Consider the following 115,343-nt stretch of genomic DNA (forward strand, 5'->3'; position numbering starts at 1 on the left):
ATGAGGCATGTATATCATAAATTATTGTTACGTTTTAATTCATCTATTACACTTGCCATGCCGTGCGTGTCGATTTTTTCACTAAATTGAGAACGTTGATTAATAGCAATACTTATCCCACTCATTACAACATCGTTTATTAAGAAAGAATTGTCATTTTTAGTCACTTTAAAGTCAATGTTTGTAAATTCCTCATCACCATAAGAAAATCTTGTTCCTATCAGACAAGTTTCATCGTCAACTGCTTTTGTACTCATTATGATCATTTCACTATTATTTATGTATTTATACAAAATTTTAGCGCACAAGCGCGCGAGATATACTTCATATTCTTTTAGAAACTCTTCTTTTTCTTTCTGAGTAGATAAATTCCAATATTTCCCTATGACAAATCGAGATATTCCTTTGAGGTCAACATTATTCTGAATAATTTTCAGAAGTTCTTCTTGTACATGTTCTAGATTTTTTCTATTCCCTTTCATAGACGTGTTGTCTACTTGCTGCTTCATGGCAAGCACAAAAGTTTTGTGCCCTATACAATTCGCGTAAGCACTTGAGGAGATTACAATAAAAATGGTTAAGAACTTAATAAGATTCATAAGATATATTTATTAGCTATGATACTTAAAATGCAAAATTTAACAAAGGCAAAATAATGATCGCTAGTTTTAATATATCTATAGACATACTCTATATAAATAATCTATAATTAATTTAGGGGTCTGTGCTATGCGTTATGAGTTAAGTTAAATTTCCCGAGCGATAATTTCTGATCAAGGGAATTGCCTCTGTTAATTTCATTGAAATTAGTACGTGATGCCCACCTTAACTTTAGGTCTCAGGAATCTACTAAGACTGACGGTAGATATGGATCCCTTTTCCATTATTTAGGTTTATGTTACACCAATATAAAGAACAAGGTGTTTTTTTCTGTTCATCTCATGAGATATTTCAAGTTGTAATTGACGTTGAGAAGTATCCTGATTTTGTTCCTTGGTGCAAAGCTGTTTATATAAAAGAAAAAACTGATAGCCAAATGATTGTGGACCTCCTTGCAGCTTTTCATGGCATTAAAGGAAGTTACACATCAGAAGTGACCTTTCTTTCTCCAAATGGAGCAAATAAAAGTTGGATAAAAGCTGTGTCGTCAAATGGAATATTTAAACATTTATACAACGAATGGAAATTCACTCCTATAGATGAAAGTAAAACTATGGTAGAGTTCTATATAAAGTTTGAATTTAAATCCAATTTGTTTTCCGCCTTATTAAACTCAGTTTATAAATACACACAAAGTAAAATAATTGCTGCATTTAAAGACAGAGTAGAAAGTGTTGCCGAGAAAAAGTTATCTTGACATCATTTATATAAATGCATAAATTCTTTAATAAGTTAAGTATTTCCATTGTAATGATTTTTAGATTATTGTTCTTACTTATTTTTATAAGTGTTAGTTCTTATGCAGCTATTGAACAAAACTTACCCAACACTCAAAAAACTGATGAAATAACATCAAAAGAACTACTGTCACTACTGCCTGATGATAAATTATTAGGTGATCCAAAAGCACCAATTTTAATGATAGAATATGCTTCGCTCACTTGTTATCACTGTTCTCTTTTTCATAAGAAAGTTTTTCCTAAAATCAAAGAAAAGTACATAGATACAGGTAAGATGTTATACATATTCCGTCATTTTCCTCTAGATTACAGAGGATTAAAAGCTGCAATGCTAAGTTATTGCTATGAAAAAGAAGAAGACTATTTTAATTTTAACAAAGCTGTGTTTAATGCAATAGACTCGTGGAACTACTCTAATTTTAGTGATTTAACTATACTACAAAAAATTGCTGCACTAAGCAATTTGAAGCAAGATGTATTTAACCAATGCATTAATGATAAAAAGATGATGGACAAAATTATAAATGATAAATCACTTGCAATTAATAAACTTGATATCACAGCTACTCCTGTATTCATCATCAAGATTAACGATGACAAATCATATGTAGAGAATGGTAAAATCAAACATGAAGGGTATAGAGAGCTGGAATACTTCACTAATGTAATAGATGAGTTATATGGAAAAGCTATAGTGAAGTAATAACACTGTAGCTTACCATATAAAAACCCTATGCTGAATCATTATTTTTTGATACTGTTTGTTGCTTTTTACGCTCAAACTCTCTTTTTTTACTGTGCCAAGCATAATAATACATAGCAATTTTATTCTCTATTAATACTATCGTTCCATCATAAAATTGGACCATATCCATAACTTTTTTCTGAGCTTCGTTAAAGCGTTCTTTGTACTTCTCGCGATAAGCTGGATTGTGCAGTAATTTCACTCCTTCATTATTATTAGATTTCTTGCTTAACGTTTCAACTTCGTTAGCAATGTTATAAGACATATAACCCCCTCTAATTGATTATAAAAATTACATTTTAAGAGAGATGTAAAATAAACGATCCCTTAATTCTAGTATAACAATTGGTTATTATACTAGTTAACCATAGTAAAATATATAATAATCTTTGTCACTTAAAATTTTACTTTATAAAATAACAACTTAAAATAAAAATTTTTATTATTCTTAACTCTATTGTTATATCTATAAATCTTATATAGATTAAACCTCCTTAGTTTATATTATAAAACTTAATGCGTCATAACTTTAGCAGAAAATCGTTGTACATAAGAAGCTTATTTGCAAAAGAGTATAAAAAAATAGAAGAACATTGTACTCTTGATAAGAAACAACGTATTCAAATCACTCCTGAAGAAGGAAAATTATTAAATTTATTTATCAAAATCCATAAAGTTAAAAGCATAGTTGAAATTGGCACTTTATATGGTTATTCGTCAATTTGTATGGTAAAAGCTTTACCGAAAGATGGTCATATATATACAATAGAAAATAATCCTCAACACTCAAGAATAGCAAAAAAAAATTTTAGTGCTTTTAATCTAAGTGATAAAATTACTCTAATAGAAGGTGATGCACTGGAAAAAATTAATGAATTATCAGCAAAGGCACCATTTGACATGATATTCATCGATGCTGACAAAAGTAGTTATCCTAAGTATTTAGATTGGGCAGAGTCATACATTAAACAAGATGGGCTAATCGTTGCAGATAACACTCTATTATTTGATACAGTATTTTTAGAATCTCCTCCAAAAGAAGTATCAGAAAAGTCATGGCATGCTATGAGAGAGTTTAACGATAGATTGTCAGATGAAAAAAAATATTTCTCCATATTGATTCCTACTGACGAAGGAATGACTGTAGCTTTAAAACTAACGCAAGTTAAAAATCAAGGTCAGCGTAATGTCTAGGGGGAGTTAAGCCAAAAACTCTCTCTAATAATATTTCGCGAAAACAAGGCCTTGATTTAACAATGGAGTACCATTCTTTTAAAATCTTACTTTTTTCCCAGGGAAAACTATTTACGTAGTCTATTATAGAAATATGTGATGCTAAAGTAATATCGGCTAAAGTGAACTTATCGGTTGCAAGCCAAACGTTCTTGTTAATTAAGTGTTCGATGTATTCCATATGGTAAGGCAGGTTATGCTGAGCTGCATGAAGAAATCTAGAGTCAGGGCTGCGGTTAGTAATTACTTTTTCATTCATAATATACTTAGTAACTTCATTGTAAAATTTGCTATCGAACCAATTGATTAAAGCGCGTATTTTAGACTTAATAATAGTTGATGAACCAAGTAATTTGACGTTACTATTGTAAATCTCTTCTATATATTCACAAATGGCATTACTATCCGCTATTACAAAGTTATTATCTATTAATACTGGTACTTGTCCGATTGGATTGATCTCCATGAATTCATTCCGCTTTTCCCATGGATTTTCATATACCAAATCACAACTCAGCTTTTTTTCCTTGAGAAGAGCTCTAACTTTTCGTGAAAATGGACAAAGAGGAAAATGATATAAAATCATAATATTCCTCTTTTGTTATTCCAATACCTATATGTTGTCATTCCAGTACGTGACATTGGAATCCAGCTTATTTCATTATGGACATTACTTTTAACATATATTCCTAGAATCCATTGTCCATTGTATAATTTCCAAATATTTTTATACTTGAATCCCAGTACAACTGTACGAACATTGTAGTTTGAGAGCAATCCCCACCGGAAGGGTGTCATTTCAGTGATTGACACTGGAATCCAGTTCTTATTATACAACAGCCTAATGTATTCATTTAAAATTAAGTTTTCTGGATCCCAGTGTCTGGACACTGGGATGACAGAAGAAGAGTATTTTAGGTAACGGCTGTTTACTCCAAAGTAATGTTGCAAAAGGTCTAACATATAAATTATAAGACTAATATAGAATATACCTTGCTAAAAAAAAAAAAAAGTATAACCTTTGATAAGGTATGCAGGCAAAAATTCTGTAACTTGGTCAGGTCAGAAATGAAGCAACCATATCAGAATCTTTTTGGGTTGCATACCTATTTGTACTATTTGTTTTATTCTAGGCTATGAACATAGCATTAAAATATCGTCCTAGTAGCTTTAAAGATTTAGTAGGTCAAGATATATTGGTGCGTATACTAGAAAATGCTTTTACTCTCAACAAAATTCCACAATCTATACTGCTTTCTGGTAGCAGTGGAATTGGTAAAACCACCACTGCAAGAATAATAGCTTTATGTTTGAACTGCTCATTGGGGCCAACTTTTGAACCTTGTGGATCATGTACAAGTTGTCTGGCAATAAAAAATTCAAGCCATCCAGATGTAGTTGAAATCGATGCGGCAAGTCACACTAGTGTTGAGGATGTTAGAGCGATCTTGGGAGATATTTGCTATTTACCAATAAGTTCTAAATTTAAAGTTTACATTATAGATGAAGTACACATGTTATCCAGTAATGCATTTAATGCATTACTTAAAACTCTAGAAGAACCACCATCTAGCGTAAAGTTTATTCTAGCAACTACAGAAATAAAAAAGATACCAATAACTGTTATTGCACGTTGTCAAAGGTTTGACTTACATAACATTCCTTCAGCTAAGATAATGGAGCGTTTAAATGATATTGCACAAAAAGAAAATTATTTTATTGAAAAAGAAGCATCGGAATTAATTGCTCACCACTGTAGCAATTCAATGCGTAACGCTTTATTTTTGATGAATCAAGCATTGCTATATAGCAAAGATGGTACAATATCCACTCAAAGTGTTACAGACATACTTGGTCTAGTAGATAGAAACGTTATATTTGATCTACTGGAAGCAGTATTAGATAGTGATTTACAGAAGGCTTTGTTAGTATTCGACAATGTGGTAAAAACAGCAAATCCGCTCAATATTTTTGAAGATCTGCTGCAAACAATCCAGTTAATATGCCGTTTTTTAATTACAAAAGAGATTGATACAGAATATGAGAAGAGCAGAGTAAAAGATTTGAGTGCAAAAAAGTCTTTAATATTTTTTTCGAGATTGTGGAAGGTGCTGCTTAAGGGTATTCAAGATATAAAAATTTCAACATGCAATGAGGTTGCTGCTGAAATGATGTTAATTAGCCTTTGTTATCTTTCTGATTTGCCTTCTCCGGAACAGGTGATCAAAAAAATTCTTTCACAGAATGTAGAGCAAGGAAATAGACAGGGCAGACCTGTTGCACCTTCCCCCTCTGTCATCCAAGTAACTGACTACTCGGATCCAAAAAAATATGTGGAAAAACCCCACTCTGTCATCCCAGTGCGTGACACTGGGATCCATGTGAAAAATAAACAACAAAATTACGATTTTGATAAGATTTTGCAACTATTAAGGCGGAGTAACCAAATTTATCTTTACAAACAACTGTGTAGTAATCTAAAATTAATAGATTGTAAATTTGGGTATTTAAAATTAAAAGCTGTATCTAACTTGAACAGTAATTTTTGTAATGACTTGAAAAGTTACTTAAATCAAGCTACTAATCAGGAGTGGGTTATTATAGTTGATACGAGTTATATGAATAGGGAAGTGAGTAATTTAAATTATGCACCTGTAGTTAAGGATATATTAAATACGTTTAAAGGTGCAAAGGTAGTTAATATAGAAAATAAGGAGTAGGTTGTGGATTTCAGTCAAATAATGAAGCAAGCGCAAGAAATGCAAAAAAAGCTTGCGGAAGCCCAAGAAAAATATATTGGAAAAGAGTTTCAAGGTATTTCTGGTGGTGGCAAAGTTTCTATATTAGTGGAAGTTATAAAAATAGGTGGCTATAAAGCTAAAAAGGTAAACATAGACTTAGAGCTTATGAGAAATGAAGAAAAAGACATAGTAGAAGATTTAGTGACAGCAGCGTTTAATGATGCCATTAAAAAAGCAGAAGAAGATATGGCAAATGCAACCTCTGATCTTGCAGGTATGATGGGGTTACCACCTGGATTTAAACTTCCTTTTTAAATTTACTACTGAAGTTTGCCTTAATGCAGTAACTAAGTGTTTTCCTTTTATACTAGTACTTCCATGAAGTACATTCATATTACTGCATGAATATGCAGCAATTCACAATGATGAATGCAGATCAGAAGATAAAAAGACATTAGTGAAATAGGTGTCAGAAGATCAAGAGTAAAAAAAGTAGAGTAACTCTATTTATTAATTAATAAAATCTTTGTATTTTCCTAAAAGTTAGTTAAGATACAGAAGGTTTTATGTTATTAAGTTAGCACTTGACTTAACTTTAGTTATTATTTAGACTGCTAAAGTGGAATTTTAATTTTTTTAACGAGGGTAATTATGCATTATAAAAAGTTTTTTTCGGCAGCTGCTTTAGTGACGTTGCTAAGCCTATCAAACTCTGCTTTTTCATCAGACCCTATTGGTCCAATAAGTGATGAAGAAACTAGCTACTATGTTCGTTTGCAATATAATGGTGAAGTTTTACCTTTTAAAACAAGAATTGACGGCATTGAATATAAAAAAGGAACCGAAGTTCATGATCCTTTAAAAGCATCTTTTATGGCTGGTGGTGCTGCATTTGGTTATAAAATGGACGATATCAGGGTTGATGTTGAGGGACTTTACTCACAACTAAACAAAAACGACGTTAGTGGTGCAACATTTACTCCAACAACTGTTGCAAACAGTGTGGCAGCATTTTCAGGATTGGTTAACGTTTATTACGATATAGCGATTGAAGATATGCCTATCACTCCATACGTTGGTGTTGGTGTTGGTGCAGTATATATCAGCAATCCTTCAGAAGCTAGTGCAGTTAAAGATCAAAAAGGATTTGGTTTTGCTTATCAAGCAAAAGCTGGTGTTAGTTATGATGTAACCCCAGAAATCAAACTCTTTGCTGGTGCTCGTTATTTTGGTTCTTATGGTGCTAGTTTTAATAAAGAAGCAGTATCAGCTACTAAAGAGATCAATGTCCTTTACAGCGCTGTTGGTGCAGAAGCTGGAGTAGCGTTTAATTTCTAGTCTATCTTTGTCTTATTATCCCAGTGAGTTTTTCTTGTCATTCAAGTAGCATGACACTGGGATCTAGAAAAAAGAAATGTGAATTCCAGTGTTTGAGCACTGGAATAACACATTATTTATCTAATGTAGCTTTTATCGTTACACGCTGGCAATTTTAATTCTACATTTAGGTAGCTGTTGTTAAGATCTCAACTAGATATAAAGTTATGCTTTTTTAATTAAAGCTTGAATTTTTCACTGAAAATCAATATATTATATGTATAGAGTTTTAATTTAAGTTATTATGTTGACCCCAGTAGCAAATTTATGTGTTAATAGTAGCACTAATCTCATGCAATATATTGCTGAAGTGCGAAAATTTCCTATGCTTTCCCAAGAAGAGGAAGTGCGATTAGCAAAAAATTGGCAAGAATACCAGGATATTTCTTCTGCTCACAGGTTGATTACTAGCCATTTGAATTTGGTAGTAAAAATTGCAATGAAATTTAAGAATTACGGTCTATTGTTGATGGACCTGGTCATGGAAGGAAATATGGGTTTAATGCATGCAGTGAAAAAGTTCAATCCTGACTTGGGATTTCGTTTTTCAACTTATGCAGTATGGTGGATTGAAGCTTCAATGAAAGACTTTATATTAAAATCTTGGTCACTTGTAAAAATAGGTACAACGCAAGCACAAAGGAGATTGTTTTTTAGTTTACGTAAAATAAAAAAAAGAATTTTACAATACACAAACAGAGAAACTTTGAGTAAAGAAGAAATAAAAGCAATATCAAATGAGCTTTCTGTATCTGAAGAAGATGTTGTACAGATGAGCTATCGTCTGGCTTGTAAGGATCAGTCGTTAAATAATTGTATAAAAATAGGTGATGACTCTAAAAAGGAGTTACAAGATATGATTCCGTGTAATTTAGTTAGTCAAGAAGTAGCTTACCAGAATCATGAAGAAAAGGCATTAAAAGAAACAATTTTAAGCAATGCGCTGGCAAGTCTTAATGAAAGATCAAGAGACATTTTCATTAGCAGATATTTATCTGAGAATACTCAGACTTTGGATGAGCTTAGCAAAAAATATTGTGTTTCAAGAGAAAGAATAAGACAGCTGGCTGAGCAAGCGATGAGTAAGGTAAAACAACATATAAAATCAGAGAGTTTGAAATTCGGTTTACATGCGTAGTCTTTTCGTATTTCTAATATTTCTTTCAATAGACACTCTTGCATCGGTTAGTAATGTACAACTGAGCGAAAAATATAAAGACTGGTTTGTGTATACTGCATTGGAAGATGGTGAAAAAGTGTGTTATATTGTATCTCATCCTAAGAAAAAAAGTGAACATTATACAGCCGATCGCAAGCCGTATGTAATGGTCAGTTACGTTGATAAAAAAGCAGATGAGGTGAGCGTCACTTCTGGCTTTCAGTATAATAATGAGCCTGTAGTTCTCAATATCGATAAAAAAATTAAATATCAATTGCCAATAATACAGGGAAGTCTTGCGTGGACAGATGATACAAAAATGGACCAAGATTTGATTCTAAAAATGAAGCAGGGATTATCAATGGTAGTTAATGGAAAAGTAAAAACAGCAAATGTTGATGATACTTATTCCTTGCTTGGCTTTCAAAAAGCGTACCAAAAAATGCATGACTTATGCCATACAAAGTAAATTATTGATCACTAAAGTATAAGATAGGCTGTTTTGTCTCTCAGACAAAAATATGGATATCACTTTACATAGAATATGAATATCATTTAAAATATATTTTTGAGAATTAATATGTCAAAAATTGTAGATATAGGAATCAAAGAACAAAGTTCTGTGTGTGAACAAATGCGTTTTAGTGTAAGTCGTGCAAGCCTTTTAAATACGCTATCCAGGGTAAGTGGAGTGGTTGAAAGGCGCAACGCGATAGATGTTTTAGCGTGTATAAATATCAAAGCACAATATGGTAGCATAAAATTGAAGGCTACTGATCTTGACATTTCAATATTTGCCTCACTTACTGCAAATGTATCAGCAGAAGGAGAAGTGAAAATCTCAGCACATACTTTACATGATATAGTGAAAAAATTGCCAACTAATTTGGATGTCAATTTCGAAATGAATAATCAAGGAAAATTATTGATATCCTGTGGAAATGCAAATTTTTCTTTACCGAACGTAGTTTCAAATAACTTCCCTGTTCTTGAAGAAGGTGATCATCAATACGATTTCACTCTACTAAGTGCAGATTTGGTAGACTTGTTGACTAAAACGAAGTTTGCTGTGTCGCTAGATGATACAAGGTATAATTTGAATGGGATATATCTGCATACAGATGAGCAATTTCTGTACTGCGTTGCAACTGATGGCCACCGTTTATCATGTATAAAAAGGCCTAAACCTGAAGATATCAACGGAGAATTTGGGGTGATCATTCCACGTAAAACTATCATGGAACTGTTGAAAGTATTGGATGATTGTAATGAGATAAATATAAAACTTTCAGATAGAAAAATCAAATTTACATGTGGTGAGTATATTCTAATATCAAAATTGATAGATGGAACTTTTCCAGATTACAAAGCCGTTATTCCAACGTCTCAAGATAAACAAATGATTGTTGAGAGTAGCAAACTTGCTAGTGTTATAGACCGAGTTTCCGTTGTTGTGTCCGATAAAATAAAATCAATTAAATTTTCATTGCAAGAGAATTTATTAACTCTACATTCAAATTCCCAAGAGTGTAGTGATGCAACTGAGTCTATAGAAGTGGATTACGATGGAGCTCTTATGGAAGTAGGATTTAATTCTCGTTATTTGCTTGATGTTTTATCCTGTATAGAAAACAAGTGTAAATTTAGCTTATCAGATGGTAATAGCGCTACAATTATCACTGATGAAGATGATCCAAGTGCACTATATATAGTAATGCCAATGAGGACTTAAGCTAGTAATCTATCTTTACTAAGTATAAGCCGTGAGGCGGTGCAGTGATTCCAGCAGCGTTTCTTTTACATTGACTTAATATGTTTAGCATTTCTTGTGGATTAGTTCTATTTTTTCCAAATTCAACTAAAGTACCAACAATAATCCTCACCTGGTTATGTAAAAAGGAAATCGCAGATATTTTGATGTATATGTGACTTCCGTTTTGTACTATATCAATATCATCGATTGTTCTGACCGGATTTGTAGCTTGACAATCTTTTGAGCGAAAGCTTGAAAGATTATGTTTTCCAAGCAGGTGTCTAGCAGCTTCACGCATGATGTTTACGTCAAGTGGGTTAAATACTTGCCACACATAACCGATTTCCAGAGCTGCAGGAGCGTAGCGATTAATTATTCTATATTCATAATATCTTTTTTTTGCTGAAAATCGCGCATGAAATGCATCATCTACGGCTTCTGCACTAAGCACAACTATAGGAATCGCTTTTAAGTGATAGTTTATTCCATTTCTTATTCTGTAAAGCTCAAATTGCCTTTCCATATTGAAATGAGCAACTTGCTCTAAAGCATGAACCCCTGTGTCAGTTCTGCCACCACAATGCAAAGAGACTCTCTCGCCACTGAAATTAAATATAGCGTTTTCTATGGTTTCCTGAATTGAGTTAGCAGAGTGTTGTTGCTTTTGCCAGCCAGAGAAACTACTACCATTGTATTCTATCGTTATTTTGTATCGCACTACAAAGTCTATCTATCTAATTTTAGGTAACTAACGTTCTTCGTTATTAAAAAACCCTTGGCAGATTGGTTGCGTTCAATTACCATGGAGACTATACAAGTTAATAAATGATCCATGGCACATAATCCAGAAGAAAGAAATAATGATAAGCAAAAAGCACTAGATAATGCAATAAGTCAAATTGAAAAAGCATTCGGTAAAGGTGCAATAATGAAGCTAAAGCAAAACCCTGTAGAAAAAATAGACACGATATCTACAGGGTCGATTGCACTTGATTCAGCTCTGGGTGTTGGGGGATTGCCAAAAGGACGTATAATTGAGATATTTGGCCCTGAGAGTTCTGGTAAAACTACCCTTGCTTTGCATGTAATTGCTGAAGCACAGAAAAAAGGAGGTTTATGTGCATTTATCGATGCGGAGCACGCACTGGATATTATATATGCTCGTAAACTTGGAGTAAACACCGATGATTTAGTGATTTCACAACCAGACACTGGAGAACAAGCGTTGCATATTGTTGAGTATTTAGTATGTTCTGGTGCAGTTGATGTAATAGTTATTGACTCTGTTGCAGCACTAACTCCAAGAGCTGAAATTGAAGGAGATATGGGCGACCAGCACATGGGACTACAAGCAAGACTTCTAAGTCATGGGCTACGAAAGCTCACCTCTGCAGTTTCAAAAGCAAACTGTATATTGATATTTATCAACCAAATTCGTATGAAAATAGGAGTAGTATATGGAAATCCTGAAACTACCACTGGTGGAAATGCGTTAAAATTCTATACTTCTATAAGACTTGATATAAGAAAAGTTGGTGCGATAAAGGATAAAGAGAATATTACGGGTAATGAAACGAGAGTTAAAGTTGTAAAAAATAAAGTCGCTCCTCCATTTAGAGAGGCAAAATTTGATATAATGTATAATGAAGGCATATCAAAACTTGGGGAAATAATAGATATAGGAGCAAAACTTGGTGTCCTTGAAAAGGCAGGCGCTTATTATTCATATAACAATACGCGTCTTGGGCAAGGAAGAGAAAATGTAAAAAGCTACCTCAAGGCGAATAAAGAAATTGCAAATGAAATAGAAACAAAAATCAGAGATTTATTTAAAAATCACGATAACTCTATTGCAATAGAAGAGGAGCGTGAACAACTTCTAGAAGAATCAGTATTCTAATCTAGATGCTTGTATTAGGCAGTATTCAATTGCTATACTAAAGTTTCACTCTCAACCGAGTTGATGAAAGCTGAGATATCTCCTTGTAGCATTAGGTGTATATTTTTTGCTATTTTTTCCACTAAGAGGATAACATTATCAAAATTTTCAAATTTTGATAATACATAATCTGCTAAGCTTTTCCGATTTTCAGGCCTACCTACTCCAAATCTCAAACGCCAATAATCGTTACCAATAAAGCTATCTATAGACTTAAGTCCATTGTGTCCAGCAGAGCTACCGCCTTTTTTTACTTTTATTCTTCCGAATTTTAAGTCAGCATCATCATGTATGACAACAATATTGTCTAGCGATAATTTGTAAAAATTTTTTATTTTTGCAACAGGAATACCTGAATTATTCATAAATGAATAAGGTTTTATCAGCATGATTTTATTATTATTAATTATGCCAGAGGTTATCAAGTAATCGGCTTTCTTAGAAAATGACTGAAAATTCCAATATTTGTGAATTGCGTCAATAACGATAAAACCAATATTATGATGAGTTAACTCATATTGACTACCAGGATTACCAAGCCCAGCTATTAAATGCACTACTCCTCTGTTTTTGTTTGAGGCTCTTCAACATCACTATCGGCAGCAGAGATTGTTACAATGGTGAAATTTTCTTCCTCATGAGCTACAAATTTAACACCTTCTGGCAATTTTACATCATTGATATGTATAGACTGACCAATCATTTTGCCAGACAAATCAATTTCTATGACTTGAGGTATTTTCTCAGGAGAGCATTTGACAGTAATAGAACGACACAGAACATTAAGCACTCCACCTAATTTGATTCCTGGTGATTTACTTTCATTGATGAATGATAAAGGTATATCTATTTTAATTTCACTACCTTTATCAACAAACTGAAAATCAACATGTTGCACAGTATCCTTTACTACATGCCATTGAATATCACGAACAAGAGCATATTCTTTTTTCCCTGAAATATCTAGTTCTATTAAATGTGCAGAAAGAGCACCTGATTTATATTGTTTAGTAAATTCCTTTGCAGACAATGTCAAATTTACGTTATCATGCCCTTTACCATATATAACTGCAGGTATACTTCCCTTCTCCCTCAGAGCCTGCATCGCTTTCTTTTTTTTTACATCACGTAACTCTGCATTAATTGTTACCATTTCTTGCTGTGCCATCGATTACTCCTATTCAGCTAATCCTTTTTATATAATTTAATAATATAACATAAAAATATTTATTTCAAACTTCATTCTTTCACACTAATTCTTTGTGGAAAAATTTATTTAGATATATACTTAAGATTACGTAGTAAGAGCTATGAGTATTAACGATCAAGTAGTTTTTAAGATTTATAAGCCAACAAAAACTGCAACACAATCTGGCTTAGGTAATACAAAATTCTGGTACCTAAAAATTGAGCCTTGTTCTTACTATATTGAACCTTTGATGGGATGGGTTGGCTCAAAAGATCCCCAAAAACAGATTGTATTAAAGTTTGATTCTCTTGAAAAAGCAATATCTTACGCAAAGAAACACAACACAAATTACACAATTGAAATGCCAAAAGATGTTAAAAGACTGCCAAAATCTTATGCAAATAACTTTATACTAAAGTAAATTTTATTGTAGTATGTTTACCTAAAAGCTTAAATCTAAGAACATATCTTGAAAGGACTTAAGTGGTTAAGCATATATTAAAGAGTTCTTGCAGTAAGGAGAGCACGCTCATACGTCAAGCAAATAATGTTTACCTAAAATTCTTTGACATTCGCAGCTTTCTTGGCAATCGTATCCCATTTTCAGTAAACAGTGATTCTTCTATATATTAGAAAAATTTTTATTTTAATTAGCGTTAAACAATAGGCGCCTATTGGTTTTTAGCTAAAGTAAAAGTCAAATATCTGGAATTCTGGACATAAAATCCTCCTGTGTAAAAAAGATTAGAAAAAAATGCAGTGCACATACGACAGAGATTAAGTATACGTGTATACACTGAAGAAGACACACTACATTTAATGAGTTTGATTGTTTAATAGAAAAAGTCTGCAGACAAAGATAGATTTTGAGCTCTTAAAATATCTCTAATTGTAATTATAATCAGATTTGAAATATGCGCAAGCAATTTTTCATGTTAATATTTCAAATTAGGCCTCTTGCATAACTATATTAAACTCCCTCATTATATATTTCATTGCATTAATAATTGTTATCGCCCCTTGTGCAACATTTGGCCTTATCACTCGTTACCCTCCTATTTTTTGCTTACCTCATCTTATTTTTTTCCCTTTCAAGATAGGTTCTAATTGTTATTCTGGGTTTTAAGTTGTGCTAACACACTACAGAGAGTCGAATCTGGCTAGCTAGTATCAAAGGGTTATTTTTTAGGTATTTCTCCGTAAGACTGCAAGTTTTTTTAGATTACTCAAATAACTCCATTCTGCTTGCAGGACTTTTATGTCGCTTTGCACTAAATTAATTTTATGCTTTATTCATGCTAGTTCTCTATTTAGTGATTGAACGTGTAATTTTACCTTAAATAACCCTACAATAAAAATATAATTATTGAAATGGCATGAAAGGTCCTCATGATAACCTTTGTATAGCTCTCAGTTTTGCTGAACGCGCGCGTGGATTTACATTTATTTCTTCTGAACTTGCTTTGATCACTTTTTTATTTAAAAGGGAGAATGTTTTAGTAGATCCTGGTTCACATAAATCTTTAAAAACAGTTTTGACTATACGATCTTCTAAAGAATGAAAAGTAACTACAATTAATTTGCCGTTCTCACTTAAAATCTCAGATGCAGCTTTAATACCCTTTTCAAGCTCTCCTAGCTCATCATTTACCCATATTCTGATTGCCTGAAATGTCCTAGTTGCAGGGTCAATCTTGCTTTTTCCACGAAACACTACAGAACGTACAATATCCGCAAGTTCAAATGTAGTTTTGATAATTTTCTTCTTCCGCGCATTTACTATCGCTCTTGCGATTCTGCGGGAATGACGCTCACCCCCATAATTATATATAGTGTTCGCAATCTCTTCTTCACGTAAAGCGTTAACAAACGTCGAAGCATTCATATGAGAATAGTTATCCATGCTCATGTTAAGTGGGCCATCACGTAGAAATGAGAATCCTCTATCTCCATTATCAAGCTGCATAGATGAAACTCCAACGTCGAAAACTATTCCATTGATACCTTTAATATTATTACTATCTAATAAATTTTTGATATTACTAAACTTTTCAATAAATAACTTTATTCTATTAGGGTATTTAACATTTAGATCATCATAAAATTTAGTAACTGTTTCATCTCTATCAACTGCATACACTTTGCAATCAGCGGATTCCAATATTGCTTTGCTATATCCTCCAGCTCCAAACGTGGCATCCACATATATACCACCACTGTGTGGTGACAATTGCAGTAGCATCTCTTTCAACAAAACTGGAATATGTGTCATATCAAGAGACTTTGTGCACTTAAATTAAAATAACTTTCTCGCCAAAAAATATATGGAAATATATAGGTATAGTATAAGAATATTTAAATATAATCAACGATATAAAAATTTAATAAGATAATATTATTAATATAACATTTACATAATTCACGTTTGAAAAAGTAAGTAATATTACTATAATATCAAACAAATTACGGAAGATTTCGTGCAACAAATAACAAAAGTAATACTATCAAGTTTAATTTGTAACACTTTGTTGTGGTATGATCACATGCTTTTCAGCCATCTAATAAGCATAATCGGAGATGTGTTTTTTCCATCAGACGACAAATTAGTCAGCATACTTAAAGCTTTTGGAGTGTTTGCAGTGGGTTTCTTAATAAGACCAATTGGTGCTGCTATATTTGGCCACATTGGCGATAAATATGGAAGAAGGATTGCTCTATTTCTCTCTATCATATTGATGACTCTATCAACCGTACTTATTGCATTTGTTCCAGGCTATCAGAACATTGGGGTACTCGCATCAGTACTGGTGGTATGTTTAAGATTATTGCAGGGTATATCTCTTGGAGGAGAGGCAGGAAATGCCCCATTTTTAATAGAGCATGCTCCTAAAAATAAAAGAGGATTCTTTGGCAGTATTGAAGTATTGAGCGCAATTCTTGGCTCAATATTAAGTCTTATAGTGGTGCTTATATGCAAAAAAGTATCCGATTTTGAATCTTGGGGATGGAGATTGCCTTTTATTTTCAGTTTTGTAATAGGATTAATCAGTATATATATGAGATATATACTCGATGAAAGCCCAGAATATAAAAAGCAGGAAAAGCCACATGAATTACCGTTAAAAGAACTGTTAAATGGCTATAAAAAACCTTTTCTAATATCAATTGGAGTTGACATAGTTGAGAATGCATCTCTTTACATATATTTAGTGTTTTTTAATCTACTTGCATCAACAATAAACACTCACTTTAATCACGCAGTAGAAATATTGAATCAGGTTGCACTTGGAGGATTGACTATACTATTTGCAATACTTTCTGATAAGGTAGGGAGAGAAAGAGTCATGAAATTTGCATTTGTGACTTTTATAGTAGTAAGTTATCCAGTTTTTTCAATGATACTAAGTGGTAATAATTTGCTCACCATAATGGCGCACGTTCTTTTTATAATCCCAATAGCTGCTTCTCTTGGTCCTGTTAGCGCGTTTATGTGTGAATTATTCCCAATAAAGGTACGATACAGTGGATTTGGTTTATCAAGAAATATAGCTTCGGGATTTTTTGGTGGTCTTGCACCATTTATATGCACAACTATTATCAAAGTTACAGGACAAGGAACTTTAGCAAGTTTTTACATGATTTTCTGTGCATTAATTGGGTTAGTTGCTATATCACAAGTTAAGAGTTAGATTTTTTCAAAAACCAAGTGTTTAAAAAATCTAATCATAAGGTGGAAAATGCCAATTTTTAGGTGATAGTGTAAATATTTCAACTCCATCTTTTGTGACTCCAAGCGTATGCTCAAACTGTGCAGAAAGTGAAAGATCACGTGTTGTCACTGTCCAGCCATCTAGCTTGCTGAGCAGAGTTTCATGTTTTCCAGCATTGATCATTGGTTCTACCGTAAAAAACATGCCTTCTTTTAAGATAAGATCCTCACCTTCATCATAAAAATGTACAACATTTGGTGGAGCATGAAAAACCTTTCCTATGCCATGTCCACAATAATTGCGTACGATAGAATATCCAAAATCTTCAATATATTTTTCTATAGTAAGTCCTATTTTATTTAACTTATTGCCTGGCCTGACTTGTTTTATTGCTTCCATTAGCGCATTATAAGTAGCATTACACAAACGCTTTGCTTTTATTGAGGGTTTACCAGCCCAAAACATGCGACTTGTGTCACCATACCAGCCATTTAAAATCACTGTAACGTCAATATTTAAAATATCTCCATCTTTAAGAGGTTTATCATCAGGAATACCATGACATACAACAGCATTTTTCGAAGTACAAATTGATTTCGGATATCCCTTATAATTCAGTGGTGCTGGAATTGCACCTGCATTGATTATAAAATCATGACATAGATCATTTAATTCATTAGTTGTTACGCCTACTTTGACGTGTGGTGCAATAAAATCAAGGGTTTCAGCTGCAAGCCTGCCAGCTTTACGCATAAAGTCAAAATCTTCTTGTGAATGTATAGTTATGTTCATGTTTCTTACGTTTTATTGTAATTTTCTGCTTCTCTTACGGATACATCAGTGTAATAATACTATAAAAATAAGCTCTTAGATCAAGCCATTTGTATATTAAGAGATAAAGACAAAAATCTAGACTGTGACTTTTGATTTAACCCAATGGTATAACTTACTTATTTTGCCATCGTGACCAAGCATTCCAGAATTATTTCTATAAAAGGTGTCAACTATTAGCTTTATAGAGCCTAAAGCAGCAGAAAATACAGGATTTTTGTCGTATTCGCCATCAAGACCGCTACAAGATTCAGGGCATCCGATACGGACTTGTTTATTGAATATATAGCTTGCAATTTCTTTCATGCTTGTGAGTTGACTGGTTCCACCTGTGATCACTACTTTATTAATTGGATCTTTCTGTTCTTGAAATTGTTCTCTTATCAGCTCAAGTATTTCCTCAACCCTTGGTCTTATGATGTTAACAAGTTCAGACTTAAACACTTGAGTTGGTTCATCGCTTTCATTACTTTGCACTGCAATACATTCATTCTCATCTATTGAAGTTACAATAGTGCTACCGTATAGTATTTTTATGCGTTCAGCATGCTCTATACTTGTGCATAGTCCATAAGCTATATCTCGGGTAATGTGAATGCCACCAATTGGAATGCTGCTTGTGTACACAAGTTTTCCTCTCTTAAAAATTCCAATTGCAGTGCATCCACCTCCTATGTCAACAACGGCAGTTCCTAGCTCTTTTTCATCTTTACTTAGACAGGCAAGGCCTGCAGAATATGCAGAAGCAACACAACCAGACATACTTATCCCACTATTATTAGTTATACAATTTTCGATATTGGTAAGCGCTGGACGCGAAGCAGTGACAACATTAACATCAGCAGATAATCTTTTTCCATATAATCCACTGACTTCCTTTATGTCAGTCATATCATCTAAGTGATATTTCAGTGGTATATTGTGAATGATGACATTTTCTTCGATATATTTCTCAAATGTCTGAAAGACTACACGTTTTATGTCTCGGTCTGAAATTTCGTGATTAGCTGCAATAATTTCGTTATATACGTTAAAAGATGAGACTCCACATCCGGCTACATTCACATATATCTGGTCTATAGTCTCTTCTGATACTTGCTCAGCTAAACCTATAGTTGATGAAATAGAGTAACTTGCATGCTTTGCATCAGTTATTGATCCACCGCTTATACCTTCTGCACTTTTATAACCCGTTCCTATTATTTTATAGCTGAAGTTGCTATTGATCTTAACAATGAGACAGATAATTTTTGTTGTACCTACGTCTAAAACGGCAAAAACATTTCGCTTTGGTTTTATTATTACTGCAGAGTACATTAGTTGACCTTATGACACAATTCCATTCAAATTGTAGCTTCCTTTAATAATTTATATTTCTATTAAAAATACAGCAACATTTTAATATACCCAAAATACTGTACAAAGGAAAAAATAAAACATAAAATTTTAATTTTATGTCTAAATTGCCAATTGTAATTGCCCCTGATGAAAGGTTAACTACACGTGCCAGTGAAGTAATAGATATAACCGATAAAATTAAAGAATTAGTAAACGACATGTTCGAAACTATGTACTATGCAGAAGGTCTTGGTCTTGCTGCAGTACAAGTTGGAGTGCTGAAGAGAATTTTTATCATGGACGTTCAGCCAGAGAAGGCTGAAGATGGGCCAGCAGGATATGAATCAACTGGCAAATTTTGCATGATTAACCCTGAAATTACAGAATTATCGGGTGAACAAGTAATTCTCAAAGAAGGGTGCCTTTCAATTCCAGAGCAAAGCCATGAAATTAAGCGTCCAAAATATTTAACTGTGAAATATAAAAATTTAAATAACGAAGAACAGACGCTAAAAGCTAGTGGTTGGCTTGCAAGGTGTATTCAGCATGAGTTAGATCATTTAAATGGTATATTATACGTTAGACATTTGTCTAAATTGAAGTACGATATGGCTATGAAAAAAGCTCAAAAGGTTAAGAGGCACTATGAACAATGAAGATCTAGAATTGTTGAAGTTCTATCATGAAGTGGGTGTTGACTGCACGCTAACTGAAGGTGAAGAGGAAAAAAAAGTGGAAAATGAGAGAGCTGCACAGTCTTCTGTCATCGAGCAGAAAAAAGCCATGTTCCCAAGTGATTGGATCATTGAAGCAAGGAAGCTTGCAAGTGAATGTGGTAGTGTAGATGAACTAAGAAGTGCAGTTAAGTCATTTGAGGGTTGTGAAATAAAAAAAACTGCAACTAATACTGTTTTTTCCGATGGTAATCCAAATGCAAAAATCATGCTTGTTGGTGAAGCACCAGGAGCAAATGAAGACCTGAAAGGCATACCATTTTGTGGTGCAAGCGGAATGCTGCTCGATAAGATGCTCGGTGCAATTAATCTGGACCGCACTAAGGTATATATAAGCAACACCGTGTTTTGGCGTCCACCAGGTAATAGAAAACCAACTGATCTAGAGCTTGATATGTGCAGACCATTTGTTGAGAAGCATATTGCTCTTGTTTTACCGCAGATTCTGATTTTTGTTGGAGGAATCGCATGTTATAGCCTTCTTGATAACACAAAGACTATATCGAACTTGCGTGGCAAATTTCATACTTATACTAACCAATATTTATCTCATGCAATTACCACAGCCGCTATATTTCATCCAGCCTATCTACTTCGTCAACCAGCACAAAAACGCTTAGCTTGGGAAGATTTAAAGAAGATTAGAGAATATCTTGATAATACCAATAACCACACGGACGTTTAGCTTACTACTTGTTGTCATCGCAGTACCTTCTCCTATCATTCCAGACTAGAATGACACCCTATTGACACACTGCCTAGTTCATGTTAGTTATAGATATTAAGAAATTTACTAAACAAAAAAAAGGCAAAAGAATCCCCCAGTAGTGAGTTTTGACCCTATAATAATGTAAATTGGCATTGTAATAATGTGCTAACGCTTATTTAAAGCGTGTTTTGGCTGAATGTAGAAAAAATAAAAAAGACATGCAGCCGCTATAATTTTATGTAATCTGCCAATATATACCTGAGTTTTTTACTGAATTTTGTTGTTAAATCTGCAGAGATTAAAAACAAGGATAAATACTCTTATTGATATGATAAGGGAAAGTGGGAGAGTCTGTCAAGTAACTTTTGCTATTGCTACTTGAGTTCCTGTAATCACAATGTTGGTGCAATGTATGCATGGAATTTTATTTACTCTATAATATGTTGGTTTATAGTAGTACTAATGCAGAAATAAATGGAGGAAACATTGGAAAGCAATATAAAAAAATTGAAAGGAAATTTTTTAGAACAAGCAATTAGAGTAAATCATGCTGGCGAATATGGAGCCATTTGCATTTATTCTGGTCAAAAATTTATTCTTAAAAAATCTTCCATAATTGACAAAATAATTGAAATGGAGGAGCAGGAAAAAAAACATTTCCACTATTTTAATGAGAAAATCAAGGAGCAAAGAGTTCGTCCTACTGTTTTGTTGCCAGTTTGGGGTGCTTTAGGGGTATCACTTGGTGTTGTAACTGCCATGATGGGTAAAAAAGCCGCTATGGCTTGCACTGCTGCAGTTGAAGAAGTGATCGGAGAGCACTACAAGGAGCAAGTCTTACATTTAGAAGATGGGGAATTAAGAGAAACTATAAGTAAATTTCGCGATGAGGAATTAGAGCACAGAGATATTGCAATTCAGCACAATGCCGAAAGCGCACTTGGCTACAACGTTTTATCTTTGTTCATAAAAACAAGCTGCAAAGCTGCTATTTACCTCTCTAAATTGATTTAATCAATCACTATTTGACAACCAACCACATTTGCCTTTAGTTCTTGTGCTAATTGCTGCCTCATATCCTCTACTACAATCGAATGCGTATGAATGTTTATAATTAATTTCTTAATTATTATCCTAAAAATACATTAATTTAATTCCCTATTAGAGTTTTCTTGTTGTTGTAAACATGTTTGCATAAGACTAGTAGATGGAACGTTTTTAATAGTCTGAGTTAACTCCTCAGGAATATTTTCAAAACTCTTGCCCATAACTTCTAAAACACTTTTTCCCTGTATAAGACAATTCCCTCCAAAGCTTGATTTGTTTTCTAACTTGCTAAACCTTATTTTGCTTTTCTCATCAATTTCTACTACCATTTTGTTACCATCTTTCCGTAGATAAATACTAATCTCTCCTATTTTAGTAGTAAAAAATATTTCAATACCACCTTTTAAGATATCTGTGTAATTTCTTTTTCCATCTTCTGTAATTTCAACTTTTACTATATTTTCCTCAATCTGAAATATGCCAACTTCTAAATCCTTAGCTTTTTCATTATTTAAAGTTCTCGCAATTTCAACAATACTACCTTGTGGATACTTAATATAAAAATATTTATTATCTACTTCTACTTCAAGATCATATTTATCAATTTGCTTGTTATTTTCTTTCACAATACCTTCATATGCTAGACCCTCTAGCATTTTTTTCTTACTCTTACATTGTTCGTTAAGATCATTTAAATAATTAGAGCCGTAATATCCGCCTTCAATATCGCTATAAAAAGATAATCCTTTTTCTACCCCACCTTTTAACACTAAATTACGAGTGATCTTTTGTATGATATTTTTTGTAGTTGAATTGTGTGGATTTGCATGAAAGCGATTAATTAATTCTTCCATTTTTTCAAATATAAAATTTGTTACAGTCTTATTATCCTTACCGTAATATGAGTTTAATCTTATTCCTTGATTTAAATAACCCTCTATTATGCGTTCCATGTACTTTAAAACGCTTTCTTGCTCATCGTGTTCTGTTATACCTTTTATCATCTCATCACAAAATTTTTTAACTAGAATTTGTTCATCTGTAGTCAATGGTATTTGCAATTTCGTAGAAGATGAGTCTCGCTCAAAAAGATAAATTATTGACAATTCTTCTGCTCTTTTAATAAAGTCATAACTTCTTAGATATTCTGCAACATCTTTGTTTTTTGCGTACCTTTTCTTGATTAAATCCATATGCCTATCTTTACGACTTATAGTCGGTAATTTTGGATTTGATGAACTACTCTGTTGACTATTGAAGAAGCTGTTAGAGAACTGTTCAGGCTCTAAAATAAGATTACTTTCACCTTGTTTACCTACTTGCTTAGACATATTATATACCATAACCAATAAAACTTTTTAGTGATTACTTCAATACATAGATAAGTCAATAAAAATATCTTTTTCTCTTCAGTGCTAAAAAATTGTCAAAAATCTCAAAATTGGTTAATTGCATATAATCTACTTTCTGGTATACACCAAAACTACCGTAGAAAGCTTCAACTTTGAAAGGGATTAACAAATAAAATTCTTGTACTTTACCTCTACTAAAGTACAATCAGGCTTTATTTAATATTTTTCATGCTTGATGAAGTACATGAGGAGTGTGGGGTATTTGGCATAAGTTGCAACCAAAGTGCTGCTTTTAACTCTATACTTGCTCTCCACGCTTTGCAGCATAGAGGTCAAGAGTCTTTTGGTGTAGTAACCAGTAACAACGATAAGCTGCTCTCTTATCACTTTCAAGGTCAAGTGAGCAGCGTATTTGATGATATAGATGAAATAAAGAAATCCTTACCTGGAGACTGTGCAATAGGTCATGTTCGATACTCAACCAGTGGTAGTAAATTTGGAGTGCAGCCCATGTTTGGCAAAAGTGGCAAATTTGGAGATTTCGCCATAGCACATAATGGTAATTTAATTAATATTTCTCCGATACGCGAACAATTAATTAAACAAGAGTGTGTTTTTCAGTCAGATATTGATACAGAAGTAGTAGTGCATCTGACAGCAAGCGGTGAAAAAGATAGCTTTTTAGAGAGTTTTATATATGCATTAAAGCAAATACAAGGTGCTTATTCTTTTGTGGCAATCAATCAAGAAGTAGTTATTGGAGTACGTGATCCATCTGGAATCAGGCCTCTTGTTTTAGGAAAGTTAAACGGTTCTTACGTTCTTGCATCTGAAACTTGTGCTCTTGATATAATAAATGCAGAGTTTATTAGAGAAATAGAACCAGGCGAATTAGTTACCATCAGTTCGGATAGTAAGCTAGCCTCAATGTTTCCTTTCCCAAAGCAAAAATCAAGTTTTTGTATTTTTGAATACGTTTATTTTTCAAGACCAGACAGCATAATGGAGAATAGGTCTATATACGATACAAGAAAAGAAATAGGAAGAATACTTGCAAAGGAAAGTCCACCAAAGAACAATGTAGATATGATTGTACCAATACCTGATTCTGGAATACCTGCAGCTATTGGATATGCAAAGCATTCAGGATTACCTATGGAACTGGGGATAATTCGTAATCATTATATAGGAAGAACATTTATACAGCCAATCCCTGAAATACGTAAGGTTAGAATAAAATTAAAGTTCAATGCTAATAAGCATATTTTAAAGGGTAAAAACATAATTTTAATAGACGATAGTATAGTGCGTGGTAGCACGCTCAGAAGTATAATAGTTATGTTAAAAGATGCAGGAGTAAAAGAAATTCACCTAAAGATTTCATGTCCACCAATTAAGCACTCTTGTTTTTATGGAATAGATACGCCAGAGTGCAAAGATTTAATTGCTGCAAATAAATCTGTAGAGGAAATTAAGGAAGTTATAGGAATAGATAGCCTAGCCTTCTTGAGTATTGATGGCCTATACAGGGCTGTTAAAGGAGAGGTGCGTAACAATGCTACACCGCAATATTGTGATGCTTGCTTCACTGGTGATTACCCAATTGGTAAGTAATCTATTATTAATGAAGGTGAGGTTTTTTCTATGTTATATTAACAGTTTTAAAAATAGATTTTTGCATAACCATATAGTTTTTGCCTGGGCGTCATTTGAGTAAAAACTACTTTACAAATTTCGTCATTCCCTTTACTATGATACTAAGAGTATTTATCCTTGTTTTTGACCTGCAGGCTCAATCAAAAAATCAGTAAAAAACTCAAATATTTATTGGCAAATTACATAAAAATTATAGCGGCTTTTTAAATTTTTTCTACATTAAGCCAAATCACGCTTGTTAGCACATTATCAATTTACATTATAAAACTTGTCACACGGGGATTCTTTTGCCTTTTTTCTTCATTTGGTAAATTTCTTAATATTTGCAACTAAAGTAATTTTCGAGAGGTGTTATGTAAGTAGCTGACACACAGCTGTACGAGCATTCATTTTTGAAAGTAAATTGCGTAGCAAATGGTGTCATCCGAGTAGCTGACACTGGGATCCATCTCTTAATACAGCCTCATCAAAAATGTTGTGTTTTAACATAAAATTAACTGCTTTTATGCTCATAAACTTAATATCCAATCAAATTTCCTGGATCCCAGTGTCAAGCACTGGGATGACACCGTCATAAAGTAAACCAGTACTTGGATGAACTGGCAAAAATTGCTCTTAAATCACAAGTTCGTGCAATGATGGTGCTCCTTAAAGAAGCACCATTTGCTAATGTTTTGAAGCTTTAATGCTTATTATACGCATGTATTTTTTGTTGCATCCCATCTTTTACCATCAGGGCAAGCAGTTTCACCATCTTTACAGATCACACCACCTGGTACTATTTTTGAAACAACTACAGGTGCACCAAAAAACACAGCAGTAAATGCACCGAGTGCAAAGAGCGCCGGCCACGGCATTCTGCCAAATATCGCAAGCAAAGCTGCACCTATTATCACTATTGTAATCATAGGCCCACCTATACCGTGAGTATAGCCTACTATTTTGCATATTGTATTGGTTGTTGCATCATCAGTAACAGCAGCAGCAAAAGCATTATCAAATGCAAAGGAAAGAATTAAAGCTACAAGTAGAAGAAAATTTTTCATTATGCCTCCAGTAATTTCTATTACTTATCCGCTACTGCACCGTTTTTACAAATCACACCTTCTGGTGTTATTTTTGAAACGACTACAGGAGCGCCAAAAAACACAGCAGTGAACGCACCGAGTGCAAAAAGCGCTGGCCATGGCATTCTGCCGAATATCGCAAGCAAAGCTGCACCAATTATCACTATTGTGATCATCGGTCCACCTATGCCGTGAGTATAGCCTATTATCTTGCATATCACTGATGATGTTGTATCATTTTTATCAACAAAAGTATTTTTAGCATTTGCATCAAATGCAAAGGAAAGAATTAAAGCTACAAGTAGAAGAAAATTTTTCATTATGCCTCCGTATTTAACGCTGGATTATCTATCATTTTGATTAAATTTAAGTAAACGGTGAGGATTTTTTGCTTAAAAGTATGCTTTATTTCATTTAGAATACTTTTCTTAGTTTATTTATATTACAAGTGCTACAGAAATTTTATAGTATCGTTTATTGCCTTTATCGTGCTTTAATTGACACAATTTATAATGATGGAGTGGAGCATGCAGGGTATCTATCATTTTTAATCCTGTTATCAATATTTCCTTTTCTTATTGTTTTAATAGCCATGGCATCAACGTTCGCAAATTTCTTAGATCAATACAATGTCGGCTGGGCATTTATTATTGATAACATGCCACAGGATATTTTATCATCTTTGATGCCACGTATTAGGGAGATAATATCAGGCCCTCCGCAAAGCTTATTAACCTTGGCAATTGTAGGCGCTGTTTGGACTGCCTCATCGACAATTGAAGGATTTAGAACGATATTGAATAAGGCCTATAAAGTTCCGGTTTCATCGCCTTATATATGGAGAAGGGTGCTCAGTATATTACAATTTTTAGTAATTACGCTTGTTACAACTCTGACTATAGTATTTTTTACATTAGTGCCAATGTTAATTGATTTTTCTTACCAAGGGCTAAGTTATACTAGATATTTACTTATTGAGTTTGTGCTTTTTACTATAGTATCTTGGCTATATTTTACATTGCCAAACATAAAGCAAAACTTATCAGACGTATTTCCCGGATCTTGTGTGGCTGTTATTCTTTGGACGATCTCTGCTTCAGCTTTCAAGCAATATTTAAAAGCTTCCTTTGATCAACTGAATTTGATATATGGAAGTTTAGGTGGTGTGGTAGTATCGTTACTATTTTTTTATGTGCTAAGTTTGATTTTTATATATGGAGCAAAATTTAATTTTCAGCTAAAATATTTCAATGGATCTTGCTAAGGAGAAAGAAATGGGTAAGTTAGAAGGTAAAGTAGCTTTAATTACCGGGGCTTCAGGTGGAATAGGCTCTGCTGTTGCAAAAAGGTTTGTAAGAGAAGGTGCATGTGTGATTCTGATTTCAAGGTTTATCGATCACCTCAAGCCACTGTATAATGAAATTGAAGAGCTTAAAGAAGGCTATGTAAAACTAATTCAGCTTGATCTTTTAGACTTTGAAAACGTAGAAAAACTGGCAAATATGATAGAAAGCCCAAAATTATCAGAATCTGGCACACTTGATATACTGATTACATGCACTGAAATTTTATGTAAGTTGAGCCCTGTTCACGATTGTGAGCTTGAAGATCTACAGAAGGTAATGAATACAAATTTTACTGCCAGTTGGTACTTGCTAAAAAATTTGGGTCCGATACTAAAAAAGTCTAATGCTGGAAGAGCGATATTCATGACCTCAAAGATAACACTTTCTCCTTCCTCTTATCCATATTGGATGCCATATGCTGCAAGTAAAGTTGCACTAGAAGCAATGGTGAAGATATATGCATCTGAGACAAAACATACGAATTTGTGCATAAATGCCGTGTATTCGGAAGAGCCTATCGATAGTGAAATGTATAAGCAAGCATTTCCGGGAAAAGATATATCTGAATTGGTGCCACCTGATAAACTGACAGACAAATTTGTAGAACTTGCTTCTGAAGATTGTAGCATATCAGGACAAATCTTACCACTTAGCAAATCTCCCGAGTAAATTACCATAGTATCTGCAAAGATACTGTTAAGCCTAAAGGTAGTTAGGTTTAATAAAAATTCACATACACAGGAAAGATTGGTAACATTATTTGAGTCGAGACTATTATTGTAATTATGCCAAAACGCACAGATATAGAATCTATATTAGTAATAGGAGCAGGCCCAATAGTTATAGGTCAGGCATGCGAGTTTGATTATTCTGGAACGCAAAGCTGTAAAGTATTAAAAAGTGAAGGTTATAAAGTCATTTTAGTTAACTCCAACCCCGCAACTATAATGACAGATCCTGAATTCTCTGATGCAACTTATATTGAGCCGGTGCTACCTGAAATCATAGAGAAAATTATAATTAAGGAGATGCCAGATGCAATATTGCCAACAATGGGCGGGCAAACAGCACTCAATTGCGCAATAAAACTTGCAGATGATGGAGTGTTAGACAAATACAACGTAGAATTAATAGGAGTAAATAGAGAAGCAATAAAAAAAGCGGAAGATAGAGAATTATTTCGCCAATCCATGGATAAAATAGGTCTAAAATACCCCAAAAGTATCATTATAAAAAATCAAGAACAAATAAAAAAGGCTTTGGATTACATTGGATTACCAGCAATCATCCGTTCATCATTCACTCTTGGTGGCGCAGGTAGCGGCATAGCATACAATAAAGAGGAGTTTTTCAATATTGCAGAAAGTGCTCTAAAAATTTCACCAATAAATGAAGTTCAGATAGATGAATCAATTATGGGCTGGAAGGAATATGAAATGGAAGTTATCCGTGACTGCAAGGATAACTGTATAATAGTGTGTTCAATAGAAAATATTGATCCAATGGGAGTGCACACCGGAGATAGTATCACAGTTGCTCCTGCTTTGACTCTGCGTGATGCTGAATATCAACAAATGAGAAATGCATCTATAGCAGTGTTGAGAGAAATTGATGTTAGCGCCGGTGGTGCAAATGTTCAGTTTGCAGTGAATCCTAAAGAAGATGGAAGCCTCGTTGTAATTGAAATGAATCCAAGGGTTTCTCGCTCCTCTGCACTTGCTTCGAAAGCAACAGGCTATCCTATTGCAAAAGTTGTAACTAAACTTGCTATTGGCTATTCGCTCGATGAAATATGTAACGACTGTGCTCCAGTTATACCTGCTGCATTCGAACCAGTGATTGATTATATCGTCACTAAAATTCCTCGATTTGAGTTTGAGAAATTTAAGGGGACGAATTGTGAACTATCAACCTCCATGAAATCAGTGGGAGAAGTAATGTCTATAGGCCGCACTTTTAATGAGTCACTACAGAAAGCTTTTCGCTCACTTGAAACAGGGCTCACGGGACTTGATGAAGTGTTTTCTGAAGACACAGATGTTAAATCTCAATTAGCAAAATTGCTGCCAAACAGATTACTGATTGCTGCTGACGCAATGCGTCACGGAATTAGCATAGAAGAAATAAATTCGATTACAGGATATGACTTATGGTTTCTGCAAAATATACAGCAAATCATCTTGGCTGAACAAAAAATCAAGGAAAACGGCCTTCCTGGAACTGCATATGAAATGTTAGAGCTGAAAAAAATGGGATTTTCAGATGCAAGGTTGGCAAAGTTAAGCAATAAGAAAGTAGAGCAAATTGAAGCAATAAGGAAAAGGTTTGGTACTAAACAAGTTTATAAACGTGTAGACACCTGTGCAGCTGAATTTGAATCGAGCACTGCTTATATGTATGGCTGCTATGAGGGTGATGTTGAAAATAAAACGGAATGTGAGGCGAATATTTCGGATCGAAAAAAAGTTGTCATTTTAGGAAGTGGTCCAAACCGCATTGGTCAGGGTATTGAGTTTGATTATGCATGCGTACATGCAGCTTCTGCCGCCAAAGAAATGGGATATGAAACAATAATGATTAACTGTAATCCAGAAACCGTCTCAACTGACTACGATACCGCTGATCGTTTATATTTCGCCCCACTGATTGCAGAGGATGTGCTTGAAATACTAAGCAAAGAGCAAGAAAATGGCACACTGGTTGGTGTAATAGTTCAAATCGGCGGGCAAACGCCTTTAAAGTTAGCCAAAGTGCTTAACGAGAGAGGTTTCAAAATTCTGGGAACTTCGTTTGATTCTATTGACCTTGCAGAAGATCGCATGAGATTTAAAAATCTTGCTTTGCAACTTAATTTAAAACAACCTGAAAATTCTATCTGCCATTCAGTAGAAGAAGCGTTAACCAACGCAGAAAAGGTGGGGTTTCCACTAGTAGTCAGGCCATCATATGTCCTCGGCGGTCAGTCTATGTCGATTAGACACGATACTCAGAGCTTTAAAGAGTATGTCTTGAATCAAACCAAAATTTTTGAACACGGATCGCTGCTTCTTGATAAATTTTTAGTCAATGCAGTTGAGGTTGACGTTGATGCTGTATGTGATGGGAAAAAAGTTTTCATTGCAGCGGTCATGGAGCACATTGAAGAAGCTGGTATCCACTCTGGCGATTCAACATGCTCAATACCGACAAATACATTGAGTGACGAAGTAATAAAAGAGATCGAGCTCCAAACTGAAAGAATAGCATTAGCATTAAAAGTGAAAGGTCTGATAAACATTCAGTTTGCTGTTCAAGAGAGTGATGTATACATACTTGAAGTGAATTTAAGGGCTAGCCGTACAGTTCCTTTCATTTCCAAGGTAATCAACATTCCTGTTGCAAAGCTTGCCACTCAGGTTATTTTGGGTAAAAATTTGAATCAGGAAAACAAGCCTTTCAATCATTTTGCAGTTAAAGCTGCTGTTTTTCCATTTACCCGCTTTGCAGGAGTTGATACTTTACTTGGTCCTGAAATGAAATCAACAGGAGAAGTGATGGGAATTGACTTATCTTTCGAAGCTGCACTTGCAAAAGTGCACATGGCTGCAGGATACAAGTTACCAACAGAAGGAGCAGCTCTGGTTTCAGTAAAAGATGATGATAAAGAGTGTATATTGCCTGTTGCACGAATGTTGAAAGAACTGAGTTTTGAAATATATGCCACCAAAGGCACAGCTTCGTATCTGAACAATAACGGCATTGCTGCAAAAGCTGTAAATAAAGTGAGAGAAGGCAGACCCCACATAGTTGATATGCTCAAAGATGGAAAAATAAATCTAGTGATCAATACCTCAAAAGGTGTGAAATCAGTTTCAGATAGCAAAGATATCAGGAGAACTGCTATTTTGCAAAATATAGCTTATAGCACCACAGCTTCTGGGAGTAAAGCGTTAGCGCTTGCAATTCAATATGTAAAGAATAGCAAATTGGAAGTGAAATCATTACAGCAGATACAAAATGTTTAAATATCAAGACTATAATAAATTATTACTTATTTCAAAATGAGGATCGTGTAAGCTAAGGCGAGAGAAATTTAATTAAAGGATTTTTGTGTCAGTATCAATATATATAGCACTTCTCATAATAGTCCAAAAAAGGTAAGATATGGATTTATAGTAGTGATGGTAAGCATGCCAGCAGCATATAGTTATGACTTAAGGAAAAAGGTAATGGAAGCATTGGATGAAGGAGAGAGTGGAGAAACTGTTGCCAAGAGATTTAAGATTGGAGAAACAACTTTATATGAGTGGAAGAAAAGACGTGAGAAAACGGGAGATTTTCAATCAAAAAAGCTTGGAAGCGTGGCATAAAATTACCGACTGGAATGCATTTGCCGAATTTGCAAATGAGCAAGGTGGCAAAACTCAGTCAGAGATGCTGGGGCAATATTAGTAGACAAACAATTCATCGAGCACTTAAAAATATAGGATTCACAAGAAAAAAAAGACCTACGGATATAAAGAAAGAAATGAAGAAAAGCGAGCTCAATTTTCAAAGGTTATAGCAACAAAAGAACCTAAAGAATTAGTGTATATAGATGAGTCTGGCATTGATAACACTGAACCTATGGGTATTGCCAGAAAGGACAGCTGTTTTATGCCCTAAAATCTGGAAAGAAAACTCAACGAATTAGCATGGTTGCAGCCTTAAGTGGAAGAAAAATAATTGCTCCGTTAACCTTTAAAGGCCACTGCAATATGGATATCTTTAATAAATGGTTTGAGCAGTTTCTGACACCGATTTTGGAACCTGGACAAACTGTTATCCTTGATAATGCTACTTTTCATAAGTCTAATAAGATTTGCTAAAGGAGTTGGTGCAGAAATTTTATATCTTCCTCCATATTCTCCAGATTTCAACAAAATTGAGCATTATTGGTTTGCTATAAAAAACAGAGCCAGGAAAAACATTCCTCTATTCGAATCCTTTCGTCGTGCTGTTGATTCTGCCTTCCTATGACCTGTTCGGACTATTATGAGAAATGCTATAACTGCCTTGAGCGTTTGTTGAAAGGCTTTGTACTAATTTTCTTGATTCAAACAATATGCTAGACTTTAACTTAAAAATCTTTGTAAGTGATCACGACTGAAAGGTATTTTCATGCATTTTTTACCTGAGTGCAATAAGTGTAATTCATTGAGTTTCCAAAATTGATAATGAAGAAAAGCATTACTCGTCTAATAAAAGCAATTCAATACTCCTGTGAAGGAATAAAATCAGCTTTTGTATCAGAAGTTGCGTTTAGACAGGAGTTACTGCTTTTTATAATATGTGTTTCAACTTTGTTTGTTTTAGATGTAAGTAATTTAGAACGTGCAGTAATGGTAAGTAGCCTATTTTTGGTGTTAATTGTAGAAATTATTAACACTGCTTTTGAAACAACAATTGAGCGTATTTCCAGTGAACAACATATACTTTCAAAAAAAGTGAAAGATCTAGGTAGTGCAGCAGTTTTTCTCTCATTAATTAATTTCTTGATAACATGGATGATAATATTGATATGAATGTTGTTAAGATATATTTTCAAATTCACCGATTAAGACTTGCATGTCTTGTGGTAAATCAGAAACAAATTCTATATATTCTTTACTTTTTGGATGATATAAGCCTAGCGTGTGAGCATGTAGTGCCTGTCTATTGAAATTACGGATAAAGTCAGAGTTTTTAGCATGTTTTTCACTTTTACTACTATTTTTTCCGTAAACTTGATCACCAACTACAGAATGTCCTATGTGGCTCATGTGTACTCGAATTTGGTGTGTTCTGCCTGTCTCTAAAGTACATGTAACCAGGCTTGCTTGCCCTATAATTTTCTTCACTGAATAATGAGTGATTGCTAATTTACCTGCTGTTTTTGTGACACACATCATTTCTTTATTACTGCGTTTTGGAGCAATATGGGTTTTTACTGTTCCTTGCAGATTAGGTAATGCTCCCCAAATTACTGCTAAGTATTCCCGTTTTATTTTACGATTTGATAGCAGTTCAGACAAGAAGCTGTGGGATTGTTCATTTTTTGCAATTACCATGAGTCCACTAGTATCTTTATCAAGCCTGTGAACAATTCCTGGTCTTGTATTTGTATATGGAATTTTGCCAAGGTGAGCGATCACTGCATTCAGGAGTGTATCATTGTTTGTTCCAGCACCTGGGTGTACTGTTAATCTACTTTGTTTACTCAGAACTATAATGTCATCATCTTCATAGACGATATCAAGTTTTATGTCATAATTAGGCTCAATTGATGTGGATATGTCAGGTTGAATGAGATGCACCACATACTCTTCACCTGGTTTTACTATGTGATCATTATTAATTATCGGTATACCAAGTAATTTCACCTGCTCATTCTGTATCAATCTTTGCGCTTTACTGCGAGATATGTTGCATTTTTTAGCTACATAAGTATCTAATCTTAATTTTTTCTCTTCACTACTAATATTTAAAGTCCTGAACATGCTACTTCAAATGCTGCATGAACATCTGGATTCACAAAATCAACTTTTGTACTAGGTTGAATTTGAAGGCCGTCTTGTTTTTTAATGTGGCAAATTGTTTGAGAGCCATCTTTCCAGTAAATTATTATTTTATTATCAAAATTCCGTAGCGTTAACTCCCTCTTTTCTTCTTTTTTATCTTTTTCTTCTAGCTTAATAGACTCTAATAAATAATATAGAAAGCCACTTGCTTTACCGTTAACTTTTTTTCTCCATTCATCCATTTTTTCTTGTTCAGATAATTCTTTTTCCAATTTTGCATTTTCTTGCTCCAGCTCTTTCATCCTTTTTTTTGATTTTAATAATCTATTTTTTTCTATTGCTTTTTTCTCTTCATCTCGCTGTTTTTCAAGAGAAGTAGCAGTAATACTGCCTTCACTGCTATTAGGTTCGGTTGATTGAGTTTGTTTATTCTTTAATTCTTCTAGTTCATCTTTTACGTTTTTTAGCTCTTCCTCTAATTTCTTCCTTATCTTTTCCGCCTCTTTTTTTTGCTTTTCCAACATATCTATAAACAAAGGATCATCACTAACTGTGCTTTCCCCAGATTTAAAAAAGCCAACAAATCTGCTTGGTTCAAATCGCTCAACCTTATCTTCAGCGATTTTAATAGCATTATCTAAACTAGAAAAAATACTTTCAATGTTTAGTGAACTTGCTCTTTTTACCAGCCCTTTAGCTTCACTTAAAATGGGCGAGATTTCCTTGTGCAACTCATCCAAATCTTCTTTGATGTCTTCTCTGACTCTTCGTAGATGAACAAGTGTTTCTTTAATTTCATCATTTGCAGGCTTTAGAAGCTTATTATCGAGTAGACCTTTAACTTCATCTAACTGCTTATCAAGTGAGTCAACAATTTTATCTGTAAAATCAGTCAAGTGCTTATCAAGTAATTTTATCAATCGAGATGTAGAATCATTTTCTTCTTCATCTTTTGTCTTTTTTTCCATTACTGATACAACCCCACCTCTTCTGAATGGAAAGAGAATATCCAAATTGTTAAACTTTTTAACAATATTATGATTATTGTTTATCTCATTGTTTTTTAGCTTGCTGAATGTTATACATATCCCAACAATAGCAATGATACTAGCCAGTGCAACTATGGCCCATTCCAAATCCTGAATATTGGCAAAGCTCAGTCTATTTTGTATTAACGCACCAACTATAATTACAGCACTAATTACATATGGTATGGTAAGAAAAATTGCCTTATTCTTATTCTCTTGTCTTTGATCATCTAATATTTTTTTTTGATTTTCAGAGATTGGCAAAATTATTGAAAAGCTTGCTTTTTTGTGACTTGTAAAACTTAAATTTGGTTTTATCTCTATTTTTAGAGCATTTTCAGCAAGTTCACTTATCTCGTTGTCTTTGCCACCTCTAATTTTATCATTTATTAATTCCTCTATCGGCTTTTTTCCTTCTTTTATCTTCTGCTTATGCATATATCTCATAGCAGAAGAGGCTGCAAAAGTTGTTAAAAGAATAATAGAAACCAAAGTGTAAATTGGCATGAATGTTGGGTTAAAAATATCTGTAATAAAGCTTAAATTATTACTAGTTATTATTATTGCAGCTACATAAGCCAAAGAAAATTGAAGCCAAGTATTTACAGCTGCTATAGGTAGAGTGTTACTTACGGAATATTTCTTTGCTGCATGCCATAATCTAGGGAAAAAACCAATAGCATCATCTATTTTGGCAAAATTATGATCTACTTTAACACTTAAAGGATTTATTATATCTAAAGGCATAAACTTCCTAGCACCTAATTAATTATATACTAATAACACTTTTAAAACAAGTTTTTTGGCTTATGCCAAGGACGATTAGAACGGACTTTGCTAACCTTTATGCCACTATTTGCTAGCCAAACAGAGTGTGTGCCATATGCCTCTAAGTCAGAGTATTTGATGATTTTAGTATTGCAAGCTGGATAGTTAAACTTGCTTAACTGAATTACTAGATCGACATTGTTACAATTTTCTAAAATATCTTCTCTTTTATGAGCTAGCAACACTGACTTATTATTTCCTTTATTATATGTACAGTCATAATCATTACATTTTAGCCTTTTGTTTGAATTACTGAATTTAGTGTGATTCAAAATTTGATTCTGCCCGTTTTGTTTAGCCCATGTTTTGACAACAAAGTTCCTATTTTTCCTAGTAAGAGAATATAGTAAACTGTCATCTTCTTTTACAGCAAGATTATCAATACTGACCAGGATGTCAGGGGTTCTATACATAGCGCTAGAGAAAATACCCAGCACAATAAAGAAAATTCCAAAAAAACGCCAATTCCTTTCCCACAAGCATAGCCACAATAACCCAAGTGTTATTATAATAATTGATGAGCCAGGAAAAGTGCGAGTGGGAATAACCAAATACTGAAGACTAGCGATTGCATTTGTTATACACAAGATACTGTCAATTGGGCGCTCTATAAATGGCGCTATAATCCATTCAATACCTAAAGGAATCAATAAAACATAAATTATTCCAAGTGGAATAATAATGAGTGTAACTATTGGTATAGCAATCAAATTTGTGATAATGCCACTGATTGAAAAATAGTTAAAATTGTATATTGTGTACGGAACAGTTGCTAAACTTGCTATGACTGAGCTGATCATTATCGACACAAAATATTTTATTATTTTTATTTTGAATAACTTATTAGCATTGATCTGATAGCTGGCAACTAGTGCCAAAACAGCAGAAAATGACATTTGAAAACCTGGCTTTAAGATTGCTTCTGGCTCCACTATGAGTATCACCGAAGCAGCAAACGCAATTGCTATTAATCCTCGATATTTCCTTTCTATGATTATTGCAACAAGTACCAAGATCACCATGATGTAGGCACGCTGAGCAGAAATTTGCATACCGGTAATCAACAAATAAAAGGTAGTTGGCAAGATAGTAAAGAATGCAGATATTTTTTTAGTGTTATATTTAAGAGTCAAAGTTTCAGATATTGCAAATAAATTACGGAATACTATAAAAAATAGACCAGCAACAAACGATAAATGTAAACCAGATATAGCGAATAAATGTGCTATACCTGAATCTCGTATCGCATTCATAGTTTTTTGATCTATCCCGTCTTTTTTGCCAATTAATAATGCAGAGATTATGTCCGCGTGTGGCTTTTTGGTATTTTGCTGTAGGTTTTCATAGATATATTGACGGAAAGATTCTATATACTCTTGAAATTTTCTTGCTTCAGCCTTTTTGTACAGGACTATTTTGCTTGTTGCAAAGCCTGTTGCACTTATTTTCTGATAATATGCTATTCTTGCAAAATCATATGCATATTCCGAAGGCGCAATTTTTGGAGGAAAGAGTTTTGCTGATAATTTTACTTGATCCCCTATTTTAATGCCTTCTTCCGCTTTTGTTTTAACTGATATTCTGATGTTATCCAGCTTGAACTTCGTGTTTTTTATTTCATAAAGCAAAAATTGTTTATATGAGCCCCTATCGTTAATATCCTTCACTGTAGCAACAATATCTTTCACATACCTTTCCTTATCAAGAATATGAGTATTAACTGAATCTGTTCTGAATTTGCTGGCTGTAAATCCTATGAGCACTGCAATTAAAGAAATGCATAATATTGCGTATTTCCTGTATAATATTGCAATCAGAATTAGTATAGGTGAAAGCAAGAGAAAAATAGATATAGTGAAAGCACAGCTTGGTTCAAAATTTAATGAGAAATAGGTTAAAATTCCTGCACACTGAAAAATAGGGAACCACAATATCAAGTTATATTTTTCATTGCACAGATTGTTATGTATATAATTTACTATCATGTTAAGAAAGGTTAATAGATATATAAATATATGTAATAGTGTGATTTTATTCTTTTATTTATTATTATTACGCATATAATAATAAATAAGCAACGACGCGGGATGGAGCAGCTCGGTAGCTCGTCAGGCTCATAACCTGAAGGTCGTAGGTTCAAATCCTACTCCCGCAACCATCTTTCAATTGTACAAATATTGCGATTTCTTTTATTATAATAGCAATGTTATTTCTAACTCAAAGCTTGTTTTTGACCTGTAGGCTCAATCGTAACATTCAGTAAAAAACTCAGGGTATTTATTGACAAAATTATAGCGGCTGCATGCCTTTTTTCTTTTTTCTTATTACATCAATAATTTCACTATACACTTTATTGTTGTCTTTATCTGCAATTCCAGTAATAACATTACATCTATTAGATTCTTTTATAGCTATTTCTTGAAATCCTTTTCGAATTTTATGATAGAAATCAATGCTCATTTCTTCATACTTATTTTTATCCTTTGCTCTGCTGAGTCCAACTTGAACATCAATATCTAAAATAAATGTGATATCTGGATATTTAATTTCCACTAATTTGTGTAAGTCTCTTATTAGACTCAAGTCAACACCTAGTCCATACCCTTGATACGCAATAGTTGAATCGATAAATCGATCACAAATAACTGTCTTTCCCTCTTTAAGAGCTGGTAGTATTAATTCTTTCATATGTTCATATCTCATTGAGGTAAATAATAAAAGTTCAGAGATGGGATCAATATTATCCTTAAGTAGTGATCCTCTTATTTTTTCTGCAAAATCAGTACCACCTGGTTCTCTAGTCAATACGACATTATTTTCACCGTGAATTTGCTTGAAATAATTTGCAAGTAACTCAGACTGTGTTGTTTTACCAGAACCATCTATTCCTTCGAAGGTTATGAACATAAATTTTATAATTACAATGCTAAATGCAAATAGTGTACATAGAAACCATTTGACATTTAAGCAATAAGATCATAAATTATATACGGTATACAATTCTCTATGAGCTATGGTTACGCTAGACACTCCTAAGATAGATTTAGACTTTACTGCAAAGAATTTCAATCTCTTGGGAGTGGATAACAAATATTATACATTAAGTGACTGCTATGGGGAAAATGGTCTTATTGTAATGTTTATATGCAATCACTGTCCTTACGTTCAATCAATTATTAGCAATCTAGTAAGCGATGTTAATTTGTTGAAAAAAGATTATCAGGTAAACACCGTTGCAATCATGCCAAATGATGTGAATAAGTACCCAGAAGACTCCTTTGAAAACATGATTAATTTTGCAGAGAAAAATAAGTTTACATTTCCATATTTAATTGACAGTAACCAAGAAGTAGCTAAAGAGTATGGTGCTGTTTGTACCCCTGATTTCTTTGGGTTTAACGCTGATTTAAAACTTCGTTATCGTGGACGTTTTAACAATGCAAAAAAAGAGAAAGTTCAAAATTATGAAATAGGAAGTAGTGATTTATTTCAAGCGATGAAATTTATTGCAAAAACTAGCAATCTTCCAATTGACCAAAAATCAAGTATTGGTTGTTCAATAAAATGGTCTAATTCTACAGGTTAAATATTATGCACAGCGGCTCTCAGCATTTGTTTGATATTATAATCTTACTTTCCGCTGCTGTGTTTATAGTCATAGCGTTTTGGAAAATGAATATTAGTCCAGTGCTTGGTTACTTTGTTGCAGGTGCATTGATTGGTTCTCATGGATTTAATCTGATACATTCAGTTGAAGTAATGGATAACTTTGCAGAGTTTGGCGTAGTTTTCCTATTGTTCATTATAGGTCTTGAATTGACATTTGAACGCCTTATCGCTATGCGTAGGCATGTGTTTGGGTTTGGTTCCCTTCAAGTTATAGTTACCATGATAGCAATATGGTGCATTGCTCTTGCCTTTGGAGTAAATACAAACATGGCAGCAGTTATTGGTGGTGGACTTGCACTATCCTCAACAGCAATAGTGTTGCAGGTTCTGCAAGAAAAGGGTTCTCAAGCAAGCCAAGTTGGTAGATTGTCAATAGCAGTGCTACTAATGCAGGACTTTGCAGTGGTACCTCTAATAGTACTAGTGCCCCTGCTTACTGGCAATTCTGAACACAGCTTAATAAGCTCGTTGGCAGGCTCATTAGTGCAAGCAGCTATTGCATTGGTGTTGATATTTGTAACTGGTAGGTTATTACTGAGGCCATTGTTTTCGGTTATTGCCAAAATGGAGAGTAATGAAATCTTTATATCAACAACACTTCTGATAATATTAGGATCAGCATTTATTACTGAACAATTTCATTTATCAATGGCATTAGGCGCATTTGTTGCTGGGTTACTAGTTGCAGAAACAGAACACAGGAATTCGGTAGAACATGCAGTATTGCCATTTAAAGACTTATTTCTTGGTTTATTCTTTATGACTGTTGGCATGTCTATTGATATTGACCTTTTACTCAATAAGTTACCACTCGTTACTTTATTATCAATTATCCTTATCGTTTTAAAGACGTCCATTATATATACATTGTGTAGATTTTTTGGATTTAGAAGTGCACCTGCAATACAAGCTGGATTACTGCTTGCACAAGGCGGTGAATTTGCATTTATTTTATTCCGTTTAGCAGATGAATTAGATGTACTATCAAGTGAAATCGCTCAAGTGCTTATGATGGTAACTACAGTAACTATGGCTTTTACTCCTCTTTTATCGGGAATTGGAGACTGGATAGCAAATTCATTTAGCACTGAAAAAATAATACTAGACGATGAAGCAATCGAAACAGACACACAAGATCTTTATAACCACGTAATAGTTGCCGGGTTTGGTAGAGTGGGATATATGGTAACGAAAATGCTTACTGCAGAGCATTTAAGTTATGTTGTTGTAGATATTCAATCAAAAATAGTGAAAGAAGGAAAAAATGACAGTTTCCCTATATATCTTGGAGATGCTACAAGATATGAAATTTTAAAATCAGTAGGAATAGAAAGAGCTCAAGCTCTTGTGGTTTCAATAAAGAACGAAGTCACTATAAAGAAAATAGTTTCTCTAGTTGCAACAAACTTCCCACATGTAAATATTATAATACGTTTACCAGATTTGAATAATGTGGAGGTTTATAAAGATCTAGGGGCTAGTAAAATTATTCCCGAGACGTCTGAGATTGGATTGCAGCTAGGTGGAGCAGCATTAAGCTTAAGTGGAATTAGCGAAAGCGGAGTTACATCTTTAAAAGGTAAATTTAGAAAAGGCAACTACAGTATGTTAAAAGACCTTGGTAGTGATAAAGATGAATAATCCTCTATCACTTTAATTAGTGATCAGAAAAACACATTTAATTAAGCAACTATACTCTCTAGAAAGGTGAAATTGACCTTATTGTAACTATGAACAAAATAATAATAAAAAAATTTGGTGGTACTTCGCTAACTGACTTAAATCGAGTTGCAAATCTAATAAAAAACGATATTGAAAAAGGTTATAATGTAATTGCTGTTGTATCTGCTGCTGCAGGATTCACTGACCAAATGGCTTTTCAAGCCAGGCAAATTTCAAATTTAAATTGTAGACAAGAGTTATCAGAGTATGATGTCCTGCTTTCAGCAGGAGAACAAATCTCTTGCGGGTTATTAGCTATCACTCTTCTGTCTGTTGGAGTTAATGCTAAATCATGGCTCGCCTGGCAGTTACCAATTGTAACGGATAATTTTTATTCTGAGTCTAAAATAAAAAAGATAAAAATTGACCATGTAAAAAGATCTTTTGCTGAGGGTTATACTGCTGCAATCATTGCTGGTTTTCAGGGTATACACGATGATAGAATCACTACTTTTGGTAGAGGAGGATCTGATATCTCAGCAATTGCCTTTGCTGTAGTCTTTGGTATTAGGACTTGTGAAATTTTTACTGATATTGACGGAATATATACAGCAGACCCAAAAATTGTTCCAAGGGCACGCAAGCTTAAATCTATCTCTTACAATGAAATATTGGAGATGTCGTCATCTGGTGCTAAAATATTGCATAATCGTTCAGTACAACTTGCAATGAAGCATAATATTAAGGTGCAAGTGTTATCCACTTTTGAGGAAGTAGAAGGCACTACAGTACTACACGAAAAAGATGTACTGGAAAGATACTTAATTACTGGAATAACTTATAGCACTCACGAAGCTCTTGTAACTTTTACTAACTTTGCAAATACTCTGGATACTTTAAGAGATATAGCAGGAGCAAACGTTAAAGTTGACATGATACATGGGTCAAGCTTTTTGATTTCTAAATTTGATGTTGATTTAATGACAAAGTTATTGAACAAAAATGAAAATTATGTCGTAAACAATAATATAGCTAAAATTTCAATAATTGGTATTGGTGTTATGTCTAACACTGAAGTGATGTATCGCACACTCAAGGTTTTAAGCGAAAAAAAGATAGAAATACTTGCTGTCACAATGTCCGAAATCAAGATCAGTATAGTTGTTCAAAAAAAACACGCTGAGGCTTTAATTAGAGATTTACATACCGAATATGAGCTTGATGTATGACAGCACGCTTGAAATTTATTTACTTGATAATTCAAAAAACTTGAAAGAGCAAAGATAGTTATTGAAATTATCTTGATTTACATCGGTTATCCAAGTTTGACATTGAATGCTTAACACCTCCTCCATTAACACCTTTCTGTAATCTTTATCCAGATGCGACATTATATCGTCAAGCAGAAGAAGAGGTGCTTTATTGTAATGAATACACCTTGCTTTTACACTAGATAAGATGATAGAAAGCAGTAATAGCTTTTGCTCTCCAGTAGAACAAAGATTTATTGGCATGTCCCCTTTTTGGCAAAAAACCCAAAAATTATCATTATGTACAGAAAAGGTTACTCTACCAGTTAATGAGTCTTTTTCTCTGTTTTCCTTTAGACGATTCTGAAAATATTCTGCAGTATCGTTCAAAGTTAGCTGACTGCTAAATTTCAAACTTGCCTTTGGAAAAAACTCACAAGAATGGTTATCAATTGTGTCTTGTAATATCTTTAAAACAGATGATCGCATACGTAAAATATCAATTGCATTGGTAGCCATGACGTTTTCAAGACTAGAGAGCCAACTTTCGTCCAAAATATTCTCTCTAAGCAATTTACTTCGCTCATGCTTAGCTTTTCTATATTTCATGTAGCAATAGGTGTAATTTTCTTCAAATAGTGAAACTATACGGTCTAAAAATTTTAACCTGTCACTTGGAGAATTAAGAAGAATATAGTCCATTTGTGGAATTAGCCATATTACATTAGATATTCTATACAAAGATGAGTAGCTTGACTGCGTTTTCCCATCAATTTGTATTAATTTCTTATTAAGATTCTTTCCTATACCAATTGAGTTAAGCTCTGCTCCATTGAAAAAATCATAATACACTACCCAACTTTCATTACTGCGCCTATTTTGCATCTCATTGATTTTTGCTTTTTTCATTCCGTTGCTTTTAGCAAGCAATGAGATTGCTTCAAGTATATTAGTTTTTCCAATACCATTTTTGCCAGTTACTACAACTGGTCTATCATCTAAATCCAGTTCAAAGTTTGAATGACTACGAAAGTTATATAATTTCAGTTTTTTTATATAGCAATGGGTAGTCATTCTTTAATTTATATTCTCCTTACTTCTTCTAGAACCTCATCAACATGTCCACTAACTTTTACGTTTTTCCAGATCTTCACTACTTTACCTTTTTTATCTATTAAAAAAGTAGTGCGCTCTATTCCCATATACTTTTTGCCAAACATACTTTTCTCTACCCAAACACCATACTTTTCCAACATTTCAGCATTTTCATCAGAAACTAAAGAAAATGGCAGAGAATATTTTGCTTTGAAGTTAGCGTGGCACTTAACGCTATCTTTTGATACACCAATTATCACTGTGTCAAAAGAAGAGAAATTTTCTATATTGTCTCTAAAGCCTTTTGCCTCCATTGTGCAGCCCGGAGTATCGTCTTTAGGATAAAAATAAAGGACTACATTTTTTTTATCAAAAAATTCACTCAGCGATAAAATTTCGCCAGAATCTGTTGGCAAACTAAAATCAGGTGCATTATTTCCTACTGTTAATTCCATACTTTGCTCCATTATTAACACTTTTATGGTACTATAGTATATTGTAATAGGAAGGGAGGATAAATGAAAGTAGCTTTTCAAATGGATGAAAATATAAATTTTGAAACTGATACTACATTTGCATTAATAAAAGAAGCGCAGAGGAGAAAGCACGAAATTTTTGTCTATGTTCCTAATAATCTAGCACTCAAGTTAAATCAGTCAATTGCTCTTGCTCAGAAAGTCAGCGTTGATGATTTTGGTTTTACTTCTAAAGAAGATGTAACTATAGATTTGAATGAAATGGATATCATACTTATCAGGCAGGACCCACCTTTTGATATGCGGTACATTACAACAACCTATATCTTAGAAAAGACTACTGCGTTAGTAATAAATAATCCAACAGAAATAAGAAACTGTCCTGAAAAATTAATTACTTCACTATTTCTAGAGCTAATTCCTCCAACTTTGATCACTGAAAATATATCGATGATTAGAAATTTTTGTCACGACTATCAAGATATCATCTTGAAACCACTATATAGCTATGGAGGAAATGACGTAATAAGAATACAAGACCAAAATAGCATTCAAGTGGTAGTCGATCTCATGATTGCAAAATATGAATGTCCTGTAATTGCACAAGCATTTTGTAAAAAGATAAATACAGATAAAAGAATACTGCTACTGGATGGAAAGCCAATAGGAGTAATGAAGCGAGTTCCAAAGTCTAGCGGAGAAATCAGAACAAATATGAGGCTTGGAGCAAGTTTTGAATCTATTGAAATGAATGATAGAGACACTGAAATATGTAATAAAATCGGTCCTGAGCTAAAGAAAAGAGGGCTAATATTTGTTGGTATTGATATTATAGATGACTTCCTTCTTGAAATTAACACAACTTCGCCTACGGGAGTAGTTTATATCAATAAGTTGTATAGTAAATCACTAGAAAAAGAACTATGGGATGCATTTGAAGAAAAAGCAATTCGTCAACTAAGTTCTTGAGCTATTGCCTTAATAAATTCAGTAACTCCATTCCTTATTCTTGTTTTCTTAGTATTATTAGCCATATCACGCAATTTTTGACAATTTTGCAATAAATCAACTAGCAACTCTCCTAGATTCTTTTTCGCGTTACTATTTTGCTCAACCATTACAGCTGCTCCCGAATCTTCAATATGTTTTGCATTATAAAATTGATGGTTATCTTTTGAGTGAGGATAAGGAATATATACAGCAGGACGCTCAGCAAGAGTAATCTCTGCTATTGAAGTTGCCCCCGCTCTGCTAATTACCAAATGAGCATTGGCCAGTTTATTTTCCATATCATCGAAAAACTCACTTAACTCACAATCAATTCCTTCACTTTTGTATAGACTCTTGACCTTGTTTATATTTTTCTTCGTACATTGCTGCGTTACTCTAATCCTCTCTTTTACTTCAACAGGTAGATCACAAATTACGCTGCTCACTACATCATCAAAAAAATTTGCACCCTGACTGCCTGCTATTATTAACACGTTTAAAACTGTTTCAGCTCTAGAATAGCCTTGTGCTTCTATATCGACAAAATTTCCTGTAAAAACGCATTTACTACCTTCTGCATACTTAGTCTCTGGAAAGCTAGTTGCAATTAATTTTGCACTCTTGAAAAAGAATCTATTTACTCTCCCTAAAACTGTGTTTTGTTCATGTAAAACTATAGGTATAGAAAGAATCTTTGCTGCAAGAAGAGTTGGAAAAGAAGCGTAGCTACCAAAACCAATGATTAGCTTTGGTTTTAATTTTCTCGTTTGATACAGTGCTAATACACAACTATACATTAACAAAAAGAGAAACTTCAATTTGTTGCCACTTGGCTTGCACAATGGTAAAATATAACTTTCTATATTGATGGTTTTTTGATCATTGAATAATATACAATTGTGCCCTTGTACCTTTAGTGCTTTTGCTAAGGTTATAGCTGGAAAAACATGCCCACCTGTACCGCCTGTTGCTAGAATAATAGTCATCTGTAAGTAGTAATTTGATAATAGATTGTTAATTATTTTTTAATACTTTGCATGTAAAATTTTATCAAGCTTTATGATAGTTGAGTTAAAAATGCCTAAAAATAGTGACAGTAAAAAAGAATCTAACGTAAAAAATAAGCCTCAAGAGCAAAGCAGAAGCGGAGGTTTATTAAAAAACATAATAAAAGCTCTTTTTAACTCAGTTGTTGATCTACCTCAGCAAGAACAACTCAATAAAAATATTGATAGACAACAAGGTTTAGACAGTAAAAGAAAAAGCCCAGAGGATCTTAATCAGGAAAAAAAGCTTGAAGTGAAAGAAGCAGCTGAAGGGTTAAAAGAAAAGTTAGAAAAATCTGATATTGGTAATCAATCTATTAGAATTGAATCGCCTAATCAGGATACTTGTAGCTCCAAAACGATAGAACGTTAGTTCAACTATTCAGCGATTCACCATCTGCAGCAAGTACTGACTCATGTATCATCTCTGAAATGGTTGGATGAGGAAAAATCGTAGATTTTATGTCGAAGTCTGTTCCTTCTAGTTGCTTTGCAAGAGCAAAATTGCTAATTAACTCTGTTACTTCCGCACCTATCATGTGGCTACCCAGAAGTTCGCCTGTTTTTTTGTCTATAATTGTTTTCACTAAACCTTCAGTTTCACTTAGTGCAATAGATTTACCATTAAAGTTGGAGTGAAATTTTCCTACTTTTATATCGTATCCACTTTTTATTGCCTGTTCCTCAGTAAGGCCAACGCTTGCTACTTGCGGATGAGAGTAAGTGCAATTTGGTATGCACTCTTTTTTTAACTTATGAGCATTTTTACCGGCAATTTTCTCAACACAGATTACAGCTTCATGACTTGCTTTATGCGCTAAACATGGGGGACCAGCTACATCACCTATTGCATACACACTTGATTCACTTGTTTCATACCACTCATTCGTTTCAATGAAACCAGAAGGACTCAACTTAATTTTTGTATTTTCTAAACCTATATTTTCAGTGTTTGCTTGAACGCCAACTGCAACAATTACTCTATCGAATTCTTTATTATCACCACCACTTAGCTGCACTTGAACAGAGTCTTTATTTTTAGTGAAAGTTTTTACACTATTGCTCGTATATATTTTTATTCCTTGTTTTGTGAATATTTCTTGTGCTAAATTTGAAATATCTTTATCTTCCAGCGGCAAAATAGTGTCTTTTACTTCTATAATTGTTACATCAACTCCCAAAGTACTATAAAAACTTGCAAACTCTATTCCTATCGCACCAGAACCTATGATTAGTAGAGATTTTGGTAACTTCTTTGGAGTCATAGCGTGCTGCGCATTCCATATTAAATCTCCATCTACTTCGATTCCAGGAAGATTTCTTGCCCTTACACCTGTTGCTAAAATGATATGCTTGGAAGAAATTTCCTCCTCCTTTTTGTCATTAAGAATTTTTATAGTACGATTACCTGCAAGTTTACCGAAGCCTTGATGGACTTTGATGTTATTTTTTTTCATCAAATACTCAACACCACTTGATAGCTTATCAACAACGTTCCTTGAATATTTCACTATTGATTGTATATCAAAACTTGTATCCTTTACTTTTATGCCAAATTCTTCTGATCTTCTTATTAATCTATAAACTTCAGACGCTCTAAGTAGCGATTTTGTTGGTATACATCCCCAATTTAAGCATATACCACCCAAATTTTCCTCCTTTTCAACAATTGCAGTTTTAAACCCAAGCTGCGCCGCCCTAATTGCTGCTATATAACCACCAGGACCGCTGCCTATAACTGTAATATCATACTCATTCATCAGTTTTTTTCGTGTGCAAAAGACTATATATAACAGATGGAACCCGTATGATCAATGCTCAGGTGTATAGAAGCGACTTGACAAACCTTCCCACGTTCCTTATCATATCAATAAGAGTATTTATCCTTGTTTTTAATCTCTGCAGATTTAACAACAAAATTCAGTAAAAAACTCAGATATTTATTGGCAAATTACAAAAAATTATAGCGGCTGCATGTCTTTTTTTATTTTTTCTACATTCAGCCAAAACGCGCTTTAAATAAGCGTTAGCACATTATTACAACGCCAATTTACATTATTATAGGGTCAAAACTCACTACTGGGGGATTCTTTTGCCTTTTTTCTATTTGGTAAATTTCTTAATATTTGTAGCTAAAATTTCAGGATGTCATTCCAGCACTTCTTATTACCTGTTCTGGATCCCAGTATCTGGGCACTGGGATGACAAAAACATAAGATGACACCGAAGGGGCTACTCGCATCTTTTTAGCCCAAATCACAATGTTCGTACAGCTGTGACTAGTATGACACCTTCCTTATACAAAAAATTTTTTGATAAAAAAACTGGATTTCAATACTGAGATTACATCCTTTCTAGTGGAGATTGCTCTCAAATCACAATGTTCATACAAATATACTTTATGAATTGCGTTTATAATCTCTAAACACTTCATTAATAGTGTGCCAAGCTTCGACAGCGTTCGTGTTTGTGGTAATATCAGCAAGAGCCTTCCATAAAGCCCAGGCACGGCCACGAGTCCAAGTGCTAGCATCCAACGGAAGCATTGCACGGAAGATTTTTCGGCTTTCTCCTCTAAGCAGCGTCCAAGCAATCATTAGATCGCAAGCGGGATCGCCGATCCCCAATCCTCCAAAATCAATGACGGCACTCAATTTTCCTTCTTGCACCAATAGGTTGCCAGCGCTAACGTCACCATGGACCCACACTGGCAAACCTTTCCAAGCGCTTGCTAGCGCTGCTTCCCAGAGCTCGATTGCAGCATTGGCATCTATTCTATCTTTTAGAACGGCAATTGCTTGCTTTGTCTCAGCATTATAGGTTGTTAGTACCCCTCCACGATAGAAATTATGTGGTCCGGGAAGAGGCCCATCTGTAGTATCTATGCGTTGTAAAGCAGCGAGAAATTGAGCAAGGCTGGTTGCAAAGTTATTCAGATCTGCTATGTGCACAGATGCAGCGGTGTTGCCATCAATCCATTGGTAAATAGACCATTGCCATGGGTAACCCTCACACGACTCTCCCATTGCCAAAGGCTTTGGAATTGAAAGTGGCAGTAAAGGTGCCAACCTGGGTAACCACTTTTGTTCCTTTTCCACCTGCATTGCATACTTTGCAGCGCTTGGCATACGCACAAGCATGTGATCACCCAGACGAAATGTTCTATTGTCCCATCCACCGGGCACGATTTGGCAGATAGACAGATCTTTAAATTGCGGAAACTGGGTGACAACTAAGCGGTGTACAAATGCAGCATCTACTCTTGCTACTTTTTGCACCAATTGTGCCTTAAATTTCTTTCTTTACAATATATCCTACCTGATACAAACAGGGCTACTATAAGATAAATAAGATTCCATGTTGCTAATGAAACACCAAAAATATAATGAGGCCTGTCACAAGACGGAGAGTAATTGGGGTTTAATAGATTATTTCTCAACTCTTCTATGCTAACGTTACCACTTGCTTGCTCTGTACAGCCTAAAACATCATGAAATAAGTGGAGTTCAAGACCTACATGATAAAAAGATATTATTGCACCAATGAGATAGCTGCAAAACATCGCATAGATTAGGATTTTGTTGTCTTTGAACATGTACGCAACTGCAAGTAGCCCTGTAACATAGTAAACTACTCGCTCGTATATGCATAACTTGCATGGTAGCATATTGAAGAAATACTCTAGCACATATGCAAAAATCAGAGCAGCGGCACTTGACAGCAAAAAGATTGTAGAACTGTTATTTATATCTGACATAATTAACGAATTACCACAACAACCGAAAAAGTCAACTTTTGTTTAATAATGTTCTATATAATTATAAAGCGACACATATCACTCTATAACTTTTTTATCTAGCCTCTATGTATGTATTCACAGCTAGATACTGATTTAGTTTGCATACTAGTTACAACCCTAGTATCACTATCTATTTTTGCAATTTCTTCTTTGGTATACAATTCATCCTTGTTTTTCGTCCAGCTATTGTCATATTGAGTATCAACTTCTCCTCCATTGGTTTTAAACCCAAATGTTTCTTGCATAAGCAATCTTGCTTCTTCCAAACGTCTGTTGTAACGTTTGTTAGAATCTTGATAGCTAGATATAAGAAGAAGAACGTCATTAGAAAGAGTGAAATATACTATCTCTTCCATAATTTTGTAAATCTCATGTTCTGATAACTTAAACAAAGGATAATCTTTTTGAAACTTATTCTTTACTTCATTGTAAATTTCCATAATTTTTACTCTACCATCATAGCTTAGAGCAATGATAGCATTTTCAATACTTGCTATACCATCATAGTCATAACCTTTTCTGTCATTTTCAGCAACCAAAAAGCCATGCACAGCCTGAATCTCACCAACTTTCTTATCTTCTTTAGGTAAGATATCAAAATCAAAATAGATCATAGGAGATTTCAATACCAACAACATAAATATACGCATACTGTCTATCTCAACACCAAAATTTTACTTTCTGGAATAGAGTATAGATCTTTGAAATATTGAGATACAGTGTATAAAGGACATTTAGATAGTTCTGTTTTCTTATCTGTTTGTAAGTGAAAGCTAAATTCATACTCTCCTAAATCCAGCTCATTAAAGTCTATAAGCTCTATGTTTTTGTTTGGGTTAAACTCTCTGTTTGATATTTTATTCTCCAACTCTTTACGTTGCGTAGGAGTAAAACCAGATCCATTTATTACTAATTTCACTACACGCGTATCTTCCCTTTTTGCCCAATTGCTCAATCTTTCCAAATATTTTTCTGGAATCGGGTATCCATATCTTTTTGGAAGCTACTGAAATACTAAAGGTGTATCAACCGTGAAAGTATGTGGAGATCCAGGCCTTAAATCTTGTCCTTTATAATTCATAGCAAAAGTACTAAACAAGTTAATACTTTACTATATAATATTAATTTATCAACTACTTATTTAAGTAATATTATTTACTTATTAATAATATTACTAAGATAAAAAAGTATATTATTAGTAAAACAAGATTATCTACTTTACATAGGGGTTTTTATTCTTTTTCAAAAGCAATCTAACTGGTACACCTTCAACAAAGAAGTTTTTTCTAAGACCATTAGTCAAATAACGTTTATAACTCTCATCAACACTTTCCGGGACGTTGCATACCAAAGAAAAAGCTGGAGGTTTGGTGCCAATTTGAGCAATATACTTCATTTTAATCTCTCTACCTTTTATAAGTGGGTGAGAATGTTTTTCCACAGCATCTATTAGCCAATTATTCAGTTTTGCAGTGCTGATCTTCTTGTTTAAGGATTCACTCACTTCAAGACACTTATCTATCACATCACCACAGCGCATACCTTTCAATGCAGAAATTGTTACAGTTGGCACTTCCAAAAATAACCGAGTCACTTCCTGTTGTTTGACAAATTTTATTAACTTACTTCTGTCATCCTTACCTATTAAATCCCACTTATTTAAAACAATGATAATTCCCTTCCCCCCTTTAATTGCAGCTTCAGCAATTGATAAATCCTGCTGCTCAATGCCAAGCAAGGAATCTAACATTAAAATCACTACATGAGAGCGCTTTATTGACTCTATACTTTTTTCAACAAATCTTGATTCTAAGTTATCAACAACATTTGCCTTTCTGCGGATTCCCGCAGTGTCGATGAGAGTGATTAATTTCCCATTATGGTCGTATGAAATATCCACAGAGTCACGCGTGGTACCGGGTTCTGAGCTTACTATTAGTCTATTTTCTGCAAGTAAACTGTTTAAAAAAGTTGATTTTCCAACGTTTGGGCGACCGATGATTGCAATCCTCAGTCTAATGGACTCACTTTCAGGCAGCTCAGTGCCTTCGCTAAGACCTTCAATCACACCAGCTAATGCATCATAAAGATCAACCATGCCAAGATTATGTTCGGCTGAGATGTATACCGGACCTATGAAATTGAAAAACTGCAAATAATCAACATTTTCCGATTTATGACTTTCACATTTGTTTGCTATTAGTATTACAGGTTTATTTGTTTTTCTCTTCAGCCACTTTGCAAACTCTTTGTTCTGCTCGTTTTGCACTTTTGCATCAACAAGAAAGAAAACTACATCTGCACTCGACAAAGAAAACTCTATTTGTTCAATAACTTGTAGTGAAAAACTGGTTTGGTCATTCCATCCTCCTGTATCTATAACTTTAAACTCTAAATCACTAATTCTTCCAATTCCTTCACGCCTATCTCTCGTTACTCCTGGAATGTCACTAACTACCGCTGCTTTTCTTCCCACCAGCCTATTAAATAGAGTTGACTTGCCTGCATTTGGAAGGCCTATTATGACTATTTTCAGCATAGTTTAAGAGCGTATTTTATAAATAGTAAATTATAATCAAAATTTTTTAATTTAACTATTGACTTGATAGATTATATACCTATCCTAAAATTAGGATATTTTATCTTAAGTTTATTATGTAGAATTGGAGGCGCTATGCATAATGCAAATGAAACTTTAATAATGAATTGCGGTCAAGTTGCTCAATTAACTCCTCAAATTTATAAATTAGGGACACCTTATAACAAAAGGACACGTATATATAACTATATAACTTTAGCTAAAGCATTGGAGAATCTCAATGATCCATCCCGGTCACATGAAAATAAGGAGCTTTTTTTGAGTGACAATGATGAAGAAACTAAGAAATTTCTGAGTGTAATTCGAAAAGGAATTGCTGAATATACAGGTAATGATTCTATAGATGTGAGGTTGAGAGGAAAAGAAGATAAATCATTTACTGCATGGGTATCGTTAAAAGAAGGCAGAGGTGAGTTAAAATTTGATAACTCATTTCCTGGTAAAGCCTTAAAGGATAGTAATCCAAAAATTGGAGCTTTTACATTGGTATCTCCAGAAGATAAAAGGTTGGTGCGTGTTTCACAAAGTGATGATGGTGTAAGGCTTTATCAAACACTAAATGAGTCTTGTATAATTAAATTTAACTGGAAAGTGGGTGATAGAGATTGCAGTATTGCTTTAAATATTAGTGGAAATGGTAACGTATTTTGTACTGATTTAAGTGATAATATAAGTCCTGAGGACTTCGAGGAAAACAAAGCTGTAAAAATAAAAATTGGCTATTATGAGAATAAGAAGATGGATAAATATAATGACATGACTCTAGCAAAATTGGTCTCATTGGCTTCAAACTTACAAGGAATTGAAAGAGAAGTTATAACAATTAATCCATCAACAGGTGTAACAAGTGCAAGTGCACAGAATGTTAGTGAGTCTCAGCATTCTCAAAATATTAAATAGAAATTGCTAGCGCATTAATTATCGTACACATACACCGTTGCATGCAGTAACGGTGTATGTGTATAATCAATAGGATTTGTAAGCTCAATAAAGTTTACAACCAATTTGAAAGTTATTTTACTACATGCAAGACTCTGAAATACTAGAAACTCTAAAGATCAAAACATTAGAAGCCGAAAAAGGAGGAGGTCCTGATAGAGTTAACAAGCAACATGAAAAAGGAAAGCTAACCGCTAGAGAAAGGCTGAGTATATTGCTCGATGAAAATTCATTTCAAGAGTATGATAAGTTTGTGAAGCATCACGCAACTGATTTTGGCATGCAAAATGCTGATTTTTTAGGTGATGGAGTTGTAATTGGCCATGGTACTATTCATGGCAGAAAAGTTTTTGTTTATTCTCAGGATTTCACTGTCTTTGGTGGATCACTTGGTGCATCACATGCAAAAAAAATATGCAAAATTATGGATATGGCAATTAATGCCAGGATTCCAATTATCGGACTAAACGACTCTGGTGGAGCTAGAATTCAAGAGGGAGTAAATTCCCTTGCTGGTTACGGAGAAATTTTTCAAAGGAATGTAAATGCATCAGGCGTTATACCACAAATCTCTCTAATCATGGGCCCATGTGCTGGCGGTGCAGTTTACTCTCCAGCGCTAACCGATTTTATTTTCATGGTAAAAAATAGCTCATACATGTTTATAACCGGACCAGATGTAGTGAAAAAAGTTACCTATGAAGATGTAAGCCACGAAGATCTTGGTGGAGCAAAAATTCATACAAGCAAAACAGGAGTAGCAGATTTTGCGTTCAATAACGATGTTGAAATGCTGCTGAGAATCCGTGAATTCCTTACCTTTTTACCAGTAAATAATCAAGAGTCAACGAAATCTGTACCAATCTGCAACTTAATTGATGATGTTGATGAATCTTTGAACACTCTAGTTCCTAGTAATCCTAATACTCCTTATGATATGTATGAACTTATTGAAAAGGTGTGTGATGAAAGGAAATTTTTTGCACTAAAACCCGATTTTGCCCGTAACATCATAATTGGCTTTGGCAGAATTGGAGGAAATACTATTGGTGTTGTTGCAAATCAACCTATGCACCTTGCAGGATGCTTGGATATTGACTCTTCAAGAAAAGCTGCGAGGTTTGTAAGATTTTGTGACGCATTTAACATTCCCATCATCACACTTATTGATGTTCCAGGTTTCCTGCCAGGTACAAATCAAGAATACAATAATATAATACAACACGGAGCGAAACTGCTTTACGCTTATGCTGAAGCGACCGTGCCGAAAATTAGCCTTATCACTAGAAAAGCGTATGGTGGTGCATATATTGTTATGAACTCAAAGCATTTAAAAGGTGATATAAATTATGCTTGGCCAACTGCTGAAATAGCTGTAATGGGCCCTGAAAGTGCAGTTGAAATTATATTTAGGCATGAAAAAGACCAGCAAACGTTAATCAAAGAATATAAAGAGAAATTTGCTAATCCATTTTTTGCTGCATCACATGGATACATTGATGACATTATAGTGCCAAGTAAAACAAGGCATCACTTTCACAAAGCACTAGAGCTACTTAAAAACAAGAAAGTAGAAAGAATATGGAAGAAGCATGATAATCTTCCTTTGTAACTTTCCTCTCAGTCTTTATTGTAAGGTCTACAGTGCCGTTACACCAAGTTGGATTACCAATAACGCTAACTTTTGGGTTCCTTTTTTCTATAATATATTCTTATAGCTAAAAAATTACTTCCGCATATTCTAAATCTGATTATAATGACAATTAGAGATACTTTTAGAGCTCAAAAATTTATCTTTGTCTGCAGACTTTTTTTTATTAAACAATCAAACTCATAAAAAAATGTAGTGTATCCTCTTCAGCGTATGTGGGTGCATACACACATACTTAATTTCTGTCGTATGTGCATTGCATTTTTTTCTAATCTTTTTTTTCAAAGGAGGATTTTATGTCCAGAATTCCAGATATTTGACGTTTACTTTAGCTAATAAAAACCAACTGGTACCTACGGTTTTTATAGCCTCAAAATTTCAATCAAAATTCAACTATCATTCAAAGAAACTTATAGTTATTCTTAGTGTTATTACTGTAGTAACAGCGCTATGATGATAAGAATATACAATCCTTTGTAACTTTCTTCTCAGTCTTTATTATAAGGTGTTCAATAATATGGGAAGAGTAAAGTTTTAAAGAGATAATTAAAATTATCCTTATCACCTACTTAGCAATAAATTATATTTGCTTAATCGTAATTACTTACACTTCTCAATGTCCTGTTTTATTTATGGCAAACATTAAGCTTAAAAATGTACACAGTCTATTAAATTATATTATTTGTTTTTTCCTTATATACATTCAGTATATGCATTCTGCTATTGCTTTAGATAACTCTTCATCACATTTAAAAAACTCACCTGATTTTTTACCTTTTAGAAAACCTTTTGATAATATAGAAAAAATTATTAGAACTGACAATTTTAGAAGTTTTGATCTTGATAAAAGAAATAAGCTTTATACCAATGCTCATAATAGTATCAGTCTTGTAAATATTATTAATAAAATTATCTTAGCTCAAGATAACTTATTCATACTAGAAAGTAAGCCGTATAATATAGTACTTGTTGATAATCCCAATCTTAGTAGAACTACAGGTGCTGCAGGAAAGGACTATGTAATTATTGAGGGAAGCTTAAAAAAAAATATCAAAGATTATACTAGAGTGATATCACATGAATTAATTCACAGATATATAGGACATATAATAGAGCAAGACAACGATAAGAAAAATGAAATAAAATATAAGTGGTTTTTTGAAGGATTTACGGAATTTTATGGAGTGAAAACCTTACTTGACACGAAACTTATTGATAAAGATGAGTACTTAAAAATAATTAATATTACTTTAAAAGAGTATTTTAATTCTTTAATACCTAATATTGATTTCGAAAAAACAAATCAAAAGCATTTACTTGATCAAAACATAAGCATGTTGAGTTATAACAAAGGTTTTATTCTTGCAATGATAATAGATGAGAAATTAAATGAGGTTAGTAATGGAAGGTATAACTTATTGACTACTATAAATAATATAATAAGTGAAATAACTTCAAAGAAAGTTAATTTTAATGTTGACTTATTTGCAAGTCATTTAAAACATTACTTATCAGAGTCCTTTATAAAAGATATCATAGCCTCTATAAGAGATTCTAGCATACTTCTCAGTTTGTTACCTAGTAGATTACTCAATAAAAATTTAACTTTCCAAGATACTGATAAGTATAGTGATATATGCTTTAACTTAACCAGAAGTCTAGAGCTACAAAAGATACGTGGGGTTAAATTAGGTAGTGATTGCCATAATATGGGACTCAAGGATGGTCAAGAACTAAAGTGTTATAGTATTGACTTTAATAGTGGTAATATTAAGTTAAAAGTCCTTGAAAACAAGATACCGAAAGTTATACATTTGAAAGCAAATAAAATGACGAGTAGCATTCCAATATATAAATAGCTCAGATAAATGCTTGACAAAAGCTATAGTAAACCTAGACTTTGCTATTTTAAGGCAAAATAATTATGGTAAACAATAAAGAAAAACAAGTGGATTTATTATTAGAGCTTCTTAGCGCTAATATCGGTCAAGTTAGTAGTAGTGTCATACTTAAAAGAATAGAAAAGCTTTCAGATAATTTTCATGGTAGAAATAATCACAATAGCCATTGTCAGTTTGATAGAGATGGTGGAGGGCATGGTAATATATGCTGGGCAGATAAGATAAAAGAAGACCTGACTGAGAACTATCATAAAAAGGATAGAGAAATTTCTATATAACTTTTCATTAGAGCTATTTTACGGTAATTATTCAAGAGTTGAAGGATTTGGCAAAAGAAGTCCTTTTGTATTACCGTTAATATGTGTTTCCAATAATGGTGATCTCGGTCCACTAGATGATTTGAGAACATGTGTCCCTCATAAGTTTGTTGAATATAACATAAGCAATACTAGTTGGGCTAAGTTCTTATCAGATAAATTTTTTAATAACTTTTTGAGTGATATGGAAAACAGGCCTGATGATTGTAAGCAGTGTTGTTATGAAAATATTTGTGGTGGGGGAAGTTATGGTAACAGGTTTAACCCTGCCAACGTAAATTTTAATAATCCTTCAGTATATTGTGAGGGATTTTTGGCAAAGGATTATACAATTTCTTTTAATGCATGGATTTTCTAAAGAAAAATTACGGCAGGTATTATTGAATAGTAATACTGAAAAAGCAGCTTAATGGTAGTGTATAAAAGGTATTTACTAGACGTTTTTCTATAATCTAATTAGCATCTAGAGGATTGACTTTATGAATATCGTCCTCTAAACTGCCGTTACCAAGATTCGAACTTGGGACCTCGTCATTACCAATGACGTACTCTACCACCTGAGCTACAACGGCAAGTTCACGTATTATGATAATGAATAACATGAAAAAAAATAAGGAAAAAGAAGAAGAGAGAAAAAGATTGGCAAAAGCTTTAAAGCAAAATATTCTAAAAAGAAAAAAACAGCAACAGAGTAGACAAGATGCCAGAACTCCCAGAAGTGGAAGTCATTTCTAACTTCTTATTTGATAAAATCAAAAATAAGAAAATAAGCAATGTTACAGTCAATAATTGGAATTTGCGTGTACCAATAACAAAAAATATTGATGATTTGCTAAAGGGCAAAGTTATAAATGATATCAAGCGTAGAGGTAAATATATAATCTCGAATATAGATGCTAGTATGGCTGTAATCATACACCTTGGCATGAGCGGAAAGCTTATATATGTTGAAGACAATCAAGCACAGAACAAACATGATCATGTGATATTCTTATTTTCTGACAACACTTCACTAATCTTTAATGACCCAAGAAGGTTTGGATTAGTGATTGTTTTAAACAGAGAGCAAGAACTAAATTTTTTTAATAACCTAGGAATAGAACCCCTCACAGATGAATTTGACGGACATTATTTACAGAAGTTGCTAAAGAACAGAAAAGCAAATATCAAATCAGTATTAATGAATAATAAGCTAATAGTTGGCGTAGGTAACATATATGCTTCTGAGAGCTTATTTAGAGCTCGCATATCACCACTTAGGCTAGCACAAGATTTAACATATATAGAGTGCGAAAAACTTGCTATCGAAATAAAAAATACTCTGAGTGATGCAATTGCTGCTGGTGGTTCAACACTGAAAGATTATGCACAACCATCTGGATCTGCTGGATACTTTCAAAATAACTTTTACGTATATGGTAAAGTGCAAAAACCTTGCAGAATCTGCAACAATATCATAACACTTATACGACAAAATGGTCGTAGCACTTATTTTTGCAATGCATGTCAGAATTAAATTTTATTTTTGCATATGACACTCTTACCTGAAAAAGATCCTTTTGATTTGTTCTCAAAGTGGTATCAAGAAGTACTTAATTTTCCGTGTAAAGAGTCAACTGCAATGACGCTAGCAACGTGTAGCAAAGACTGCATTCCATCTGCAAGAGTGGTATTACTAAAGGAGTATAGTAAAGAAGGTTTTGTGTTCTTTACTAACGTAAACAGTAGAAAAGGAAAAGAATTGACTGAGAACCCCAAAGCTGCACTCGTATTTCATTGGACAGAATTTTCTAGACAAGTACGAATTGAAGGAGAAGTTAGGCTTCTAAGCGGCAAAAAGGCTGACGAATATTTCTCTTCTCGAGCACGTGATAGTCAAATTAGCGCGTGGTGCTCAAAACAATCAAGAGTTCTGAAAAATTGGCAAGATTTTGAGCAGGCTATAGAATTGAAAGAGAAAGAATTTCACAATACACAAGTTTCTCGTCCTGACTTTTGGGTGGGATTTTGCGTAATCCCAAAGGTAATTGAATTTTGGCAAGAAGGTGAATATAGGAGACACACTAGATTTAGATATACTCTTGTTGAGAAAAGCAATTGGAAAGTGGAACAATTATATCCCTAACGTTAGAGAAAGCTACTCTGCAGATCAAAGATAAGGATTTATTGTCATAACAAGGAAAGTAACTTTTTATGGCTTGTTGTATGTAACGTTACGCAAAATATTTTAGTGCATTCTCAAATATGAGCATTCCATCACCATATTTTGGCATAGCCACTCCTGAACGTTTACATTTTTCTTTTTCAAGAGGCCAGTTGTCCTGCTGAGTAAAAAATATTCCTCTCTCTGGGTGAGGCATTAAAGCTAAAACTCTACCACTTTTGTCTGACAAAGCTGCCAGGTCGTATATAGATCCGTTTGGATTGTAAGGAAATTGTAAATTTGCATAGTCACCATTTTTATCAACGTAACGCAGTGCAACGGAATTATTTTCAATCAATTGATTTAAAATATCTTGATCCATAAAAAACCTGCCTTCTCCATGAGCAACAGGAAGATATAGCTCACTCAGGCCCCGTAGCCAAACAGAACTACTCTGCGGATTAACTCTCACTCTAATCCAACGACATTGGTAATTACCTATATCATTAGAGGTTAAAGCTAGATTAGAGAATTCTGGAACTAATTTTACTAATATCTGGCAACCATTACATATCCCTATAATAAGCTTATCCTGAGATAAGAAATTTTGAAATTCGTCTAACAAGTTGTTTTTTATACGTAAAGCAAATGCATTACCAGCACCAGTATCATCACCATAGGAAAAACCTCCTGGAATTGCAAGTATATTGCTTAATTTCAGTTCACTTGGATTATCTATAATATCATTAATGTGAACGATTTTTACTTCAATATTATTAATACCAAGCTTTCTGCTGCATTCCATAAATGCAAATGCAGTTTCTTTTTCGCAATTTAAGCCATAACCAGATAGGATTGTAATTTTCATGAATCAAAAAACTCGAACTTTCTTTTTACAAAATTTGCTATTAAATTCAAAGCAAATAGCATTAACAATAAAGCTATAATTGCAATGGCAGCAAGCTCAATAAATGCAATTTCAGGACTACTTGACCATATGTATATTTGTACAGGTAAAACAGTTGCCGGATCGAAGAAGGATGTAGGTGTATCAGCAATAAATGCTACCATGCCTATCATAAGTAAAGGGGAAGATTCGCCTAAAATCCTTGCAATTGCAAGCACTGCACCATGTATTATCCGTGGCAACGCAATCGGTAAAGAGTGATCCAATATCACCTTGATGTGAGGTGCACCTAGCGCAAACGCTGCATCTTTTATTGCAATAGGAACGTTTGTAAAGGCATTTTTTGTTGCAATAATAATATTAGGCAGCATCATAAATGAAAGAGTCATCCCGCCAACAAGCGGTGAAGAACGGGGTAAACCAAATATGCCCAAGTAGAGAGTCAGTCCTACCACACCAAATATTATCGAAGGCACTGCAGCAAGGTTATTCATGCTAATTTCTACAATACTGGTTATTAGCCTATTTCTAGGCATAAATTCATAAAGACAGATACCTGACATAATTCCTATTGGCAATGCCAACGCTAAGCATACTATAATTGTCATTAATGAACCGATAAATGCCCCTAAAATCCCTGCATTCTCAGGCTCACAAGAATCAGACTTAAGAAACAGAGACTTATTAAAAAATTTTCTTACTCTTCCCTTCTCTTTTAACCAATCAAGTAATTTAGCATAATGATCATTCAAATGTTTATATTTATTTATTGAATTAATTATACTTGACGCGGTAAACCAGATCTCATATTCACCACTATCTTTTACTTTCTTATGAAAAAATTTCTCTAGTTCTTTGTAAGAATTACGACTTAAAATTTCGTCACCGTCTTTAAAATCAGTTCCTTCAAACACCTTACGTAAAGAATTGTTGAGTAAGCCAATGGACTTATATCGTAAATCACCAGGATTATTAGTTAAAATAAGATCAGCATTTATTTCAACTGGTAATAAAATTTTCGTTACTGTTAAAGCACTGTAAGAGTTAACTAATATACTTAGTAATATACATATAGGACACCCAATTGAGACAATCAGTGCTGTAAAAGAGCAAAAGCATAAAATGTTGTTCTTTTTATTTTTTCTTTTTACACGAGCATGTACGCGCTTAGATTGAAGTAACTTAAGAAAGTTTTTCTTTATTATACCCATTTACTTTTCTTTACATGAGGATTTGAAAAGACTTTCCCCTTTTTCCAGTGCTTGAACTGAGATCTAACAGGCTTTGCCTGCAAATAATTTTTATATTTTCCATGAAAGCACAAACCAAAAGGAGAATCTGGATCCCAGTGTCAAACATTGGGATGACACCACAGCAGGAGGGAAAGTACAGTTGTGCGCCACACACTGGGATAATAAGAGAGAGTTTTGAGATGATACAATTGACATCACTCCCTATTGTATCTACTTAGATTTTTTTTTAACATAAGTAGTACGTTCTTTGATCCTTGCAGCTTTCCCAAATAGCTTGCACAGATAATATAATTTTGCTCTACGGACCTTTCCCTTTCTCATCACTTGTACTGAAATTAATGCAGGAGAGTAAACAAAAAATTGTGATACTATACTTTCTCCATGACTTACCTTTCTAACTGAAAAAGAAGAGTGTAATCCACGATTTCTTTTTGATATACATACGCCCTCAAATATCTGTATACGCTCACCCGTACTATCAACTACCTTAAAAGTGACCTTCAAATCATCGCCAGGACAAAAAGCTGGCATCTCTTTGGCTAACCTTTGTATTTGTTGTTCGTTAAATTTTTCAAGTAAGTTTGTCATTTATCATCTCCATTCAACAATTCAGGTCGACGTTCCTTTGTTCTAACATATGACTGTTCCCTTCTCCAATCACTTATTTTTCTGTGATTGCCAGACAACAGAACCTCAGGAACTTTGTACCTACTCCACTGCTCAGGTCTAGTATATTGAGGATATTCAAGTATACCACCACTATAACTAAAACTTTCTTCAGCAACGCTATCGAAATTATTTACTACACCTGGAAGAAGCCTAATACATGCATCAAGAACCACCATCGCAGCTGGCTCACCTCCCGAAAGTATATAATCTCCAATACTTAACTCATAAGGAGTATACACATCAATTACTCTTTGGTCAACACCTTCAAATCGACCACACAATATTGTTACATGAGGAATTTCTGTTAACTCCTTCGCAATTCTCTGATTAAATTTTGTACCAGATGGAGTCATATAAATAAATCTAGTATTTTTATGAGCAGAAAGCACATTATCAACTGCATTACCAATCACATCTGGGCGCATAACCATCCCTGCTCCACCTCCATATGGAACATCATCCACAGTTGAATGTTTATCTTTAGCAAAAGAACGAATATTTACTATTTCAAGATTCCATATTTTTTTTTCCAACGCTTTTCCGGCAAGAGAATAGTTCAAAAACCCGGGGAACATTTCTGGAAATATGGTTAATATTGTAACACTAAACGTCATTAGCAAATTTGTAGTAAACTAAGCAGCAATTTGATATTATCTTATAGTATACAGCTAAATTAATCATGTCACTGAATAAAACGATATACGAAGGTAAAGCCAAAGTCATTATTGAAACTGAAGACTCATCAACTGTTATACAGTACTTTAAAGATGATGTTACAGCGTTCAACAAGGAAAAATATGAAATTATTGAGGGCAAAGGAATAATTAATAATCATGTTAGTGCTTTTATCATGGAAAAGCTTGAAGAAGCAGGAATTAGCACGCACTTTATAAACACTCTAAACGAAAGAGAACAGCTAGTCAAAAAGCTCAAGATAATACCTCTTGAGGTAGTGGTTAGAAACATTGCAGCTGGCAGCTTTTGCAAACGTTTTAATATCAAAGAAGGTGAGGCACTTACATCTCCTATAATCGAGTTTTTTTACAAAAATGATGACCTAGCCGACCCAATGGTGAATGAAAATCACATATTATATTTTGGTTGGTTATCCCATAAAGAAATGGAAGAAGTTAAAACTACAACTTTAAAGATCAACAAAATCTTAGTCGACCTATTTTCAAATGCAAATATATATTTAGTTGATCTCAAGTTAGAATTTGGCAAATTGATAAACAACAGCACTAAAATCATTTTAGCCGATGAAATCAGCCCTGATAATTGTAGGCTATGGGATAAAAATACTCATAAAAAGCTAGACAAAGATGTTTTCCGTTTAAATCTAGGAAACTTAAAGGAAGCATACTCAGAAGTTGCAAAAAGACTGTCGGTAAAGTTAGACTAACTAAATACTACTCTATCAAGTGGAGGCTGACATGCTTCATCAAGTTTTCCAATAATCTCAATTTTTTCTCCACGCTTTTGGAAATGGCTTTCCACATCCTTCATATTATCGGGATCTACAATCAGTACTATACCTATGCCGCAATTAAATGTTTTTAACATTTCTCTCTTTTCTATTTTACCTTCTTCTTTCAGCCATAAAAATATATCTGGCCATTTCCAAGAATTAATATTTATGTCTACAAATAAATTTCCTGAGAGAATTCTTGGAATATTGTCTATTAACCCGCCACCTGTTATATGCGCAATGCCTTTTACCTTTGGCATAATAGGCAACAAAGAATCAACATATATCTTTGTTGGCTTAAGTAATATTTCACCCCAAGATTTATTATTCCATGGAGATATATCATTATAATTTATACCTAAGCTTTTAAAAATATGGCACACCAAAGAAAATCCATTTGAGTGAATTCCATTTGATTCTAAACCAACTACACAGTCACCTGCTTTCATTATACTACAATTTGGAAGAATTTGCTTTCGATCAACAACACCAACCACAAACCCTGCAAGGTCATAGTGATTGTTACCATACATTCCAGGCATTTCTGCAGTTTCTCCACCAACTAATGCTATTTTAGATTCCTTGCACCCTTCTGCAATGCCCTGGATTACAGACAATAAAACGTTTTTGTTTAAAACGCCTGTTGCAAAGTAATCAAGGAAAAATAAAGGTGTTGCTCCTTGTGCAAGTAAATCATTTACACACATTGCAACTAAGTCTATACCTATAGTATCATGCTTATTCACCTCTTGAGCTATTAATAGTTTTGTGCCCACTCCATCAGTTGAGGAAACAAGTACTGGATGGTCGTATTTCTTACTCAGCGAAGAAAAGTCAAACAATGCGGAAAATGATCCTACTTCACTAATTACTTCTTCTCCTTTAGTCTTTTCAATAATAGGTTTAACTTTTTTTATTAGTTCATTATATAGTTTAAGGTCTATTCCAGATTTAGCATAAGTATTCATAACGCCTTCACAAATCTTATAATTATTAATACTACATTAATGCTTTGACACAAAAAGCGCAACGAAACTTTCTCTTAAATTGACTACTACATGCCTACCAATATAGGGTTAACTTAAATCATTTATACTTTTATCCAATGAATAAAAACATAATGTTAATAACAGAGTGCCTATCAGGACGAATTCTTCATGATTTTGCTAGTTCTATGCAAGGAATAGTGGGTGGATTGGAAGAGCTTGAAGAAAACAACCCTAATATGCAAAACGAAGCATTGTCATTGCTTAAAGAAAGCTCCGATGATTTAATATATAAATATAAAGTTATGAAGCAAGCGTATTCTCATTCATCAGATAATTGCAGCTTTGTTAAGACTAAATCCAATATAGAAAATTATTTATTAAAAAAAAAAGTAAAGCTTCAGTGGAGAGTAAGTGAATGTCCTACAGAAAACTTAATTGAAAAAATAAATAAGATAATTTCCAATATGGTGATAACTATAATCAGTGCAGTGGCACAAATTGAATTAGTGTCTATTTTACTGACTAAAACAGAAGATAAAACACTACTAACTATAAAAGTAGTAAATGAACATAAATCAATAAGTACATTATTAGTGAGCAAATTAACAAAAAAAAATGATATTCGTTTGGATACAAAAGACATTATTATCTATATGACTTCTTTACTGTTAGAACAGTATAACACTAAAATCAATTGCACTTGTGAAAGTAATTCACTGAATATAGGTTTAACTATAACTTGAGATGGCTTCATATTTCATAAAAAGGAATCGATACTATAAATTTGAATCTTGGATAAGGAAAGGAAAAATTTTGTGGAGTAACCTAGACATAAAATCTGTAGTTTATTTAACACTCCCCTTTTTCCTGCAGTAATGAATTATTATGAAGCTTGCATTTTCTGTCGCTTACTACTGGGATAGCTTAACAGTTGCAGTGCATGTCTATCAATGATAAAATGAAGATCAGTTTATTTTGATACTATGATTAGGGTACTCTTTGTTGCACTATTATTTTTTTGTGGTGGTTATGCACTTGCAAAACAGGAACCAAGACCAATAGCTGGTGATAACCACATAAAGGTAATGAATTATAATCCACAGGCTATACATAAGTACACTGGCTTTTATGGTTATCAATCCAGCATATTGTTTGAGCCAGGGGAGGTAATAGAGAGTCTTTCAATGGGTGATGCAACCGGTTGGCAACTCCTTCCTCAAGGTAATAGATTATTTATTAAGCCTATAGATGATATTGCCGATACTAATGCAACTATAATTACCAATAAAAGAGTTTATTATTTCGAATTTCATGCTGAAGAAGCAAACGGGCTAGATGATCCAAGGTTAGCATATGAAGTAAGGTTTCTTTATCCACTGTTCAACAGTGATGAAATTTATTCAACGAGTAACGGTGATATTCTAGAGCAAGCTAGTCATACCACTATCCCTGATATAAGTGATATTGAGGTTATAAAGAAAGGCTTGAATTTTAACTATTCCATCTCGCACGTTAAAGGCAGTCAATCAATAATACCAATTAAGGTTTTTGATGACGGAAAATTTACATATCTACAATTTAATAAAATAAACTCTGATTTCCCGGCAGTTTTTATGGTTGATTCTGCAGGATATGAATCCTTGATAAATTTTCGTACAGTTGATGACTACCTGATAATTGAAAGAGTAAGCTCGGTATTTACCTTAAGAAACGGATCAAGTACAGTCTGCCTGTTTAATGAAAACATACCTTTCAAAAAAGGTAAGTGATTAAAGGCTATAGTATTCTTATAGGTGCAAAATTCTTTCTATGGTGCTTCGTAATTCCATGAAGGCCAATAGCGCTGAGGTGTTCTTTTGTTCCATATCCTTTATTTTTATACCAATTATATTGAGGATGTTTATTATGCAATTCTTCCATAAGCCGATCTCTTGTAACTTTTGCAACGATTGAAGCGGCTGCAATTGATATACTTAAACTATCACCATTCACTATAGATTTTACTTGCCATTTTACTTCAGGTGGTTGATTACCATCAACTAGCACATAATCTAGTTCTAGATTCAAGTTTGCCAACGCACGTTTCATTGAAAGCTTTGTTGCTTGCAAAATATTGTATGAGTTTATTTCTTCTACGCTTGCCATTCCTATACCAAATTTTGCAACAGACGTTATTTTTTCGTATAGAACTTGCCTACACTTAGGGGTTAGCTTTTTTGAGTCGTTTATTCCATCAATAACCGTATCTCTATCAGTAAATATTACAGCTGCAGATATCACTGGACCGGCAAGCGGACCTCTTCCAACTTCATCTACTCCTGCTATAATTCCTGATAATGTATTTTCTAATGTGAAATCTGGATATTTCATAGTTCCTATAATAAGAAAGTTAAAGCAAAAATCGAACAAACGATAGAAATTATCCAAAATTTTATAACTATTGTATTTTCTGACCACCCTTTCTTTTCAAAGTGATGATGTATTGGTGTCATAAGGAAAATTCTTCTTCCTGCTCCATATCTAAATTTTGTATATTTAAAATATGATACCTGAATAATCACAGATAAAGTCTCTATTACAAAGATTATTCCAATAACGGCAAAAAGCATTTCTTTTTTAATTAGAACACTAGTGAGTCCTAAAGCTGCACCGATTGATAGGCTTCCAACATCACCCATAAATATTTTTGCTGGATGTGTGTTAAACCACAAGAAACTTAAAATAGCTCCTATAAATGCAATGCAGAATAAAGTAATGTTTACATCTGCCTGAGTTATGTATGCAATTAGCCCCAAAAAAGCAAAGGAAGTAATGGCTTGAGTTGCAGCAAGGCCATCTAGGCCATCTGTAAGATTCACAGCATTAGAAGAGCCAACAATAACAAATGCAGCAAACGGAAGATATAGATAGCCAAGGTCGATTGCTACTTCTCTAAATAGAGAAATTTTTGTAAAACCTTCAGCAGATTGTAGCTTAAGTATAAACATACAGACCAGAGTAACGACAAACTGAATAAGTATTTTGGTTTTTGCACTTAAACCTCGGTGGTGATTTGTCTTCAATTTTAAATAGTCATCAATAAATCCAAGTAGAGCAAAAAATAGAGTTATAAATACCAGCAATGAAATTTCTGGTGTTAATTGAGTCCAAAGCAGGATTGGTAATAAAGCAGAAGTTAGTATTATTATTCCACCCATAGGTGGTATATTCTTTTTTGTTATTAAATGACTTTCTGGTCCATATGATCTGATTGGTTGTCCATCTTTACTTATCTTTTTTAGAAGTTTTATAAAATAGGGAAAGAGAATAAACCCAAAAATAAATGAGATAAAAAACGTCTTTGTAGATGAGATCACCTGCCTATTCAAAATTAACTAGATATTATACCAAAAGCTTTACCTAATCTCAATTTATACCTTTTTATCAGCTCATTTTATTTGGAGTAAATTTAGTTATTGATTAGCTATAGCAAAGTTTACATACTGATATTTAGTTAATGGTAAGAGGTAGCATATGTTAGATTATATTAAAAAGCTTTTGTGGGCTACTACAGTACCTGATAATGAGAGTAGAGTTAAAAGTTCTTACATGCATATAGTAGAGAAACCTTCTTTTGGTGATGCAGCTTCAAAGTTGAGTAAGGAAGAAAGGTCAGAAGAGCATCTTGTTCTTCTAAAAGGTAAAGGCAATAGCTCTGGTACAACTGTAACAGAAGGATCGTCTAGTATTCAGAATGCAGTATCAGGCAAGAACAAGCGTGGATATATCAAATTAGACAGTGATGAAGAATGGGATAAATTCTTTGAGTTACAGAATGATTCTGACACTAATATTACGAACAAAGAACCTTTTTCTCCGAAGAAAGGAGAATCTCACTATCATGGTAAAGAGATTGTAGGCAAGATTGCTGACCAAATTAAGGCAGAGATATCGAAGGTATATACCATAGAGTCCATAATGATAAAAGAAGGCAAAAGGGAAGGTAATATTGTTTATCCTACCGTAAGAGTTGTGCTACATGCCAATAAAGAAGGAGTAGATATAGCTAAACTTCTAGGCGGTAGTATATGTAAAGAGTATGGTGTAAGAACAATTACATTTTGTCATCCTAATCAAGAAAAAAAGAGAGGGGCATGTTGCTATATTAATAATGATAGTGATAATGAGGAAAGAGTTTATGAAATAATTAGTGGGTTATATGAAATGACTTTAAAGTGGTATGTTGATGGAAGAGAATGCAAAATTAAAGTTAACATTGATGGTAATAATGGTGTAACTCTCCTTGAAGGCAACGGTGTTACTGCAGAGCAGTTGCGTGCAAATAAAGAAGTCAAAATAGGTAAGAGACGTGAACCAAAATCTTTATATGAAGCGTTAGTACCGCAATTGCAACAAAAGAGCTCTGAATCAGTCAAGGTTTTACAGCAGCCTTCAACAGATGTAACAAATGTGACAACAACACCAACTTCTACTTCTCAGAGATGTAGGTATCCTCTTATCTAAATAAGGAAAAGCGAAAATAGTATGAGTTGCTTGCAAATGTAAGTAACTTGTACTTCTATGATGAATAACACAATATTACCAAGAAATTTCTATGAACGGCCAACTTTAACCGTAGCTGGGGAGCTGCTAGGGAAGATGCTGAAATTTTCTAATTTTAGTGGAATAATAACTGAAGTTGAAGCGTATATAGGAATGGATGATCCAGCTTGTCATGCAGCAAGAGGCTATACTAATCGAACCTCAGTAATGTTTGGTACGCCAGGGTTTTCGTACGTATATTTTATATATGGAATGTACTATTGTCTAAATATTGTAACAGAAGCAGAAGGATTCCCAGCAGCAGTGTTAATACGAGGATTAAAGCTCACTGAACCGCTTGAAGCAAATTTAGGCGGGCCAGGCATACTGTGCAAAAAATTAAACATTACAAAAGAACATAATAAACAAGACCTTACTATAAGTCATGAATTTTGTCTCTATGAATATCACCTCAAACCAGATTATGTGTGCACTCCAAGAATCGGAATTAGTAAAGGCAAGGAGAAATTTTGGCGATTTAAAAGTTGCGTTTTAGCAGAAATGCCTAAAATCACACTCAACAATAAATATAGACCTCCTGCATAAACTAGATAAAAAGGCAAATAGCCTTTTATGTTTACCAACAATAGACTTCTTGGATAACCTAAGGATATTTTTTGATCTTCTATGGGGGAGTTGAACATTCCCTTTTTATAAAACTTTTGCATACTCCTATTTAACTTTAATAGCTCTTTATCTTTCTGAAATCTGGATGTTTTATCAATGCATCTTCTATTCAGCCGTTAGCAAGAACTTTCACTTATTCCATAGCTTTGCACTATATGGAAATATGTACGGTATTTACACAAATATTCGAGTGCTATTAATAAATATATTTGGTTTTCCTCCTCTTGCCTTTTTCTTGGCCTCTTCCTCTATTAAAATTTCTATTATTTTTCCAATGTTTTTCTTTTTACTCCTCTTAGTCTTCGAAGCTTCTCTTCATCAAGTTTACTTACCTGCTCAAAATTTATACCTTCCCTAATATTGCTTCTACTACTTGTTTCTTAAGTTATCCAAGAAGTCTATTGTCTGTTCAGATACGAGGTAGCTGCTGCCATTTGAAATATTTTATTCACCTAAAATTACATTCTACCTATTTTAAAAGTAGTTTAAAAAAACTTTATAGACTGCATACAAAAGACCTAACATCTTTAGCAATGCCTTCATAAATCCTTACTAAATCCTCACTTAGTATTGAAGGATTTCCACAATCAGAAGCACTACATATTTGCGGATCTAGAGGAACTCTGCTCAAGAGTTTGACTCCCAGCTCTTCAGACATTTTTTTTGCACCACCTTTTCCAAATATGTGTATTTTTGAATTATCTTGAACAAAATAGCTCATATTTTCCACAATGCCGATAATTGGCACGCTGAGCTTTGTGAACATATCATAAATTTTTTGTGCATCGATTAAAGCAAGCTCCTGTGGAGTTGAAACTATTATTGCTCCAGTTAAACTAAAATTCTCCATCAGACTTAAATGTACATCGCCAGTGCCAGGCGGTGTATCAATGATTAAATATTCTATATCAGACCACCTTGTTCCCATTAGCAAATTGTAAAGTGCTTTTGTGATCATAGGTCCACGCCATATTACTGCGCGGTCCTTATCAATAAAATAGCCAATTGAAATAGTATAGAGACCATGTTTCTCTATAGGCATTGCTTTACCACTCTGTATTTCTGGTTTTAATTTCTCAGTGCCCAACATTTTAGGAATCGAAGGACCATATATATCTGCATCAACTAGCGCAACTTTATGTTTTAATTCTGCTAACGAAAGAGCTAGATTTAGTGCAACTGTCGACTTACCCACACCTCCTTTACCAGAAGCAACGACAATTATATTTTTCACTCCTTCGATATGAAGTTTAGCTTTTTGTTGCCTAGCTTGTTTTTGACCAGTAGCAACTACAGTAACCTTTTCTACTCCCGGTATCGCCTTAACAGCTTGCTCACAATTTTTTCTTAATTCTTCATTTGGCTCAGTAACTTCAAGAGCAAAAGCAACATCTTTACCCTTAATAACAATTGAGGATACTACACCAACATTCTTACCACTTTTCTTCTCTATAACCTTTTTTAGGCTCTCTCTTACGATTTCCTCATTAACCTGTGTAAAATTTTTCCAGAACATATGATGAAATTTTTTCTATTGGTGTATACTAACATAGAATAATTAAACTGCACTGACTTTAAAACGAGGTTACAAGAATATGCTAAATCATCAAAATTTAACACGAAAACAAAAAGATTTGTATTTTTAGCTAAAAAGATCTATATGGAATGGAAGGAGCATCAGCGATATCTTGGAAGCAGTTTCAGGAAATGATTTACTAAAGTTCTTATCACTTGATATACTACACAATTTCCAAGAGGTGGGGAACGCACTTTAACACTACTTAGCCTAGCTATACATAGAGACAATAATGAATGTGTTAATTCTATTTAGAACAAGCTCAAAACAATGGTATACTACAAGATATTCTTACTGCTCCAAATATTATAAACTATCAAAATGGTTTGATGTACACCTTAACATCGCTTGGCTTTGCCATACATCATAATAAGGGAAGGTATATTAATGTTATTTTAACAACAGCCCAAGAAAATGGTATATTACAAGATATTCTTTCTTCTAGAAATATTGTACAGTATTTAAGTATTATAGCGTGTACTTTAACGCCACTTAACTTTGCTATATATAAAGGCAATAACGAATGTATCAATTCTATTTTAATACGAGTTCAAAACAGTGATACACTACGAAATATCCTTACTTCTAAAGATATTGTGCAGTTTCCAGGCGTGACGTATGTCATTAAACCATTTGCCTTTGCTATATATAAAGGTAATAATGAATGTGTCAATTCTACTTTAATACGAGCTAAAAATAGTAGCATGCTACAAGATGCATTTACTGAAGTAAGTACTGTACTGTTTCCATATGGTAGATATACTTTGAATGCTTGTGAGCTAGCTGTAGTTGTTAATGAGAACAATGCTAGTATTAGGACTGCATTAGATAATGTATCTATTTCTTCTAGGTATGTTAGAGAAAATAGCAAAGTTAATTAATTTCTTAAGTAACTCTTTCTTGCAAGTACTACTTTTTTATGTATCTGTTCAGGCAATGGCGTTAACTTAAGAGAATGAATTAGCAAGCTCTCCTAAAGACATTATGGCGTTTAGGCTTATCTACTTTATTGCGGCTATACAATCTTCAAGTTAACTTTAGTGCGTATTTTAAAAAGGGCTTGAAAGTTTTTTGGTGCTAATAAGCACCTGATAAAGTTTCTGTCTCATTACACCAAATAAAACTGAAAAATTTAAACGATACTCAGCAATTTGATCTGGGTTCCAAGGCTCTTGTGCATTACACATATGAAGTATTGCACATGACCAAGTTTGCACAAAATTCTTGTTTCTAAATTTATCCCAGAAAAATTCTCTAATTCTGCTTCTACTTTGAGTCGTTTATAGCACTCCTCTATGTGACACTTAATAGATAAGCTTTACTGATATCTTCTTTATTGAAATAAAATAGAAACCAAAGGTCCTATTTTTTACAGTATTTTATTCCTTAACATCTTTTCTTAAGTTGACGCTATTGGGCTTTGTTGCATCGCTATCTACGATGAATAAAAGATAAAATGTAGAATATCAGTAGCTTATTATTCTAGCATTTATAGTAAGGACAATCAGTAAATATCTAAATTTAAGTAAAAGAAGTTTTACTATCATTCACTAATCTAGCTAGAATTCAAGAATTTCAATGCTTTAGCTATTTTAAGTAGAATTAAATTTACTAGTACAAACAATAAATTACTATTCTTAAATTTAATCAGATAGATTGCAAAAAATAAGATTTTCAATAAGCTGCTTGTATAGTTAGCCTTTCATAGATAGTGATGCAACAAAGCCCGCTGGAATCTAGTTCATATTATATATTTATCTGATAAGTTCCATGTATGTGTAATTTATTTAAATTGACTTCTTATCATATAATTAAATACATTATTGAAAATTAAAGGTAAGGTTATAGCAATGGAAATTTCAAATTGGCACGAATTATTGAGTTTAGTTAATGTTGACAAAGATTTAAGCAAAGATAACGTAATTGAAAAAATACAAAATGAGCTGAAAAGATATTCAAAGGAATATGAAGAGTGGGAAAAGTCTGGCTTTGATATAAATTATGTGTTTAAAGATGGTGAAAAAGCGACTCTTTTGCACTTGGTGGCTTCCTTTAACCTAGAAAATATAGCGAAGGCTCTCATGGAAAAAAGGGCAAATGTTAATGAAAAAGATGTAAAAGGAGATACTCCTTTACATAATACTACTTATCTTGATAGTATAAACATAGCAAACGCTCTCATAGAAAAAGGTGCAGATGTTAATGCAATAAATATATGGAGAAGGACTCCTTTACACTATGCTGCTTTATTTCGCAGTATGGCCATAATAGATGCTCTTGTAGAAAGAGGTGTCAATGTTAATGCAGTAGATATGTGGGGAGAGACTCCTTTATACTATCTTAATTGTCCAGCAATTAAGAAAGGGTGGATTGCCGGTGGAGTAACTGCATTATTAGGTACTGCTATATCTATAGCACTTTTTACAGCCGGAGCAATTACAGCTGAGTTAATACCTATAGTTATAGCAGTAGTTGCAATTACAGCAACAGCATTAATAGTTGGCAATGCTATATATAAATTGTCAAAGCCTGACACTCAAGTTGATAAACCAATCTCAGCAAATCGACAGCAAGAAACTGCTAGCGATAGTAGGGTTGCCTAGCGATTCTGCCACAGTGTCAGCTGCTTTAATGATATCCATTTGTTCCTATAATTGTCTTTTCTTGGCTACCTTATTTTGCTATTCTGCTGAACAGAGACAAATTTACTTTCTTACTTCACTCACTAAAATTTTAATATGTCGTTTCTTTCCTGCAGATAATTTTATAAATGGCTGACCTTTAAAGCTTTCAGAGTTTATTGTATAGTTAACATCGTTTATAGTATTATCATTAACTTTGCATCCATTGCCTTGTATTAAACGCTTTGCTGCACCTTTTGAAGGTTCAAAACCGGTGTCATACAGCAGGTCTATCAAGGGTATACCATTTGCAATTTGTTCTTTTGTAATAGTGTAACCAGAAAGCAATGAACTGTCTTCATTTTCAAAAGCAGAGATTGCAGCAGATCGTGCAAGTTCGGCTTCTTTGCAACCGTGACATATTTTCGTCACTTCTGTTGCCAAAACCTTTTTTGCTTCGTTTGTTTCTTGATCCTTCAAGGACTCTAGTTTTTTAATTTCATCAATTGGTAAATCAGTGAAAAGCCTCAAAAAACGACCAACATCTTGATCATCAACATTGCGAAAATATTGCCAGTAATCATAAGAATTTAGCATGCTGCCATCAAGCCATACTGCCCCACTTTCAGTTTTGCCCATCTTTTTTCCTTGTGCGTTTAATAAAAGAGGTGTGGTAAGACCAAACAGCTCAGGTAAATTTAACTTTTTGCTAAGTTCAATTCCGTTTACTATATTTCCCCATTGGTCTGACCCTCCAATCTGGAAACGACAGCCATACTTTTTATTCAACTCGACAAAATCATAGGCTTGTAACAACATGTAATTAAACTCGAGAAAGCTTAGATTTTGCTCCCTATCTAGCCTAATTTTCACACTATCAAAGCCTAACATGCGATTTACAGAAAAATGTGTCCCTATATCACGCAAAAAGTCTATATATTTTATGTTATCTAACCAATCTGCGTTGTTTACTATGATTGCACCAGTTTTTCCATAATCGAAAGATATCATCTTCTCGAGGGTTTTCTTTATACCAAGTATATTTTGATTGATATCTTCTATCGGCAAGACGCTTCTTGCTTTGTCTTTACCAGATGGGTCACCAATTTTTGTTGTGCCACCTCCAAGTAGAACTATTGGCTTATAACCGAATTTTTGTAGGTGACGGAGCATCATGATTTGAATGAGACTGCCAATATGCAAACTTGGTGCCGTACAATCAAACCCAATGTATGCAATTATATAATTATCTTGTGATAATAGCTGGTCTAACCTATCAATGTTTGTACATTGATATAGGTATCCTCTTTCTTGAATGAAGTTTAAAAACTCGGATTTATGTTTCATAATATGTTATTTTGTGTGTAAACGGTGTTGTTAACGATGGTGTCATTCCAGTGCTTGACGCTGGAATCCAGTTTATTATGAAATTTCATCAAAAATGTTGTATAGTGTGCTCGTTTATGATTAAGTTTTCTAGATTCCAGCGTCAAGCACTGGAATGACACCACCAACTTCATAAGGGTTGCCTTCAAAATTACAACATTTGAAAGTGTATACCAGCTACCTGGATAATCAATTCCATAACTCTTCTATCTTATAATATTCTCTTACTTCTGGCCTGAATAGGTGAACCATTATACCTTGAAAATTCACAATCACCCAGTTACCTTCATCCATACCTTCTACATCTATTTTATCATATTGCTTGAGATTTTTCATCACGTGCTCAGCTAATGCTTTTACATGGCGGCTCGAATCACCGGATGCAATGATCATATATTTTGCAATGACAGTTTTATTCTGTACATCAAAAGTAACTATATCTTGACCTTTGTTTTGATCTATTACATCTACAATTGTATTTTTTATTGATTCTGTATCACCATTCATTATTCTAAATTATATAATTTATCTGTAATGATACACTCAAAATTTCTGAATATGAACTATTTTTGATATGTTTCTAGTGTAACGTTTATAATACATATATTTGTAATATATGATAGTTTTCTGATGGTATGATCATTTACTTAATCGGATTTCCGGGTAGTGGCAAACTTACGATTGCAAAAGAGCTGTGTAATATTATTGATGGGGTGATAGTAGACAATAACCTGTTTAATAATATTATATTTGATATGATTGACTTCAGAAATGCTGAGGTTACAAGTGAAATATGGGAAAAAATTTTTGTGATTAGAGAGAATATGTTAGCAATATTGGAAAAATACCATATAGAATCAAAGCATTATATATTTACAAACGAATTGATAAAAGGTGATTCCTATGATCAAAAAGTATACAACTCAGTGGTGAATTTAAGTAAAAAAATGAACGTGGAGATTCTCCCTGTGGTGTTATATTGTAATAGTGGAGAACTAGTAAAGCGCGTTCAATTAAAGGAAAGAGAGCAGGAGAGAAAAATTACTGATTCAGATTTTGCTATGAGAAGAATTAAAGGAAAGAAACTATTTGTCCCTCAAGGTTCACTTGAAATTGATAGCTCAAACTTAAGCGCAAAAGAAGTTGCAAAAAAAAATTGTTGAAAAAATGAATAGTAAAAAAGTAGTTGGAACTTCTATGATAGATAATTTAGCAACAGAGAGTATTTGTGATTAGTGAGGAGAAAGAGTATCGCCCTTGTGTTGGCATAATGTTATTTAACAAACAGGGAAATATTTTTATTGGAAAACGTTTTGATAGTGACTCTTATTGGCAGATGCCACAAGGAGGAGTTGATGAAGGTGAAGAGCTAGAGCAGGCAGCGCTACGTGAGCTATTGGAGGAAGTTGGTACTGATGAAGCAGAAGTTGTGGCTCAAAATAAAGAGTGGATATATTACAACTTACCCGAGGAAGTTATACCGATATGCTGGAATGGGAGATATTCTGGCCAAAAGCAAAGGTGGTTCTTAATGAAATTTTGTGGGAAGGATAAGGATATTAATATTAACTATACTGATCATCCAGAGTTCAAAGAGTGGCGTTGGCAAAATGTGGATGATTTGGTAGCCAGTGCTATACCGTTCAAAAAAGAAGTTTATAAAAAAGTGATAGAAGAGTTTTCTTCTATCATAAAAGGATCTATTTATGATAGTTGATTCTCATTGTCATCTAATTTATTTTTCTGATGATGAAATACCAAAGGTAATTTCAAGAGCAGAGCAAAATGGTGTGAGAATTTTGCATAACATATGTATAAGCATTAATGATATCCCTAAATTATTAAAAATCTCTTCATCCTATGATCAAGTCTACTGCTCCGTTGGTATACATCCGCTTGATACTACTGTGGAAAAAGGTGAGTGTATAAATGCTGATGAATTGATTGAATTTACTAAGGGCAAAAAGGTAATTAGTATCGGTGAAACCGGATTAGATTTTTATAAATCTGATAACAAAAGCAATCAAAAAAAAAGTTTTGCATCACACATAGAAGCGGCAAAAGTAACAGGATTACCTTTAGTTATTCACACTAGAAGTGCTGATAGTGAGATGATTGATATGTTAAATTCAGAAATGAAGAAGGACGCTTTTAGTGGAGTAATGCATTGCTTTGCTTCTTCTAAAGAGCTTGCTTATAAGGCTATGGACTTGGGATTATACATTTCATTTTCTGGAATTATTACTTTTAAAAATGCGAACTTACTAAGAGAAATTGCACAAAATGTGCCACGTGAGCGTGTTTTAGTTGAAACTGATGCACCTTACCTGTCACCTGAGCCTTACAGAGGAAAAAAAAATGAACCAGCAATGGTGAAATACGTTGTGAATTGTTTAGCGAAATTATGGAATGAATCGCTAGAAGAAGTAGCAAAAATAACTACAAATAATTTTTTTAGACTGTTTTCGAAGCTTGAGCTCAAAGAAATTCTATAGGGCAATTAATTTAGCTGACAGAGCTCTTTTACTGCACTTACAGATTTATAAAACATCTCTTGTTCACTATCGTTCATTTTAACTTCTAGAACTTTCTCAACTCCATTTTTGCCAATAATAGTAGGAACACCAATGAATAAGTCTTTCACACCATATTCACCATTAAGATAAGCAGCGCATGGTAATATACGCCTTTTATCTTTTAAGTATGATTCTAGCATGCTTATGGCTGAAGATGCAGGAGCATAGTATGCAGATCCAGATTTAAGTAGATCAACTATTTCTTTTCCACCATTACGAGTGCGCTCAACTATTTCATCAACTTTTCCTCGCGTAATCACACCCATCTCAATGATTTGGGTAAGTGGAATGCCAGCAATTGAAGCATAATTGATTAGTGGTACCATAGTGTCACCATGTCCTCCAAGCACAAAAGCAGATACATCTTCGACAGAAATATTTAACTCACTTGCAAGAAAATAACGAAAACGAGCAGAGTCAAGCACTCCTGCCATACCAACAATCATATTAGTTGGCAGGCTTGAAGATTTGTATACTACTGAAACCATAGCATCTAAAGGATTGGTAACCACTATTACAAATGCGTTTGGAGAATGTTTTTTAATATTTTCCCCAACCTCTTTCATTACTGCAGCATTAGTTTGCAGAAGGTCATCTCTGCTCATTCCAGGTTTTCTGGCAATGCCAGCAGTTATTATAATTGCGTCAGAGTTTTTTATATCTTCATACCTATTTGTACCAGTAATATTGACATTAGATCGATCAATAGGAGATGATTCTGTAATGTCAAGTGCTTTACCTTGTGGTATTCCATCGCTTACATCAAGCAAAATAACATCTCCTAGCTCTCTTAGTGCAATCATATGGGCAAGAGTCCCACCGATATTTCCTGCACCAATCAAAGATATTTTTTTTCTTTGTGCTGTCATTTTCTACTCCTTTATATTTACTTTTGTGGCTTTACTAACTTCCCAAGGGGATAAGCTGTCAAACATACGAAAATCTTGTGGTAAGTCTATAGGATTATATACAACCTTTTTTGCCTCTATATCGTATCTTACTTCCTCGTAGCCAGTGAGAGGAAAATCTTTTAACATTGGATGACCTTTGAATCCATAATCCGTTAAAATCCTACGTAAATCTGGGTGATCAGAAAACTCTATTCCATACATATCAAATACTTCACGCTCAAACCACGAAGCTGCGTTAAATATCTTTGCTACACTTAGAGGTATATCACCTTCACATAACTGAAGCTTTATGTGCACTCTGATATTGTGTACAACGCTGAGCAAATTGTATATTAGCTCGAAACGTTTTTCTCTATCTGGGTAATCAACTCCAAAAACGTCAACTAATAATTCAAGCCTACACTTTTCATCATCACGTAGAAAGAGTAAGTGATTTTCAATGTCATTCAAAGCTGAATATATTACAATAGTGCCATCATTTTTCTGAATACATTCACATTTAGTCTTTTTTTGTATGTATTTTGCAGTTTTATCCATGCTATATATTTTTAGTTCGTTTTATTTTATTTTGTAGACATAGCATTCCATATAGCAACGCCTCAGCAGTTGGAGGGCATCCAGGAACATACACATCAACTGGCACAATTCTATCGCAACCACGGACTACTGAGTAAGAATAATGATAATAGCCACCGCCATTTGCACAACTTCCCATAGAGACGACGTATTTGGGATCTGCCATTTGATCATAAACTTTACGCAATGCTGCTGCCATTTTATTAGTTAACGTGCCAGCAACAATCATAACATCTGCTTGCCTTGGGCTTGCACGAAAGATTATGCCATATCTATCAAGATCATAACGACTGGATGCAGTGTGCATCATCTCTACTGCGCAACATGCAAGACCAAATGTCATTGGCCACAATGAACCAGACCTTGCCCAGTTCATTATATAATCTATTAAATCGCCAAATTTAGTGATAAGAAAACCTTCTTTTTTGTAACGATTCCAGTCGCCATTAGATAAATTTATTCCCATTCCAACGCACCTTTACACCACTCATAAAGAAAGCCTATAGTAAGTATTGCAAGGAATATCATCATAGACCAAAATCCGCAATAGCTTATTTTAGATAAAGAAACGGCCCAAGGGAAAAGAAAAGCAATTTCTAAATCGAATATTATGAACAATATTGCAACTAAGTAAAATTTTATGTCGAAACTTTTTCTGGCTCTTGATAAAGGATTAAAGCCACACTCATATGTAGAAAGCTTTTCACCATCTGGGTTACTGACTGCAAGAAACATAGGTAATACACCTAAAGTAAAGGATACTACAATTGATACACAGATAAAAATTAATATGGTTAAATATTCACTCATTTAAAAAACATATAACACTATGAATTTACATGCTTTCCTAATCTTTTACCACCTAAAATATGTATGTGAAAGTGCGGTATAACTTGCTCTCCATCTTTACCGTGATTAGTAACTAATCTATATCCTGTTTTTTCTAAGTTATATTTATGTGCTATTTCTCTAACAGTTTTAAAAAAACTTACTATTTCCTCTTCGGAAGCTTTCAGAACAAAATCATCGTATGAAACGTATTGAGCTTTTGGTATAACTAGAATATGAACTGGTGCATCAGGATACTTATCACGAAAAGCCAGCACATTTTCATTTTTATGTATTTCCTCATAAGACAACTCACCTCTTAATATCTTAGCAAAGATATTAGTGTCATCATAAGCTGTACTACCCATACTTTATTAAATTCCTGGTCCTCTTCTATTTTGCTTATGATTTGGTGTAGAAGGTGGGCTTATTGCTGCTTCGCTAGAAGCATCTTCAAGACTTGAAACGTCGTCTTTTAGCTGTATATCTTGTCCACGCAAAATTGACCCATAGTCCATTTGGTGTCTTTTTGAAAAAGTTTCTATTCTATTTGCCCTTCTTGCAGCAATAACTTCTGGTTGTAAATGATACATATCTCCAGGAACAGTTAGGCTATGATACCTTTCCTCTATTTGAACTTCTTTCATAACACTCTCCATAATTTATTTCCCCCTACCTCTTATGCTTTCGCAACTTTCAAAATCTTGTTTAATAGCTTTTTGCCAATTATTTAAAATTTTCTCTGATGACTTTTCTTTATCCATAGGCCTTACAACTTCCTGTGACTTCTGCTTTTTACTATCATATCCACTATACAACTTTTCTGCAATACCATACAGCAATTTCCGATCTGTGTGAACTTTAAACTCTCCACCAGTAATTTTTGCCAAATTTTTAAGATCACAATCAATCTTATTATAAATTCCTTCAAGAGCGTACTTTTTCATTACTTTTTCATCCATACCTAGATTTTTATCTTTTATTTCTTGGATAATTTTTTCAACATCAACTTCAATTACAATTTTGTTTTCTTCTCTAAAAATAGTTATATTGGGCAGATCTTCCCTTATTTCATCTAATTTCTCTGGACTCAAGTAAGGTATATCCCCCGTTAAAGTTCTTGACGCTAAAAAACTTACCTTACCTTTTTCTTGTTTTGTTATTTGTATGCCGAGGTACTTACTAGCTTCTGTGGTTTTTATAGGTGGGTCATATTTCTCTTCTTCTTTAGGCAAATCACTCACAGCGTTTTTTAATGAAACTTTAGCATCATGCTTCATTTCATCAATTGAAGCAAACGGTTTCTTCATAGGATAAATAAGTGCTTTAGGCACAAGAAAAAACACGCCTTTTATCTTAGCCAAAATAGACTTTTTATTTGACTCATCTTTTGCCATACATACCTCCAAGTCACTTTCTACAATCAGATAGTAAAACACACTCAATTATAGACGAAAATATTTAAGCTTGTATATCTATTATAAGATGAAATTATAGAAATAGCAATCATTATTTGTACATTACCAAAGTATGTAGTATTTTTGCTGCTTTTCTTGTTCAAATTACCTTTAAAGATAAATTATGTTAAAATGGAACGCAAATAATATTATAGATGCTACTGGCGGAAGAGGGGAGGGTGTTTGTAATTCGGTGTATAGCTCAAATATTTCAACGGATACAAGAAGCATAAAAAAAGGTGATTTATTTATTGCTCTCAAGGGAAAGAAATTTGATGGGCATGATTTTCTACATGAAGCATTTTTAAAAGGAGCTGTTGCTGCGGTAGTAAGCGAAGATAAATATAGAAATTTTCCTCTAATTATTGTGCAAGATACTCTAAAAGCTTTGCATAATATGGCATCATATTACATTAGAAATATTCTTGTTAATGCTAAAGTTATCACAATTACAGGTAGTGTTGGGAAAACCACTACAAAAGATATGCTTAACACTGTTTTGTTGCATTATGGAGTATCTCATGTAAATGAAGGTAACTTGAATAATAATATAGGATTGCCTTTTACGATTCTAAAAGCGCCAGAAGACTGCCAGTATTTAATCCTTGAAATAGGAATGAGTAGAGCTGGTGAAATAAAAGAGTTATCGAAGATTAGCAATCCGGATATTGCAGTTATTACCAACATTGAACCTGCGCATGTTGAAAACTTTTCATCTCTACTTGATATTGCGCAAGCGAAATTAGAAATTCTACATGGTATGAAAAATAATGGTACTTTGGTTTTGAATAAGGATAATGAACATTATGATTATCTCTTATCAAATGCTAACAGAAATGTAGTAAGCTTTGGTAAGAATGAAAGTGCTACTGTTTGTTTGTTAGAACTAATAAGAGACGATAACGGTCTAAATTTAAAAATCAAACTGAACAGTGGTCAAATTATGAACTGTAATTTACCTGTAAAAGGCGAACATTTTGCATACTCTGCATTAGTTGTTACAGCAGTTTTGCAAAGTCTCGAACTTGATTTATCTAAATTACCACTAGCACTTGAGAATTTTACTGTAACAGAAGGTAGAGGTAATGTTCATCAAGCTAAATACAATGGAAAATTAGTACATTTGATTAACGACTCCTATAATGCTAACCCTACTTCAATGAAGGCTGCAATAAGAACTTTAGGTACATATTCTAATTTAAGAAAAGTGGCACTACTTGGCGATATGTTAGGACTTGGTAATGAAAGCATAGTATTTCATACAGAATTGCTTGACTCTATAGTAGAACAAAATGTGAATAAAGTTCATACAGTTGGTAAATTTATGTTAGAATTGAATAAACTTTTACCGGAGAATATAAAAGGCATGCATTTCGATGATTCTAACCAATTGAAAAGTAATTTAGCTAATATTGTTCAAGGTAATGATGTAATTTTAGTTAAAGGTTCTCATGGAATGAGAATGGACCTTATAGTGCAGGAATTCACAATAGAATATTAAATAAAACTATTGTATTAATTTAAAGTTAAGTTATTGGAAGTTTTAACTGTGATAAAACGTATAATTATTTTTGGTGGAACGGGATTTATAGGAAAACACATCGTAAGACGCTTGGCAGCGGCGGGGTATTTAATAAGAATATTTACTCGTGATCAGGAAAAAGCTGCTTGTCTGAAGTTATGTGGAAATTTAGGACAAATATCAATAATTGAAGGAGATTTTTTTAATGAAAGATCAATTTTAGAAAGTATGGAGGGGTGTGATGTTGTTATAAATTTAGTAGGAATATTATATGAAAAAAGAAAATACGATTTCTATGACGTTCATGTTAGAGTAGCTGAAAGAGTAGCAAAAGCTGCGCAAATAAAAAGTGTATACATGATGATACATTTTTCTGCCATGGGAATAGAAAATAGTAAGCTGTCAAGATACGCCCACAGTAAATTAGAAGGTGAAAAAGCTGTAACTTCAGCATTTCAGGGAGCAATAATAATTAAGCCAAGTCTTGTATTCGGTAAAGAAGATAGTTTCTTCAATAAATTTGCAAGATTAGCAACAATTCTTCCTTTTTTGCCGTTAATCGGTAGTGGAATAACGAAGTTTCAGCCGATATGTGTAACAAACTTAGCTGAAGTGGTATACCGTATTATCAGCTTTAATAAGCAAGATAAAAAAATTTATAATATAGGTGGACCAAAAGTTTACTCTTTTAAAAGCTTATTAAAGTTTATTCTGAATGTGACTAACAGAAAGTGTCTACTGATCAATGTACCTTTTCCAATGGCAAGATTGATAGCCTTTTTCTTAGAAAGTAAAGTTGTTTCTGTACTGTTAAAACCTATAACCGGAGATGCAAGCCCTATACTTACTCGAGATCAGGTGAAAGTTATGATGAGTAGTTCAATCGAAAAGTCAGATGATCTCGGAACAATGAAAATTAGACCACTAGCAATTGAAAATGTGGTACCAGAATACTTGAAAATTTATAGAAAGCATTGATAGAAGAATGTGCCCGGTAGGATTCGAACCTACGACCCACAGCTTAGAAGGCTGTTGCTCTATCCAACTGAGCTACGGGCACACATCATATATAAAATGCTTCTTAGTACACGTGAAGTCAAGTATTTCTTGTGAATATAATGTTTGTGATAATATCTCAAAACTTTGTCAGTACAGCATGTAACGATAAAACTGAGAAAAAAGAAGCGTGGGTAATAGGAAGTCTAATAGCGCAGTAACACAGAACCCCAGGTCAGGCCTGCACCTATTGAAATCAGCAGTACCAGATTTCCTGATTTTATTTTTGATTCTTGTATTGCATAGTCTAAGGCCAGTGGAATTGATGCTGCTGAGGTGTTTGCATGCTTATCAACGGTATTAATCACTTTCTCTATAGGAAAATCTAATTTCTTTACTACTGCTTCAATAATACGAATGTTTGCTTGATGGGGAATTAACCAGTCAATATCAATGATTTTCAAATTATTGCATTTCAGAGTTTCCTCTACTGAGGCTGTTAACTTATCCACTGCATGTTTAAACACTTCTCTTCCATTCATAAGTATCTTTCCAGAATCACGAGTAGAGGATACCCCTCCGTTCGTACATAGTATGTCCACATTGCCATCAGAGTGTAAGTTTGTTGATATGATGCCGCTGCTACCCATTTCTGATTTTATTATCACTGCACCAGCACTATCACCAAAGAGTACACAAGTTGACCTATCTTCCCAGTCAACAATCCTAGACATTATTTCAGCACCAATAACGAGCGCATATTTTATTCTATTGTGAGATTTTATGAGCGAATCAGCAACTGTAACTGCATATATAAAACCAGAGCATGCTGCTTGTACATCAAAAGAAAATGCATTTTTACATTTTAACTTACTTTGTACAATCGTTGCACAGCTAGGCAAAGTTTTGTCAGGTGTTGTTGTTGCAACTATGATCAAACCAATTTCATCTATTGAAATTTTCGCTTTTTCTATAGCATTTTTTGCTGCATTAACAGCTAAATCTGACGTTAGTTCTCCTTCATCTGCTATATGTCTTTGAACTATTCCTGTTCTTTGCCGTATCCATTCATCGTTTGTTTCAACTATCAATGCAATTTCGTTATTACTCAAAATTTTTTTTGGTAGGTAAGAACCAGTGCTCAATATGAAACTTTTACTCAATATGACTTACCCCGTTAATTATCTTCTGGTTCAAATTTTCACTGATTGCATTTACTGCAAATTTTATAGCGTGAGCAAAAGAAATAGCATCAGAATTTCCGTGGCTCTTTATAATGATACCATTTAGCCCTAAAAACATAGCTCCACTTCTAATTTTAGGATTAAAACGCTCTAATGCTTTATTTAGCTTGGGTTTTAACAATATGCCGACAAGCATTTTTGTCATCCATGAATTAAATACTTCCTGTTTTATTAGACTGATAAAAGTACCAGCAGTTGCCTCAGCTGTCTTGAGCATTACATTACCAACAAAACCATCAGCAACAATTACGTCTATATTACCATCTAAAAATTCACTTGCCTCTATATATCCTTTGAAGTTAATACTTGGAGCATTTTTGAGTAACTCAAAAGCTCCTCTTACTGAGTCAGTACCTTTCACTTCCTCTGTACCAATGTTTAGCAAAGCGACTTCAGGATTTTCAACTTTTAATGCTATTTTTGCAAATATACTCCCCATTAATGCAAATTGAAATAATGAGTCAGTATTACAGTCAACATTTGCACCAAGATCAAGCAATGCAAAGCTTTTTGTCTTAGTTGGACAGACAGATGCAATAGCAGGACGATAGATATTGGGTAATGTTCCTAAAATAAATCTGGAGATAGCCATCAATGCTCCAGTGTTGCCTGAAGACACCATCCCAAAAGCTTTACCTTTTTTCACTGCTTCAACAGCTGCCTTCATACTTGAATCTTTGCGATGTCTAAGTGCAAAAGAGGGTTTATCATTTGGAAGAACATTATCAGAGCAATGGGTAAATTCGGAGTTATCGCTTACTTTTTTGTATTTTGAAAGCAAAGGAGATATTTCTTTCTGATCTCCATAAATATGAAAAAAAACTTCAACACCTGGGTCAACAAGATTATCCAAGAAAAAACTAGCACCTTGAATTACGGAAAGAGGTGCAAAATCCCCTCCCATAGCATCAAGTGCGATAACTATGTTGTTGTTGACCGTGGGTAACATATCATGAGTTACTCCGCCTTTTGTTTAATGAAAACACGTTTTCCTTTGTAACTATTGTCAACTGCTATGTTGTGAGGCAACATGAATTCTCCAGTTGTTGCACATACTACAATATTCTTAGGCTTAATAGCATGATGAGAACGATGCATATTACGCCTTGACTTTGACTTTTTTCTCTTCGGAACTGCCAAAACTTACTCCAATTCAATTATATAACACAATTTATTAGTAGCATGTTTTTTACAAGGAGTAAATAGCAAAATAAATAAGGTTTTCTTATACAATTCAGTCTTATAAACTTAAACTCAAGCATTTTGATCAAAGTATATTGAACTTAAGACATATCTTGACTATACTCTGGCGAAGTTAATAAAAATTTTAATAAAATCAGTAAAACTAATTTTAGCTAAGATAAATGTAAAGTGAGTTCCTTTAATATAGACAGCGTTAGAATAATCGGTAGATGCTTTATGAACTTTCTGTTGAGGATTGGTAACGCATTTGTATTTTTTATTCAATCTCTATACCACTGCTTTATTCCTCCATATTATTTTAGCAATGTGGCAAGACAAATTATAGAGATAGGCTTTTTCTCTTTGCCAATTGTTGGGCTCACTGGAGTTTTTATAGGAGCAGTGATAGTTTTACAGAGTAGCTTAAGTGGTATATTGATTAATCAAGAACAAGTAGTACCTAAACTTGTTACGATCACTATCATTAAAGAGTTAGGGCCAGTTTTGATCAGCTTAATAATGGTAGGAAAGGTTGGGTCCTCAATTGCAGCAGAAATTGGCACGATGCGCATCACTGAACAAATAGATGCACTTACAACTTTGGACATCAATCCTTTCAAATATTTAATTGTACCAAGAATTCTAGCGTCAGTTATAGTATTTCCAATACTTACAGTATGTGCAGATCTAATAGGAATATTTGGAGGGTATGTCACCGCAGTCTTTGAATTTAACCACAATTTAAATATATACATAAAATATACAGCTCAATTCTTTAATATGTACGATTTTATTGTTGGGCTAATGAAAGCGACTGCTTTTGGAGCCATAATTTCTGTTTCAAGTTGTTATTACGGTTACCATTGTAGGGAAGGTGCACGAGGAGTAGGTATTGCAACAACATCAACTGTTGTTATATCCTCTATATTGATAATTTTAGCAAATTACTTAATTACTTTAATACATGCATAGCCCCATAATATCAATATTGAATATAAGCTTATCCTTTGATGATAGAACGATATTAAACAACATAACTTTCAATATATCGAAAGGAGAATCATTAGTCATACTTGGCGGCTCAGGAAGTGGTAAATCTGTATTAACAAAAATAATTATTGGATTACTGACACCAGACTCAGGGTCTATTAAAATAAATAGTAAAAGCAAAAATAAATTTGGAGTCTTATTTCAAAATTCCGCTTTGTTTGACTACGTTACAGTGTGGGAAAATATATCTTTTAATTATAAAAAACGCTTTAATATCAGCATAAAGGAGGCAAAACGCCTAGCAATTGAGAAGTTAAATGATGTTGGGCTGGAAGAAAACATAGCAGAAATGTTTCCAGTAGAACTATCAGGTGGAATGAAGAAAAGAGTGGCACTTGCAAGAGCAATTGCACACAACCCAGAAATTATTGTATTGGATGAGCCAACTTCAGGATTAGACCCAATCATGTCAGATGTAGTAAACGAGATAATAATAAAATTATCTCAAGATCTTCGTCCTACAATTATCACGATTACACATGATATTCATAGTGCATTTAAAATAGCTGACAAAATAGCAGTATTATATGAAGGGGAGATCATTTCTCACGGAACTGTTCAGGAAATACAAAATACTAACAACGAATATATAAAAAAGTTCATTTATTGTATATAGCTACAGGTTTACAAACGATATTATGGATGCTGTAACTAGCCTAACTTGAGATATCGATAACCTTCGGTCTGTTACTAGTGTAGTGCTACGGTGGTATAGTGTGTTAGCTATAAAACAGCGCATTAAATATAGATAAAGTAACTTGTATCAATTTTGATTATCATGCCAATTCCAACTGAAGAAATTTATTGAATTTATTACTTCACGCTAAAATAATATACTTTACTATTCAACAGCAATTACAACTGATGATTTTATTTCATTCCACTACCTGCTGACTTACTTTCTGCTTAGCATATCCATCAAATCAGATTCTTTGAGTTTACTATGGTCAATTTTACTGAACTTATTCACCATAGAGCTCATTTGATTATACTGCTTAATTAGAAGATTAACGTCAGTTACACTTGTTCCGGACCCCTTAGAAATTCTAAGTCTTCTTTTGCCATTTAAAATATCTGGATTTTGCCTTTCTTTTTCGGTCATTGAGTTTATGATGGCTATATATTTTTTCACTTTATTGTCATCGGGCACACTGCTACTTAGCTTTTTTGTGAATGAACTAGGAATGAATTTCATTATGTTGCTAATGCCATCCATTTTACTCAGAGTCTTTAACATTCCCACTAGGTCGTTTAGGTCGAATTTACCCTTTTTTACTTTCTTTTGTAACTTATCAATTTCTTCCTGACCAACAATCTCAGCAGCTTTTTCAACCAATGATACAACATCACCCATGCTAAGTATCCTTTTTGCAATTCTATCGGGATAAAAATCATCGAGATCACTTAATTTTTCACCACAAGCAATAAATTTAATTGGACAATCGGTGATCATTTTCATAGAAAGAGCAGCACCACCACGTGCATCACCATCAACACGGGTGAGAATAATGCCGGTTACACCTATTATCTCATTGAATGATTTGGCAATATTGACCGAATCCTGGCCTATCATTGCGTCGGCTACTAAAATAACTTCTGCAGGTGAAGCTATTTCCTTTACGGCTTTCAACTCATTCATCATATTATTATCAATATGAAGCCTGCCTGCGGTGTCTAGTATTAATACATCATAATTTTCGTTCTTTGCTGCTGCCAGTGCCCTTTTTGTAATTGTAACGGGCTTCTCGTCTATTACTACAGGTAAAGTTTGCACATCTATTTGTTTACCTAGCACTTCAAGTTGTTTTTGGGCAGCCGGTCTATAAATGTCTAAAGAAGCGAGCATCACTTTTTTCTTTTGTTTTTTTAACTTTAAAGCAAGCTTCCCTGAGGTGGTTGTTTTACCCGCACCTTGTAGGCCCACCATCATAATCACAGCAGGGGGTTTAGCTGCTAGGTTTAAGTCGCTTTTCTCTGATCCGAGAACTGCAACTAAATTATCCTGCACAATTTTGATTATCATTTGCGATGGAGAAACGCTTTTTATGACTTTTTCCCCAATCACTTTATCTTTAATGTCATTGATGAATTTTTTCGCAACTTCAAGTGAAACGTCAGCTTCAATTAAAGCTATACGTATTTCACGCATGGCAAGGTTAAAATCATCTTCAGAAATGATTGACTTTCCTCTCAGTTTACTAAATACAGAATTTAAACTTTCGGTTAACGATTTAAACATAATAGCGCTAGTAGAATACTCATTAAAAAGAGAGAAGAAGCTGAAACAAAACTCACTGAGTTATAACTCAGCACTTCTTTAAGTTTAGTAATATTATTAAAGTATAAACTAGCAAGTGAATTAGTCAAGTTTTGCAGTACGGTGGCAGACATTTCTCTCACTTTAAAGACCAGTTGATTGAACAGCAAGACAGTATAAGGTATGAAAGCTCTAAAAATCCAATCAACATCCATTTTAAAATTTATTCTTGGCAAAAATAACTTGCGTAAAGGAATAAACAATAAAGTGGTACATAGTAATAAATAAAACTGAGACCAAATGTTTTGTGTATTGTACACCAGATCAAAAATTGAAGGTTTATTGTAAATAGGTAAGTAAGGGTTGCCAGCGATTACGCATATAAATGCTAAAATAATCATAGTCATTTTGCCTCCCTTATCTGCTAAAGGTTTCGACTTACTTTTTGCAATAAATATGTAGTAAAGAAACTTGAGCCCCACGCTTAAATAAAGCAGTAAATTTAGAGTCTTGTATAAGTTTTTATACACTTCTAAATTAGCACTACTTGCTTCAATCTCGGCTGTAATGTATGATTTACTAATAAATCCAGCGGTTCCAGGAAATGCAGCCATTGTAAGTATTGCAATTATAGCACACATGCCTTCCACTGACATCAGTTTACCTACTCCATTAAAACTAATTGTTCTTGTTCGTGAAATAATCGAATTACTGACCACAAACAATAATGATTGATAAACAAGAGAGAAGATTATATGCAGTATCAAAATTGGTATTGCTTTTTCCGAAGGACTGAGCAAACTTCCTGCAATAATCAGCAAGCCCATTTGTCCTACAACGTTATAGCATAAAAATCTGCGAATATTTTGCTCAAGAGAAGCAAATATAATACTGTAAATTGCAGTGATGGCGCCTACAAGCGCTAATATTTCAGTACAATCTTGCCATAGGTTATAAGTGTGTAAAAGCATCACTAAAAAAGAGACTTTAGTGGTAAATAAAGAGAGATATGTGGTGCCATGTAGCGATGCAGCAGGATATGCATCAACAACCCAAAATGAAAAAGGAAAACAAGCGCAGTTTATCAACAAACCCCAAATTATCAGGTTAGTGCTTTGAAGTGCCAATCCTGCTATTAATATAACTCCAACGAAAAAGTGTACACAAGCGTACCTTATTGCAGGTCCACTATCTCTACAGCCAGCTGCGATAGTAAAAAATGCACTGACGGTCATTAATTCACAGAATATTATAACCAATATCATCTGCTTGGATAAAATTGCACAGAGTGAACAGGTAGTGTAAGCAGCAAAAGATAGCATCTCTGAAAAAGTCAAATTTTGTGTTGGTAGAACAGCTAAAAATGCAACTGATAAAAAAGATATTAGTACGATACGAAAAGATAAATCAAAATTTAGAACTGGATGAGAGCAATTCAGTGTAGTACCTAAATTTTCAGGTAATATTAGGACTATCACTATTAATGTAGTCAACAGAAATAGCAATAAAAATTTATAAAGTTGCACAATGATGTAAAACAGTATGGTTTATGCTACCTCAACATACAAATAAAATCAATTTGCATATTAACCACTAGTTAAGCTAATTACCATATAATTATATCAGGGTTTAGAAGGTTATAGAGAAACCGGTCAGATTAGGTTTTTAATCTAATCTGACCGATAGCTTTAATAGTGAGGTAAGCTTTAATATAGCACTCCTAATTCACAGTGCTACACTCGTGCATAATTTATTTTTAATTTGTGCACGAGCGTTAGTAAATTATTTACTTTTTGAAATAAAATTTGGCATCACTTTAATATCCAGACTTAGTAAACCTCAGTAGGGCTGCCAGTTGGACCCATAAGAATTACTTGTTCACCTTCTTTAAAACATTTACATAAATTAGTGGAACCGCCAGTTTCAAGCACAATAGTGGAAATAATTCCTTTTTTTTTGTCTACTTCAGTGCCGGTTACAGCTATACCTTCCATAGCAAGGGTTGTATTATTGACTTTTCTGCTATTGATTGCAAAATTTTGCAACCTAAAGAATTGTCCGGGTTTAAAATTTTTTGCCGCAAGTGGTGCTTTGATCACTATTTCCACAACTTTGTCAGTTAAATATTGAATTTTTATAATCTTTGCGGTGAATTGCTCTTTGATTCTATTAAAAAATTTTTCGTTAGCCAGGTGTTCTGATATTATTCCAGCGCGTGACGCTTTAGTGTACAAATGCTGCAATTTGTAGGTAATTCGCATAGTAGGTGGTGTTATGCAAGTAGCTGACACTGGAATCCAGTTCTGACTATACAACCATCTGATGTACTCATTCAAAATTAAGTTTTCTGGATCCCAGTGTCTGGGCACTGGAATGACATCTTTTTTGGTGAAAGTTACTCTTACATTACAACATTCATACAAGTGTGCATATGACTCCGAGATTCTAGCTGGAGTGGGAGAAATGAAGCTAACTCTATTCAAAAGCTGAGAAATGATAGGGTAGCCGTTCTTAGCACTTGCCATAGCTTTCACGACGCTGCCGCTATACGAAGGGTGAAGATCACCAAAAAAGCTAATTGTTTTATTGTCTTGCTTATATACCAATATCCTGTCTTTATCCTGCATCTTAGGAGAAAATACTGGATCTATTTCTTTTCCTAATGAGTTTAAATGAATAAAATATCCATTACTTAGTTGAAAATGCTTTTTATCTTCTGTTGCAATAGCCGTGTTTGGTTCAGTGCCTGCTGCTATGAGAATAGAGCGTGCTTTGATACATTTAATTTCGTGGGATTTTGTATCAATCAGTTTTATCAACTCAGCATGATTATATTTGTCTGTAACAATTTCAATAGGCTCTAAGTTTTCAATGAAGTAGATTCCTTCTGACAATGCATTTTGCACCTCTTCGCTATTTAATCGATAGCTCGGTGAATCTTTTAGCTCTTTTCTGTATATAATTTTCACTCCCCCGAAGCTCTTAGTTAGTTCCAATATTTTTGCTTCTCTATTCTCTTTTTTTGCTAACTCTTGCTCTGCTTGGATCAATTTTGCGTGCGATATAAGCTCATTTGCAATTTCATATTCTTCTTCCGTCCAATCTTTTTCAACATATTTCTTTCCATACTTATCAACTAATATCTCATAACGAAGAAGAAATTTTTCTACTTGAATTGGATAATATGCTAAAGCTTCAGTGGCAGTATCAATTGCAGTGAGTCCTGCACCTATGACAACTATCGGCATGCGAACTTGCAGATTTGCTATGGAGTCGAACTTAAGAGCACCGGTAAGTTGTAATGACATCAGAAAATCAGATGCCATGCGCACTCCGCGAGCCAGCATATTCTTTATTTTGATCATTCGTGGCTTGCCAGAGCCAAGTGCTAGTGCGATGTGATCAAAACCCAAGTTGAAGGCATCATCAACATTAATCGTGCCATCAAAACGAATGCCTCCATAAAGTGCGAAATTCTCACGCCTTTCCAGTAGTAATCTAATAATCTTTAAGTAATTTTTATCCCATCGGGAAGTAATGCCATATTCTGCCACCCCACCAAACCCATCTGCCATGCGTTCACTCAATTTTTCGTGTTTGAAATCTTTAATTAGCTGAAAATTATCGATCAAAGGTTCAATCTTTAGTCCATCAATGGCGATAACGTTATGCCCATCGTTTAATAAATGATGAGCTAAATTAAAACCCGCAGGACCAAGTCCTACAACTAGAACGTTTTTTCCAGTATTTTCTTTTGGCAATGGACGCTGAAAATTTAAAGGATTCCAACGGCTAAGCAGAGAATATATTTCAAATCCGTACGGCAAATTGAGTACGTCGTCCAAAATCCTTGTTTCAACCACTGGCACATTTACAGGCTCTTGTTTCTGATATATGCATGAGTTTATGCAATCATTGCATATTCTATTCCCAGTAGCTGCACATAATGGGTTATCTATCATCACAATTGCAAGACTTGCTATGCTATATCCTTCGCTTTTTACCAAATTCATTTCTGATATTTTCTGCTCTAGTGGGCAGCCGTGCAGCTCAACTCTAAGTGGAGACTTTTTGAAAGTGTTGTCATCATTGATTAGCCCCTTTGAGCAGCTGTCCTTACTTTGCTTATGACAAAATATGCAGTAGTGAGCATTATCTAGTGCTTTATTCAAACTCACCTTTTTGCTTGTTAGATCAAAACCATATCTTCTTTTCACCTCATTTGAATACAGAACCTCAACCTCGTCTACTTCTTTTTTCAAGAATGATACGAGATTTTCGTAATCAATTTTCTTATGTATGCTAAATAGTATACTCTGTTTATTTTTTACTCTCCAAACTGCATATTGAGCCGCAAGTTCTATTTCTTCTTTGTGATCCTCTTTATTTTCAAGCCAACTCATTACCTGCTCAGAAAAGTTTTTTTCTGTTGTCGGTAAAGTAATGAAACTATTTAATTTGTTAGTGACATAATCAATATTTGCTACATCAGTGTATTTCTTCAATGCATAACGCTGAACAAATAATCTTTTGCATCTGTATATTACAGCAAAGTCATTGTGTTTTTCCTTTAACTCTTCTACTTCTTTTTCAATATTGAAAAATTTTGCAATAAATTCATCAAGTAAATGTGAGAGATCCATTATTAACTGGCTATTACAACCATCTTTCATCCAAGCTGGAATCCATCCTTCTTGTTTTCTGGATTCCAGTGTCAAGCACTGGGATGAACACTGGGATGACATCGAAGAAGAAGCTGCTTTTTCTCTTGCTTCAACTAATGAATAAAACAAGCTTTCATCGCACGATTTTATGTAATCCAAAAACGCCTTATCTAACTTTATTAATTCATTACGAGTGTATAAGTTTGAAAATGAGACTTTGAAATTCAGTTGCATCTTTATACTATACAGTGTACATACTGTTTCTTATAGATGAAGATTTTATTTATCTTGCAGTTTTGCTAAGATTGTTGCTCCTGCAACCTCTTCTTTTCCAACAGATGCAACACACTTAAATTTGTATACACCTAAACGCAAACCTTCAAAGTTAGATTGAAGAATTAAGGTATCTCCTGGAGTGACTGGCTTTCTGAATTTTGCGTTTTCAATGGACATAAAGTATACAACTTTATTTTCTACTGTTTTTTTACCGAGAACACATATAGCAGATGCTTGAGCTAAAGACTCAATTATCAAAACTCCTGGCATTATCGGATGGCCAGGAAAATGACCAATAAAAAATTGCTCGTTGAAAGTCACGTTTTTAATTGCTTTTATACTCATACCAGGATCGCATTCTATGACCCTATCTACTAAGAGAAAAGGATAAGAATGTGGTAGTATTTTTATAATATCATTGATATTACATTGCATAAGTCTATTCAATGTTTTGCAAAGCAAATTCGGGTATTTCCTTGTTTACATTTTTTAATACTACATCCGATAAATCTACTTCATCCATAGAGTATAAAACTTGATTCTTTTTTGAAATAAATAGTACCAAATCTATGTTGTTTTTTTCTGCTGTTCTTTTAGCAACTTCTTTTATCTTGTTAAAGACACTTTCTACTGCTTCTCTATAATTTTCTTCTAAATGTGACATTTTCTTAGCGTAATTATCCCTAACACTTACAGTATGCTTACTAAATTGTTCTGTCTTTTCTTTTTTTGCTTCTTCTGACAAAAGGTCAAATTCTTCTTTCGATGGCTTAAATTTTTCTAACTCATTTTCAAATTCCTTCTGTAATCTAGAATTCTGCTCCTTTATTTGTTGTTGTATATTTTGCAGAGCCAGAGATTCATTGATAACCTTATCACTATCAATAATGGCAGCCTTTGTATTAAGCGTGCTCTGAGGTTGATACCCTACAAACTTATACCCCACAAATAAGGAAATAATTAAGGCAATAACTGATGTAAATAACTGTATATATTTCATTTAAATCCCCGCTTCAATAGAAATTTTAACGTTTGTCGATGGTATTATGTCATAAGCTTCCTTTACTAAAGGAAACCCAAAATCTAATCTAATTCTACCAAAAGGAGAAGGCATTGAAAAGCCAAAACCTGGTGATACTCTTATAAGCTTACTATCGTAATATTTCCCACTATATCCCTTCTTTTCATCTAAACCAAAAAGTGTTGCATAGTCAACAAATAGTGAGCCTTTGATACCAGCATAGTCGTATAATTTAGATAGTGGAAAATCTACTTGCTGTGTTAAATTAAAATAAGTTTTGCCTCCCAATGAGCTTTGATTTTTGTCTTCTGCTCTTGGTCCAATGCCGGAAAGGTCAAATCCTCTAATCTCATTGCCACCTTTAAAGAAGTGCTGGCCAATGTTTAGATCTTCATCGGTATAAGAAAAAATATGACCTGCTGCTACTTTAAAGCGCAGTGTTATATCATCATCAATTTTGCTTAATATAGGATGTGTATAAAAAGATAAGAATTCAGATTTTAGGAAATTTACATTTCCCCATAATCCTGAAATATCCTGACTTAAACGCAATAAATATCCCTCTTTAGGAGTATAGAGGTTATCCAGTTTATTGTACGCTAACGTGTATCCCACTGATGAAACCTGATACTCACCTTCTTGATCTCTTATTATCTCAGAGATATCCTCATCTTTTCCACCCTTATTGTCCATGTGTATGTGATTATACTTATAAGAATATTGAAAGGAATTGGTTAGATTTTCTGAGATTTTATATGATACTTTTGCTATTCCTCCCCAGTTGCAGGTATCGAAAGTAGTGTTTGGTTTGTCTTGTTTTTCATAAAAAACACCCATGCCTAGTGAAGTATCAGAGTCGTTAAAATTATTTTCAACAGCGTCTATACTAGTAGAAAGAACATATTGACTTTTTTCAAGAGCAAAAGATACTTCTTTACCACTACCAAATAAATTACGATCTGTGAAATCGGTTTTAACAAATACTCCACCAGGAAGAGACATACCACCTGTTAAAGATAACGAGGCAGTTCTTTTTTCTTTAACATTTAAATCAAGATTCACTGCATTGTCATCCACTATATAACTATTTATTTTTACTGTTTCAAAAAAATCGCTATATATAAGTTTTCTACGTGATTTTTGAATCTCAGATGTGTTATATGCGTCGCCTTCTGCCATGCTAAGTTTTCTTCTAATTACTTTATCTAAAGTGCGGTCATTGCCATCAATAGTAATTTGGTTTATATAAATCTTTTTACCTGGTAGCACTTTGTAAGTTACATCCACAATATTGTTATGTTGTGTATATTCTGGATTAACTTTTGCAAATATATATCCTTTTTCGTTTAAATGTTTACTTATTTTTTCTGCTGTATTGTTAATTTTAACTCTATTAAATATTTGATTATTTTCCTCTTTGATAAATTCTAATATTTCTTCCCTTAAACTTAAATCCTTAATCTCAGTTTCAATATCAACTTCATTATTTCCAAATAAGTATTGCTGCTTTTCATCAATCAAAAAAGTTAACTCTATTTGGTTATTATTATCAACCTCAACAATTGGTTGGATATTATTTTGAATATATCCCTTAGATGAATAGAAGCGATCAAGCAGTTCTGTGTTAATCAGTAGATATTGAGGTGAATAATGAGTTCCGCTTTTAAAAATGGCTCTAAATAACTTACTAAATATATCATTGCTATGCCTTTTGATAACTTGCTCTAACTCATTTGCTGAAAAGTTTTTATTACCTATAAATCGTAAACCCTTAATTTTAGAAGTTCTTCCTTCTTTTATCTTAAAAATTAGGTTTATCCTATTGCTACCAAGCTTATCTAGCTCATATGCAATTTTAACACCAATTTTACCACTGTTCCTATAAAGAGTAGCTAGATTTATTAAATCGTTTTGTAATTTTGTTTCAGTGAAAATAGTTAGTGATTTTGACTGGATAACGTTATTTAGCAACTCTTTACTGTTAAATAACTTATTGCCTTTCAATATTACTTTGTTAATCAATGGATTCTCATGAATTTTTACTACTAAGTTTTTTTCATCATCGATATAGGCGTTAATACTAGCAAATAACTTTGTTTTATATAAATCTTTTATAACTGAATCTACATCATCATCATTTATATGATTACCTGGTTCTAATTTTGTATAAAACCTTATTGTTTGATCACTTACTCGCTCATTGCCAATATACTTAATATTTTTTATCTGTACTTTTTCCTTATTTTCTAGAGCAACAAGTAGAGTGGGAAAAGAAATAAATATTATTATTAGTATGTGAAATAACTTTTTCATATGTATCTTAAAAAAGATGCCTAATATCATTTGTGATTGCAACTGCCATCAACAAAAACAGTATGGTAGCACCAAAAGTGGCTGCATATTTTTGATATTTCAAACTCAAATCTCTACGTATAACTGCTTCTATAATATAATGAAATAAATGCCCACCATCTAGTAGTGGTATTGGCAGCAAGTTAATTGCAGCTAAATTCGCTGAAATAATTGCCATAAAATATAGAACCATAATAAGTCCCTTTTTAGCTGATTGCCCTGAATATTTTGCAATTTTTATTGGCCCACCTATTTCATTTATACTCCTTTTACCAACAACAATTTGAAAGAGTGCTTTGATTGTTAAACACATAGTGTGGTAGGTTTCATTCACTGATAGGCTAGCAGCTCCAAGAAAAGATGACTGTTTTAACCCTATCATATTAATTGAGGTAATTCCTATAGTTTTTCTTTCTATTATGTTACCAAAGACATCTCTATCCTCAACTGTAAACGGAGTTAGAATAGTTCTGTACTCTTCGTTATTTCTGCTATACTTAATTTCTATTCTTGTTTCAGGGTTGGACATTATCACGCGTGAAATATCTTCAAAGTATTTTATTTTGTACTCATTGATCTGTGTAATAGTGTCACCTGGTAATAGGCCAGCTTGCTTTGCTGCACTTTCTTCAATTACATTACCAATTACTGGTGGAGTACGATAATAACCTGCCACGCTGAAAAATATTGTGAAGGCTATAACGGTAAATATCATGTTTGCAAAAGGCCCTGCAAAAACTATTGCTGCTTTTTGATATCGAGGTTTTGTATGGAATGAGTATAATTTTTCTTCTTCAGTTAATTTTTGTTGATCAACAGGAACGCTTGCTGCATTAGTATCCCCTAACATTTTAACGTAACCACCCAATGGAAAGGCACTTAATTTCCATCTAGTTCCAGACTTGTCGTTAAAACCAAAAATTTCAGGACCAAAGCCTATAGAAAAAGATTCAACTTTAACCTTGCATGCTTTAGCGACAATATAATGCCCACATTCATGCACGAATACTATGATAGAAATTATTAAAGAAAACGATAAAAAATAATATATTCCAGCGCTAAGTTGATGAGAAATTAATTCCACCTATGTTTTAAATCTTAATCAAACGTTGAGTATATTAAAATGCGCCTTGCTTGACAAGTATTTAGTTTAGTCTTTAAATTAAAAAAAAGTTTAATGACAATGATAGATATCTCCTTATTAAGAAGAAAACTGATGTATAGGAGTTGGCATAGGGGTTGTAAAGAAACTGATATACTTTTAGGGCATTTTGCATTGAAATATCTTGATAAATTTTCCTTAAGTGAACTAATCGAATACGAAAAAATAGTTGATCTTGATGATTGCGAATTATATTGTTACATAACTCGTAAGAGACTTCTCCCCCCTGATTTGAGTAGTGAGGTAGTCGATTTGATTGCTTCCTTTAATCACTTATGCACCCAATAATCTTGTTTACCCTATCTAATACTTCAGCATATTCTACTCTTTTTTCCTCCTTATACTTTTTGCATTCTTGATTTATTTCGTCTAATCGCTTTGTTAATTCTAAAATTTTGTCTTCGAGAGTCAATGCTGCAAGTAAGAAATTTAATGCATCTGAGCCCTTACCTCCAGTTCTTTGAGATATGGAGCTAACTAGCTTGTTGAAGCTATTAGCAAGTTGTAATAAATGGTCCTTCTTTTTACTTTCGCAAGATATTTTATATGTGTTATTATGTATAACTATTTCTACTACTTGCATATGATGCTATATTGTACAACTTTCAAATTTACAATATAGATTTTCATTCATTTATCAAGAGGGATAACTTTTTACTGCTACGAAAATAAGTTTTAAAGTATTGATGTTTTGCAACCTTCTGTGACGTCAAATTACTTGCTTCTTTCAAGTTATAGCTTCTAATTGAAAAAGAACCAAACCCCCTGATTTCAACTCTATTATGATATTTTAACGTGTTTGAAAACACTCGAAAAAAACTATCAACTATGGCTGCTATAATAACCTTATCTAACAAAAGGTTTTTTTTTGCCACTTTTGCTATTATATCAGATTTCGTTGCCATTTATATGAAGCACAAGAAGTTATTTGGCAGATAATATTATATTATATTTTTCAACACCTACTACTTCAACTTGTATTTTTTCTGATATAGAAAACTTTTTATTTTCTGGTAAATGCTCTTGATCTACTAAAAGGGTTACATTGTTCTCAATTTCAACGATTAGACCATTTTCCTCTCTCTTACTTACAGTAACCTGAATTTTATCCCCTACTTTAACTTTCTCTATCAGTTCTTCAAGAGGATCATACTCTATTTGTTTTACTCCAAGATAAATTCTTGTCCGATCTACGTTAGCCCTTATCACTTTTGCTTCTATTTCATCACCTACATTATACTTTTTTATCTCATCTGAATTGTTTTTCGACCAACTTAGATTTTGCATATAAATTGTTCCTTCTACGTCCTCAGATATCTCAGAATTATCAAAAGTCACAGATATTTGTGAACCATTGTTGCTTTTAACTTTACCAGAAACAATAGAACCAAGAGGATATTTATCAATAAATACTTGCCAAGGATTCTCTACGCACCTTTTTGTGCTTAAACTCATCTTATTTTTAATAATGTCAATACCGAGAATTTTTACATCCACTTCTTGTCCTATTGTTACAAAACTACTAATTGGTAAATTACTCTTGCTCCAAGTTATTTCTGATGAGTGTACCAAACCCGCAATCCCAGGTTTAATCTCAACAATGAATCCACAATCTTTTATACCCGTTACACATCCTTTGTGTACGCTGTTAATTGGACATTTTGACTCTAGATCTTGCCAAGGATTGTCTCCTAATTGTTTTACACCCAGGGAGATTTTTCCATTTTCTCTATCTATTTTTATAATTTTAGTTTTTATATGCTGACCATAAGAAAAAATTGCAGATGGATGACTTACATTACTCCAAGAGATATCTGTAATATGTAGCAGCCCATCTATAACTCCCACTGTATCTGATTCATGAATGCCAACAAATGCACCGTAGTGAGTGATGCTTTTTATTTTGCCTTCTACGACATCACCTTCATTTAAAGATTCTAAAAACTTAATTTTTTCACCAGCATGCAATTTCTCTAATACCAGCTTTCTTGATACTACAATATTCCCCTGCTTCTTATCCATTTTAAGCACGATGAATTTTTGTTCAGTTTCAATAAGGTGATTAGCATCTTTTATTTGCTTCAAATCCACATGACTCAGCGGTAAAAACGCACTTATTCCATCACCAAGATCAACAATAAAACCGCATTTAATTGAGCGTTTAATGATTCCTGTTACTTCATCTTTTGTAACTGCGCTTTCTTCCAATTTATTCCATTTTTCGTCTCTGATTGCTTTCTCACGACTAAGAACAACATTACCATGGTAATCTTCAATTCTTTCAACATAAACTCTAATTTTCGAGCCAACAGTGATATCATCATTACAACTGAGCTCCTTAATCAGAATTCTTCCGTCTGACTTTAAACCAACATCAACCACAATATCATTAGAATTTCTTCTTGTGATTATACCTTCTACCACATCTCCTTCTTTAATTTTGTTAGCAAAAGAATCTTCACAAAAGTCATTGTCTTGATTATCAAATTGATCTTGAAATATCTCTTCTATGAACCTATTTGATGATAGCCTCTTGATAGCAACTGTACTTTCCATACCTTTTAATTTTAACTTCATTAGAACTCATATATTATATAATATTAATAATTAGTGACAAGTAAATTCTCATTAATTCATTTCGAGAATTGTTTAAGCTATAAAAGATTAAGTTATGTAAGATATGTTATCTAGGAATAATAATTGGATTAGGTCATTTTCCAGAAGATCTAGGTTGAAGTTGAATGTTTTGGAGAAGTATTCTATTAAAAACAGCAAGGAATCTATAAAAAAGATCGTAGACTTACAAAAAAGAATACGAGTAGAAATAGGTTTCGGTAATGGTGAAAATATGCTCCATCAGGCATTCAATGAATCTGATCTATTATTTATAGGATGTGAGCCTTATTTAAAGGGGGTCTCTTCCTTGCTAAAAAGCATAGAAGCACACAGCATAAAAAATATTTTAATATGGACAGAAGATGCAAGAGAATTAATTGCCAATTTTCCTGACAACAGTGTTGAAAAATTCTTTATTCTCTTTCCAGATCCATGGCCAAAAAGAAGTCACAACAAAAGACGGTTAATTAATACGGAATTTTTAAATTTATTAGCAAAAAAAATACTTGTCACAGGTGAAATATTTATTGCAACTGATCATCAGGATTATGCAGAGTGGATAGAGTTACATATAAAGCAGTGTAATTTTTTAACCTATAAGGAAGATAGTTTTGCAAATTATACCCCAACAAAATACCACAGAAAAGCGCTAGAATATCAGCGTAAAATAAAGTTTTTTAAAGTAAATGTTATATCTAAACTGACTTAGATTTACCTCTGCTTGTTAGTACAGATGTGTACATGACACTCTATAGTGCAAGTAGCCTACCATATACTGGGAATAACAGTTTACTGAATTCTTTAATCTCACAAATAGAAAGATCAATAAACTTGATAAACATCAACATTATCAGCCAGCATTGCTTTTGCAACTTCAATTCTACCTTTTTTATGATCGGTTTGGATAATTTTATAACCTATAGCATTTTGTCTAGCAACCAATCTGGTGCTTCTCTACCTTTTTCCCACTTAGCAAATCTCATCTTTTCTTTTAGGTAATATTCTCTATATGCTTCTATTGGGTTATTACATTTATATCGATCAGGTAACGCTTGTGTAAAAGCTTGTATATCAGCTGATCGAAATATTAGCAAATCCTTGTTATTATCGCACCAATCTATAACTTCTTCGGATTTATGCGTTCTTTTGTATCGCAAGCTATATTCTATACACAATTCTTTTCCATGTTTTATTAACCAATCAAAGTTTCCTTTTGATTGTCTAGCCCATAAAGAACAAGGATGGTTTTTGTGAGTAAGTTTATATGGAACTTCTATATTCTGGTTTGTAATGCTGACTAAAGGATTTGGCTCTTTTAATGCTATTGAAAAAACACTGCTAAGCAATTGAGCAGTTTCTAGCGGCATTTTTACTATGTGCTTATCGCATAACATTTGTGCTGCAGTTACAGGATTTTCGTCTAATATAAAGATATTCATCTAAGCACCCAGAGATAGAATTTTTGCGTAGTATTTATTTCAATAAACCCTAAAATATCATTCAGAAAATGGATAAAACTCAGTTAAAAAAATTATACACAATTCCGAGGAACCTTTTCAAGCTACAATGAACGTATAGCTACCACTCTAGCAATATTATTTCTCACCCACTGAAGATATTGCACGGTACTGTCTACTTGATCGTCGTGACGGATTTCTGGAAACATTAAAATCTCATACTCAAAGTCGCTAAGCCATACTGCTTGGTTAGGGAGAAAAACCCGCTCAGATTCTATAATTGGGACAATTCGGTGAAATCGAGTTAATTTGTCATCATGTGGTACTATTTGAATAATAGGTAAATCACTGTTTTTCCTGAGCTCCTGAACCAATTGCTGACCGCTTGCTTTTGCTTCGATTAAAATTGCGTGTGGCTTCCACCTTGCAGCCAGCGACAGAACTTTCTCTTTAAGTTTTGGATATTCAAGTTTTGCGCGATATACATCGAGTAAATAGAATGTATTATCTACTTTTGTCCAGGTAGTGCAGACACTAAAGTCACTTGTATTGTTTGTTGAAATTGCAGTATCCCAACTTTGTGTTACATGCAAGAGGCTATCAGGAAAATTTTTATAGCGCTTCAACCACTCTCGTTTAATTATAGCACTTGAAAGTGGTAGAGGGTTTTGTTGGTATTGAGCAGCAAAACCATAACTCCCAAGTTCAGCTTTTATCATCTCAATTTCTTCTTTTCCTTCAGTTAGGGAATACAACAATTGACCTTCTTTTCTTGAGTATATTTCCTGTTCATGCTCTGGAATATGATTATTAACTGAATAAATAATCTCCTTATCTTCAGCTATTATTGGTAAACAGACATGATGCCATATGTTTCTTGGTTTACAGAGGAGGTGACCAGTTAAATCTTCTAAATGGAGTCTGTGCATCACAAGAACGATAACTCCTTTTTTTCTGTCGTTGAGCCTGGTTACTAAAGCCTGATCAAACCAGTTTGCAGCACGCTTTCTAAATGTTTCGCTCAAAGCTTGTGCGGGACTTAGTGGATCATCCACGATAATGAAATCTCCACCTTCACCGGTTAATGTTCCCCCAACTGATGTTGCAATCCTACATCCTCTTTGCACTGTTTGAAATTTATATTTAGTGTTTTGATCTTTGCATAATTCTACTTTCGGAAATAGCTCTCTATACCAATCAGATTGCATTATGCACCTGGTATCGAGTGAGTGCTTTTCGCTGAGGAGCCGAGAATAACTTGCAACTATTATTCTTGCAGTTGGCTGATTTCCGAGTATCCATGCGGGCCATGCAACACTTACACAAATAGACTTCATTGAACGCGGAGGCATATTGAATATTATTCTTTTCACTTCACCTGAACTTGCCGCTTCAAGCCTATCCGCTATGACTTTTATATATTGATAATCATTATACTCACACCCCGGTACTACCGTTTGAAAGCATAATTCAATGAATTTTAAAAAGTTTATATTGTTCATAAAATTGAGATTTTGTTGATTTTTTAAGATTTTTTTGTATAATTATAGTGAGAGTTAAAATATGAAAGAAACAAGAGAGCAAACTGAGAGAGAATTTATAAAAACTCAAAACGGGATAAAAATAGAGACAATTACGCTTCTTGGTAAAAATCAAAACAATAATCGAGGTGAAAAACATCTGATATACTTTATTGGTGGAAATAGAGCGTTAAGCCCTGGTAAAGATTATTCCCAAAATTGGAATTGGGCCACAGAGCAATGTACATCTTTTTAATTATCCTGGACTTGGTTTAAGTAAAAACAGTTCATTGATACGTAGCAATAGAGTTAAATCTGGTATAGCAGTTGTAACTAACTTATTGGAAAAAGGTATAAAGCCAGATGATATCATATTGTTTGGAGACTGCCTAGGTGGACATGTGGCTGCAGAGGTTCATAAAAATTTTAAGTATAAGGATATACATTTAAGATGCATCGTTAGCAATGCTGCAAGTTCACTTAAACAAGCTTCTCTTTATTATTTTGGATTCATAGCAAAATTAAAAATTTTTCTTGCTCCGATAATCAAATTGGTACTAAAGATTTTTGGCTGCCACTGGAAGACATATAAAATCGTAAATTCAATTACTCCTTATACAATGTACTTTAATCGAGAGGGAGATAAAACGATAAAACAGCCAGCGCAACTTGCAACAGAAATAGAAAAAATAGATCAAAGCGGTAGAAGAAAAGATTACCAAAAAAAAGAAGTATTTGAAGATTTTGAGGAATATGAAGAATTTTTCAAGCAGTATACAATATTAAGAAAAAATGATGAATATATTGATCCTAAAAAAGCTGAGAAAGATATACATAAATTGCCAATTACGTGCTTAAAATCTTCCAACAAAACTGATTACACTTTTCCTGAGCTGATTAATTTATATATTCAAGCGACAGATGAATATTTTTCTAAACATGGCTCACTAAATAATGAAGAGAAAGTTAAAGCATTTAAAGAAAGTAAATTTTATAAAGATTTTTCAAGCTGTAAAAATTCAAAGGACTTTTTGCATAATTACATGAAGAAGCAAGAGATGTCATTTCAGCATGTGACAATAGAATCTGGGGAAAAAAGACCTTTCTTAACAAGTCAAAGAAGTCTAGGGTAGCGAGCTTTAAACTTTTGACGCATATGCTTTTTTCAACATTTTAGCCATCTGTATCTGTTCAGATGCATGCAAATATTGAAACCAGTGTTTCTTTTCTTGTCATCCGAGTACTGGGATCCAGAAGAATGAATTGTGAACAAATAGCTATACGATATTTTCAATGAAGTTACAAAAAAGCTGGATTCCACACTGGAATGACACCGTCATAAACTGCTAGGCCTTCATAATGTCATTCCAGTCCTCATAGTGTTTATCCCGGCCTTCATAATTTCATCCCAGTGTCCTCTTTCTCTTATCATCCCAGTACTTGATACTGGGATCCAGATGCATGGCTAATGCTGAAACCAATACTCCCTTTTCTTGTCATACGAGTACTGGGACCCAGAAGACTCAGGTAATAAGAACTAGATTCCAGCGCCACGCGCTGGAATGACACCGTCATAAACTGCTAGGTCTTCATAATATCATACCAGTACTGGTATCCAACTAAATTGGTGAACACTTTACAGCATTTTTGATAGAAAGAACTAGATGCCAGTGTCAAGCACTGACCCATTTTTTCCTTAAGTTTTTGCAGCTTGTGTTCTATTACAAAACCACTGCGTTACTAACGAGCGGCAAAATGGTAGCGAATCTAAACTAAAAAAATACATTTTTACACTGCTTGAAAGTCTACTCGATTCAATTTTAAAAACAATTATTGAAACAATTATAATATACTTTGTGCGTGGTTAAGATAGCTCTGGAATAGTATAAAGAACTATGTCATCATTGAAGAGAAATTCATCTGTTGTTTTGTACTCTTTATTAATTTTATAAGAATCATAAACATCGTAATCTTCTTTTGTATGGTAATCACAATATTGAAACTTACCCTCTTTATTGAAAAAGCCAAATTGATCAATTAATGTAGCCATTTTCTCACGTTTTGCTAATTCAAATACATCAGCTGGGCAGTGGCCTGAAGAATCTTGATTAGTAGTTCCTTTTGCAATAAAAAAAGATGGTTTATCGTTAAGTAACTTGCAGAAATTTGGCTTATATCCCTTTTTCATATAGTTTAAACTTGTATACTGGTATTCATCTGGAACATTTGAGTATTGAGAATCATACTTTTTATGTTCAAAAAACTCATTACCTAAGAAATTACAAAATGTTAATTTATAATCATCATTATTACTAGACTTAACGACTTTAAGATAATGAAAGTTTCTAGGAATTTTTATCTCTTCTTCTGTAACGTGATTATGTATGACCAATTGGTCATCAAGCATGCAGTAACCTATTTTTGGTAAAGTAGCTACAAGCTTACCGTTTAACATGATATCTGCTTGATAGATATTATCCGATAATTCTTTTCCCTTTTGCAAAGTAAAATTCTGCCCTGCCTTAGCTGGTGCACTGCATTGCTCAGTTTTAGTTAAGTTTTTTATTATTGTTGATATCTCACTAATTTCTAATATATCATGCTCATTTTTTGTGTATTGATACTTATAGCAACTACCATCTTCACATACTGGAAGACATTTTCCTTCTTCATCTGATATATAGATATAATCACCTTCTATTGTAAAATAAAGTCCACCTTTTTCTTCTTGAATTTTTTGTAGTACTGGGTCATTTTCATCGTTAAAATTGATAAAATTGAGTACTCCAGTTATATCTCTACCAGACAATTTGAGGCCAAAGTTAGGACTATCTTTTATGTTGTAAAGCGAAATCAAGATAGGTTTTGATTCAAGCTTTTCTATAATATTGTTTCTATTTGTACTTATTATAGCTTCTTGTTCTACAATAAGATCCTCTTTAATAGAGTTTCCACTTTCATCAGATCTTTCTGCCTGCAGGGGTAAGTTTTCTTCATATAAAGATATTTTATCTCCCTGCTTCTTTAACTTCAAACCATTAATATTCTCTACTTTAATTGTACCAATATGTGAATTGATAACCTTACTATTTTTGTTTAATATATAATATTCAGCAGGAAGTTTAATCAATTTTTTATAGAGCGGATTTTTATCCTCTATTTTAAATATATGTTTTTCCATGATATTACCTTAAATAACCAACAACTTGCTGATTAATGGCACTTAGGCTACTAGGAGGAGAGACATAACTCATAAAACTCCTTGGCTGCTCATTATCTGCCACTATTTTTTCAGTATTAACGAAAGCTCTTTGCTGCTCATTTAATCTTTTTTCCATATGATCTTTGAAAGTAGCCAAACATTTACTAGTTTGTTTGTAATCAGGTAATGATTTTTTCGCAGCTACACACAAGAACTTCAACAACTCATTATGATTTTCATCATTAAGTAATGACTTATTGATAATGGTTGACTGCAGTTCTACTGGATTAAAATTTAGACTTTTCTTTGAAATGCCGCATTTCACAGCTGTTTCTCCTAATACTTCTTCAAATTTTTTTACAATATCTACTGCATCTATTATTTTTGTCACTCGATTAAGCTCCTCTATTTCATTTTTTACTTTATATTTGTCCTGTCCTACCGCAGGGTAAAAGAAATTTATTACTTGAGATATAAATGAAGTTGGTCTGCTTGCTCCGCTTGTCACTGATGATTTTTTAGTTTCCCTCCTTCTTCTGCGTGCACTACAAACTTGATCTGCAGGATTTGTTGTACAAAACATATCTCTTACGCTACTATGCAATGCTTCCGCATTTTCTGCGGATTGAAGTGCTTGATCAGCAGAATCTTCAGCTTCTCCTGTAAGATTCACTGTTTGATTGTGTAGTATTTTAACCTTATCTTCCGTATCTTTAGCTTGTTTGGCAAAACCTTCTGAAGCATTTTTAGCTGCCTCTGCTGCTTTTTTAGCATCCAGAGTTTCATTTTTTGCTTTTCTTATCTCACGTAAAAACTGATCAGCTAATGTAGCACCTATTCCATCTTCTCCCTTGGAACCTGGCAATCCATTCGCACCTGGAGCTCCGGTATCTCCTTTTGGACCTTGTGGACCTGGCATACCCTTAAGACCAGATCTACCAACTTGACCTTTAGGTCCTTGCAAACCTATCTCTCCCTTAGGTCCTTGCAACCCATTCGCACCTGGTTCTCCTTTGTCACCTTTAGAACCTATCTCTCCTTTCTCACCCATATCACCTTTTATTCCCATGGCTCCGTCTAATCCTTTAGGACCTATATCTCCCTTTGTTCCATTTATACCTGGCTCACCTTTTATACCTTGAGGTCCTATATCTCCTTTTAATCCTTCTATACCCGGCTCACCCTTGTTACCTGTAAGACCTTGCGTACCATTGAAGCCCCTCAGACCTGGCTCTCCCTTAGGACCTTCTGGACCTTGCAATCCATTTGCACCTGGTTCTCCTTTCTCACCCATATCACCTTTTATTCCCATGGCTCCGTCTAATCCTTTAGGACCTATATCTCCCTTTGTTCCATTTATACCTGGCTCACCTTTTATACCTTGAGGTCCTATATCTCCTTTTAATCCTTCTATACCGGGCTCACCCTTGTTGCCTGTAAGACCTTGTGTACCATTGAAGCCCCTCATACCTGGCTCTCCCTTAGGACCTTCTGGACCTTGCAACCCATTCGTGCCTGGTTTTCCTTTGTCACCTTTAGAACCTATCTCTCCTTTCTCACCCATATCACCTTTTATTCCCATGGCTCCGTCTAATCCTTTAGGACCAATATCTCCCTTTGTTCCATTTATACCTGGCTCACCTTTTATACCTTGAGGTCCTATATCTCCTTTTAATCCTTCTATACCCGGCTCACCCTTGTTACCTGTAAGACCTTGTGTACCATTGAAGCCCCTCATACCTGGCTCTCCCTTAGGACCTTCTGGACCTTGCAACCCATTCGTGCCTGGTTTTCCTTTGTCACCTTTGGAACCTATCTCTCCTTTCTCACCCATATCACCTTTTATTCCCATGGCTCCGTCTAATCCTTTAGGACCTATATCTCCTTTTTCTCCCTTTGGACCTTGGACTTCTCCTGGATTTTTCCTTAGTTCTTCTGCAATGCTTTGTGTTAGCTCGGTATTATTTGCAAGGTTTTCTACTAATGTATGATTAGAATCACTTAGTAACACATCTGCTAGCTCTTCCATTCTGTTATCAGCTAATGCAATGGCTATTCCTGTTTGAATATCTTGATTACTAATAATTCTTCCTGCAACTTGCTTCTCTAATACTAAATCTCCGCCTTGGTCACGATATTCAAGCACCTGATTAGCAATAGTGCCATTATTAATTAATTTTTGTGCAACTTCTTCAGGACTTGCATCTCTACCTTTATCACCTTTAGACCCAGTATCTCCTTTGTCACCTTTAGAACCTATCTTTCCTTTCTCACCCATATCACCTTTTATTCCCATGGCTCCGTCTAATCCTTTAGGACCAATATCTCCCTTTGTTCCATTTATACCTGGCTCACCTTTTATGCCTGGCTCACCTTTTATGCCTGGCTCTCCCTTAGGACCTTGTGCACCTGGCAATCCATCTGTTCCGGTATCTCCTTTATCACCTTTAGAACCAGTATCTCCTTTGGGACCTTTTATCTTTCCTGGATTTTGTCTCAATTCTTCTGCTATTCCTTCACGTAAGACTGGATCATTTACCAGCACTTTTTTATCTTGATCATCTTTTGCTTCTAGTACTGCTCTTCCTAATTCACCTACTTTTTGAGTGTCAAAGAACTGATGAACAATATTTTCAACTATTGTTTTTGCTGCATTCACATCGCCTTTTAATTTGGCATACTCAAGCAAATACTCAACTAATTTTTCCTTGTCTATTTCTTGCTTCACGATTTCTAGAGCCTTTGGCTGATTATTTAAATCACTATGAAGCAGAAGATACTTAGCAAGTGCCCAATCGCTCACCTTACCTTTTATAAGATTGTGAGCTTCTATCTCGCTCATACTGCTTCTATCAACAAGTAGTTTAGCAAGCTTTTCTGCAAATTTTTCATATTTTTGGAAGGCTATAGGATCGGGATTATTTTTCTTTGTGGCATCGCTTGTTATCTTACTCACAGTATCTTTTATAATGTTTTTTGCTTCCTCTAAAGAAAGTTTACTTACTACTCCTTCAGTAAGTTTTGCTACATCAATTTTATTCACAAGTTCCTGCGAATTAAGATTAATTTTACCGGCAATCTGAGTTGCAAGATTTTCACCTTTGATACCATTTGCGTTAAGAACTGCTTCTCCTAGCTCAGCTTTTTTACTGGTAACTAATTCAGTTGCAATTTCTATAGCACTTGAGGCATCTCCCTTCTCACCTTTTGAGCCAGTATTTCCTTTAGAACCTTCTGGACCAGGAAAACCTCGGTCACCCTTATTACCTTTGGGACCTTGTTCGCCCTTTAACCCCCGTTGACCGTTACGACCTGGTTCGCCCTTTTGGCCTGGAGGACCTTGTACGCCTTTAACTAACGCTTTTAAAGAATCTTCTCGCTTTACACGCTCACCAAAAAGATGTGCTATTCTTTCTGAAAATCCCATGGAATTACTCTGATCTTCTTCCATTATAGCTGCTGCTAAAGGATATAGATGGGCTCTGTTAGAAGAAAATTCGGTAACAACTTGACTAATACTTGGAGTTACTCCATTAGTGCCTTGATTCCCTTTTTCTCCTTTAGGGCCTTGATCGCCTTTTGATCCATGCGCACCTGACGATCCAGTATCTCCCTTGTTACCTTGAGGACCAGGCGCTCCATCGAAGCCTCTATCACCTTTTTGTCCCCTTTCACCTGGCTCACCTTTAGGACCTTGTACACCAGTACGTTCTAATCTGTCTATTCTGCGTTTTAAAAGTTCAATTTCTGTTTCTAAATTTATATGTTCTTGAATATTCACATCAACCTCCAAAAAGTTATCAAAATTTTCTAAGTTATAATAATAAGGATATGGACCTGGTCTATTGTCGTGCTCATACCCAAAAGAATTAGTGTTAAAATTATAAAAATTTTTGCATGTGCTATTTTCATACGATATGCAACCAACATAACTATTGCCTAACTTTTTTACTGCGAAATAGGTATCTTGTGCTTTCAAGCTCTCCATTTCATGAAAAGGGAATAACTCGAATGTATTGCTTATACGAGTAAATGCTGAAAGGATATCATTCAATATGCCAACTTTTCCACCAGTTAAATTATATACCTGAGCGCTCCTATATAATTTGTATATATTTCTTGATTCTTTAAACAAATAGTCTCCTATTTTTATTTTGAGTCTTTTATCAGGTGAACTTTTAAGATCTTCCAAAATAAGACTGACATTTTCGCTACTAATTATGTCTTTTGGATCTATTAAAACCTTCCTGTTTTCTAGCAGTTCATAATAAATACTACAGCTTTCACGATTATATGCGTTAACATAGAAACCATCTGTGTAACCATGAGGTATACGATCAATAGTATCTATCATAGTATTTTTGCCATCATAGTAATAATAATAAGGTTGATCAGAGGTAGTAACTAAAGCGAATTTGTAATCATTTCCTACCCTTTCTAGCTTTAATTGTGGCCATTCAGATAAGTCGTTTAGTATACTTGCCACGTCATGCTTCAAATCCCAAATTTGAAAACTCAGGCCAATATTGTTGTCGATGATAATGTAAGATACACTAGGCAGGCTAAATGTTGTTTTGTTATTTAATCTTATTTGTGCAGGTACCCTACGACCAATTCTATTATTACAATCGTTTTGTGGAATATCTTCTTTTTCTAGTTTAAAACGCATCTCCACCTCCCTTTGCGATTAGATATAGTTAATTTATGGGTATTAATTATTGATTAATAATGATGATAAGTAAATATGATTATGCTTTATACTAATTTACTTATAAACTAATTTGTGAAAGAAAGTTATTTTTTGACAACTGAGCACAAAAATGCTTTATATTATCCAATTTCTTACTACTATAGCTCTTTCATCTGATAGATGATGTCGTTCCAGTTCTTCCATAATCTCGCTGGAAACGTTTTCAGTATAGGAATAAATTCTATTAATCTATAGAAACAGCCTTATCCTCAGGATAAAGAAGCTAGTTAAATTTGTCAAGCAATTTTTTCATGACCAGCTAGATAAATAGCTACTTCTTCAATTTGATTGAGGTAAAAAATTGATTGCCGTTGCGGTAAATAAGCAACATTACTGAATCTTTGCCGTCTTTCTTTACTGCTGAATCAATTTGTTTTTGAAAATCATTAGTATTTTCAATATCGATTCCATCTAGTTGAATAATTATATCACCTTTCTTAATAACACGTAGTGTAGAATTACTACTACTATCTACACTAGTAACTACTACACCCTTTGTGGGTGCATTATTTTTTAGTTCTTTTGGCAAATTTGAAACGGTTAAACCACTTATATAACTAGATGTTGATTTATTTTCTTCTTGATTATTACCTGAATCATCATTTGTAGATTCCTCGATTGCAACCTTGATATTGACTTCTTTACCTTTTCTAAGTAACTTAACCTGTACTTTCTTTCCGGGCTCAGTTCGTGAAACCATATGAGGTAATTGCGTCATTCTATCAATTTTTTTGCCGTCAAACTCTAATAGTATATCACCTACTTTGATTCCTCCTTTCTCTGCAGGACTGCCCTTTACTACGCTTGCAACTAATGCACCTTTGATATCTTTTAAACCCAAGGATTCAGCAAATTCTTTTGTTATAGGCTGAACTTGCACGCCAAGCCAACCATGTTTTATTTTTTTACCACTTTTTAATGTGTCAATAATTGAAATAGCTAGATTAGATGGTATAGCAAAGCCTATACCCACGTTACCGCCAGACTCAGATGGGGAATAAATAGCAGTATTAATGCCTATAACTTTTCCATTTAGATGAAATAGTGGTCCCCCTGAGTTACCTCTATTAATTGCAGCATCAGTTTGAATAAATTCATTCATAGTACCAATACTAATGTCTCTAGATCTTGCAGACACAATTCCTGTACTTACAGAGCCACCTAAACCAAAAGGGTTGCCTATTGCAATAACTGTATCACCAACTCTTGCTTTATCAGAATTACCAAATTCAACAAAAGGAAGATCTTTATCAGAATTAATCTTAAGCACAGCAAGATCAGTTTTTGCATCATAGCCTAAAACTTCTGCTTTGAAATAAGTATTATCGTTCATAGTAACTGTAATATCTTGGGCATTTTTAATAACGTGATAGTTGGTTACTATGGTTCCACTTTTATCTATAATAAATCCAGACCCAAGTAACGTCACTTCTCTATTAATGCTAGGAGCTCTATCGAAAAATTGATCAAAATGCTCGAAAAATTCTCTAAAGTCATCAAAGAAATTATTTCTTGGCGTAAAGGGAATTTTAGTTCTACTGTTATTTTCTTGCTTAACTATTTGCTCACTTGAAATATTTACAACTGCGGGAATAAGTTCTTCCACTATATCAGCAAGCCCTTTATTACAACTACATACAGGATCTGCAACTGTTTTTGCAAACAGATTAGCATATGAAGCAAATGAAATTAAAAAATATGCAAATATAGATAAAATAAATGCTTTACTTTTCATAAACTATTTCCATCCCTTGTTCAAAATATCTAAGAAATTATTATTTGGTGAAAGCACAAATTTAGTATTACCCTCAGCAAATGATTTACTGTAAGCTTTCATAGAGCGATAAAAGTTAAAAAACTCTTCATCAACCTTGAATGCCTCATTATAGATTCTAGTTGCTTCAGCATAACCACGGCCTCTTATTTCATGTGATTCTTTTACTGCACTAGAGACAATTCCCCTTTTTAATTTATCAGCTTTTGATCTAATTTCTTGTCCAGCTTGTTCTCCTTCTGCTCTAATTTCTTTTGCTTCCTTTTCTCTTTCAGTTTGCATGCGGCGGAATATTGCAGAACTATTTTCTTCTGGTAGATCTGCTCTCTTAATTCTTACATCTACTATCTCTATGCCAAATTTTCCAGCTTCAGAATAAACTCCACGTTGAATTAATTGCATAACTTCTGATCTCTTTTCATTCAATAAACTAATTAATGAAAATCTTCCTATATTCTCCCTTATGTGAGCTTCTATGACAGGATATAATCTTCTAACTAGCCCTGATTCATTTTTCACAGTCTGATAAAAAGTGATAGGATCTATTATTTTATATTTTGCATAAGCATCTACTATAATACGCTTTTGATCTGCAGTTATCACTTCCCTTGGAGTTTTATCAGGACTTAGATCTAA

The 115,343-nt window shown here is 33.8% G+C and carries 113 protein-coding genes, 3 tRNA genes, 2 other RNA genes and 5 pseudogenes (2 of these 123 cut by a window edge); 56 read left to right on the plus strand and 67 right to left on the minus strand.

From position 1 onward, the window contains the following. Both ABWU35_RS02170 and ABWU35_RS02175 read right to left on the minus strand, forming a co-directional pair. On the minus strand, positions 1-18 hold the start of the coding sequence (locus tag ABWU35_RS02170) for a bifunctional folylpolyglutamate synthase/dihydrofolate synthase (protein ID WP_012481955.1). Its footprint begins 1,293 nt before the window's first position; only the first 18 of its 1,311 coding nucleotides appear in the window; its start codon is at positions 16-18; the stop codon falls past the left edge of the window. Continuing rightward, the gene (locus ABWU35_RS02175) at positions 15-599 is read right to left on the minus strand and encodes a phospholipid-binding protein MlaC (RefSeq protein ID WP_007302336.1); all 585 of its coding nucleotides are present in this window, start codon (positions 597-599) and stop codon (positions 15-17) included. The genes ABWU35_RS02170 and ABWU35_RS02175 overlap by 4 nt, the downstream gene beginning before the upstream one ends. 117 nt (positions 600-716) lie before the next feature. Here ABWU35_RS02175 and ssrS point away from each other — a divergent pair. The 3 genes from ssrS to ABWU35_RS02190 all read left to right on the plus strand — a co-directional run bounded on the left by ssrS (position 717) and on the right by ABWU35_RS02190 (position 2,103). Continuing rightward, positions 717-878, plus strand: a non-coding RNA gene (gene ssrS, locus ABWU35_RS02180) — 6S RNA. 17 nt (positions 879-895) lie between these two features. Continuing rightward, positions 896-1,357 carry a type II toxin-antitoxin system RatA family toxin gene (locus ABWU35_RS02185; RefSeq protein ID WP_006013504.1) on the plus strand — a complete coding sequence of 154 codons (462 nt, stop codon included), beginning with the start codon at positions 896-898 and terminating at the stop codon, positions 1,355-1,357. Positions 1,358-1,410: 53 nt separating this feature from the next. After that, on the plus strand, positions 1,411-2,103 hold the full coding sequence (locus tag ABWU35_RS02190) for a thioredoxin domain-containing protein (RefSeq protein ID WP_007302335.1): 693 nt from the start codon (positions 1,411-1,413) through the stop codon (positions 2,101-2,103). Between the two features lie 28 nt (positions 2,104-2,131). Here the strand turns inward: ABWU35_RS02190 and ABWU35_RS02195 are convergent, their stop codons facing one another. Continuing rightward, positions 2,132-2,410, minus strand: a complete 279-nt coding sequence (locus tag ABWU35_RS02195; protein WP_007302334.1) for a DUF2671 domain-containing protein — start codon at positions 2,408-2,410, stop codon at positions 2,132-2,134. 251 nt (positions 2,411-2,661) lie between these two features. Here ABWU35_RS02195 and ABWU35_RS02200 point away from each other — a divergent pair, with 251 nt between their 5' ends. Continuing rightward, entirely contained in the window at positions 2,662-3,339 is a 678-nt protein-coding gene (locus tag ABWU35_RS02200) for an O-methyltransferase (RefSeq protein WP_006013497.1), read from the plus strand. On the opposite strand, the gene ABWU35_RS02205 is transcribed toward ABWU35_RS02200, so the two are convergent. Beyond that, the gene (locus ABWU35_RS02205; RefSeq protein WP_007302332.1) at positions 3,311-3,964 is read right to left on the minus strand and encodes a glutathione S-transferase family protein; all 654 of its coding nucleotides are present in this window, start codon (positions 3,962-3,964) and stop codon (positions 3,311-3,313) included. The two genes, ABWU35_RS02200 and ABWU35_RS02205, sit on opposite strands and share 29 nt — an antisense overlap. 206 nt (positions 3,965-4,170) lie before the next feature. Next, a pseudogene (locus ABWU35_RS06130) lies at positions 4,171-4,278 on the minus strand (WPE palindromic element domain-containing protein); the annotation flags it as partial. Positions 4,279-4,399: 121 nt separating this feature from the next. Here ABWU35_RS06130 and ffs point away from each other — a divergent pair. The 7 genes from ffs to dnaN all read left to right on the plus strand — a co-directional run bounded on the left by ffs (position 4,400) and on the right by dnaN (position 10,387). Next, positions 4,400-4,498, plus strand: an RNA gene (ffs, locus tag ABWU35_RS02215) — signal recognition particle sRNA small type. A gap of 16 nt (positions 4,499-4,514) precedes the next feature. Next, on the plus strand, positions 4,515-6,098 hold the full coding sequence (gene dnaX, locus ABWU35_RS02220) for a DNA polymerase III subunit gamma/tau (protein ID WP_007302330.1): 1,584 nt from the start codon (positions 4,515-4,517) through the stop codon (positions 6,096-6,098). 21 nt (positions 6,099-6,119) lie between these two features. Then, complete coding sequence (locus tag ABWU35_RS02225) at positions 6,120-6,434, plus strand: YbaB/EbfC family nucleoid-associated protein (RefSeq protein ID WP_007302329.1); 315 nt, start codon at positions 6,120-6,122, stop codon at positions 6,432-6,434. A gap of 336 nt (positions 6,435-6,770) precedes the next feature. Then, entirely contained in the window at positions 6,771-7,457 is a 687-nt protein-coding gene (locus tag ABWU35_RS02230) for a P44/Msp2 family outer membrane protein (RefSeq protein WP_353276047.1), read from the plus strand. A gap of 283 nt (positions 7,458-7,740) precedes the next feature. After that, a complete protein-coding gene (locus ABWU35_RS02235) occupies positions 7,741-8,634 on the plus strand; it encodes an RNA polymerase factor sigma-32 (protein ID WP_012481951.1) in 894 nt (297 codons plus the stop codon). Beyond that, complete coding sequence (locus ABWU35_RS02240; protein ID WP_019078627.1) at positions 8,627-9,124, plus strand: invasion associated locus B family protein; 498 nt, start codon at positions 8,627-8,629, stop codon at positions 9,122-9,124. The genes ABWU35_RS02235 and ABWU35_RS02240 overlap by 8 nt, the downstream gene beginning before the upstream one ends. A gap of 111 nt (positions 9,125-9,235) precedes the next feature. Further along, entirely contained in the window at positions 9,236-10,387 is a 1,152-nt protein-coding gene (gene dnaN, locus ABWU35_RS02245; RefSeq protein WP_007302325.1) for a DNA polymerase III subunit beta, read from the plus strand. Between the two features lies 1 nt (position 10,388). On the opposite strand, the gene truA is transcribed toward dnaN, so the two are convergent. After that, positions 10,389-11,126 carry a tRNA pseudouridine(38-40) synthase TruA gene (truA, locus tag ABWU35_RS02250; RefSeq protein WP_264685524.1) on the minus strand — a complete coding sequence of 246 codons (738 nt, stop codon included), beginning with the start codon at positions 11,124-11,126 and terminating at the stop codon, positions 10,389-10,391. Positions 11,127-11,240: 114 nt separating this feature from the next. On the opposite strand from truA, the gene recA reads away from it, so the two are divergent. Then, entirely contained in the window at positions 11,241-12,308 is a 1,068-nt protein-coding gene (recA, locus tag ABWU35_RS02255) for a recombinase RecA (RefSeq protein ID WP_353276050.1), read from the plus strand. Between the two features lie 32 nt (positions 12,309-12,340). Here the strand turns inward: recA and pth are convergent, their stop codons facing one another. Together pth and ABWU35_RS02265 are read right to left on the minus strand one after the other, a co-directional pair. Continuing rightward, a complete protein-coding gene (pth, locus tag ABWU35_RS02260) occupies positions 12,341-12,904 on the minus strand; it encodes an aminoacyl-tRNA hydrolase (RefSeq protein ID WP_264684881.1) in 564 nt (187 codons plus the stop codon). Beyond that, positions 12,904-13,515 carry a 50S ribosomal protein L25/general stress protein Ctc gene (locus ABWU35_RS02265; RefSeq protein ID WP_211907644.1) on the minus strand — a complete coding sequence of 204 codons (612 nt, stop codon included), beginning with the start codon at positions 13,513-13,515 and terminating at the stop codon, positions 12,904-12,906. The genes pth and ABWU35_RS02265 overlap by 1 nt, the downstream gene beginning before the upstream one ends. Before the next feature lie 142 nt (positions 13,516-13,657). Here ABWU35_RS02265 and ABWU35_RS02270 point away from each other — a divergent pair, with 142 nt between their 5' ends. Continuing rightward, positions 13,658-13,957 (plus strand): ETC complex I subunit, encoded by a 300-nt coding sequence (locus ABWU35_RS02270; RefSeq protein ID WP_213863861.1) that lies wholly within the window; start codon positions 13,658-13,660, stop codon positions 13,955-13,957. A gap of 966 nt (positions 13,958-14,923) precedes the next feature. Here the strand turns inward: ABWU35_RS02270 and rsmH are convergent. Next, on the minus strand, positions 14,924-15,808 hold the full coding sequence (gene rsmH / locus ABWU35_RS02275) for a 16S rRNA (cytosine(1402)-N(4))-methyltransferase RsmH (RefSeq protein WP_007302319.1): 885 nt from the start codon (positions 15,806-15,808) through the stop codon (positions 14,924-14,926). 205 nt (positions 15,809-16,013) lie between these two features. On the opposite strand from rsmH, the gene ABWU35_RS02280 reads away from it, so the two are divergent. Continuing rightward, entirely contained in the window at positions 16,014-17,225 is a 1,212-nt protein-coding gene (locus tag ABWU35_RS02280) for an MFS transporter (protein WP_012481950.1), read from the plus strand. Positions 17,226-17,255: 30 nt separating this feature from the next. Here ABWU35_RS02280 and map read toward each other — a convergent pair whose 3' ends face one another. Further along, positions 17,256-18,038 carry a type I methionyl aminopeptidase gene (gene map / locus ABWU35_RS02285; RefSeq protein ID WP_007302317.1) on the minus strand — a complete coding sequence of 261 codons (783 nt, stop codon included), beginning with the start codon at positions 18,036-18,038 and terminating at the stop codon, positions 17,256-17,258. A gap of 117 nt (positions 18,039-18,155) precedes the next feature. Further along, positions 18,156-19,394, minus strand: a complete 1,239-nt coding sequence (gene ftsA, locus ABWU35_RS02290) for a cell division protein FtsA (RefSeq protein ID WP_007302316.1) — start codon at positions 19,392-19,394, stop codon at positions 18,156-18,158. 137 nt (positions 19,395-19,531) lie between these two features. Between ftsA and def the strand changes: the two genes are divergently transcribed. The 3 genes from def (at position 19,532) to ABWU35_RS02305 (ending at position 21,872) form a co-directional block, all read left to right on the plus strand. Further along, complete coding sequence (gene def / locus ABWU35_RS02295; protein WP_007302315.1) at positions 19,532-20,071, plus strand: peptide deformylase; 540 nt, start codon at positions 19,532-19,534, stop codon at positions 20,069-20,071. Next, entirely contained in the window at positions 20,061-20,834 is a 774-nt protein-coding gene (locus tag ABWU35_RS02300) for a uracil-DNA glycosylase family protein (protein ID WP_010403847.1), read from the plus strand. The genes def and ABWU35_RS02300 overlap by 11 nt, the downstream gene beginning before the upstream one ends. A gap of 498 nt (positions 20,835-21,332) precedes the next feature. Then, complete coding sequence (locus ABWU35_RS02305) at positions 21,333-21,872, plus strand: demethoxyubiquinone hydroxylase family protein (protein ID WP_179943898.1); 540 nt, start codon at positions 21,333-21,335, stop codon at positions 21,870-21,872. A gap of 131 nt (positions 21,873-22,003) precedes the next feature. Here ABWU35_RS02305 and ABWU35_RS02310 read toward each other — a convergent pair whose 3' ends face one another. Next, the gene (locus tag ABWU35_RS02310; protein WP_007302312.1) at positions 22,004-23,236 is read right to left on the minus strand and encodes a hypothetical protein; all 1,233 of its coding nucleotides are present in this window, start codon (positions 23,234-23,236) and stop codon (positions 22,004-22,006) included. A 249-nt stretch (positions 23,237-23,485) separates the two neighbouring features. On the opposite strand from ABWU35_RS02310, the gene purF reads away from it, so the two are divergent. Further along, entirely contained in the window at positions 23,486-24,871 is a 1,386-nt protein-coding gene (purF, locus tag ABWU35_RS02315) for an amidophosphoribosyltransferase (protein ID WP_007302311.1), read from the plus strand. 734 nt (positions 24,872-25,605) lie between these two features. Here purF and ABWU35_RS02320 read toward each other — a convergent pair. Then, positions 25,606-25,959, minus strand: coding sequence for a TrbC/VirB2 family protein (locus ABWU35_RS02320; RefSeq protein WP_264685523.1), 354 nt, complete (start codon positions 25,957-25,959; stop codon positions 25,606-25,608). Between the two features lie 20 nt (positions 25,960-25,979). After that, positions 25,980-26,300, minus strand: a complete 321-nt coding sequence (locus ABWU35_RS02325) for a TrbC/VirB2 family protein (RefSeq protein WP_264684879.1) — start codon at positions 26,298-26,300, stop codon at positions 25,980-25,982. 128 nt (positions 26,301-26,428) lie between these two features. Between ABWU35_RS02325 and ABWU35_RS02330 the strand changes: the two genes are divergently transcribed. From ABWU35_RS02330 to ABWU35_RS02350, 5 genes and pseudogenes are all read left to right on the plus strand, one after another. Continuing rightward, positions 26,429-27,244 (plus strand): YihY/virulence factor BrkB family protein, encoded by an 816-nt coding sequence (locus ABWU35_RS02330; RefSeq protein ID WP_007302309.1) that lies wholly within the window; start codon positions 26,429-26,431, stop codon positions 27,242-27,244. Next, a complete protein-coding gene (locus ABWU35_RS02335) occupies positions 27,231-27,995 on the plus strand; it encodes an SDR family oxidoreductase (RefSeq protein ID WP_007302308.1) in 765 nt (254 codons plus the stop codon). Before ABWU35_RS02330 ends, ABWU35_RS02335 begins: the two co-directional genes overlap by 14 nt. A 116-nt stretch (positions 27,996-28,111) precedes the next feature. Beyond that, complete coding sequence (carB, locus tag ABWU35_RS02340) at positions 28,112-31,330, plus strand: carbamoyl-phosphate synthase large subunit (RefSeq protein WP_052264966.1); 3,219 nt, start codon at positions 28,112-28,114, stop codon at positions 31,328-31,330. 165 nt (positions 31,331-31,495) lie between these two features. Then, positions 31,496-32,324: pseudogene (locus ABWU35_RS02345) on the plus strand (IS630 family transposase). 197 nt (positions 32,325-32,521) lie between these two features. Next, on the plus strand, positions 32,522-32,869 hold the full coding sequence (locus ABWU35_RS02350) for a diacylglycerol kinase (RefSeq protein WP_007302306.1): 348 nt from the start codon (positions 32,522-32,524) through the stop codon (positions 32,867-32,869). A gap of 6 nt (positions 32,870-32,875) precedes the next feature. Here ABWU35_RS02350 and ABWU35_RS02355 read toward each other — a convergent pair whose 3' ends face one another. The 3 genes from ABWU35_RS02355 to ABWU35_RS02365 are packed head-to-tail and all read right to left on the minus strand — an operon-like array spanning position 32,876 to position 37,685. After that, positions 32,876-33,823, minus strand: a complete 948-nt coding sequence (locus tag ABWU35_RS02355; RefSeq protein ID WP_264685522.1) for an RluA family pseudouridine synthase — start codon at positions 33,821-33,823, stop codon at positions 32,876-32,878. Continuing rightward, positions 33,808-35,619, minus strand: coding sequence for a coiled-coil domain-containing protein (locus ABWU35_RS02360; RefSeq protein WP_019236853.1), 1,812 nt, complete (start codon positions 35,617-35,619; stop codon positions 33,808-33,810). Before ABWU35_RS02360 ends, ABWU35_RS02355 begins: the two co-directional genes overlap by 16 nt. 41 nt (positions 35,620-35,660) lie before the next feature. After that, complete coding sequence (locus tag ABWU35_RS02365) at positions 35,661-37,685, minus strand: ComEC/Rec2 family competence protein (protein ID WP_026097260.1); 2,025 nt, start codon at positions 37,683-37,685, stop codon at positions 35,661-35,663. 96 nt (positions 37,686-37,781) lie between these two features. Between ABWU35_RS02365 and ABWU35_RS02370 the strand changes: the two genes are divergently transcribed. Further along, positions 37,782-37,858: transfer RNA gene (locus tag ABWU35_RS02370), tRNA-Met, on the plus strand. A gap of 131 nt (positions 37,859-37,989) precedes the next feature. Here the strand turns inward: ABWU35_RS02370 and tmk are convergent. Continuing rightward, positions 37,990-38,607: a dTMP kinase gene (tmk, locus tag ABWU35_RS02375; protein WP_007302302.1), complete on the minus strand. Its 618-nt coding sequence runs from the start codon at positions 38,605-38,607 to the stop codon at positions 37,990-37,992. Between the two features lie 106 nt (positions 38,608-38,713). Between tmk and ABWU35_RS02380 the strand changes: the two genes are divergently transcribed. From ABWU35_RS02380 to ABWU35_RS02390, 3 genes are all read left to right on the plus strand, one after another. Continuing rightward, a complete protein-coding gene (locus tag ABWU35_RS02380) occupies positions 38,714-39,286 on the plus strand; it encodes a thioredoxin family protein (RefSeq protein ID WP_012481946.1) in 573 nt (190 codons plus the stop codon). 5 nt (positions 39,287-39,291) lie between these two features. Then, positions 39,292-41,010 (plus strand): monovalent cation:proton antiporter-2 (CPA2) family protein, encoded by a 1,719-nt coding sequence (locus ABWU35_RS02385; RefSeq protein WP_007302300.1) that lies wholly within the window; start codon positions 39,292-39,294, stop codon positions 41,008-41,010. A gap of 89 nt (positions 41,011-41,099) precedes the next feature. Beyond that, positions 41,100-42,260, plus strand: a complete 1,161-nt coding sequence (locus tag ABWU35_RS02390; RefSeq protein ID WP_007302299.1) for an aspartate kinase — start codon at positions 41,100-41,102, stop codon at positions 42,258-42,260. A 15-nt stretch (positions 42,261-42,275) separates the two neighbouring features. Here the strand turns inward: ABWU35_RS02390 and recF are convergent, their stop codons facing one another. Together recF and bcp are read right to left on the minus strand one after the other, a co-directional pair. After that, positions 42,276-43,355 (minus strand): DNA replication/repair protein RecF, encoded by a 1,080-nt coding sequence (gene recF, locus ABWU35_RS02395; RefSeq protein WP_007302298.1) that lies wholly within the window; start codon positions 43,353-43,355, stop codon positions 42,276-42,278. An 8-nt stretch (positions 43,356-43,363) separates the two neighbouring features. Further along, a complete protein-coding gene (gene bcp / locus ABWU35_RS02400) occupies positions 43,364-43,831 on the minus strand; it encodes a thioredoxin-dependent thiol peroxidase (protein WP_007302297.1) in 468 nt (155 codons plus the stop codon). Between the two features lie 63 nt (positions 43,832-43,894). Here bcp and gshB point away from each other — a divergent pair, with 63 nt between their 5' ends. Beyond that, on the plus strand, positions 43,895-44,821 hold the full coding sequence (gene gshB, locus ABWU35_RS02405; protein WP_007302296.1) for a glutathione synthase: 927 nt from the start codon (positions 43,895-43,897) through the stop codon (positions 44,819-44,821). Here the strand turns inward: gshB and ABWU35_RS02410 are convergent. Next, positions 44,806-45,828, minus strand: coding sequence for a UDP-N-acetylglucosamine--N-acetylmuramyl-(pentapeptide) pyrophosphoryl-undecaprenol N-acetylglucosamine transferase (locus ABWU35_RS02410; RefSeq protein WP_010403780.1), 1,023 nt, complete (start codon positions 45,826-45,828; stop codon positions 44,806-44,808). The two genes, gshB and ABWU35_RS02410, sit on opposite strands and share 16 nt — an antisense overlap. 73 nt (positions 45,829-45,901) lie before the next feature. On the opposite strand from ABWU35_RS02410, the gene ABWU35_RS02415 reads away from it, so the two are divergent. Next, the gene (locus tag ABWU35_RS02415; RefSeq protein ID WP_064085903.1) at positions 45,902-46,261 is read left to right on the plus strand and encodes a hypothetical protein; all 360 of its coding nucleotides are present in this window, start codon (positions 45,902-45,904) and stop codon (positions 46,259-46,261) included. 1 nt (position 46,262) lies between these two features. On the opposite strand, the gene lpdA is transcribed toward ABWU35_RS02415, so the two are convergent. The 6 genes from lpdA to der all read right to left on the minus strand — a co-directional run bounded on the left by lpdA (position 46,263) and on the right by der (position 52,226). Beyond that, complete coding sequence (gene lpdA, locus ABWU35_RS02420) at positions 46,263-47,648, minus strand: dihydrolipoyl dehydrogenase (protein ID WP_264685521.1); 1,386 nt, start codon at positions 47,646-47,648, stop codon at positions 46,263-46,265. 639 nt (positions 47,649-48,287) lie between these two features. Beyond that, positions 48,288-49,166 (minus strand): aminoglycoside phosphotransferase family protein, encoded by an 879-nt coding sequence (locus tag ABWU35_RS02425; RefSeq protein ID WP_019078632.1) that lies wholly within the window; start codon positions 49,164-49,166, stop codon positions 48,288-48,290. Further along, a complete protein-coding gene (locus tag ABWU35_RS02430; RefSeq protein ID WP_012481943.1) occupies positions 49,154-49,645 on the minus strand; it encodes a disulfide bond formation protein B in 492 nt (163 codons plus the stop codon). Before ABWU35_RS02430 ends, ABWU35_RS02425 begins: the two co-directional genes overlap by 13 nt. Before the next feature lie 98 nt (positions 49,646-49,743). Continuing rightward, on the minus strand, positions 49,744-50,337 hold the full coding sequence (locus ABWU35_RS02435; RefSeq protein ID WP_019236858.1) for a hypothetical protein: 594 nt from the start codon (positions 50,335-50,337) through the stop codon (positions 49,744-49,746). A 5-nt stretch (positions 50,338-50,342) separates the two neighbouring features. Then, a complete protein-coding gene (locus ABWU35_RS02440; protein WP_007302289.1) occupies positions 50,343-50,642 on the minus strand; it encodes a hypothetical protein in 300 nt (99 codons plus the stop codon). Between the two features lie 258 nt (positions 50,643-50,900). Then, entirely contained in the window at positions 50,901-52,226 is a 1,326-nt protein-coding gene (der, locus tag ABWU35_RS02445; protein WP_007302288.1) for a ribosome biogenesis GTPase Der, read from the minus strand. Between the two features lie 135 nt (positions 52,227-52,361). Here der and ABWU35_RS02450 point away from each other — a divergent pair, with 135 nt between their 5' ends. The 5 genes from ABWU35_RS02450 to ABWU35_RS02470 all read left to right on the plus strand — a co-directional run bounded on the left by ABWU35_RS02450 (position 52,362) and on the right by ABWU35_RS02470 (position 57,452). Next, positions 52,362-53,186 carry a hypothetical protein gene (locus ABWU35_RS02450; protein WP_019236859.1) on the plus strand — a complete coding sequence of 275 codons (825 nt, stop codon included), beginning with the start codon at positions 52,362-52,364 and terminating at the stop codon, positions 53,184-53,186. Between the two features lie 124 nt (positions 53,187-53,310). After that, a complete protein-coding gene (locus ABWU35_RS02455) occupies positions 53,311-54,837 on the plus strand; it encodes an acyl-CoA carboxylase subunit beta (RefSeq protein WP_007302285.1) in 1,527 nt (508 codons plus the stop codon). Positions 54,838-55,586: 749 nt separating this feature from the next. Then, entirely contained in the window at positions 55,587-56,735 is a 1,149-nt protein-coding gene (locus ABWU35_RS02460; protein WP_019236860.1) for a hypothetical protein, read from the plus strand. 65 nt (positions 56,736-56,800) lie between these two features. Further along, positions 56,801-57,055 (plus strand): hypothetical protein, encoded by a 255-nt coding sequence (locus tag ABWU35_RS02465; protein ID WP_019236861.1) that lies wholly within the window; start codon positions 56,801-56,803, stop codon positions 57,053-57,055. Positions 57,056-57,278: 223 nt separating this feature from the next. Then, the gene (locus ABWU35_RS02470; protein WP_019236862.1) at positions 57,279-57,452 is read left to right on the plus strand and encodes a hypothetical protein; all 174 of its coding nucleotides are present in this window, start codon (positions 57,279-57,281) and stop codon (positions 57,450-57,452) included. Between the two features lie 141 nt (positions 57,453-57,593). On the opposite strand, the gene ABWU35_RS02475 is transcribed toward ABWU35_RS02470, so the two are convergent. Continuing rightward, positions 57,594-57,666 (minus strand) — tRNA-Thr (locus tag ABWU35_RS02475). Positions 57,667-57,685: 19 nt separating this feature from the next. Here ABWU35_RS02475 and ABWU35_RS02480 point away from each other — a divergent pair. From ABWU35_RS02480 to pdxH, 3 genes are read left to right on the plus strand one after another with little or no spacing between them, the layout of a single operon-like run. After that, positions 57,686-57,829 carry a hypothetical protein gene (locus tag ABWU35_RS02480; protein ID WP_019078634.1) on the plus strand — a complete coding sequence of 48 codons (144 nt, stop codon included), beginning with the start codon at positions 57,686-57,688 and terminating at the stop codon, positions 57,827-57,829. Beyond that, on the plus strand, positions 57,795-58,610 hold the full coding sequence (gene mutM, locus ABWU35_RS02485) for a bifunctional DNA-formamidopyrimidine glycosylase/DNA-(apurinic or apyrimidinic site) lyase (protein ID WP_007302281.1): 816 nt from the start codon (positions 57,795-57,797) through the stop codon (positions 58,608-58,610). Before ABWU35_RS02480 ends, mutM begins: the two co-directional genes overlap by 35 nt. Positions 58,611-58,625: 15 nt before the next feature. Then, on the plus strand, positions 58,626-59,219 hold the full coding sequence (gene pdxH, locus ABWU35_RS02490; RefSeq protein ID WP_006014087.1) for a pyridoxamine 5'-phosphate oxidase: 594 nt from the start codon (positions 58,626-58,628) through the stop codon (positions 59,217-59,219). 88 nt (positions 59,220-59,307) lie between these two features. Here the strand turns inward: pdxH and ABWU35_RS02495 are convergent, their stop codons facing one another. The 4 genes from ABWU35_RS02495 to trmD form a co-directional block, all read right to left on the minus strand. After that, the gene (locus ABWU35_RS02495; protein WP_007302280.1) at positions 59,308-60,105 is read right to left on the minus strand and encodes a phosphoribosylformylglycinamidine synthase subunit PurQ; all 798 of its coding nucleotides are present in this window, start codon (positions 60,103-60,105) and stop codon (positions 59,308-59,310) included. Next, positions 60,102-61,355 carry a PstA family ABC transporter permease gene (locus ABWU35_RS02500; protein ID WP_007302279.1) on the minus strand — a complete coding sequence of 418 codons (1,254 nt, stop codon included), beginning with the start codon at positions 61,353-61,355 and terminating at the stop codon, positions 60,102-60,104. The genes ABWU35_RS02495 and ABWU35_RS02500 overlap by 4 nt, the downstream gene beginning before the upstream one ends. A 252-nt stretch (positions 61,356-61,607) precedes the next feature. Beyond that, positions 61,608-61,985, minus strand: a complete 378-nt coding sequence (gene rplS, locus ABWU35_RS02505) for a 50S ribosomal protein L19 (RefSeq protein WP_007302278.1) — start codon at positions 61,983-61,985, stop codon at positions 61,608-61,610. Further along, the gene (gene trmD / locus ABWU35_RS02510) at positions 61,982-62,680 is read right to left on the minus strand and encodes a tRNA (guanosine(37)-N1)-methyltransferase TrmD (protein WP_012481936.1); all 699 of its coding nucleotides are present in this window, start codon (positions 62,678-62,680) and stop codon (positions 61,982-61,984) included. The genes rplS and trmD overlap by 4 nt, the downstream gene beginning before the upstream one ends. A gap of 65 nt (positions 62,681-62,745) precedes the next feature. On the opposite strand from trmD, the gene purC reads away from it, so the two are divergent. Beyond that, positions 62,746-63,468 carry a phosphoribosylaminoimidazolesuccinocarboxamide synthase gene (gene purC / locus ABWU35_RS02515; RefSeq protein WP_007302276.1) on the plus strand — a complete coding sequence of 241 codons (723 nt, stop codon included), beginning with the start codon at positions 62,746-62,748 and terminating at the stop codon, positions 63,466-63,468. Here purC and purM read toward each other — a convergent pair. Continuing rightward, positions 63,465-64,502 carry a phosphoribosylformylglycinamidine cyclo-ligase gene (gene purM / locus ABWU35_RS02520; protein ID WP_353276061.1) on the minus strand — a complete coding sequence of 346 codons (1,038 nt, stop codon included), beginning with the start codon at positions 64,500-64,502 and terminating at the stop codon, positions 63,465-63,467. The genes purC and purM overlap by 4 nt on opposite strands. A 137-nt stretch (positions 64,503-64,639) precedes the next feature. On the opposite strand from purM, the pseudogene ABWU35_RS02525 reads away from it, so the two are divergent. From ABWU35_RS02525 to virB9, 3 genes and pseudogenes are all read left to right on the plus strand, one after another. Further along, a pseudogene (locus ABWU35_RS02525) lies at positions 64,640-64,912 on the plus strand (hypothetical protein); the annotation flags it as partial. Beyond that, on the plus strand, positions 64,886-65,266 hold the full coding sequence (locus ABWU35_RS02530; RefSeq protein WP_319803182.1) for a histidine phosphotransferase family protein: 381 nt from the start codon (positions 64,886-64,888) through the stop codon (positions 65,264-65,266). The pseudogene ABWU35_RS02525 and the gene ABWU35_RS02530, both read left to right, overlap by 27 nt. Before the next feature lie 240 nt (positions 65,267-65,506). Next, a complete protein-coding gene (virB9, locus tag ABWU35_RS02535) occupies positions 65,507-66,292 on the plus strand; it encodes a P-type conjugative transfer protein VirB9 (RefSeq protein WP_007302273.1) in 786 nt (261 codons plus the stop codon). A 7-nt stretch (positions 66,293-66,299) separates the two neighbouring features. Here virB9 and ABWU35_RS02540 read toward each other — a convergent pair whose 3' ends face one another. Together ABWU35_RS02540 and mraY are read right to left on the minus strand one after the other, a co-directional pair. Then, entirely contained in the window at positions 66,300-66,893 is a 594-nt protein-coding gene (locus ABWU35_RS02540) for a ribonuclease HII (RefSeq protein ID WP_264685520.1), read from the minus strand. 5 nt (positions 66,894-66,898) lie between these two features. Continuing rightward, positions 66,899-67,879, minus strand: coding sequence for a phospho-N-acetylmuramoyl-pentapeptide-transferase (gene mraY, locus ABWU35_RS02545; RefSeq protein ID WP_264685519.1), 981 nt, complete (start codon positions 67,877-67,879; stop codon positions 66,899-66,901). A gap of 157 nt (positions 67,880-68,036) precedes the next feature. Between mraY and ABWU35_RS02550 the strand changes: the two genes are divergently transcribed. Further along, on the plus strand, positions 68,037-69,026 hold the full coding sequence (locus ABWU35_RS02550) for a hypothetical protein (RefSeq protein WP_264685518.1): 990 nt from the start codon (positions 68,037-68,039) through the stop codon (positions 69,024-69,026). Between the two features lie 60 nt (positions 69,027-69,086). Further along, positions 69,087-69,650, plus strand: coding sequence for a DNA-3-methyladenine glycosylase (locus ABWU35_RS02555; protein WP_214303133.1), 564 nt, complete (start codon positions 69,087-69,089; stop codon positions 69,648-69,650). 200 nt (positions 69,651-69,850) lie between these two features. Here the strand turns inward: ABWU35_RS02555 and ABWU35_RS02560 are convergent. After that, a pseudogene (locus tag ABWU35_RS02560) lies at positions 69,851-70,078 on the minus strand (IS5/IS1182 family transposase); the annotation flags it as partial. Between the two features lie 149 nt (positions 70,079-70,227). Continuing rightward, complete coding sequence (locus tag ABWU35_RS02565; protein WP_007302268.1) at positions 70,228-71,247, minus strand: Mrp/NBP35 family ATP-binding protein; 1,020 nt, start codon at positions 71,245-71,247, stop codon at positions 70,228-70,230. A 389-nt stretch (positions 71,248-71,636) separates the two neighbouring features. Here ABWU35_RS02565 and ABWU35_RS02570 point away from each other — a divergent pair, with 389 nt between their 5' ends. After that, positions 71,637-72,188, plus strand: coding sequence for a hypothetical protein (locus ABWU35_RS02570; RefSeq protein ID WP_007302267.1), 552 nt, complete (start codon positions 71,637-71,639; stop codon positions 72,186-72,188). Positions 72,189-72,267: 79 nt separating this feature from the next. Here the strand turns inward: ABWU35_RS02570 and ABWU35_RS02575 are convergent. Then, a pseudogene (locus tag ABWU35_RS02575) lies at positions 72,268-72,648 on the minus strand (IS4 family transposase); the annotation flags it as partial. Between the two features lie 509 nt (positions 72,649-73,157). On the opposite strand from ABWU35_RS02575, the gene ABWU35_RS02580 reads away from it, so the two are divergent. Beyond that, positions 73,158-73,910: an ankyrin repeat domain-containing protein gene (locus tag ABWU35_RS02580; RefSeq protein ID WP_007302265.1), complete on the plus strand. Its 753-nt coding sequence runs from the start codon at positions 73,158-73,160 to the stop codon at positions 73,908-73,910. A gap of 102 nt (positions 73,911-74,012) precedes the next feature. Here ABWU35_RS02580 and tyrS read toward each other — a convergent pair whose 3' ends face one another. Then, positions 74,013-75,275, minus strand: coding sequence for a tyrosine--tRNA ligase (gene tyrS, locus ABWU35_RS02585; protein ID WP_012481931.1), 1,263 nt, complete (start codon positions 75,273-75,275; stop codon positions 74,013-74,015). A 228-nt stretch (positions 75,276-75,503) separates the two neighbouring features. Beyond that, positions 75,504-75,821, minus strand: coding sequence for a ribosome silencing factor (rsfS, locus tag ABWU35_RS02590; RefSeq protein ID WP_007302263.1), 318 nt, complete (start codon positions 75,819-75,821; stop codon positions 75,504-75,506). Positions 75,822-75,949: 128 nt separating this feature from the next. On the opposite strand from rsfS, the gene ABWU35_RS02595 reads away from it, so the two are divergent. From ABWU35_RS02595 to ABWU35_RS02605, 3 genes are all read left to right on the plus strand, one after another. Beyond that, the gene (locus tag ABWU35_RS02595; protein WP_007302262.1) at positions 75,950-76,477 is read left to right on the plus strand and encodes an AAA family ATPase; all 528 of its coding nucleotides are present in this window, start codon (positions 75,950-75,952) and stop codon (positions 76,475-76,477) included. A 65-nt stretch (positions 76,478-76,542) separates the two neighbouring features. Further along, the gene (locus ABWU35_RS02600) at positions 76,543-77,031 is read left to right on the plus strand and encodes an RNA pyrophosphohydrolase (protein ID WP_007302261.1); all 489 of its coding nucleotides are present in this window, start codon (positions 76,543-76,545) and stop codon (positions 77,029-77,031) included. Then, positions 77,021-77,809: a TatD family hydrolase gene (locus ABWU35_RS02605; protein WP_264685517.1), complete on the plus strand. Its 789-nt coding sequence runs from the start codon at positions 77,021-77,023 to the stop codon at positions 77,807-77,809. The genes ABWU35_RS02600 and ABWU35_RS02605 overlap by 11 nt, the downstream gene beginning before the upstream one ends. 5 nt (positions 77,810-77,814) lie before the next feature. Here ABWU35_RS02605 and mdh read toward each other — a convergent pair whose 3' ends face one another. From mdh to ABWU35_RS02640, 7 genes are read right to left on the minus strand one after another with little or no spacing between them, the layout of a single operon-like run. Beyond that, positions 77,815-78,759: a malate dehydrogenase gene (mdh, locus tag ABWU35_RS02610; RefSeq protein ID WP_007302259.1), complete on the minus strand. Its 945-nt coding sequence runs from the start codon at positions 78,757-78,759 to the stop codon at positions 77,815-77,817. Between the two features lie 3 nt (positions 78,760-78,762). Beyond that, complete coding sequence (locus tag ABWU35_RS02615) at positions 78,763-79,338, minus strand: NADH-quinone oxidoreductase subunit C (RefSeq protein WP_007302258.1); 576 nt, start codon at positions 79,336-79,338, stop codon at positions 78,763-78,765. Between the two features lies 1 nt (position 79,339). Beyond that, complete coding sequence (locus ABWU35_RS02620) at positions 79,340-79,843, minus strand: NuoB/complex I 20 kDa subunit family protein (protein WP_007302257.1); 504 nt, start codon at positions 79,841-79,843, stop codon at positions 79,340-79,342. Next, on the minus strand, positions 79,834-80,187 hold the full coding sequence (locus tag ABWU35_RS02625; protein WP_012481929.1) for an NADH-quinone oxidoreductase subunit A: 354 nt from the start codon (positions 80,185-80,187) through the stop codon (positions 79,834-79,836). Before ABWU35_RS02625 ends, ABWU35_RS02620 begins: the two co-directional genes overlap by 10 nt. Positions 80,188-80,204: 17 nt before the next feature. Then, the gene (locus tag ABWU35_RS02630) at positions 80,205-80,573 is read right to left on the minus strand and encodes an HIT domain-containing protein (RefSeq protein ID WP_006014413.1); all 369 of its coding nucleotides are present in this window, start codon (positions 80,571-80,573) and stop codon (positions 80,205-80,207) included. Between the two features lie 6 nt (positions 80,574-80,579). Then, the gene (locus tag ABWU35_RS02635) at positions 80,580-80,864 is read right to left on the minus strand and encodes a hypothetical protein (RefSeq protein ID WP_019236871.1); all 285 of its coding nucleotides are present in this window, start codon (positions 80,862-80,864) and stop codon (positions 80,580-80,582) included. A 3-nt stretch (positions 80,865-80,867) separates the two neighbouring features. Then, positions 80,868-81,602 carry a hypothetical protein gene (locus ABWU35_RS02640; RefSeq protein WP_007302253.1) on the minus strand — a complete coding sequence of 245 codons (735 nt, stop codon included), beginning with the start codon at positions 81,600-81,602 and terminating at the stop codon, positions 80,868-80,870. A gap of 184 nt (positions 81,603-81,786) precedes the next feature. Between ABWU35_RS02640 and ABWU35_RS02645 the strand changes: the two genes are divergently transcribed. Both ABWU35_RS02645 and ABWU35_RS02650 read left to right on the plus strand, forming a co-directional pair. Then, the gene (locus ABWU35_RS02645; protein ID WP_019078639.1) at positions 81,787-83,163 is read left to right on the plus strand and encodes a UDP-N-acetylmuramoyl-tripeptide--D-alanyl-D-alanine ligase; all 1,377 of its coding nucleotides are present in this window, start codon (positions 81,787-81,789) and stop codon (positions 83,161-83,163) included. Between the two features lie 48 nt (positions 83,164-83,211). After that, the gene (locus ABWU35_RS02650; RefSeq protein ID WP_012481928.1) at positions 83,212-84,162 is read left to right on the plus strand and encodes a complex I NDUFA9 subunit family protein; all 951 of its coding nucleotides are present in this window, start codon (positions 83,212-83,214) and stop codon (positions 84,160-84,162) included. Positions 84,163-84,170: 8 nt separating this feature from the next. On the opposite strand, the gene ABWU35_RS02655 is transcribed toward ABWU35_RS02650, so the two are convergent. The 4 genes from ABWU35_RS02655 to rpmF form a co-directional block, all read right to left on the minus strand. After that, positions 84,171-84,244: transfer RNA gene (locus tag ABWU35_RS02655), tRNA-Arg, on the minus strand. A gap of 142 nt (positions 84,245-84,386) precedes the next feature. After that, a complete protein-coding gene (locus ABWU35_RS02660; RefSeq protein ID WP_012481973.1) occupies positions 84,387-85,343 on the minus strand; it encodes a beta-ketoacyl-ACP synthase III in 957 nt (318 codons plus the stop codon). Beyond that, a complete protein-coding gene (gene plsX / locus ABWU35_RS02665) occupies positions 85,336-86,373 on the minus strand; it encodes a phosphate acyltransferase PlsX (RefSeq protein ID WP_006014431.1) in 1,038 nt (345 codons plus the stop codon). Before plsX ends, ABWU35_RS02660 begins: the two co-directional genes overlap by 8 nt. A gap of 8 nt (positions 86,374-86,381) precedes the next feature. Beyond that, positions 86,382-86,564 carry a 50S ribosomal protein L32 gene (rpmF, locus tag ABWU35_RS02670; RefSeq protein WP_006014434.1) on the minus strand — a complete coding sequence of 61 codons (183 nt, stop codon included), beginning with the start codon at positions 86,562-86,564 and terminating at the stop codon, positions 86,382-86,384. A gap of 231 nt (positions 86,565-86,795) precedes the next feature. Here rpmF and ABWU35_RS02675 point away from each other — a divergent pair, with 231 nt between their 5' ends. Together ABWU35_RS02675 and ABWU35_RS02680 are read left to right on the plus strand one after the other, a co-directional pair. Further along, complete coding sequence (locus ABWU35_RS02675) at positions 86,796-87,578, plus strand: MlaE family ABC transporter permease (RefSeq protein ID WP_012481974.1); 783 nt, start codon at positions 86,796-86,798, stop codon at positions 87,576-87,578. After that, on the plus strand, positions 87,571-88,272 hold the full coding sequence (locus ABWU35_RS02680) for an ABC transporter ATP-binding protein (protein ID WP_012481975.1): 702 nt from the start codon (positions 87,571-87,573) through the stop codon (positions 88,270-88,272). Before ABWU35_RS02675 ends, ABWU35_RS02680 begins: the two co-directional genes overlap by 8 nt. A gap of 279 nt (positions 88,273-88,551) precedes the next feature. Here the strand turns inward: ABWU35_RS02680 and ffh are convergent, their stop codons facing one another. The 7 genes from ffh to rseP form a co-directional block, all read right to left on the minus strand. Then, on the minus strand, positions 88,552-89,895 hold the full coding sequence (gene ffh / locus ABWU35_RS02685) for a signal recognition particle protein (RefSeq protein ID WP_007302411.1): 1,344 nt from the start codon (positions 89,893-89,895) through the stop codon (positions 88,552-88,554). After that, positions 89,880-91,439: a proton-conducting transporter membrane subunit gene (locus ABWU35_RS02690; protein ID WP_007302412.1), complete on the minus strand. Its 1,560-nt coding sequence runs from the start codon at positions 91,437-91,439 to the stop codon at positions 89,880-89,882. Before ABWU35_RS02690 ends, ffh begins: the two co-directional genes overlap by 16 nt. Positions 91,440-91,742: 303 nt before the next feature. Continuing rightward, the gene (locus ABWU35_RS02695; protein ID WP_012481976.1) at positions 91,743-94,811 is read right to left on the minus strand and encodes a WPE palindromic element domain-containing protein; all 3,069 of its coding nucleotides are present in this window, start codon (positions 94,809-94,811) and stop codon (positions 91,743-91,745) included. A 45-nt stretch (positions 94,812-94,856) separates the two neighbouring features. Beyond that, complete coding sequence (gene fabZ / locus ABWU35_RS02700) at positions 94,857-95,288, minus strand: 3-hydroxyacyl-ACP dehydratase FabZ (RefSeq protein ID WP_006014455.1); 432 nt, start codon at positions 95,286-95,288, stop codon at positions 94,857-94,859. 4 nt (positions 95,289-95,292) lie between these two features. Beyond that, positions 95,293-95,853, minus strand: coding sequence for an OmpH family outer membrane protein (locus tag ABWU35_RS02705; protein WP_007302414.1), 561 nt, complete (start codon positions 95,851-95,853; stop codon positions 95,293-95,295). Then, positions 95,854-98,187 (minus strand): outer membrane protein assembly factor BamA, encoded by a 2,334-nt coding sequence (bamA, locus tag ABWU35_RS02710; protein WP_264685516.1) that lies wholly within the window; start codon positions 98,185-98,187, stop codon positions 95,854-95,856. 7 nt (positions 98,188-98,194) lie between these two features. Then, on the minus strand, positions 98,195-99,310 hold the full coding sequence (gene rseP, locus ABWU35_RS02715) for an RIP metalloprotease RseP (protein ID WP_007302416.1): 1,116 nt from the start codon (positions 99,308-99,310) through the stop codon (positions 98,195-98,197). A 99-nt stretch (positions 99,311-99,409) separates the two neighbouring features. On the opposite strand from rseP, the gene ABWU35_RS02720 reads away from it, so the two are divergent. Beyond that, positions 99,410-99,676, plus strand: a complete 267-nt coding sequence (locus ABWU35_RS02720; protein WP_019236875.1) for a succinate dehydrogenase assembly factor 2 — start codon at positions 99,410-99,412, stop codon at positions 99,674-99,676. On the opposite strand, the gene ABWU35_RS02725 is transcribed toward ABWU35_RS02720, so the two are convergent. Genes ABWU35_RS02725 through ABWU35_RS02735 form a run of 3 tightly spaced genes read right to left on the minus strand, consistent with a single transcriptional unit; the run spans position 99,654 to position 101,965 of the window. Further along, complete coding sequence (locus ABWU35_RS02725; RefSeq protein WP_007302417.1) at positions 99,654-99,971, minus strand: cell division protein ZapA; 318 nt, start codon at positions 99,969-99,971, stop codon at positions 99,654-99,656. The two genes, ABWU35_RS02720 and ABWU35_RS02725, sit on opposite strands and share 23 nt — an antisense overlap. A gap of 43 nt (positions 99,972-100,014) precedes the next feature. Then, the gene (locus tag ABWU35_RS02730; protein WP_007302418.1) at positions 100,015-100,293 is read right to left on the minus strand and encodes an HU family DNA-binding protein; all 279 of its coding nucleotides are present in this window, start codon (positions 100,291-100,293) and stop codon (positions 100,015-100,017) included. A 19-nt stretch (positions 100,294-100,312) separates the two neighbouring features. After that, positions 100,313-101,965, minus strand: coding sequence for a 30S ribosomal protein S1 (locus ABWU35_RS02735; RefSeq protein WP_007302419.1), 1,653 nt, complete (start codon positions 101,963-101,965; stop codon positions 100,313-100,315). Positions 101,966-102,068: 103 nt separating this feature from the next. Between ABWU35_RS02735 and trmB the strand changes: the two genes are divergently transcribed. After that, positions 102,069-102,713, plus strand: a complete 645-nt coding sequence (gene trmB, locus ABWU35_RS02740; RefSeq protein ID WP_007302420.1) for a tRNA (guanosine(46)-N7)-methyltransferase TrmB — start codon at positions 102,069-102,071, stop codon at positions 102,711-102,713. 208 nt (positions 102,714-102,921) lie between these two features. On the opposite strand, the gene ABWU35_RS02745 is transcribed toward trmB, so the two are convergent. Both ABWU35_RS02745 and terL read right to left on the minus strand, forming a co-directional pair. After that, the gene (locus ABWU35_RS02745) at positions 102,922-103,443 is read right to left on the minus strand and encodes a pyrimidine dimer DNA glycosylase/endonuclease V (protein ID WP_007302421.1); all 522 of its coding nucleotides are present in this window, start codon (positions 103,441-103,443) and stop codon (positions 102,922-102,924) included. Between the two features lie 122 nt (positions 103,444-103,565). Continuing rightward, positions 103,566-104,963: a phage terminase large subunit gene (gene terL / locus ABWU35_RS02750; protein ID WP_012481978.1), complete on the minus strand. Its 1,398-nt coding sequence runs from the start codon at positions 104,961-104,963 to the stop codon at positions 103,566-103,568. A 61-nt stretch (positions 104,964-105,024) separates the two neighbouring features. On the opposite strand from terL, the gene ABWU35_RS02755 reads away from it, so the two are divergent. Next, positions 105,025-105,237, plus strand: coding sequence for a hypothetical protein (locus ABWU35_RS02755; protein WP_007302423.1), 213 nt, complete (start codon positions 105,025-105,027; stop codon positions 105,235-105,237). Positions 105,238-105,271: 34 nt separating this feature from the next. Next, positions 105,272-106,114 carry an alpha/beta hydrolase gene (locus tag ABWU35_RS02760; RefSeq protein WP_264684859.1) on the plus strand — a complete coding sequence of 281 codons (843 nt, stop codon included), beginning with the start codon at positions 105,272-105,274 and terminating at the stop codon, positions 106,112-106,114. Between the two features lie 731 nt (positions 106,115-106,845). Here ABWU35_RS02760 and ABWU35_RS02765 read toward each other — a convergent pair. The 4 genes from ABWU35_RS02765 to hflC form a co-directional block, all read right to left on the minus strand. Beyond that, positions 106,846-108,162, minus strand: coding sequence for a hypothetical protein (locus ABWU35_RS02765; protein WP_264685514.1), 1,317 nt, complete (start codon positions 108,160-108,162; stop codon positions 106,846-106,848). 4 nt (positions 108,163-108,166) lie between these two features. Next, complete coding sequence (locus ABWU35_RS02770; RefSeq protein ID WP_353276071.1) at positions 108,167-112,852, minus strand: collagen-like protein; 4,686 nt, start codon at positions 112,850-112,852, stop codon at positions 108,167-108,169. Between the two features lie 352 nt (positions 112,853-113,204). Next, positions 113,205-114,668, minus strand: coding sequence for a DegQ family serine endoprotease (locus ABWU35_RS02775; RefSeq protein WP_007302429.1), 1,464 nt, complete (start codon positions 114,666-114,668; stop codon positions 113,205-113,207). A gap of 3 nt (positions 114,669-114,671) precedes the next feature. Further along, positions 114,672-115,343, minus strand: partial view of a protease modulator HflC gene (hflC, locus tag ABWU35_RS02780; RefSeq protein ID WP_019236879.1) — the 3' portion only. 201 nt of this gene lie beyond the right edge of the window; only the last 672 of its 873 coding nucleotides appear in the window; its start codon lies off the right edge, out of view; it ends in the stop codon at positions 114,672-114,674.

The sequence above is a fragment of the Wolbachia endosymbiont (group B) of Xylocampa areola genome (assembly GCF_964028205.1).
In the GTDB taxonomy this organism is placed as follows: Bacteria; Pseudomonadota; Alphaproteobacteria; order Rickettsiales; family Anaplasmataceae; genus Wolbachia.

Coding starts and splice junctions, on each gene's coding strand:
- ABWU35_RS02175 (WP_007302336.1), bottom strand. CDS start 599: ATGAATCTTATTAAGTTCTTAACCATTTTTATTGTAATCTCCTCAAGT.
- ABWU35_RS02185 (WP_006013504.1), top strand. CDS start 896: ATGTTACACCAATATAAAGAACAAGGTGTTTTTTTCTGTTCATCTCAT.
- ABWU35_RS02190 (WP_007302335.1), top strand. CDS start 1,411: ATGATTTTTAGATTATTGTTCTTACTTATTTTTATAAGTGTTAGTTCT.
- ABWU35_RS02195 (WP_007302334.1), bottom strand. CDS start 2,410: ATGTCTTATAACATTGCTAACGAAGTTGAAACGTTAAGCAAGAAATCT.
- ABWU35_RS02200 (WP_006013497.1), top strand. CDS start 2,662: ATGCGTCATAACTTTAGCAGAAAATCGTTGTACATAAGAAGCTTATTT.
- ABWU35_RS02205 (WP_007302332.1), bottom strand. CDS start 3,964: ATGATTTTATATCATTTTCCTCTTTGTCCATTTTCACGAAAAGTTAGA.
- dnaX (WP_007302330.1), top strand. CDS start 4,515: ATGAACATAGCATTAAAATATCGTCCTAGTAGCTTTAAAGATTTAGTA.
- ABWU35_RS02225 (WP_007302329.1), top strand. CDS start 6,120: ATGAAGCAAGCGCAAGAAATGCAAAAAAAGCTTGCGGAAGCCCAAGAA.
- ABWU35_RS02230 (WP_353276047.1), top strand. CDS start 6,771: ATGCATTATAAAAAGTTTTTTTCGGCAGCTGCTTTAGTGACGTTGCTA.
- ABWU35_RS02235 (WP_012481951.1), top strand. CDS start 7,741: ATGTTGACCCCAGTAGCAAATTTATGTGTTAATAGTAGCACTAATCTC.
- ABWU35_RS02240 (WP_019078627.1), top strand. CDS start 8,627: ATGCGTAGTCTTTTCGTATTTCTAATATTTCTTTCAATAGACACTCTT.
- dnaN (WP_007302325.1), top strand. CDS start 9,236: ATGTCAAAAATTGTAGATATAGGAATCAAAGAACAAAGTTCTGTGTGT.
- recA (WP_353276050.1), top strand. CDS start 11,241: ATGGCACATAATCCAGAAGAAAGAAATAATGATAAGCAAAAAGCACTA.
- ABWU35_RS02265 (WP_211907644.1), bottom strand. CDS start 13,515: ATGGCACAGCAAGAAATGGTAACAATTAATGCAGAGTTACGTGATGTA.
- ABWU35_RS02270 (WP_213863861.1), top strand. CDS start 13,658: ATGAGTATTAACGATCAAGTAGTTTTTAAGATTTATAAGCCAACAAAA.
- rsmH (WP_007302319.1), bottom strand. CDS start 15,808: ATGACACATATTCCAGTTTTGTTGAAAGAGATGCTACTGCAATTGTCA.
- map (WP_007302317.1), bottom strand. CDS start 18,038: ATGAACATAACTATACATTCACAAGAAGATTTTGACTTTATGCGTAAA.
- ftsA (WP_007302316.1), bottom strand. CDS start 19,394: ATGTACTCTGCAGTAATAATAAAACCAAAGCGAAATGTTTTTGCCGTT.
- def (WP_007302315.1), top strand. CDS start 19,532: ATGTCTAAATTGCCAATTGTAATTGCCCCTGATGAAAGGTTAACTACA.
- ABWU35_RS02300 (WP_010403847.1), top strand. CDS start 20,061: ATGAACAATGAAGATCTAGAATTGTTGAAGTTCTATCATGAAGTGGGT.
- ABWU35_RS02305 (WP_179943898.1), top strand. CDS start 21,333: ATGGAGGAAACATTGGAAAGCAATATAAAAAAATTGAAAGGAAATTTT.
- ABWU35_RS02310 (WP_007302312.1), bottom strand. CDS start 23,236: ATGTCTAAGCAAGTAGGTAAACAAGGTGAAAGTAATCTTATTTTAGAG.
- purF (WP_007302311.1), top strand. CDS start 23,486: ATGCTTGATGAAGTACATGAGGAGTGTGGGGTATTTGGCATAAGTTGC.
- ABWU35_RS02320 (WP_264685523.1), bottom strand. CDS start 25,959: ATGAAAAATTTTCTTCTACTTGTAGCTTTAATTCTTTCCTTTGCATTT.
- ABWU35_RS02325 (WP_264684879.1), bottom strand. CDS start 26,300: ATGAAAAATTTTCTTCTACTTGTAGCTTTAATTCTTTCCTTTGCATTT.
- ABWU35_RS02335 (WP_007302308.1), top strand. CDS start 27,231: ATGGATCTTGCTAAGGAGAAAGAAATGGGTAAGTTAGAAGGTAAAGTA.
- carB (WP_052264966.1), top strand. CDS start 28,112: ATGCCAAAACGCACAGATATAGAATCTATATTAGTAATAGGAGCAGGC.
- ABWU35_RS02350 (WP_007302306.1), top strand. CDS start 32,522: ATGAAGAAAAGCATTACTCGTCTAATAAAAGCAATTCAATACTCCTGT.
- ABWU35_RS02355 (WP_264685522.1), bottom strand. CDS start 33,823: ATGTTCAGGACTTTAAATATTAGTAGTGAAGAGAAAAAATTAAGATTA.
- ABWU35_RS02360 (WP_019236853.1), bottom strand. CDS start 35,619: ATGCCTTTAGATATAATAAATCCTTTAAGTGTTAAAGTAGATCATAAT.
- ABWU35_RS02365 (WP_026097260.1), bottom strand. CDS start 37,685: ATGATAGTAAATTATATACATAACAATCTGTGCAATGAAAAATATAAC.
- tmk (WP_007302302.1), bottom strand. CDS start 38,607: ATGTTCATAACCTTCGAAGGAATAGATGGTTCTGGTAAAACAACACAG.
- ABWU35_RS02380 (WP_012481946.1), top strand. CDS start 38,714: ATGGTTACGCTAGACACTCCTAAGATAGATTTAGACTTTACTGCAAAG.
- ABWU35_RS02385 (WP_007302300.1), top strand. CDS start 39,292: ATGCACAGCGGCTCTCAGCATTTGTTTGATATTATAATCTTACTTTCC.
- ABWU35_RS02390 (WP_007302299.1), top strand. CDS start 41,100: ATGAACAAAATAATAATAAAAAAATTTGGTGGTACTTCGCTAACTGAC.
- recF (WP_007302298.1), bottom strand. CDS start 43,355: ATGACTACCCATTGCTATATAAAAAAACTGAAATTATATAACTTTCGT.
- bcp (WP_007302297.1), bottom strand. CDS start 43,831: ATGGAATTAACAGTAGGAAATAATGCACCTGATTTTAGTTTGCCAACA.
- gshB (WP_007302296.1), top strand. CDS start 43,895: ATGAAAGTAGCTTTTCAAATGGATGAAAATATAAATTTTGAAACTGAT.
- ABWU35_RS02410 (WP_010403780.1), bottom strand. CDS start 45,828: ATGACTATTATTCTAGCAACAGGCGGTACAGGTGGGCATGTTTTTCCA.
- ABWU35_RS02415 (WP_064085903.1), top strand. CDS start 45,902: ATGATAGTTGAGTTAAAAATGCCTAAAAATAGTGACAGTAAAAAAGAA.
- lpdA (WP_264685521.1), bottom strand. CDS start 47,648: ATGAATGAGTATGATATTACAGTTATAGGCAGCGGTCCTGGTGGTTAT.
- ABWU35_RS02430 (WP_012481943.1), bottom strand. CDS start 49,645: ATGTCAGATATAAATAACAGTTCTACAATCTTTTTGCTGTCAAGTGCC.
- ABWU35_RS02435 (WP_019236858.1), bottom strand. CDS start 50,337: ATGCGTATATTTATGTTGTTGGTATTGAAATCTCCTATGATCTATTTT.
- der (WP_007302288.1), bottom strand. CDS start 52,226: ATGCTGAAAATAGTCATAATAGGCCTTCCAAATGCAGGCAAGTCAACT.
- ABWU35_RS02450 (WP_019236859.1), top strand. CDS start 52,362: ATGCATAATGCAAATGAAACTTTAATAATGAATTGCGGTCAAGTTGCT.
- ABWU35_RS02455 (WP_007302285.1), top strand. CDS start 53,311: ATGCAAGACTCTGAAATACTAGAAACTCTAAAGATCAAAACATTAGAA.
- ABWU35_RS02460 (WP_019236860.1), top strand. CDS start 55,587: ATGCATTCTGCTATTGCTTTAGATAACTCTTCATCACATTTAAAAAAC.
- ABWU35_RS02465 (WP_019236861.1), top strand. CDS start 56,801: ATGGTAAACAATAAAGAAAAACAAGTGGATTTATTATTAGAGCTTCTT.
- ABWU35_RS02470 (WP_019236862.1), top strand. CDS start 57,279: ATGGAAAACAGGCCTGATGATTGTAAGCAGTGTTGTTATGAAAATATT.
- ABWU35_RS02480 (WP_019078634.1), top strand. CDS start 57,686: ATGAATAACATGAAAAAAAATAAGGAAAAAGAAGAAGAGAGAAAAAGA.
- mutM (WP_007302281.1), top strand. CDS start 57,795: ATGCCAGAACTCCCAGAAGTGGAAGTCATTTCTAACTTCTTATTTGAT.
- pdxH (WP_006014087.1), top strand. CDS start 58,626: ATGACACTCTTACCTGAAAAAGATCCTTTTGATTTGTTCTCAAAGTGG.
- ABWU35_RS02495 (WP_007302280.1), bottom strand. CDS start 60,105: ATGAAAATTACAATCCTATCTGGTTATGGCTTAAATTGCGAAAAAGAA.
- ABWU35_RS02500 (WP_007302279.1), bottom strand. CDS start 61,355: ATGGGTATAATAAAGAAAAACTTTCTTAAGTTACTTCAATCTAAGCGC.
- rplS (WP_007302278.1), bottom strand. CDS start 61,985: ATGACAAACTTACTTGAAAAATTTAACGAACAACAAATACAAAGGTTA.
- trmD (WP_012481936.1), bottom strand. CDS start 62,680: ATGACGTTTAGTGTTACAATATTAACCATATTTCCAGAAATGTTCCCC.
- purC (WP_007302276.1), top strand. CDS start 62,746: ATGTCACTGAATAAAACGATATACGAAGGTAAAGCCAAAGTCATTATT.
- purM (WP_353276061.1), bottom strand. CDS start 64,502: ATGAATACTTATGCTAAATCTGGAATAGACCTTAAACTATATAATGAA.
- virB9 (WP_007302273.1), top strand. CDS start 65,507: ATGATTAGGGTACTCTTTGTTGCACTATTATTTTTTTGTGGTGGTTAT.
- ABWU35_RS02540 (WP_264685520.1), bottom strand. CDS start 66,893: ATGAAATATCCAGATTTCACATTAGAAAATACATTATCAGGAATTATA.
- ABWU35_RS02550 (WP_264685518.1), top strand. CDS start 68,037: ATGTTAGATTATATTAAAAAGCTTTTGTGGGCTACTACAGTACCTGAT.
- ABWU35_RS02555 (WP_214303133.1), top strand. CDS start 69,087: ATGAATAACACAATATTACCAAGAAATTTCTATGAACGGCCAACTTTA.
- ABWU35_RS02565 (WP_007302268.1), bottom strand. CDS start 71,247: ATGTTCTGGAAAAATTTTACACAGGTTAATGAGGAAATCGTAAGAGAG.
- ABWU35_RS02570 (WP_007302267.1), top strand. CDS start 71,637: ATGTACACCTTAACATCGCTTGGCTTTGCCATACATCATAATAAGGGA.
- ABWU35_RS02580 (WP_007302265.1), top strand. CDS start 73,158: ATGGAAATTTCAAATTGGCACGAATTATTGAGTTTAGTTAATGTTGAC.
- tyrS (WP_012481931.1), bottom strand. CDS start 75,275: ATGAAACATAAATCCGAGTTTTTAAACTTCATTCAAGAAAGAGGATAC.
- rsfS (WP_007302263.1), bottom strand. CDS start 75,821: ATGAATGGTGATACAGAATCAATAAAAAATACAATTGTAGATGTAATA.
- ABWU35_RS02595 (WP_007302262.1), top strand. CDS start 75,950: ATGATCATTTACTTAATCGGATTTCCGGGTAGTGGCAAACTTACGATT.
- ABWU35_RS02605 (WP_264685517.1), top strand. CDS start 77,021: ATGATAGTTGATTCTCATTGTCATCTAATTTATTTTTCTGATGATGAA.
- mdh (WP_007302259.1), bottom strand. CDS start 78,759: ATGACAGCACAAAGAAAAAAAATATCTTTGATTGGTGCAGGAAATATC.
- ABWU35_RS02615 (WP_007302258.1), bottom strand. CDS start 79,338: ATGGATAAAACTGCAAAATACATACAAAAAAAGACTAAATGTGAATGT.
- ABWU35_RS02620 (WP_007302257.1), bottom strand. CDS start 79,843: ATGGGAATAAATTTATCTAATGGCGACTGGAATCGTTACAAAAAAGAA.
- ABWU35_RS02625 (WP_012481929.1), bottom strand. CDS start 80,187: ATGAGTGAATATTTAACCATATTAATTTTTATCTGTGTATCAATTGTA.
- ABWU35_RS02630 (WP_006014413.1), bottom strand. CDS start 80,573: ATGGGTAGTACAGCTTATGATGACACTAATATCTTTGCTAAGATATTA.
- ABWU35_RS02635 (WP_019236871.1), bottom strand. CDS start 80,864: ATGGAGAGTGTTATGAAAGAAGTTCAAATAGAGGAAAGGTATCATAGC.
- ABWU35_RS02640 (WP_007302253.1), bottom strand. CDS start 81,602: ATGGCAAAAGATGAGTCAAATAAAAAGTCTATTTTGGCTAAGATAAAA.
- ABWU35_RS02645 (WP_019078639.1), top strand. CDS start 81,787: ATGTTAAAATGGAACGCAAATAATATTATAGATGCTACTGGCGGAAGA.
- plsX (WP_006014431.1), bottom strand. CDS start 86,373: ATGTTACCCACGGTCAACAACAACATAGTTATCGCACTTGATGCTATG.
- ABWU35_RS02680 (WP_012481975.1), top strand. CDS start 87,571: ATGCATAGCCCCATAATATCAATATTGAATATAAGCTTATCCTTTGAT.
- ffh (WP_007302411.1), bottom strand. CDS start 89,895: ATGTTTAAATCGTTAACCGAAAGTTTAAATTCTGTATTTAGTAAACTG.
- ABWU35_RS02695 (WP_012481976.1), bottom strand. CDS start 94,811: ATGCAACTGAATTTCAAAGTCTCATTTTCAAACTTATACACTCGTAAT.
- fabZ (WP_006014455.1), bottom strand. CDS start 95,288: ATGCAATGTAATATCAATGATATTATAAAAATACTACCACATTCTTAT.
- ABWU35_RS02705 (WP_007302414.1), bottom strand. CDS start 95,853: ATGAAATATATACAGTTATTTACATCAGTTATTGCCTTAATTATTTCC.
- bamA (WP_264685516.1), bottom strand. CDS start 98,187: ATGAAAAAGTTATTTCACATACTAATAATAATATTTATTTCTTTTCCC.
- ABWU35_RS02720 (WP_019236875.1), top strand. CDS start 99,410: ATGATAGATATCTCCTTATTAAGAAGAAAACTGATGTATAGGAGTTGG.
- ABWU35_RS02725 (WP_007302417.1), bottom strand. CDS start 99,971: ATGCAAGTAGTAGAAATAGTTATACATAATAACACATATAAAATATCT.
- ABWU35_RS02730 (WP_007302418.1), bottom strand. CDS start 100,293: ATGGCAACGAAATCTGATATAATAGCAAAAGTGGCAAAAAAAAACCTT.
- ABWU35_RS02735 (WP_007302419.1), bottom strand. CDS start 101,965: ATGAAGTTAAAATTAAAAGGTATGGAAAGTACAGTTGCTATCAAGAGG.
- trmB (WP_007302420.1), top strand. CDS start 102,069: ATGTTATCTAGGAATAATAATTGGATTAGGTCATTTTCCAGAAGATCT.
- ABWU35_RS02745 (WP_007302421.1), bottom strand. CDS start 103,443: ATGAATATCTTTATATTAGACGAAAATCCTGTAACTGCAGCACAAATG.
- terL (WP_012481978.1), bottom strand. CDS start 104,963: ATGAACAATATAAACTTTTTAAAATTCATTGAATTATGCTTTCAAACG.
- ABWU35_RS02755 (WP_007302423.1), top strand. CDS start 105,025: ATGAAAGAAACAAGAGAGCAAACTGAGAGAGAATTTATAAAAACTCAA.
- ABWU35_RS02765 (WP_264685514.1), bottom strand. CDS start 108,162: ATGGAAAAACATATATTTAAAATAGAGGATAAAAATCCGCTCTATAAA.
- ABWU35_RS02770 (WP_353276071.1), bottom strand. CDS start 112,852: ATGCGTTTTAAACTAGAAAAAGAAGATATTCCACAAAACGATTGTAAT.
- ABWU35_RS02775 (WP_007302429.1), bottom strand. CDS start 114,668: ATGAAAAGTAAAGCATTTATTTTATCTATATTTGCATATTTTTTAATT.